The 107,636-nt window shown below is 67.8% G+C and carries 124 protein-coding genes, 3 tRNA genes, 2 other RNA genes and 2 pseudogenes; 49 read left to right on the plus strand and 82 right to left on the minus strand.

Annotated elements, in window-relative coordinates:
* Positions 1-147: 147 nt before the first annotated feature.
* Positions 148-594, minus strand: a complete 447-nt coding sequence (locus tag ACZ6SD_RS18785; protein ID WP_465318215.1) for a DUF2550 domain-containing protein — start codon at positions 592-594, stop codon at positions 148-150.
* Between the two features lie 27 nt (positions 595-621).
* Positions 622-987: a F0F1 ATP synthase subunit epsilon gene (locus tag ACZ6SD_RS18790; protein WP_465318216.1), complete on the minus strand. Its 366-nt coding sequence runs from the start codon at positions 985-987 to the stop codon at positions 622-624.
* Between the two features lie 108 nt (positions 988-1,095).
* Here ACZ6SD_RS18790 and ACZ6SD_RS18795 point away from each other — a divergent pair, with 108 nt between their 5' ends.
* From ACZ6SD_RS18795 to ACZ6SD_RS18805, 3 genes are all read left to right on the plus strand, one after another.
* Positions 1,096-1,605: a SigE family RNA polymerase sigma factor gene (locus tag ACZ6SD_RS18795; RefSeq protein ID WP_465318217.1), complete on the plus strand. Its 510-nt coding sequence runs from the start codon at positions 1,096-1,098 to the stop codon at positions 1,603-1,605.
* Between the two features lie 2 nt (positions 1,606-1,607).
* Entirely contained in the window at positions 1,608-2,951 is a 1,344-nt protein-coding gene (locus ACZ6SD_RS18800; RefSeq protein WP_465318218.1) for a hypothetical protein, read from the plus strand.
* 397 nt (positions 2,952-3,348) lie between these two features.
* Positions 3,349-3,807 carry a hypothetical protein gene (locus ACZ6SD_RS18805; RefSeq protein WP_465318219.1) on the plus strand — a complete coding sequence of 153 codons (459 nt, stop codon included), beginning with the start codon at positions 3,349-3,351 and terminating at the stop codon, positions 3,805-3,807.
* Positions 3,808-3,907: 100 nt separating this feature from the next.
* On the opposite strand, the gene atpD is transcribed toward ACZ6SD_RS18805, so the two are convergent.
* The 12 genes from atpD to ACZ6SD_RS18865 all read right to left on the minus strand — a co-directional run bounded on the left by atpD (position 3,908) and on the right by ACZ6SD_RS18865 (position 15,275).
* A complete protein-coding gene (gene atpD, locus ACZ6SD_RS18810) occupies positions 3,908-5,347 on the minus strand; it encodes a F0F1 ATP synthase subunit beta (RefSeq protein ID WP_465318220.1) in 1,440 nt (479 codons plus the stop codon).
* A 2-nt stretch (positions 5,348-5,349) separates the two neighbouring features.
* Positions 5,350-6,276 (minus strand): F0F1 ATP synthase subunit gamma, encoded by a 927-nt coding sequence (locus ACZ6SD_RS18815; RefSeq protein WP_465318221.1) that lies wholly within the window; start codon positions 6,274-6,276, stop codon positions 5,350-5,352.
* A gap of 2 nt (positions 6,277-6,278) precedes the next feature.
* Positions 6,279-7,922 (minus strand): F0F1 ATP synthase subunit alpha, encoded by a 1,644-nt coding sequence (gene atpA, locus ACZ6SD_RS18820; protein WP_465318222.1) that lies wholly within the window; start codon positions 7,920-7,922, stop codon positions 6,279-6,281.
* A 43-nt stretch (positions 7,923-7,965) separates the two neighbouring features.
* Complete coding sequence (locus ACZ6SD_RS18825) at positions 7,966-8,784, minus strand: F0F1 ATP synthase subunit delta (protein ID WP_465318223.1); 819 nt, start codon at positions 8,782-8,784, stop codon at positions 7,966-7,968.
* A 12-nt stretch (positions 8,785-8,796) separates the two neighbouring features.
* Positions 8,797-9,339: a F0F1 ATP synthase subunit B gene (locus ACZ6SD_RS18830; protein ID WP_465318224.1), complete on the minus strand. Its 543-nt coding sequence runs from the start codon at positions 9,337-9,339 to the stop codon at positions 8,797-8,799.
* 31 nt (positions 9,340-9,370) lie between these two features.
* Positions 9,371-9,625, minus strand: a complete 255-nt coding sequence (locus ACZ6SD_RS18835; protein WP_465318225.1) for an ATP synthase subunit c family protein — start codon at positions 9,623-9,625, stop codon at positions 9,371-9,373.
* Between the two features lie 63 nt (positions 9,626-9,688).
* Positions 9,689-10,471 carry a F0F1 ATP synthase subunit A gene (gene atpB / locus ACZ6SD_RS18840; RefSeq protein WP_465318226.1) on the minus strand — a complete coding sequence of 261 codons (783 nt, stop codon included), beginning with the start codon at positions 10,469-10,471 and terminating at the stop codon, positions 9,689-9,691.
* A gap of 227 nt (positions 10,472-10,698) precedes the next feature.
* Positions 10,699-11,178 (minus strand): hypothetical protein, encoded by a 480-nt coding sequence (locus ACZ6SD_RS18845; RefSeq protein ID WP_465318227.1) that lies wholly within the window; start codon positions 11,176-11,178, stop codon positions 10,699-10,701.
* 46 nt (positions 11,179-11,224) lie between these two features.
* Positions 11,225-12,385, minus strand: coding sequence for a glycosyltransferase family 4 protein (locus ACZ6SD_RS18850; RefSeq protein WP_465318228.1), 1,161 nt, complete (start codon positions 12,383-12,385; stop codon positions 11,225-11,227).
* Complete coding sequence (locus tag ACZ6SD_RS18855; protein WP_465318229.1) at positions 12,382-13,686, minus strand: serine hydroxymethyltransferase; 1,305 nt, start codon at positions 13,684-13,686, stop codon at positions 12,382-12,384. Before ACZ6SD_RS18855 ends, ACZ6SD_RS18850 begins: the two co-directional genes overlap by 4 nt.
* 88 nt (positions 13,687-13,774) lie before the next feature.
* On the minus strand, positions 13,775-14,425 hold the full coding sequence (locus ACZ6SD_RS18860) for an L-threonylcarbamoyladenylate synthase (protein ID WP_465318230.1): 651 nt from the start codon (positions 14,423-14,425) through the stop codon (positions 13,775-13,777).
* A 34-nt stretch (positions 14,426-14,459) separates the two neighbouring features.
* A complete protein-coding gene (locus ACZ6SD_RS18865; RefSeq protein ID WP_465318231.1) occupies positions 14,460-15,275 on the minus strand; it encodes a tetratricopeptide repeat protein in 816 nt (271 codons plus the stop codon).
* Between the two features lie 169 nt (positions 15,276-15,444).
* Here ACZ6SD_RS18865 and ACZ6SD_RS18870 point away from each other — a divergent pair, with 169 nt between their 5' ends.
* Entirely contained in the window at positions 15,445-16,053 is a 609-nt protein-coding gene (locus ACZ6SD_RS18870; protein ID WP_465318232.1) for a hypothetical protein, read from the plus strand.
* Here the strand turns inward: ACZ6SD_RS18870 and prmC are convergent.
* Positions 16,043-16,918, minus strand: a complete 876-nt coding sequence (gene prmC, locus ACZ6SD_RS18875) for a peptide chain release factor N(5)-glutamine methyltransferase (protein WP_465318233.1) — start codon at positions 16,916-16,918, stop codon at positions 16,043-16,045. The genes ACZ6SD_RS18870 and prmC overlap by 11 nt on opposite strands.
* A 120-nt stretch (positions 16,919-17,038) precedes the next feature.
* Here prmC and ACZ6SD_RS18880 point away from each other — a divergent pair, with 120 nt between their 5' ends.
* Positions 17,039-17,245 (plus strand): DUF1918 domain-containing protein, encoded by a 207-nt coding sequence (locus ACZ6SD_RS18880; protein WP_465318234.1) that lies wholly within the window; start codon positions 17,039-17,041, stop codon positions 17,243-17,245.
* 42 nt (positions 17,246-17,287) lie between these two features.
* Here ACZ6SD_RS18880 and prfA read toward each other — a convergent pair whose 3' ends face one another.
* Positions 17,288-18,364 (minus strand): peptide chain release factor 1, encoded by a 1,077-nt coding sequence (gene prfA / locus ACZ6SD_RS18885; protein WP_465318235.1) that lies wholly within the window; start codon positions 18,362-18,364, stop codon positions 17,288-17,290.
* Positions 18,365-18,449: 85 nt separating this feature from the next.
* Positions 18,450-18,671, minus strand: a complete 222-nt coding sequence (gene rpmE / locus ACZ6SD_RS18890; protein WP_465318236.1) for a 50S ribosomal protein L31 — start codon at positions 18,669-18,671, stop codon at positions 18,450-18,452.
* Between the two features lie 267 nt (positions 18,672-18,938).
* Here rpmE and ACZ6SD_RS18895 point away from each other — a divergent pair, with 267 nt between their 5' ends.
* Positions 18,939-19,256, plus strand: a complete 318-nt coding sequence (locus ACZ6SD_RS18895; protein WP_465318237.1) for a hypothetical protein — start codon at positions 18,939-18,941, stop codon at positions 19,254-19,256.
* A gap of 637 nt (positions 19,257-19,893) precedes the next feature.
* Here ACZ6SD_RS18895 and rho read toward each other — a convergent pair.
* The 6 genes from rho to argS all read right to left on the minus strand — a co-directional run bounded on the left by rho (position 19,894) and on the right by argS (position 28,697).
* On the minus strand, positions 19,894-21,888 hold the full coding sequence (rho, locus tag ACZ6SD_RS18900; RefSeq protein WP_465318238.1) for a transcription termination factor Rho: 1,995 nt from the start codon (positions 21,886-21,888) through the stop codon (positions 19,894-19,896).
* A gap of 443 nt (positions 21,889-22,331) precedes the next feature.
* Positions 22,332-23,213: a homoserine kinase gene (gene thrB, locus ACZ6SD_RS18905; RefSeq protein ID WP_465318239.1), complete on the minus strand. Its 882-nt coding sequence runs from the start codon at positions 23,211-23,213 to the stop codon at positions 22,332-22,334.
* Entirely contained in the window at positions 23,210-24,286 is a 1,077-nt protein-coding gene (thrC, locus tag ACZ6SD_RS18910; protein WP_465318240.1) for a threonine synthase, read from the minus strand. Before thrC ends, thrB begins: the two co-directional genes overlap by 4 nt.
* Entirely contained in the window at positions 24,283-25,590 is a 1,308-nt protein-coding gene (locus ACZ6SD_RS18915) for a homoserine dehydrogenase (protein ID WP_465318241.1), read from the minus strand. The genes thrC and ACZ6SD_RS18915 overlap by 4 nt, the downstream gene beginning before the upstream one ends.
* Positions 25,587-27,023 carry a diaminopimelate decarboxylase gene (gene lysA / locus ACZ6SD_RS18920; RefSeq protein WP_465318242.1) on the minus strand — a complete coding sequence of 479 codons (1,437 nt, stop codon included), beginning with the start codon at positions 27,021-27,023 and terminating at the stop codon, positions 25,587-25,589. Before lysA ends, ACZ6SD_RS18915 begins: the two co-directional genes overlap by 4 nt.
* Positions 27,024-27,035: 12 nt before the next feature.
* Positions 27,036-28,697 carry an arginine--tRNA ligase gene (argS, locus tag ACZ6SD_RS18925; RefSeq protein WP_465318243.1) on the minus strand — a complete coding sequence of 554 codons (1,662 nt, stop codon included), beginning with the start codon at positions 28,695-28,697 and terminating at the stop codon, positions 27,036-27,038.
* A gap of 64 nt (positions 28,698-28,761) precedes the next feature.
* Between argS and ACZ6SD_RS18930 the strand changes: the two genes are divergently transcribed.
* From ACZ6SD_RS18930 to ACZ6SD_RS18940, 3 genes are all read left to right on the plus strand, one after another.
* Positions 28,762-29,487 (plus strand): DUF3105 domain-containing protein, encoded by a 726-nt coding sequence (locus tag ACZ6SD_RS18930; protein WP_465318244.1) that lies wholly within the window; start codon positions 28,762-28,764, stop codon positions 29,485-29,487.
* Between the two features lie 117 nt (positions 29,488-29,604).
* Positions 29,605-30,390 (plus strand): DUF3105 domain-containing protein, encoded by a 786-nt coding sequence (locus ACZ6SD_RS18935; RefSeq protein ID WP_465318245.1) that lies wholly within the window; start codon positions 29,605-29,607, stop codon positions 30,388-30,390.
* Positions 30,387-31,073: a DUF305 domain-containing protein gene (locus ACZ6SD_RS18940; protein WP_465318246.1), complete on the plus strand. Its 687-nt coding sequence runs from the start codon at positions 30,387-30,389 to the stop codon at positions 31,071-31,073. The genes ACZ6SD_RS18935 and ACZ6SD_RS18940 overlap by 4 nt, the downstream gene beginning before the upstream one ends.
* 1 nt (position 31,074) lies before the next feature.
* Here the strand turns inward: ACZ6SD_RS18940 and ACZ6SD_RS18945 are convergent, their stop codons facing one another.
* The gene (locus ACZ6SD_RS18945; protein ID WP_465318247.1) at positions 31,075-31,992 is read right to left on the minus strand and encodes a cation diffusion facilitator family transporter; all 918 of its coding nucleotides are present in this window, start codon (positions 31,990-31,992) and stop codon (positions 31,075-31,077) included.
* A gap of 387 nt (positions 31,993-32,379) precedes the next feature.
* Here ACZ6SD_RS18945 and ACZ6SD_RS18950 point away from each other — a divergent pair, with 387 nt between their 5' ends.
* Positions 32,380-33,795, plus strand: coding sequence for a lysozyme family protein (locus ACZ6SD_RS18950; protein WP_465318248.1), 1,416 nt, complete (start codon positions 32,380-32,382; stop codon positions 33,793-33,795).
* A gap of 703 nt (positions 33,796-34,498) precedes the next feature.
* Here ACZ6SD_RS18950 and ACZ6SD_RS18955 read toward each other — a convergent pair.
* Positions 34,499-34,633 (minus strand): annotated as a pseudogene (locus tag ACZ6SD_RS18955) (GP88 family protein); the annotation flags it as partial.
* Between the two features lie 74 nt (positions 34,634-34,707).
* Here ACZ6SD_RS18955 and ACZ6SD_RS18960 point away from each other — a divergent pair.
* Positions 34,708-35,643: an alpha/beta fold hydrolase gene (locus ACZ6SD_RS18960; protein ID WP_465318249.1), complete on the plus strand. Its 936-nt coding sequence runs from the start codon at positions 34,708-34,710 to the stop codon at positions 35,641-35,643.
* Positions 35,644-35,700: 57 nt separating this feature from the next.
* Here the strand turns inward: ACZ6SD_RS18960 and ACZ6SD_RS18965 are convergent.
* The 3 genes and pseudogenes from ACZ6SD_RS18965 to ACZ6SD_RS18975 form a co-directional block, all read right to left on the minus strand.
* A pseudogene (locus tag ACZ6SD_RS18965) lies at positions 35,701-35,948 on the minus strand (conjugal transfer protein TraC); the annotation flags it as partial.
* Positions 35,949-36,309: 361 nt separating this feature from the next.
* A tRNA-Arg gene (locus tag ACZ6SD_RS18970) sits at positions 36,310-36,368 on the minus strand.
* Between the two features lie 109 nt (positions 36,369-36,477).
* A complete protein-coding gene (locus ACZ6SD_RS18975; protein ID WP_465318250.1) occupies positions 36,478-37,608 on the minus strand; it encodes a pentapeptide repeat-containing protein in 1,131 nt (376 codons plus the stop codon).
* 613 nt (positions 37,609-38,221) lie between these two features.
* Here ACZ6SD_RS18975 and ACZ6SD_RS18980 point away from each other — a divergent pair.
* Complete coding sequence (locus ACZ6SD_RS18980) at positions 38,222-38,983, plus strand: DddA-like double-stranded DNA deaminase toxin (protein WP_465318251.1); 762 nt, start codon at positions 38,222-38,224, stop codon at positions 38,981-38,983.
* Positions 38,980-39,399 (plus strand): Imm1 family immunity protein, encoded by a 420-nt coding sequence (locus ACZ6SD_RS18985; RefSeq protein WP_465318252.1) that lies wholly within the window; start codon positions 38,980-38,982, stop codon positions 39,397-39,399. The genes ACZ6SD_RS18980 and ACZ6SD_RS18985 overlap by 4 nt, the downstream gene beginning before the upstream one ends.
* An 81-nt stretch (positions 39,400-39,480) precedes the next feature.
* Here ACZ6SD_RS18985 and ACZ6SD_RS18990 read toward each other — a convergent pair whose 3' ends face one another.
* The 5 genes from ACZ6SD_RS18990 to ACZ6SD_RS19010 all read right to left on the minus strand — a co-directional run bounded on the left by ACZ6SD_RS18990 (position 39,481) and on the right by ACZ6SD_RS19010 (position 42,462).
* On the minus strand, positions 39,481-39,846 hold the full coding sequence (locus ACZ6SD_RS18990) for a helix-turn-helix domain-containing protein (RefSeq protein ID WP_465318254.1): 366 nt from the start codon (positions 39,844-39,846) through the stop codon (positions 39,481-39,483).
* A gap of 128 nt (positions 39,847-39,974) precedes the next feature.
* Entirely contained in the window at positions 39,975-40,472 is a 498-nt protein-coding gene (locus ACZ6SD_RS18995) for a hypothetical protein (RefSeq protein WP_465318255.1), read from the minus strand.
* A gap of 43 nt (positions 40,473-40,515) precedes the next feature.
* The gene (locus ACZ6SD_RS19000; RefSeq protein WP_465318256.1) at positions 40,516-41,211 is read right to left on the minus strand and encodes a helix-turn-helix domain-containing protein; all 696 of its coding nucleotides are present in this window, start codon (positions 41,209-41,211) and stop codon (positions 40,516-40,518) included.
* A 182-nt stretch (positions 41,212-41,393) separates the two neighbouring features.
* Complete coding sequence (locus ACZ6SD_RS19005; protein WP_465318257.1) at positions 41,394-41,876, minus strand: helix-turn-helix domain-containing protein; 483 nt, start codon at positions 41,874-41,876, stop codon at positions 41,394-41,396.
* A gap of 97 nt (positions 41,877-41,973) precedes the next feature.
* Positions 41,974-42,462, minus strand: a complete 489-nt coding sequence (locus ACZ6SD_RS19010; protein ID WP_465318258.1) for a response regulator transcription factor — start codon at positions 42,460-42,462, stop codon at positions 41,974-41,976.
* Between the two features lie 1,305 nt (positions 42,463-43,767).
* On the opposite strand from ACZ6SD_RS19010, the gene ACZ6SD_RS19015 reads away from it, so the two are divergent.
* Positions 43,768-44,976, plus strand: coding sequence for a helix-turn-helix domain-containing protein (locus ACZ6SD_RS19015; RefSeq protein ID WP_465318259.1), 1,209 nt, complete (start codon positions 43,768-43,770; stop codon positions 44,974-44,976).
* A 70-nt stretch (positions 44,977-45,046) separates the two neighbouring features.
* On the opposite strand, the gene ACZ6SD_RS19020 is transcribed toward ACZ6SD_RS19015, so the two are convergent.
* From ACZ6SD_RS19020 to ACZ6SD_RS19115, 20 genes are all read right to left on the minus strand, one after another.
* Positions 45,047-45,670, minus strand: a complete 624-nt coding sequence (locus tag ACZ6SD_RS19020) for a phosphatase PAP2 family protein (RefSeq protein ID WP_465318260.1) — start codon at positions 45,668-45,670, stop codon at positions 45,047-45,049.
* Positions 45,651-46,820: an MAB_1171c family putative transporter gene (locus ACZ6SD_RS19025; RefSeq protein ID WP_465318261.1), complete on the minus strand. Its 1,170-nt coding sequence runs from the start codon at positions 46,818-46,820 to the stop codon at positions 45,651-45,653. The genes ACZ6SD_RS19020 and ACZ6SD_RS19025 overlap by 20 nt, the downstream gene beginning before the upstream one ends.
* Before the next feature lie 5 nt (positions 46,821-46,825).
* Positions 46,826-47,383: an ImmA/IrrE family metallo-endopeptidase gene (locus ACZ6SD_RS19030; RefSeq protein WP_465318262.1), complete on the minus strand. Its 558-nt coding sequence runs from the start codon at positions 47,381-47,383 to the stop codon at positions 46,826-46,828.
* A gap of 7 nt (positions 47,384-47,390) precedes the next feature.
* Positions 47,391-47,852 carry a helix-turn-helix domain-containing protein gene (locus ACZ6SD_RS19035; RefSeq protein WP_465318263.1) on the minus strand — a complete coding sequence of 154 codons (462 nt, stop codon included), beginning with the start codon at positions 47,850-47,852 and terminating at the stop codon, positions 47,391-47,393.
* 367 nt (positions 47,853-48,219) lie between these two features.
* The gene (locus ACZ6SD_RS19040) at positions 48,220-48,564 is read right to left on the minus strand and encodes a sigma factor-like helix-turn-helix DNA-binding protein (RefSeq protein WP_465318264.1); all 345 of its coding nucleotides are present in this window, start codon (positions 48,562-48,564) and stop codon (positions 48,220-48,222) included.
* A complete protein-coding gene (locus ACZ6SD_RS19045) occupies positions 48,561-48,863 on the minus strand; it encodes a hypothetical protein (protein ID WP_465318265.1) in 303 nt (100 codons plus the stop codon). Before ACZ6SD_RS19045 ends, ACZ6SD_RS19040 begins: the two co-directional genes overlap by 4 nt.
* A complete protein-coding gene (locus tag ACZ6SD_RS19050) occupies positions 48,860-50,038 on the minus strand; it encodes a hypothetical protein (RefSeq protein WP_465318266.1) in 1,179 nt (392 codons plus the stop codon). Before ACZ6SD_RS19050 ends, ACZ6SD_RS19045 begins: the two co-directional genes overlap by 4 nt.
* On the minus strand, positions 50,031-50,249 hold the full coding sequence (locus tag ACZ6SD_RS19055) for a hypothetical protein (protein WP_465318267.1): 219 nt from the start codon (positions 50,247-50,249) through the stop codon (positions 50,031-50,033). Before ACZ6SD_RS19055 ends, ACZ6SD_RS19050 begins: the two co-directional genes overlap by 8 nt.
* Positions 50,249-50,617, minus strand: a complete 369-nt coding sequence (locus ACZ6SD_RS19060; RefSeq protein ID WP_465318268.1) for a hypothetical protein — start codon at positions 50,615-50,617, stop codon at positions 50,249-50,251. Before ACZ6SD_RS19060 ends, ACZ6SD_RS19055 begins: the two co-directional genes overlap by 1 nt.
* The gene (locus ACZ6SD_RS19065; RefSeq protein ID WP_465318269.1) at positions 50,614-51,150 is read right to left on the minus strand and encodes a toprim domain-containing protein; all 537 of its coding nucleotides are present in this window, start codon (positions 51,148-51,150) and stop codon (positions 50,614-50,616) included. Before ACZ6SD_RS19065 ends, ACZ6SD_RS19060 begins: the two co-directional genes overlap by 4 nt.
* On the minus strand, positions 51,116-51,499 hold the full coding sequence (locus ACZ6SD_RS19070; protein WP_465318270.1) for a CHC2 zinc finger domain-containing protein: 384 nt from the start codon (positions 51,497-51,499) through the stop codon (positions 51,116-51,118). Before ACZ6SD_RS19070 ends, ACZ6SD_RS19065 begins: the two co-directional genes overlap by 35 nt.
* Positions 51,496-51,693 (minus strand): hypothetical protein, encoded by a 198-nt coding sequence (locus ACZ6SD_RS19075; protein ID WP_465318271.1) that lies wholly within the window; start codon positions 51,691-51,693, stop codon positions 51,496-51,498. The genes ACZ6SD_RS19070 and ACZ6SD_RS19075 overlap by 4 nt, the downstream gene beginning before the upstream one ends.
* Positions 51,690-52,067, minus strand: coding sequence for a hypothetical protein (locus ACZ6SD_RS19080; RefSeq protein ID WP_465318272.1), 378 nt, complete (start codon positions 52,065-52,067; stop codon positions 51,690-51,692). Before ACZ6SD_RS19080 ends, ACZ6SD_RS19075 begins: the two co-directional genes overlap by 4 nt.
* Positions 52,064-52,813, minus strand: a complete 750-nt coding sequence (locus ACZ6SD_RS19085; RefSeq protein WP_465318338.1) for an AAA family ATPase — start codon at positions 52,811-52,813, stop codon at positions 52,064-52,066. The genes ACZ6SD_RS19080 and ACZ6SD_RS19085 overlap by 4 nt, the downstream gene beginning before the upstream one ends.
* Before the next feature lie 102 nt (positions 52,814-52,915).
* On the minus strand, positions 52,916-53,167 hold the full coding sequence (locus tag ACZ6SD_RS19090; RefSeq protein WP_465318273.1) for a hypothetical protein: 252 nt from the start codon (positions 53,165-53,167) through the stop codon (positions 52,916-52,918).
* Positions 53,167-53,595: a hypothetical protein gene (locus tag ACZ6SD_RS19095; RefSeq protein ID WP_465318274.1), complete on the minus strand. Its 429-nt coding sequence runs from the start codon at positions 53,593-53,595 to the stop codon at positions 53,167-53,169. Before ACZ6SD_RS19095 ends, ACZ6SD_RS19090 begins: the two co-directional genes overlap by 1 nt.
* Positions 53,596-53,699: 104 nt before the next feature.
* Entirely contained in the window at positions 53,700-54,206 is a 507-nt protein-coding gene (locus ACZ6SD_RS19100) for a hypothetical protein (protein ID WP_465318275.1), read from the minus strand.
* A 33-nt stretch (positions 54,207-54,239) separates the two neighbouring features.
* Positions 54,240-55,142 carry a RecB family exonuclease gene (locus ACZ6SD_RS19105; RefSeq protein ID WP_465318276.1) on the minus strand — a complete coding sequence of 301 codons (903 nt, stop codon included), beginning with the start codon at positions 55,140-55,142 and terminating at the stop codon, positions 54,240-54,242.
* Complete coding sequence (locus tag ACZ6SD_RS19110) at positions 55,139-55,399, minus strand: hypothetical protein (protein ID WP_465318277.1); 261 nt, start codon at positions 55,397-55,399, stop codon at positions 55,139-55,141. Before ACZ6SD_RS19110 ends, ACZ6SD_RS19105 begins: the two co-directional genes overlap by 4 nt.
* A 314-nt stretch (positions 55,400-55,713) precedes the next feature.
* Positions 55,714-56,148, minus strand: coding sequence for a hypothetical protein (locus ACZ6SD_RS19115; protein ID WP_465318278.1), 435 nt, complete (start codon positions 56,146-56,148; stop codon positions 55,714-55,716).
* 136 nt (positions 56,149-56,284) lie between these two features.
* Between ACZ6SD_RS19115 and ACZ6SD_RS19120 the strand changes: the two genes are divergently transcribed.
* On the plus strand, positions 56,285-56,605 hold the full coding sequence (locus ACZ6SD_RS19120) for a hypothetical protein (protein WP_465318279.1): 321 nt from the start codon (positions 56,285-56,287) through the stop codon (positions 56,603-56,605).
* Positions 56,606-56,668: 63 nt separating this feature from the next.
* Here the strand turns inward: ACZ6SD_RS19120 and ACZ6SD_RS19125 are convergent, their stop codons facing one another.
* The 15 genes from ACZ6SD_RS19125 to ACZ6SD_RS19195 all read right to left on the minus strand — a co-directional run bounded on the left by ACZ6SD_RS19125 (position 56,669) and on the right by ACZ6SD_RS19195 (position 68,724).
* Entirely contained in the window at positions 56,669-56,914 is a 246-nt protein-coding gene (locus tag ACZ6SD_RS19125; protein ID WP_465318280.1) for a hypothetical protein, read from the minus strand.
* 76 nt (positions 56,915-56,990) lie between these two features.
* Complete coding sequence (locus tag ACZ6SD_RS19130; RefSeq protein WP_465318281.1) at positions 56,991-57,338, minus strand: hypothetical protein; 348 nt, start codon at positions 57,336-57,338, stop codon at positions 56,991-56,993.
* Positions 57,335-58,624, minus strand: coding sequence for a tail fiber domain-containing protein (locus ACZ6SD_RS19135; RefSeq protein WP_465318282.1), 1,290 nt, complete (start codon positions 58,622-58,624; stop codon positions 57,335-57,337). Before ACZ6SD_RS19135 ends, ACZ6SD_RS19130 begins: the two co-directional genes overlap by 4 nt.
* Before the next feature lie 66 nt (positions 58,625-58,690).
* Complete coding sequence (locus tag ACZ6SD_RS19140; protein ID WP_465318283.1) at positions 58,691-59,260, minus strand: hypothetical protein; 570 nt, start codon at positions 59,258-59,260, stop codon at positions 58,691-58,693.
* 4 nt (positions 59,261-59,264) lie between these two features.
* Positions 59,265-59,480, minus strand: a complete 216-nt coding sequence (locus ACZ6SD_RS19145) for a hypothetical protein (RefSeq protein ID WP_465318284.1) — start codon at positions 59,478-59,480, stop codon at positions 59,265-59,267.
* Positions 59,481-59,576: 96 nt separating this feature from the next.
* On the minus strand, positions 59,577-60,794 hold the full coding sequence (locus ACZ6SD_RS19150; protein WP_465318285.1) for a siphovirus ReqiPepy6 Gp37-like family protein: 1,218 nt from the start codon (positions 60,792-60,794) through the stop codon (positions 59,577-59,579).
* Positions 60,795-60,813: 19 nt separating this feature from the next.
* The gene (locus ACZ6SD_RS19155; protein WP_465318286.1) at positions 60,814-61,620 is read right to left on the minus strand and encodes a phage tail family protein; all 807 of its coding nucleotides are present in this window, start codon (positions 61,618-61,620) and stop codon (positions 60,814-60,816) included.
* Between the two features lie 54 nt (positions 61,621-61,674).
* Positions 61,675-65,580 (minus strand): hypothetical protein, encoded by a 3,906-nt coding sequence (locus ACZ6SD_RS19160; RefSeq protein ID WP_465318287.1) that lies wholly within the window; start codon positions 65,578-65,580, stop codon positions 61,675-61,677.
* A 7-nt stretch (positions 65,581-65,587) separates the two neighbouring features.
* Positions 65,588-65,962, minus strand: coding sequence for a hypothetical protein (locus tag ACZ6SD_RS19165; RefSeq protein ID WP_465318288.1), 375 nt, complete (start codon positions 65,960-65,962; stop codon positions 65,588-65,590).
* Positions 65,959-66,297 carry a phage tail assembly protein gene (locus ACZ6SD_RS19170; RefSeq protein ID WP_465318289.1) on the minus strand — a complete coding sequence of 113 codons (339 nt, stop codon included), beginning with the start codon at positions 66,295-66,297 and terminating at the stop codon, positions 65,959-65,961. Before ACZ6SD_RS19170 ends, ACZ6SD_RS19165 begins: the two co-directional genes overlap by 4 nt.
* Before the next feature lie 72 nt (positions 66,298-66,369).
* Positions 66,370-67,128: a phage tail tube protein gene (locus ACZ6SD_RS19175; protein WP_465318290.1), complete on the minus strand. Its 759-nt coding sequence runs from the start codon at positions 67,126-67,128 to the stop codon at positions 66,370-66,372.
* A gap of 126 nt (positions 67,129-67,254) precedes the next feature.
* The gene (locus ACZ6SD_RS19180) at positions 67,255-67,737 is read right to left on the minus strand and encodes a hypothetical protein (protein ID WP_465318291.1); all 483 of its coding nucleotides are present in this window, start codon (positions 67,735-67,737) and stop codon (positions 67,255-67,257) included.
* Entirely contained in the window at positions 67,734-68,087 is a 354-nt protein-coding gene (locus ACZ6SD_RS19185) for a DUF5403 family protein (RefSeq protein WP_465318292.1), read from the minus strand. The genes ACZ6SD_RS19180 and ACZ6SD_RS19185 overlap by 4 nt, the downstream gene beginning before the upstream one ends.
* Positions 68,087-68,422, minus strand: coding sequence for a hypothetical protein (locus ACZ6SD_RS19190; protein WP_465318293.1), 336 nt, complete (start codon positions 68,420-68,422; stop codon positions 68,087-68,089). The genes ACZ6SD_RS19185 and ACZ6SD_RS19190 overlap by 1 nt, the downstream gene beginning before the upstream one ends.
* Positions 68,419-68,724, minus strand: coding sequence for a hypothetical protein (locus tag ACZ6SD_RS19195; protein WP_465318294.1), 306 nt, complete (start codon positions 68,722-68,724; stop codon positions 68,419-68,421). The genes ACZ6SD_RS19190 and ACZ6SD_RS19195 overlap by 4 nt, the downstream gene beginning before the upstream one ends.
* 423 nt (positions 68,725-69,147) lie before the next feature.
* On the opposite strand from ACZ6SD_RS19195, the gene ACZ6SD_RS19200 reads away from it, so the two are divergent.
* On the plus strand, positions 69,148-70,044 hold the full coding sequence (locus tag ACZ6SD_RS19200; protein ID WP_465318295.1) for a pentapeptide repeat-containing protein: 897 nt from the start codon (positions 69,148-69,150) through the stop codon (positions 70,042-70,044).
* 47 nt (positions 70,045-70,091) lie between these two features.
* On the opposite strand, the gene ACZ6SD_RS19205 is transcribed toward ACZ6SD_RS19200, so the two are convergent.
* The 8 genes from ACZ6SD_RS19205 to ACZ6SD_RS19240 all read right to left on the minus strand — a co-directional run bounded on the left by ACZ6SD_RS19205 (position 70,092) and on the right by ACZ6SD_RS19240 (position 77,397).
* Positions 70,092-71,093 (minus strand): phage major capsid protein, encoded by a 1,002-nt coding sequence (locus ACZ6SD_RS19205; protein ID WP_465318296.1) that lies wholly within the window; start codon positions 71,091-71,093, stop codon positions 70,092-70,094.
* 121 nt (positions 71,094-71,214) lie between these two features.
* Positions 71,215-71,742, minus strand: coding sequence for a hypothetical protein (locus ACZ6SD_RS19210; RefSeq protein WP_465318297.1), 528 nt, complete (start codon positions 71,740-71,742; stop codon positions 71,215-71,217).
* Positions 71,743-71,770: 28 nt separating this feature from the next.
* Entirely contained in the window at positions 71,771-72,637 is an 867-nt protein-coding gene (locus tag ACZ6SD_RS19215) for a VG15 protein (protein ID WP_465318298.1), read from the minus strand.
* A 224-nt stretch (positions 72,638-72,861) separates the two neighbouring features.
* The gene (locus tag ACZ6SD_RS19220; protein ID WP_465318299.1) at positions 72,862-74,268 is read right to left on the minus strand and encodes a phage portal protein; all 1,407 of its coding nucleotides are present in this window, start codon (positions 74,266-74,268) and stop codon (positions 72,862-72,864) included.
* A gap of 43 nt (positions 74,269-74,311) precedes the next feature.
* The gene (locus ACZ6SD_RS19225; protein ID WP_465318300.1) at positions 74,312-75,952 is read right to left on the minus strand and encodes a hypothetical protein; all 1,641 of its coding nucleotides are present in this window, start codon (positions 75,950-75,952) and stop codon (positions 74,312-74,314) included.
* Positions 75,953-75,996: 44 nt separating this feature from the next.
* Positions 75,997-76,419 (minus strand): phage terminase small subunit, encoded by a 423-nt coding sequence (locus ACZ6SD_RS19230; protein ID WP_465318301.1) that lies wholly within the window; start codon positions 76,417-76,419, stop codon positions 75,997-75,999.
* 71 nt (positions 76,420-76,490) lie between these two features.
* Complete coding sequence (locus tag ACZ6SD_RS19235; protein ID WP_465318302.1) at positions 76,491-77,273, minus strand: peptidoglycan-binding domain-containing protein; 783 nt, start codon at positions 77,271-77,273, stop codon at positions 76,491-76,493.
* Between the two features lie 52 nt (positions 77,274-77,325).
* A tRNA-Trp gene (locus ACZ6SD_RS19240) sits at positions 77,326-77,397 on the minus strand.
* Between the two features lie 93 nt (positions 77,398-77,490).
* Here ACZ6SD_RS19240 and ACZ6SD_RS19245 point away from each other — a divergent pair.
* From ACZ6SD_RS19245 to ACZ6SD_RS19340, 20 genes are all read left to right on the plus strand, one after another.
* Positions 77,491-77,709, plus strand: a complete 219-nt coding sequence (locus ACZ6SD_RS19245; protein WP_465318303.1) for a hypothetical protein — start codon at positions 77,491-77,493, stop codon at positions 77,707-77,709.
* 816 nt (positions 77,710-78,525) lie between these two features.
* Positions 78,526-78,735 (plus strand): hypothetical protein, encoded by a 210-nt coding sequence (locus ACZ6SD_RS19250; RefSeq protein ID WP_465318304.1) that lies wholly within the window; start codon positions 78,526-78,528, stop codon positions 78,733-78,735.
* Positions 78,736-79,796: 1,061 nt separating this feature from the next.
* Positions 79,797-80,174: a hypothetical protein gene (locus ACZ6SD_RS19255; protein WP_465318305.1), complete on the plus strand. Its 378-nt coding sequence runs from the start codon at positions 79,797-79,799 to the stop codon at positions 80,172-80,174.
* 364 nt (positions 80,175-80,538) lie between these two features.
* An RNA gene (locus tag ACZ6SD_RS19260) (hammerhead ribozyme type II) lies at positions 80,539-80,603 on the plus strand.
* Positions 80,604-80,615: 12 nt separating this feature from the next.
* Positions 80,616-81,230, plus strand: coding sequence for a hypothetical protein (locus ACZ6SD_RS19265; RefSeq protein ID WP_465318306.1), 615 nt, complete (start codon positions 80,616-80,618; stop codon positions 81,228-81,230).
* A 75-nt stretch (positions 81,231-81,305) separates the two neighbouring features.
* Positions 81,306-81,602, plus strand: a complete 297-nt coding sequence (locus ACZ6SD_RS19270) for a hypothetical protein (RefSeq protein ID WP_465318307.1) — start codon at positions 81,306-81,308, stop codon at positions 81,600-81,602.
* A gap of 95 nt (positions 81,603-81,697) precedes the next feature.
* Entirely contained in the window at positions 81,698-82,354 is a 657-nt protein-coding gene (locus ACZ6SD_RS19275) for a hypothetical protein (protein ID WP_465318308.1), read from the plus strand.
* A 391-nt stretch (positions 82,355-82,745) separates the two neighbouring features.
* Entirely contained in the window at positions 82,746-83,003 is a 258-nt protein-coding gene (locus tag ACZ6SD_RS19280; protein WP_465318309.1) for a hypothetical protein, read from the plus strand.
* Positions 83,004-83,044: 41 nt separating this feature from the next.
* Entirely contained in the window at positions 83,045-83,197 is a 153-nt protein-coding gene (locus ACZ6SD_RS19285; RefSeq protein WP_465318310.1) for a hypothetical protein, read from the plus strand.
* Between the two features lie 52 nt (positions 83,198-83,249).
* On the plus strand, positions 83,250-83,576 hold the full coding sequence (locus tag ACZ6SD_RS19290; RefSeq protein WP_465318311.1) for a hypothetical protein: 327 nt from the start codon (positions 83,250-83,252) through the stop codon (positions 83,574-83,576).
* 94 nt (positions 83,577-83,670) lie between these two features.
* On the plus strand, positions 83,671-84,051 hold the full coding sequence (locus ACZ6SD_RS19295) for a hypothetical protein (RefSeq protein ID WP_465318312.1): 381 nt from the start codon (positions 83,671-83,673) through the stop codon (positions 84,049-84,051).
* Between the two features lie 96 nt (positions 84,052-84,147).
* Complete coding sequence (locus ACZ6SD_RS19300) at positions 84,148-84,849, plus strand: hypothetical protein (protein ID WP_465318313.1); 702 nt, start codon at positions 84,148-84,150, stop codon at positions 84,847-84,849.
* Between the two features lie 139 nt (positions 84,850-84,988).
* Positions 84,989-85,426 carry a hypothetical protein gene (locus tag ACZ6SD_RS19305; protein ID WP_465318314.1) on the plus strand — a complete coding sequence of 146 codons (438 nt, stop codon included), beginning with the start codon at positions 84,989-84,991 and terminating at the stop codon, positions 85,424-85,426.
* Positions 85,427-85,489, plus strand: an RNA gene (locus ACZ6SD_RS19310) — hammerhead ribozyme type II.
* Positions 85,490-85,622: 133 nt separating this feature from the next.
* Complete coding sequence (locus ACZ6SD_RS19315; protein ID WP_465318315.1) at positions 85,623-85,775, plus strand: hypothetical protein; 153 nt, start codon at positions 85,623-85,625, stop codon at positions 85,773-85,775.
* Positions 85,772-86,074, plus strand: a complete 303-nt coding sequence (locus ACZ6SD_RS19320; protein ID WP_465318316.1) for a hypothetical protein — start codon at positions 85,772-85,774, stop codon at positions 86,072-86,074. Before ACZ6SD_RS19315 ends, ACZ6SD_RS19320 begins: the two co-directional genes overlap by 4 nt.
* 159 nt (positions 86,075-86,233) lie before the next feature.
* Positions 86,234-86,560 carry a hypothetical protein gene (locus ACZ6SD_RS19325; RefSeq protein ID WP_465318317.1) on the plus strand — a complete coding sequence of 109 codons (327 nt, stop codon included), beginning with the start codon at positions 86,234-86,236 and terminating at the stop codon, positions 86,558-86,560.
* 32 nt (positions 86,561-86,592) lie between these two features.
* Positions 86,593-87,015 (plus strand): hypothetical protein, encoded by a 423-nt coding sequence (locus ACZ6SD_RS19330; RefSeq protein ID WP_465318318.1) that lies wholly within the window; start codon positions 86,593-86,595, stop codon positions 87,013-87,015.
* Positions 87,016-87,437: 422 nt separating this feature from the next.
* Entirely contained in the window at positions 87,438-87,617 is a 180-nt protein-coding gene (locus tag ACZ6SD_RS19335; RefSeq protein WP_465318319.1) for a helix-turn-helix transcriptional regulator, read from the plus strand.
* A gap of 21 nt (positions 87,618-87,638) precedes the next feature.
* Positions 87,639-89,015 carry a tyrosine-type recombinase/integrase gene (locus ACZ6SD_RS19340; RefSeq protein ID WP_465318320.1) on the plus strand — a complete coding sequence of 459 codons (1,377 nt, stop codon included), beginning with the start codon at positions 87,639-87,641 and terminating at the stop codon, positions 89,013-89,015.
* Between the two features lie 205 nt (positions 89,016-89,220).
* On the opposite strand, the gene ACZ6SD_RS19345 is transcribed toward ACZ6SD_RS19340, so the two are convergent.
* A tRNA-Arg gene (locus ACZ6SD_RS19345) sits at positions 89,221-89,292 on the minus strand.
* An 83-nt stretch (positions 89,293-89,375) separates the two neighbouring features.
* Positions 89,376-89,561: a hypothetical protein gene (locus tag ACZ6SD_RS19350; protein ID WP_465318321.1), complete on the minus strand. Its 186-nt coding sequence runs from the start codon at positions 89,559-89,561 to the stop codon at positions 89,376-89,378.
* Between the two features lie 509 nt (positions 89,562-90,070).
* On the opposite strand from ACZ6SD_RS19350, the gene ACZ6SD_RS19355 reads away from it, so the two are divergent.
* From ACZ6SD_RS19355 to ACZ6SD_RS19405, 11 genes are all read left to right on the plus strand, one after another.
* Complete coding sequence (locus tag ACZ6SD_RS19355; RefSeq protein WP_465318322.1) at positions 90,071-90,913, plus strand: hypothetical protein; 843 nt, start codon at positions 90,071-90,073, stop codon at positions 90,911-90,913.
* A complete protein-coding gene (locus tag ACZ6SD_RS19360; protein WP_465318323.1) occupies positions 90,910-91,221 on the plus strand; it encodes a type VII secretion target in 312 nt (103 codons plus the stop codon). Before ACZ6SD_RS19355 ends, ACZ6SD_RS19360 begins: the two co-directional genes overlap by 4 nt.
* 15 nt (positions 91,222-91,236) lie before the next feature.
* Positions 91,237-91,860, plus strand: coding sequence for a hypothetical protein (locus ACZ6SD_RS19365; RefSeq protein WP_465318324.1), 624 nt, complete (start codon positions 91,237-91,239; stop codon positions 91,858-91,860).
* A 686-nt stretch (positions 91,861-92,546) separates the two neighbouring features.
* Positions 92,547-93,359 (plus strand): hypothetical protein, encoded by an 813-nt coding sequence (locus ACZ6SD_RS19370; RefSeq protein WP_465318325.1) that lies wholly within the window; start codon positions 92,547-92,549, stop codon positions 93,357-93,359.
* A gap of 371 nt (positions 93,360-93,730) precedes the next feature.
* Positions 93,731-95,245, plus strand: coding sequence for a S8 family serine peptidase (locus ACZ6SD_RS19375; protein ID WP_465318326.1), 1,515 nt, complete (start codon positions 93,731-93,733; stop codon positions 95,243-95,245).
* Positions 95,226-95,834, plus strand: coding sequence for an RNA polymerase sigma factor (locus ACZ6SD_RS19380; RefSeq protein ID WP_465318327.1), 609 nt, complete (start codon positions 95,226-95,228; stop codon positions 95,832-95,834). Before ACZ6SD_RS19375 ends, ACZ6SD_RS19380 begins: the two co-directional genes overlap by 20 nt.
* Entirely contained in the window at positions 95,831-96,298 is a 468-nt protein-coding gene (locus ACZ6SD_RS19385; RefSeq protein ID WP_465318328.1) for a hypothetical protein, read from the plus strand. Before ACZ6SD_RS19380 ends, ACZ6SD_RS19385 begins: the two co-directional genes overlap by 4 nt.
* Before the next feature lie 17 nt (positions 96,299-96,315).
* Positions 96,316-98,808 carry a CHAT domain-containing protein gene (locus ACZ6SD_RS19390; protein ID WP_465318329.1) on the plus strand — a complete coding sequence of 831 codons (2,493 nt, stop codon included), beginning with the start codon at positions 96,316-96,318 and terminating at the stop codon, positions 98,806-98,808.
* A gap of 216 nt (positions 98,809-99,024) precedes the next feature.
* Positions 99,025-99,924, plus strand: a complete 900-nt coding sequence (locus ACZ6SD_RS19395; RefSeq protein ID WP_465318339.1) for a trypsin-like serine peptidase — start codon at positions 99,025-99,027, stop codon at positions 99,922-99,924.
* 107 nt (positions 99,925-100,031) lie between these two features.
* The gene (locus ACZ6SD_RS19400) at positions 100,032-102,356 is read left to right on the plus strand and encodes an ATP-binding protein (RefSeq protein ID WP_465318330.1); all 2,325 of its coding nucleotides are present in this window, start codon (positions 100,032-100,034) and stop codon (positions 102,354-102,356) included.
* 120 nt (positions 102,357-102,476) lie between these two features.
* Positions 102,477-103,271 carry an SGNH/GDSL hydrolase family protein gene (locus tag ACZ6SD_RS19405; protein WP_465318331.1) on the plus strand — a complete coding sequence of 265 codons (795 nt, stop codon included), beginning with the start codon at positions 102,477-102,479 and terminating at the stop codon, positions 103,269-103,271.
* Between the two features lie 31 nt (positions 103,272-103,302).
* On the opposite strand, the gene ACZ6SD_RS19410 is transcribed toward ACZ6SD_RS19405, so the two are convergent.
* From ACZ6SD_RS19410 to ACZ6SD_RS19420, 3 genes are all read right to left on the minus strand, one after another.
* On the minus strand, positions 103,303-103,902 hold the full coding sequence (locus ACZ6SD_RS19410) for a flavodoxin family protein (protein WP_465318332.1): 600 nt from the start codon (positions 103,900-103,902) through the stop codon (positions 103,303-103,305).
* An 18-nt stretch (positions 103,903-103,920) separates the two neighbouring features.
* Positions 103,921-104,595: a DUF6766 family protein gene (locus tag ACZ6SD_RS19415; RefSeq protein WP_465318333.1), complete on the minus strand. Its 675-nt coding sequence runs from the start codon at positions 104,593-104,595 to the stop codon at positions 103,921-103,923.
* Positions 104,596-104,677: 82 nt separating this feature from the next.
* Positions 104,678-105,076, minus strand: a complete 399-nt coding sequence (locus ACZ6SD_RS19420; RefSeq protein ID WP_465318334.1) for a hypothetical protein — start codon at positions 105,074-105,076, stop codon at positions 104,678-104,680.
* A 117-nt stretch (positions 105,077-105,193) separates the two neighbouring features.
* Here ACZ6SD_RS19420 and ACZ6SD_RS19425 point away from each other — a divergent pair, with 117 nt between their 5' ends.
* Positions 105,194-105,556, plus strand: a complete 363-nt coding sequence (locus tag ACZ6SD_RS19425) for an STAS domain-containing protein (protein WP_465318335.1) — start codon at positions 105,194-105,196, stop codon at positions 105,554-105,556.
* Position 105,557: 1 nt separating this feature from the next.
* Here the strand turns inward: ACZ6SD_RS19425 and ACZ6SD_RS19430 are convergent, their stop codons facing one another.
* Positions 105,558-106,091, minus strand: a complete 534-nt coding sequence (locus ACZ6SD_RS19430) for an EF-hand domain-containing protein (RefSeq protein ID WP_465318336.1) — start codon at positions 106,089-106,091, stop codon at positions 105,558-105,560.
* Positions 106,092-106,218: 127 nt separating this feature from the next.
* Between ACZ6SD_RS19430 and modA the strand changes: the two genes are divergently transcribed.
* Positions 106,219-106,944 (plus strand): molybdate ABC transporter substrate-binding protein, encoded by a 726-nt coding sequence (gene modA, locus ACZ6SD_RS19435; protein ID WP_465318337.1) that lies wholly within the window; start codon positions 106,219-106,221, stop codon positions 106,942-106,944.
* Positions 106,945-107,636 lie beyond the last annotated feature (692 nt).

Raw genomic sequence — 107,636 nt, forward strand, 5'->3', positions numbered from 1 at the left:
ACCGGTGCGTGTCAGTCGTGATCGGGGTGGTTCCTGGCGGTGCGGCCGCGGCGCCGCTCGTACCGGTGTTGTACTTGGGCGTCGTGGCCGTGCCGTCAGGGGCCGCATCCGGCGCGGCTGGTGCGTGCCGGTACTTCGACACAGGCCCTAGGAAGCCCAGGGCAGGCGCTGGCCGGGCGGGGCGCTTTCCAGCCAGGAAAGGAAACCGGTCAGCGCGTCCGGGGTCATCGCGATCTCGACCTCGGGATGCGGCGGGCCGCCCAGCAGGTTCTCGATGCGCAGCACCCGGGAGCCCAGCGGCATGTTCGGGGTCTCGAAGCGGCCCGGGTCGCGGCGCGCGGCGATCTCCAGACCGGCCCGGTGGATGACGCGGTCGGGGCCTGCGCGCAGGCTCAGCGCGCGGAACCAGGCGAACTCGTCGCCCTGGTAGCGGCCAACGCCCAGGTGCCAGCCCTTGCCGGTGTCATCGATGCGGGTGCGCAGGGCGACGTGGATGCCCCCCGCGCGCAGCAGCCGCACGCGCCGGACGACCAGGAGCAGGAGAACGATCAGGACAGCGGCCAAGAGCGTCACGACCACCACGCTGATGTCCACCGGCCGCTCCCGCCCGCTAGGCCGTCATCAGGCCGATTGCTCGGCGGCGCGCAGGCGGGCGGCTGCCCGGTTGCGCTCGTCGGTGTCCGCGTGTTGCAGGTCCGAGCGGGCCTGGGTCACGTCGATCTCACCCGCCAGCTCCGCGGACTCGGCCAGGATGCTCACCGAGTCGGCCGTGACGGAGAGGAAACCACCGTGCACCGCGGCGACCACCGTGTCGCCGTCGGTCGTGCGGATCTTGACCACGCCACCGTCGACCAACTGGCCGAGCACGGGCTCGTGACCGGCCATGATGCCGATCTCACCCTCGGTGGTCTGCGCGACCACGAACGTGCCGGTACCCGACCACAGGCGTCGTTCCACGGCGACCAGCTGGACGGACATCTCAGCCACGGGTGTCTCCTTCGGCTCGCGGTTCGCTGCCAGTCTAGTCGGACCGCCGTCAACCTCCCCAGCCAGCCCGGTGTCGGTTAGGACATACGACATTTCGACCACAAGGGGGTGACGACGATCGACGCGGATGATGAGTTCGCCGAGTTCGTCGCGCACAGGTCCACCGCGCTGCTGCGCACCGCGTTCCTGCTCTGCGGCGGAGACCAGGGCGCGGCCGAGGACCTGCTGCAAGACGTGCTGGAACGGGTCTACACCAAGCGGAGACGCGTGCGCGGGGACCTGGAGCCCTATGTCCGGGCCGCGCTGGCCAACGCCTCGGCGAACCGCTGGCGGCGCCGCTCCCGGCGGGTGCCCGAGTCGCCGCTGGACGAGGCGGCGGAGCCGGGGGTGCGCGGACCGGAAAGCGCGGTGCTTGACCGCGACCAGGTCGCGCGGGCGCTGGGGACGCTGCCCGCCCGGATGCGCGCGGTGCTGGTGCTGCGCTTCTTCGACGACCTGTCCGAGGCCGACACGGCGGCCACGCTCGGCTGCGCCGTCGGCACCGTCAAAAGCCAGACCTCCCGCGGCCTGGACCGGCTGCGCGAGGTCCTGGGCGCCCACAGCCTCACGAGGGGATGAGCATGGACACCACCGAACTCTCGCGCGTCCTGCGGGAGGCCACCGAGGGCGTCGAGCCGCGCCCCGATTTCACCGGAGCCGTGCTGCGCGGCGGCAAACGCCGCCGGTTTCGCCACCGCATGGCCGTGGCGGGCGTCCTCGCTATGGTCGTCGCGGCCGGGGCGGCGACCGTGACCATCTGGCAGGCCGACCCGCCCCCGCTGGCCGCCGCACAGCCCGATCCGATGCTCACCGCGCCCACCCGAGGCGACCTGGCGGGCGACCAGGCTTACCTGCGGGAGGCGGCGGCCGCTTTCGAGCGCGGCATCGCCGCCGCCCCCTGGGCAGCCGACCCCGCCGAAGCGCGCCTGGGCAAGCCACACGTCTACTGGGCGGGAAACACCCCCGCGGGCAGGGTCGCCGTCGTCGTGCAGGAACGCAGGCCGGAGGCGGGCGTCCTGATCCAGGCGGATGACACCCGGGTCGACCTGAGCACCGTCCAGCGCACCGTCGTCGGCCTGGTCACCGGCGACCAGCCCACCCTGGTCAACAGCTTCCGCACCAGCGGCGGACCGATCGCCTTCCTGTTCGGCCCCGACGACCGGCACGCGGTGGCGATCGACGGCGGCCCACTGCACATCTCTCCGGAGTGGACAGTCAACCCAGATGGCCACGGCACGCGGAGATGGACGCCCATGACCGCCCTGGACGGAATCTGGTTCGCCGCATTCCCCGGACCGGTGCGCGGCGGCGATGTGCGGGTGGTGCGCGGCCAAGACCCCGACAAGGCCGGGCACTCCAGCAGCCTGACCGTGCTGCCCGCGTCGCTGTACGCCGAGGGCACGGACCGGCAGAGCAAACCGATTCCCCAGCGGACAATGGACTGGCCGCAGAACCCTCCACTGAGGACGACCGGAAGCACGTCACCCCCGCTGACCGCCACCCTCGACGTCGGCGCCGAACTCCAGACGGCGGGCTATGGCGATCCCCTGGCCCGGGTCGGCGTGGTCGGCTTCGAGGTGGTCGCGGACCTCCCCGGCGGCGGCAGCGCCGTGGCGGTGGAGTACGCGCCCAACTTCACCGGCAGCAGGCTCTACCTCGCCCTCAGAAACCCGGAAGGCAAGGTGACAACCTGGACCTACGGCGGCCCACTTGACCCTGCCGCCCCACTTCCGGTCGCACTATCCCTTCCGGACGGTCAAGGCTGGCTCGTCGCCGCCCGAGGGGCCGACCTGAGCTACCGCACCGCCCAGCCGGGAGCGCAGCCGGTTCCGGTGGGCAAGGACGCCGCCCTGATCCCCGCCGACGCCAACCAGGTGACCGTCACCAGCCCAGACGCAGACCCGGTGACCGTTCCCCTGCGGTAACGGAACGAGAGGCCGGTGTCCATTGCGGACACTGGCCTCTCGTCACACGTACATGGTCAACGCGCGGGCAAGCAGCGTGCCGCGGTTGCCAGCGCACGCGGGGCGATTACCTCCCTGACCACCGAGTCGAACCAGCAGCACAAGGCACCGCCTCCCACCCTCGACCGCCAGACGCCGCCGAGTGCCCATCCGACCAACCGAGGGCGGCGGGGTGTCGCCAGCGGCCCGATGGGAGACGCCAGAATCCAGTCGGCCGTCGAAGCCTGCCGGAAGCGGAAGCAGTGTCTCGAAATCGGTAACCACACCGCGCCGACTTGACGTAGCCAACTCGCCCAGCCAACAACTGCTAGGTGCCTCGGAAGCGCATCCAGCAACGAACAGGCTGGCTACGACCAAGGTGCTGGCTGCAATCTTCATTGCTCCCTCAGGCAACTTGCTGAAACAGGTTGGCCAGGCAGGCGGCGTGGCGAACAGGGAAGACCAGACGATGGTCACATTCAGCGTGGACAAGATAGTCCTCGACCCGCCATGCACGAGCCCGTATGCCGAGAAGGCGGAGCGAGGCCACTACCTCGCGCTTCACATGACCGTAAAGACGCATCCAGATTTCAAGGCCGAAGAGTCAATCTCCATGATCACCCAGCACGATTTCGATATCGTGGGACCGGATGGCATCACCGAGAGCGAAGTAGCCAGCTTCCGCCTGTGCATGAAGAATGACGAATACTTGACCACCGACCAATTTTCACCATCCTCTCAATACCGAGGCGTGATCGTTCTCGACACAAGAAACACCACCGGAGTGATAGCAATGCGCCCGCTGGGGATGGAAAGCGGCTGGGAATGGAGCTTTTAGTCCGCTGCTAAACATCGCAGCCACGTAACAAACAAACCCACACACCAGAAGGGCCGGTGTCCGCAGTGGACACCGGCCCTCTCGGTTCAGCTTGGGGGCGTTACTTCTTGCCGGTCAGCTGCTGGTACTTGCGCTCCAGGTCGTCCAGGCCGCCGATGGAGAGGAAGGCCTGCTCGGGAACGTGGTCGTATTCGCCCTTGGCGACCTTGTCGAAGGCCTCGATGGTGTCGGAGACCTTGACGAACGAGCCCTCTTCGCCGGTGAACTTCTGGGCTACGAAGAAGTTCTGGGAGAGGAAGCGCTCGATGCGGCGGGCGCGGTTGACCGTCACCTTGTCCTCTTCGGACAGTTCGTCCATGCCGAGGATGGCGATGATGTCCTGCAGTTCCTTGTACTTCTGCAGGATCCGCTTGACCTCCTGGGCGACCCGGTAGTGCTCGTCGCCGACGACGGCCGGGTCGAGGATGCGCGACGACGAGGTCAGCGGGTCGACCGCCGGGTAGATGCCCTTCTGGGAGATCGGACGGGAAAGCTCCGTCGTCGCGTCCAGGTGGGCGAAGGTGGTCGCCGGGGCCGGGTCGGTGTAGTCGTCCGCGGGGACGTAGATCGCCTGCATCGAGGTGATCGAGCGGCCGCGGGTCGAGGTGATGCGCTCCTGCAGCTCGCCCATCTCGTCGGCCAGGGTGGGCTGGTAGCCCACCGCGGACGGCATGCGGCCGAGCAGGGTGGAGACCTCGGAACCGGCCTGGGTGAACCGGAAGATGTTGTCGATGAACAGCAGCACGTCCTGGTTCTGGACGTCGCGGAAGTACTCCGCCATGGTCAGCGCGGACAGCGCGACCCGCATGCGGGTGCCCGGCGGCTCGTCCATCTGGCCGAAGACGAGCGCGGTGTCGGGGAGCACGCCCATCTCTTCCATTTCCAGGAAGAGGTCGGTGCCCTCACGGGTGCGCTCGCCGACCCCGGCGAACACCGAGGTGCCACCGAAGTTGCGGGCGATACGGGTGATCATCTCCTGGATGAGCACCGTCTTGCCGACGCCAGCGCCGCCGAACAGGCCGATCTTGCCGCCCTCGACGTACGGGGTGAGCAAATCGATGACCTTGACGCCGGTCTCCAGCATCTTGGTCTTGCCTTCGAGCTGGTCGAAGGCGGGCGGGCGGCGGTGGATGCGCCAGCGCTCGGCGTCCGCGGCGTGGCCCGGCTTGTCCAGGCACTCGCCGAGGGCGTTGAACACGTGGCCCTTGACCGCGTCGCCGACGGGCACGGAGATAGCCTCGCCGGTGTCGAGCACCGGGGCGCCGCGGACCAGGCCGTCCTGGGGCGCCATGGAGATGCAGCGCACCAGGTTGTCACCGAGGTGCTGGGCCACCTCAAGGGTGATGGTCTTCTTCATCGACTCAAGCTCGACGTCGACCTTGAGCGCGTTGTACAGCTCGGGCACCGAGTCGCGCGGGAACTCCACGTCGACGACGGGACCGATCACCCGGACGACCCGGCCGGTGGCGGTGCTGGTGCGTGGTTCCTGAATGGCAGTCATCGCTAATCATCACTTCCTGCGGCAGCGAGCGCCTCTACGCCACCGACGATCTCGCTGATCTCCTGGGTGATCTGCGCCTGGCGAACCTGGTTGGCCACTCGCGTGAAGCTCTTGACCAGTTCGTCGGCGTTGTCCGTGGCGGACTTCATTGCCGTGCGTCGAGCGGCGGACTCCGACGCTGCCGATTCCAGCAGTGCCGCGTAGATCCGGGTGTTGACGTACTTCGGGAGCAGGTTGCCGAGAAGGGCCTCGGCGCTCGGCTCGAACGAGTAGGCCGAGGAGATCCCCGGGGACTCGCTGTACTCGATCTCCATCGGGCCGATGCGCTTGGCGACCGGGCGCTGGGACAGCATCGAGCGGAACTCGGTGTAGACGATGTGCAACTCGTCCACGCCCAGCACGCCATCGACGCCCGGCTGGTCGTCCACGTCGTCCTCGCCCGCGAGGAAGGCGCTGATCAGCGCCTCGCCCGCGGCAACGGCGTCGCTGTAGGCGGGCCGCTCCGAGAAACCGGTCCAGCTGCCGGTGACCTCGCGCTGCCGGAACCGGTAGTAGTTCAGGCCCTTGCGCCCGATCACGTACAGCACCGGGGTCTTGCCCTGCTCGCGCAGCAGCGACTGCAACTCCTCCGCGCGCTTGATGGCGTTGGCGTTGTAGCCGCCGCACAGGCCGCGGTCGGAGGTCACCACCAGCACACCGGCGCGCCGGGTGCGCTCGCGCTGGGTGAGCAGCGGCGAGTCGAGGTTGCTCGCGCCCGTGGCCAGCGCGGTGAGCACCGCGGTGATCTCGTCCGCGTACGGCTTGGACTCCGCGACCCGCGCCTGCGCCTTGCTGATCCGCGAGGTGGCGATCAGCTCCTGCGCCTTGAAGATCTTCTTGAAGGACTGGGCCGACTTGATCCGCTGGCGGATCTCCCGAAGTTGCGCCATGCCTACTCCTTCGGCGGCGCGGGCTTGTTGACCTTCACGGTCTCCTGCCCGACCTCGTCGGCGTCCAGAGCGTCGGCGGGGACGTCGCTGACGCCGCCGCTCTCGGCCGCGGTGAAGTTCTCGGAGAACGCCTCGACAGCCGCGATCAGCCGCTCTTCGTTGTCGTCGGAGAGCACCTTGTTCACCCGGATCTCGTCCAGGATGCCCGCGTGGCGGTGGCGCAGGTTCTCCAGCAGCTCGGCCTCGAAGCGGCGGACGTCGCCGACCGGGATCGAGTCCAGGTAGCCCTTGGTGCCGACGTAGATGGACACGACCTGCTCCTCGACCGGCAGCGGCGAGAACTGGCCCTGCTTGAGCAGCTCCATCATCCGGGTGCCTCGGGCGAGCTGGGCCTTAGAGGTGGCGTCGAGGTCGGAGGCGAAGGCGGCGAACGCCTCCAGCTCGCGGTACTGGGCCAGCTCAAGACGCAGCGTGCCGGAGATCTTCTTCATCGCCTTGGTCTGCGCGGCTCCGCCGACCCGGGAGACCGAGGTGCCGACGTTGATCGCCGGACGCTGGCCCGAGTTGAACAGGTCGGCTTCCAGGAAGCACTGGCCGTCGGTGATGGAGATGACGTTGGTGGGGATGTAGGCGGAGATGTCGCTGGCCTTGGTCTCGATGATCGGCAGGCCGGTCATCGAGCCGCCGCCGAGCTCGTCGGACAGCTTCGCGCAGCGCTCCAGCAGGCGGGAGTGCAAGTAGAAGACGTCGCCGGGGTAGGCCTCGCGGCCCGGCGGGCGGCGCAGCAGCAGCGAGATCGCGCGGTACGCCTCGGCCTGCTTGGTCAGGTCGTCGAAGATGATCAGGACGTGCTTGCCCTGGTACATCCAGTGCTGGCCGAGCGCGGAGCCGGTGTAGGGCGCGAGCCACTTGAAGCCAGCGGAGTCCGAGGCCGGGGCGGCGACGATGGTGGTGTACTCCAGCGCGCCCGCCTCCTCCAGCGCGGACTTGACGCCCGCGATGGTGGAGCCCTTCTGGCCGATGGCGACGTAGATGCAGCGGACCTGCTGCTTCGGGTCGCCGGTCTCCCACGCCTTCTTCTGGTTGATGATCGTGTCGACGCAGACCGTGGTCTTGCCGGTCTTGCGGTCGCCGATGATCAGCTGGCGCTGGCCGCGGCCGATCGGGGTCATCGAGTCGATGGCCTTGAGGCCGGTCTGCAGCGGCTCCTCGACCGGCTGGCGCTGCACGACGGTGGCGGCCTGCAGCTCAAGGGCGCGCTGCTCCTCGGCGACGATCTCGCCGAGGCCGTCGATCGGGTTGCCCAGCGGGTCGACCACGCGGCCGAGGAAGGCGTCGCCGACCGGGACGGACAGGACCCGGCCGGTGCGCTTGACCTCCTGGCCCTCCTCGACCTTGTCGTAGTCGCCGAGGATGGCGGCGCCGATCTCGCGGGCGTCCAGGTTCAGCGCCACGCCGACCACGCCGCCGGGGAACTCCAGCAGCTCGTTGGCCATGGCCGAGGGCAGGCCCTCGACGTGGGCGATGCCGTCACCGGTGTCGGAAACCGTTCCGACCTCTTCCCGGTTGACGTCCGGGGAGTAGCTGGAGACGTAGTTTTCGATCGCACTGCGGATCTCGTCCGACGAGATCGTCAGCTCCGCCATGAAAGTTCCTGCTCTCGCTTCGTTCTGGGAAGACTAATGGGGGTCAGCCGGCCAGCCTGCGCCGCAGCGCGTCGAGCCGTCCGGTGGTGCTGCCGTCGATGACCTCGTCGCCGACCTTGATGACCAGACCGCCGCCGAGGTCGGGGTCGACCTCGATGTGCAGCGCGATCGGCCGGGCGTAGATCCGCTGCAGGGAGGCCGACAGCCGGTCCTGCTGCTCGGCGGAGAGCGGGCCAGCGGAGATCACGTGGGCCACCGAGCGCTCGCGCCGCTTGGCCGCCTGCGCGGCCAGCGCCTCCAGGCCAGCGACGACCTGCCTGCCGCGCGGCTGGCCGACCAGGTTCTCGACCAGCGCCGAGGTGGTCTTGTCCACCTTGGCCCCGATCAGCTCGCGGACCAGGGCGAGCTTGCCCTCGGCCGTGGCGGTCCGGTTGGCCAGCACCTGCTCCAACTCGGTCTGGTCGGCGATGATGCGGCCCAGCCGGAACAGCTCGTCCTCGACGGTGTCGAGGCGGCCGTCCCGCTCGGCGCGCACCAGCAGCGCGGTGGTGGCCAGCGACTCCAGGCCGTCCACCAGCTCCCGGGGGCTCGACCACCGGGCGGCGACCGCGGCGGCGACCACGGTCAGGGCCGACTCGGAGATCTTGCCGCCGAGCAGGTCCCGCACGAGCCGTTCGCGGTTCGCCGGATCGGTGGCGGAGTCGGCGAGCGTGCGCCGCAGGCCGATTTCCCGGTCCAGCAGACCGACGACCGCGAACAGCTCTTCGCCGAGCGTTGCGGCGGCCGTGGCCCCCTCGACGACGTCGAGCAGGGTCAGCTCGACGGCGGCGAGGGCTTCCCGGCTCGCGGCTTGGAATGTCATCTCAGGCGTCCCCTAGCTCTTCGCAGGCGCCGAAACCGAGTCGAGCTCGGCCAGGAACCGGTCGACCGTTCCCCGGCGCCGGGCCTCGTCCTCAAGGGACTCGCCCACGACCCGGCTGGCCAGTTCGACGGCGTGGCGGCCGAGGTCGGCGCGCAGCTCGGCGACGATCTGCGCGCGCTGCGCCGCCAGCTGGGCCTGCCCCTGCGCCACGATACGCGCGGACTCCTCCTGGGCCTGGGCGCGCAGCTCCTCCTTGATCTGCTCCGCCTCCGCCCTGGCGTCGTCGCGGATGCGCGCGGACTCGGCGCGGGCCTCGGCGAGCTGCGCCTTGTACTGCAGCAGCGCGGCCTCGGCCTCGGCCTGGGCCCGTTCAGCCTTCTCGATGCCGCCTTCGATCTTGGCCGTGCGCTCGGCGTAGAGCTTCTCGAACCGGGGCGCGACGAACTTCGAGATCACGAACAGCAGCAGCAGGAAAGCCACCAGGCCGAGGATGACCTCGGCGAGGTGCGGCATCACCGGGCTCGGGGTTTCAGCGGCCAGGATGAATGTGTTCACCACGACGTCTCCCTGACGAAGAAGGGCTGAATCAGCCGCCGGACGCGATGAAGAACACGACCAGGCCGATCAGGGCGAGCACCTCGACAAGGACGAAGGTCGTCCACGCGATGCCCATGAGCTTGCTCTGGGCCTCCGGCTGGCGGGCCGTGCCGTTGATGACCGCGGCCCAGATCAGGCCGACGCCGACGCTGGAGCCGATGGCGCCAAGGCCGTAGCCGATGGCCGCGAGGCCAGCGTTGATCGAGGCGGGCGCCTCCTGGGCGAGAACAGCAACACTGCTCACTTTGTGTATCCCTTTCCAACTCGGTCCGCGGGCACCCGCGGATCGGGGGCTTGATGGGTGTCCCTAGTGCTCTTCCGCGAGTGCCATGCCGATGAAGTTGGCCGACAGGAGCGCGAAGATGTACGCCTGCAGAACCTGGATGAACGCCTCAAGGAAAGTCATCGCGATGGCGAAAGCCCAGGAGACGAGCGATACCGGCTTGAGCGCCACTGGGGCGTGCAGGAGCAGGAATTCACCACCCAGGGTGAAAACCAGCAGAATGAGGTGTCCGGCGAACATCGCGGCGAAAACTCGGATCGCCAGCGTGACCGGGTTCAGAATGAACTTCTGCAGGAACTCGATGGGAGCCACCAGCAGGTAAATCGGACCGGGCGCGCCGGGCGGCATCGTGGCGTGCTTCAGGTAGCCGACGAAGCCATGCCGCTTGAAGCCGACGTAGTGGTAAACCGGGTAGACCACCAGCACCGACAGCGCCAGCGGGAAGCCGATCCGCGACATGGTCGGGAACTGCAGCACCGGGATGACCCCGAAAAGGTTGTTCACCAACACGAAGGTGAACAGTGTGAGAATAAGCGGCACGAAGGGCTTGAAATCCTTCGAGCCGATCTGCTCCCTGGCGATGGAGTTGCGGCCGAAGTCGTAGACCGATTCGGCGGCGAACTGCCACTTGCTGGGGATGACCTTCAGGTTCCGCGACGTGATCAGAAAGAACGCGGAGACGATCACGACGGACAAGACCACCAGGACCATCGGTTTCGTGACGTCACCGAAGATCGGCGGGAGAATGAAGTCCTTCACGCCGGGTGGACTGAACGTCTCACCCTCGGCCAGCACCAGCCTGCCCAACTCTGGGCTCCTTCCGGTTCTCCCGGCCGGCGTTCACTCCGCCGGGGGAATCGTCACGATCAGGTCGTAAGGTACCTGACGAACATGGCATGTCTGCAGCCGGCCACCTGATGGCCTGGTCAGCCAACCCGCGAGCTGACCGCAATACGCCAAACCGACCGCTGACGCAAACCCTACCAGGCGGTAACGAAGGAATCATCAGGTGTGTGGCGTGGCCCGCCGACGAACTACTCCTCGTCGGCGGTGATGATTGTCGGCAGCTTGGTGCGGCGAAACGCGACCGCCTCCGCGACGGCCGCGACAATCACCACGGCGATCATCGTGAGGCCCAACGACCGGCCGTGGAGCGCGTCGACGCCGCGCAGCGCGGTCATGACCAGCATCAGCACGAACAGCTTGACGAGCAGGCCGCCCAGCGACGCGGCGAGCGCGGCCTGCGGCCCCAGGGGGGCGGTCTTGCGCATCAGGAACAGCGTCAGCAGCGACGAGCCGCAGGCGAGCGCGCCGCCCACCAGCGCGCCGAGCGCGCCGGGCGCCCCGTTCAGCACGCCGAAGAGGACCACCCCCGCGGCCAGGGTCGCCACCGACGGCCACAGCGCGGTGCGGAACATGGCGTCCGCCAGCGTGAGCAGCGACCGGGTGTGCGGGCCAGGCCTCGGCTCGGCGGTCGCGTCGGTGGTCGCGCTTGTCTCGTTGTTCTCGCTCATCGTGGGTTCAGTCTAAGGCCGGGCGCGCGGGCGGCCCCGGCAGGCGTCACCGGGACGAGCGGATGCGCGGCAGGTAGGAGATCACCGCGGTCAGCACCACGACGATCACGATCCCCCAGATGACGAGCGCGACGTCGTAGAGGGTCACCGCGATGGCGCCGAAGGCGATCAGGCCGGCCCACAGGTAGATGAGCAGCACCGCGCGGCGCTGGGAGTGCCCGATTTCCAGCAGGCGGTGGTGCAGGTGCATCTTGTCCGCCGAGAACGGGCTCTCGCCGCGGCGGGTGCGCCGGACGACGGCCATCATCAGGTCGAGCACCGGGACGAACAGCACGGCGGCGACGATGAGCAGCGGGGAGAACACCGCGAGCGCGTCGGTCGCGCCCCACTGGGTGGGGTTGGCCCGGCCGGAGACGGTGGTGCTCGCCGCGGCCAGCATGAGGCCGATGAGCATCGACCCGGAGTCGCCCATGAAGATCCGGGCGGGCTGGAAGTTGTGCGGCAGGAAGCCAAGGCAGGCCCCGGCCAGGGTGGCGGTGAACAGCGCGGGCGAGTAGTTGCCGATGTCGCCGCCGGACTCGTCAAGCTGGTTCATGGCGAACACGCAGGTCGCCGCGGCCGAGATGAGGCCGATGCCCGCGGCGAGCCCGTCGAGCCCGTCCACGAAGTTCATCGCGTTGATCATCGTGACGGCGAGCAGGATGGCCAGCACGCCGCCCTGGTTCTGGTCCAGGACCAGCACCGAGCCCAGGACGCCCTTGTCGCCGCCGCCCCAGGGCACCCACAGCACGAACCACTGGATGCCGAAGAGCACCAGGACACCCGCGCAGGTGGTCTGGCCAGCCAGTTTGGTGAGCGAGTCCAGCTCGAACCGGTCGTCCAGCATGCCGATGGCGACGATGACGCCGCCGCCGATGAGCACGGCGACCGGGTCGAACGAGTAGTCGAACGCGCGGCGCAGCACGGGGAGCTGATGCGCCAGCAGCATCCCGCCGCAGATGCCCAGGTACATGGCCAGCCCGCCCAGCCGGGGCATCGGCACGACGTGCACGTCGCGCTGGCGCGGGTAGGCGACCGCGCCCATCCGGATGGCCAGCAGCCGGACCAGGCCGGTCAGCAGGAACGTCAGGACCGCGGTGATCAGCGCGACCAGCAGGTACTCCCGCACCGGCAGGCCAGCGGGCGCGAATCCGCTCGTGGGTGTCACGCCCGCTGGCTCCTCGGGTAGGCGGGGCGGGCGGCGGTCATGGCGGCCACCGCCTCGGCCAGCTCGGCTGCGGCGGCTGGGTCGGCTGCGGCGGCTGGGTCGGCTGAGTCGGCCGCTGTGCGCACGGCGCGGCCGACCAGCCGGGCGATCTCGCGCATGTCGGGCTCGGTCATGCCCTGCGTGGTGACGCTGGGCGAGCCGAGCCGGATGCCCGACGCGACCGACGGCGGAGCCGGGTCGAACGGGACGGGGCTCTTGTTGAGCATGATCCCGGCCGCGGCGCAGCGCGCCTCGGCCTCGGCTCCGGTGACGCCGAGCCCGCGCAGGTCGAGCACGGCCAGGTGCGTGTCGGTGCCGCCGGAGACCGGGCGCATGCCTTCTTCGGCCAGCCCCTCGGCGAGCGCGGCGGCGTTGGCCACGACCTGGCGCGCGTAGTCGCGATAGGACGGCTCGGCTGCTTCCCGGAGCGCGACCGCCTTCGCGGCGATCACGTGCGGCATCGGGCCGCCCTGGGTAAACGGGGCGACCGCCCTGTCGATGGCCTCGGCGTGCTCGGCGCGGCAGAGCACCAGGCCGCCGCGCGGACCGCGCAGGGTTTTGTGCGTGGTCGCGGTGACCACGTCGGCGAAGGGCACCGGCGACGGCGCCGCCTGGCCCGCGACCAGCCCGATGAAGTGCGCCGCGTCGACCAGCAGGATCGCGCCGACCTCGTCGGCGATCTCGCGGAAAGCAGCGAAGTCGATCAGCCGGGGGTAGGCCGCGGCGCCCGCGATGATCATCCGCGGCCTGCGCGCGCGGGCCAGGTCGCGGACCTGGTCGTAGTCGATCAGCTCGGTCTCCCGGTCGAGGCCGTAGTGGACCGGCTCGAACCAGCGGCCGGAGAAGTTGGCGGGCGAGCCGTGCGTGAGGTGGCCGCCGTGGCGCAGGTCCATGGCCAGCACGACGTCGCCGGGCGCACAGAACGCGGCGTAGCAGGCCAGGTTCGCGTTCGTCCCGGAGTGCGGTTGCAGGTTGGCGTGGTCGGCGCCGAAGAGGGCCCGCGCCCGGGCCGCGCCGATTTCCTCCGCCGCGTCGACCTGGGCGCAGCCGGGGTAGTAGCGGCGGCCGGGGTAGCCCTCGGCGTACTTGTTCGACAGCGTCGAGCCCAGCGCGGCGAGCACGGCGGGGCTGGTGAGGTTCTCGCTCGCGATGAGCTGCAGCCCGCCGCGCAGCCGGTCCAGCTCGCCGAGCACCACCTCGGCGATCTCCGGGTCCGTGCTGGTGAGGGCCGCGAAGTCGGGGCCCCAGAACGGCGTGGGCACGGGGGGTCGCATCTCCTGCGTGTCGAACGGCTGTCGGTGGGGCGGGCGCCAGGCGGGCGGATCAGATGGGCGAATCAGGTGGGCAACGCTACCGTGCGGTGCGCACCTCAGCGCCCAAAGCCTCGGATACGGCGGCGACGCTGACCGCGCCCTCGCGCAGCACCACGGGCTCGTCGCCGCTGAGGTCGACGATGGTCGAGGGCACCGGGTCGCCGGACGGCCCGCCGTCGAGATAGACCGACACCGAGTCCCCGAGCTGGTCGACGGCCTCCTGCGCGGTCGCGGCAGGCGGGCGGCCGGAGCGGTTGGCGCTGGAGACCGCCATCGGCCCCACCTCGCGCAGCAGCTCGATCGCCACCGGGTGCAGCGGCATCCGCAGCATGACCGTGCCGCCGGTCCGGCCCAGGTCCCAGGCCAGCGACGGCGCGTGCGGCAGCACGATGGACAGGTCTCCCGGCCAGAACGCCTCGACCAGCGTACGGGCCGACTGGGGCACCGAGAGGACCAGCCCGTCGATGGTCGACCACGAGCCGACCAGCACGCCGACGGGCATGTCCGGGCCGCGGCCCTTGGCCGCGAGCAGCGAGCTGACCGCGGTCGGGGAGAACGCGTCGCAGCCGATGCCGTAGACGGTGTCGGTCGGGATCACGACCACGCGGCCCGCGCGGACCGCGCTGGCCGCCGCGGCGAGGCCGTCTTCGCGCTGGCCGCGCTCGCTGCAGTCGTAGACCGTGGTCACGGCGGCGAGGATAGCGGTGCGCGTAGTCGGACGATCACGCGCCTCCGCCGCCGATCCCGCCCGCCCGCGCCTGCGCCCGGGTGCGCCAGCTCTGCCTGCGGAAGCGCACCACGATCAGGTAGAGCAGGGCGCTGCCGACGACGATCCCGGCGACCACCAGCGGCACGCTGCCGGTGACCCCGCCGATGGCCACTAGGGTCAGCCCGCAGGAGACGGCCAGCACCGCCAGGCTCACCGCGATCCCCTCCGGGCGCCAGTGCCAGCGCCGGCCCGAGCGCACCTCGGCCAGCAGCCGCTCCGCGCCCCGGCGCAGCTCCCGGTCGTCCACGTCGAGTTCGAGGATGCGCTGGGCGGCGTGCTCGCACAGGGCGAGCTGGCCCTCGCTGGTGAACACCAGGGTCTCCTCGCCGGTGCGGTCGCGGGCCTGGTCGGCGACCGAGCACCAGGTGCTGGCGAGGTAGTAGCGCAGCACCGGATTGCCCGTGCCGCCGTAGACGCGTTCCAGGTCTTCCGCGGCGGCCACGGCGTCCGAACCGGCCACTTTCGCCTGGGACAGGCCCAGGAACGCGAGCGCGTTGCCCGGGTCCAGCTCCTCGGCGCGGCGGTAGTGCCTGGCCGCGGCGCGCCACCGGCCGCGGGCGAGCAGCACGTCGCCGATGCCGACGTGGTCGTGCGGGTGCGCGCGCAGCGCCGCCGACCGCTCGAACTCGCCGAGCGCCTCGTCCAGCCTGCCCGCGAGCAGCGCGGACCGGCCGCGCGCGAACGATTCGGCGGCCTCTCCCGCCCCCGGTTCGTCCTCGCCAGCGGTCAGTTCCCACTTGGCGATGACGTCCTGCCATGTACGAAGCATTGGATCACCCAAGAGGTCACGCTACCCTCGGTACGGCATACCGCAGGCCCGTGTCCAGGGAGTAGCCACGACCAGCCGCTTCACGCGCAGAGGATCCCAGCTCAGCTCACGCTGGCTGGCGTCCTCGCTTGTCGTCGCCTACGCCGCGGTCAGCGCGGCCGTCGGCGCGGTGCTGCTGGTCGCGCCCAAGGAGCCCGAGCGCGACGCGCAGTCCATCACCACCTACGACTACGCCGACTCGGCTCCCCCCGCGCGGCCGGGCGAACCCGCGCCGTCCCCGCTGGCCGAGCCCCCGGCGGACCCGCGCGTCGCGCCGAGCCCGTCGAAGGTGGCGCTGCCGGTGCCCGAGGGCTACCAGCGGGTCGCCGGGCCCGGCGGCATCGTCACCACCATCCCGGACGGCTGGATCGTCACCCGGTCGAGCGGTCCGGGCGCCATGCAGGCCACCGATCCCGACGACCCGACCCGGTTCATCCGCTACGGCGGCGCGCCCGCGCCCGCGGTGGACCTGGTGCGGTCCCATGTGGACTACGAGCGCGCGTTCGCGGCCACCCGGCAGCGGTTCCAGCGGCTGAGCCTGGGCACCGCGACCTACCACGGCGTGCTGGCGGTCGACTGGGAGTTCGAGCACGACACCGCCGCGGGCCGCCTGCACGTCCATTCGATGTACTGGCGGGTGGACGGGACGGAGTACTTCCTCTACGCCAGCTCGACGGTCGAGCGGTGGGCCGAGACGGCTCCGGTCTACCGCACGATGATTGAGAACGTCACGCCCTAGGGTCCGCGCGGCGGGCGGTGGCGAATCGCGGGCGGCCCGCCAGGTCCGGGTGGTCCTCGACCTCGGTGAACACGCCCTGGCCCGCCAGCAGCGCGGGCACGGCCGCGCCGTGGCTGTCGTCGTGCTCGATGGCGACCGCCCCGCCGGGACGCAGCAGGCGGGCGGCCGCGGCGACCACCGAACGGATGACGGTCAGGCCGTCGGCTCCGGAGAACACCGCGTGCGCCGGGTCGTGCTCGGCGACCTCCGGCGGCACCTCGGTCCCGTCCGGAACGTACGGCGGGTTGCACAGCACCAGGTCGACCTGGCCGTCGAGGTCGGCGAACAGCCCCGGGTCGGTGACGTCGCCGGAGTAGAGCCGCACCGGGGTGTCCCCGGCCGCGGCGCGCGCGTCGGCGTTGCGCCGGGCCCAGGTCAGCGCGGCGGCGTCGATGTCGACGGCGTGCACCCGCGCGTCCGGGCGGGCGTTGGCCACCGACAGCGCGAGCACCCCGGACCCGGTGCACAGGTCGACCACGACCGGTGAGCGCGCCTCGGCCAGGGTCGCCAGCCCCCAGGCGAACATCAGCTCGGTCTCCGGGCGCGGCACGAACACCCCTGGCCCGACCGCGACGGTGATCGCGCCCATCGCCGCGTCCCCGGTCAGGTGCTGCAACGGCTCGCGGCAGGCGCGGCGGGCGACCAGCGCCCCGAGCGCGTCGAGCACGGTCGCGTCGACCAGCGGCACCAGCGGCAGCTTGCCCCGCTCGACGCCGAGGACGTGCGCGGCGAGCAGTTCGGCGTCGTTGCGCGGCGAGGCGACGCCCGCGTCGGCCAGAACGCGCTCGGCCGCGCCGATGGCCAGCCGGAGGGGGTGCCTGCTCATGCCCGCAACCCTTTCACGGCCGCGGTCGGTGTCAGTCAGGTGTCCGCACTGGACGCGCGGGCGGCTCCGTTGGACAGTGGAACCGACGCCACCGCGCAAGGGGAAGTGAGGAGAAACACCGTGAAGGCACAACCTGGTGACTGGCTCATCGTCGAACGCGGCGATGTGGACCACCACGCCCGCCGCGGCCGCATCGAGGAGGTCCGCGGCCCGGACGGGACGCCGCCGTTCGTCGTCCAGTGGAGCGACAGCGACCACACCGTGCTCGTCGCCCCCGGTCCGGACGCGCACGTCCTCAGCGAGGCGGAGGCCACGAAATCCCGGTAAGCACCGGCGACAAAGGAAACCCGGTAGCGGCCGGTTAGCGGTCTAGCCCGCCGAGCTCGCCAGCCGTTCGGCCCGGTCGGCCTCGGACAGGGCGTCGAGGACGCCGTCGAGGTCGCCGTCGAGCACGGCGTCGAGGTTGTGCGCCTTGTAGCCGACCCGGTGGTCGGAGATGCGGTTCTCCGGGTAGTTGTACGTGCGGACCCGCTCCGAGCGGTCGACGGTGCGGATCTGGCTGCGGCGCGCGTCGGACGCCTGCCGGGCCGCCTCCTCCTCCTGGGCGGCGAGCAGCCGGGCGCGCAGGACCTGCATGGCGCGGGCCTTGTTCTGCAGCTGCGAGCGCTCGTTCTGGCAGGAGACGACGATGCCGGTCGGCAGGTGCGTGATGCGCACGGCCGAGTCGGTGGTGTTGACGCTCTGACCGCCCTTGCCCGACGAGCGGTACACGTCGATGCGCAGGTCCTTGTCCGGGATGTCGACAATCTCGGCGGCCTCTTCGACGTCCGGATAAACCAGCACGCCCGCCGCGGAGGTGTGGATGCGCCCCTGGGACTCGGTGACCGGCACCCGCTGCACGCGGTGCACGCCGCCCTCGAACTTCAGCCGCGCCCACACGCCGTCGGGGTCCGAGCCGCGGCTCTTGATGGCGACCGTGACGTCCTTGAACCCGCCCAGATCGGACTCGGTGCCGTCGAGCACCTCGGCCTTCCAGCCGTGCCGCTCGGCGTAGCGCAGGTACATGCGCAGCAGGTCGCCCGCGAACAGCGCGGACTCCTCGCCGCCCTCCCCCGACTTGACCTCAAGCAGCACGTCGGCGGCGTCATGCGGGTCGCGCGGCAGCAACAGCTCGGTCAGCTTCGTCTCCAACGCCGGAATCCGCGCCGCCAGCTCGTCAGCCTCCTTGGCGAACCCGGAGTCCTCCCTGGCCAGCTCCCGGGCGTCGGCCAAGTCGCCGCGCACCGCCTCCAGCTCCCGGATGGTCTTCACCGCCGGGGTCAGCTCCGCGTAGCGGCGGCCCAGCTTGCGGGCACGGTCCTGGTCGGCGTGCACGGCGGGATCGGCGAGCAACTTCTCCAGCTCACCGTGCTCGGCCAGCAACTCGTCCAGCGATGATGAATCCACCGGGAACACCTCACGATCGGGGATTTTCGAGTCCGGACACGACGACGGCGCCCGCCCGGTGACCGGGCAGGCGCCGTGCGTGGAGCTACTTGGCGTTCTTGGTCCGCTTGCCGTAGCGGGCCTCGAAGCGCGCGACCCGGCCACCGGTGTCGAGGATCTTCTGCTTGCCGGTGTAGAAGGGGTGGCAAGCCGAGCACACCTCGACGTGGATGTTGCCGGAAGCCTTGGTGCTGCGAGTGGTGAAGCTGTTCCCGCAGCCGCACGTCACGGTGGTGGTGACGTATTCGGGGTGAATGCCGTTCTTCACGGTGGTCGCCTCTCAATCTGTGGCCGCCGGGTCCCCGAAGCGGGGTGAACCGGAGCCGGACTCGACCTACTAGTGTGCCAGAGCGCTGACAGCACCTCTAACGCGGTCCCACCTGCCGCTATTCCGCCGACCGTTCGTCGCCGTACGCCGACCTTCCGTCGCGCGGTTCACCGAAGCCTTCCAGACCCGGCGCACACTGGTCGCGTGTTGTACGCCGTAGGCAGACCGCTCTCGGTCTCCGCGTGGCTGGCCGCACCGGTGTTGTTCATGGCGGCCGTCCTGGGGTTGACCGCGTTTGGCGGTCTTCTCATCGATGCGCAGTGGCAGGTCGCGATCACCAGTGGGCTGTGGGGTGGTGGCGCGGCGATCACGGTCGCGCTGTCTGGGGCGGTGACGTGGCATTCGGGGCGGCAGCGGGTGCTGTTGGCTTTGCCGTATCCGGGGGTGTTGTTCGGGGCGGGGTTGGTCTTGGACCAGATCGTGGTGGCCAAGCCTTATGCGGTTGCTGTTGGGGTGCCAGCGGTTTTGGTTCTGGTGGGGATGGCTCGGGTGCCTGGGCGTTCCTGGCTCGATCGGGTGTCTTAGGGCTGCTCGTTCTGCTCGGACTCTCGTGGTTCCCGGGTCTCGTGGGTCTGCTCGATGGGGTGGAGTGGTTTCTTTGGGGCCCCTACGAAGGAAGATCCCGTCGTGGGAAAGACGGGTGGGGAGCCTACGGCCCCACGACCACGGCAAGTTTAGGGATCTTCCTTCACCCCCAAAGAAACCACTCCACCCCATCGAGCACTGGGCGAGCGTAGGCGCGGCTTCGTGGGGGGCAGGTGGCAGGAACGCGGGGCTGGCAAGAAGGCCGGGCTGGCCGCAGAGCGGCCGGACACGGCCTGGCAGGAGGCCGGGCTGACAGCAGAGCAGCCTGGCAGGAAGGCACAGCCTGGCAGCAGAGGGGCTTACAGAAAGACCGGGCCAGCAGGTGGGCTAGCGGGCTGGCCCACACAAAGGCCACCCAACCACGCCCGCGACTGCTCTTGATTTGCCGCCCCACAGCCCCACAACAAAACCCCACCCACCCTGGGGGCTAACCCCGCTCCAGTCTATCAAGCCAGGCCGACAATCGAGGTCAGAACGATCATGCCTGTGGATAACTTTCCATGTCTGGGTGGGAAAGCCACAGGCCCGGCACCCCGAAAGGAACGGGGGCCGGGCCTGTGGTTGTGGGGCTGGTAAATCAGTCGTCGTTGCCTGAGGGGGTGGTTTTGGCCACCTGCATCAGGAACTCGATGTTTGTCCGGCTCTTGCGCAGTCGGTCCAGCAGGAGTTCGATCGCCGCCTGGCTGTCCAGGGCGTGGAGGACCCGGCGCAGTTTGACGGTGACCGCCAGTTCGTCCGGGGAGAGGAGTAGTTCCTCCTTGCGGGTGCTGGACTGGTCGACGTCGACCGCGGGGAAGATGCGCTTGTCGGCGATCTTGCGGTCGAGCTTCAGCTCCGCGTTTCCGGTGCCCTTGAACTCCTCGAAGATGACCGTGTCACCGGCCGAGCCCGTTTCCACCAGGGCGGTGGCGAAGATGGTGAGGGAGCCACCGCCTTCGATGTTGCGGGCCGCGCCGAGGAAGCGCTTCGGGGGGAACAGGGCGGTCGAGTCGACGCCGCCGGAGAGGATTCGGCCGGAGGCCGGGGCCGCGAGGTTGTAGGCGCGGCCTAGGCGGGTGATCGAATCCAGCAGCACGACCACGTCGTGGCCCATTTCCACCAGGCGCTTGGCGCGCTCGATGGAGAGTTCGGCCACGGTGGTGTGGTCGCCCGGGGGGCGGTCGAAGGTGGAGGCGATGACCTCGCCCTTGACCGACCGCTGCATGTCGGTGACTTCCTCCGGGCGCTCGTCGACGAGCACGACCATGAGGTAGACCTCGGGGTTGTTGACGGTGATCGCGTTGGCGATCGCCTGCAGCACCGAGGTCTTGCCCGCCTTGGGGGGCGAGACGATGAGCGCGCGCTGGCCCTTGCCGACCGGCATCATCAGGTCGATGACGCGGGTGGTGAGGATGTGCGGCTCGGTCTCCAGACGCAGTCGCTCGTTCGGGTAGAGCGGGGTCAGCTTGGTGAACTCGGGGCGGTTCTTGGCCGCGTCCGGCTCCAAGCCGTTGATCGTCTCCACCCGCACCAGCGGGTTGAACTTCTGCCGCTGCTGCTCCCCTTCCCGCGGCTGGCGGACCAGGCCGGTGATGGCGTCGCCGCGGCGCAGGCCGTGCTTGCGCACCAGCGAGAGCGACACGTAGACGTCGTTCGGTCCGGCGAGGTAGCCCGAGGTGCGGACGAACGCGTAGTTCTCCAGCACGTCGAGGACACCGGCGACCGGCAACAGCACGTCGTCGTCGCGGACCTCGGTGTCGTTCTGGCCGGTGCCGCCCTCGACCCGGCCGCCGCGCCTGCGGCGGTCGCGGAAGCGGCGGCCGCGGCGGCCGCCCTCATCGTCGTCGTCGGGGCCGGTCGCCCGGTTGTCCTGCTGACGATCCTGCTGCCGCGTGTCCTGCTGGCGGTCCTGCCGCTCCTGGCGGTCCTGCTGCCGGTCGCCCTGCTGGCGGTTGCGGTCACCGCGCTGGCGGTCGTTGCGGTCACCGCGCTCGCCCCGCTCACCGCGGTCGTTGCGGTCGCCCCGCTGCTGGCGCTCGCCCTGCTGGCGCTCGCCGCCCTGCTGACGCTCCTCGACGCGAGCGGAGCGCCCGGACTCCGACGCCTGCTCGGCGCCTTCCGGGCTTCCCGCGGCCCGGCTGGCACCGCGACGGCGCCGGTTGTCCCGGCCGCCCTCGGTGTGCCGGGGGGCCTCCTGCGGGGCGTCCGCCTGCGGTTCGGCTGGCGCCTCCGCTGGCGCCGGTGCCGCGGCCTCGGCGGGCCGGGCCTCGGCGGGCTGCTCGGCCTTGGCCCCACGCGGCTCGCGTCGGGGCTTGGGCTCGGCAGGCACGTCGGCGCCGTTGAGCGGCAGTTGCGTGGCGACGGCGCCGGAGCCGCCCCCCTGCCGCTCCTTGATGGCAGCGATCAGATCACCCTTGCGCATTCCCGCGGTGCTGGAGATCCCCAGCTCGCCGGCCAGCTCGCGAAGCTCGGCGAGCACCATGCCGGAAAGACCCGCGCGACGCTTAGGTGTGCCGCCATTGGCACCCGTGCTCTGCGCCTTGTCGGACTGCGACTCGGCGGTGTCGCTGCTCAATAGATCGGTATTGGTCACACATGTCCTTCCTGACCGGTCCCCGCCTCCTACGTGGACCAGCGGACCGCCGTCCGTCGGAATGCGAGACGGCGTATCTCCCCACTGCTTGCTTGCCCTCGTCACGAGCCTGGCCACAGAGCGGGCCAGCCGTAGGACTCGGTCGCCAACAGGGAGCATCTGGTCACCACGGTCGTCGGGAACCTGCGAGCCCCGGCCCTGACCTTTGGAGAAGGACTGAGCCGATACCCCGGCAGATGATGCGACCCGGAAAGAGTTTCCGGGAACGACACCGGGCGCCCGTGCGCGCGGTGACTGAACGCCCCCGAGGGTAGACGGCCGTCACTCAAGGTGCAACAACCGGTCCACTGCGCGTCGCACCGAGATGACGATGTGGCGCGGTGATCTGAATCACGAGGGCCTTCAGGCAACTGGAACGCGGCGGTCACGGCCGGTATTCCCGATCAGTCGAGCGGGTCCACGCGCACGCCCGCGCGGTCCACCGGAAGCGGGATCACGCTGAACCCGGTGAGGTCGACCTCGGCCGGGACGCGGCCGTCCGTGGTGAACGCGAGCACGGTCGGCCCAGCCCCGGACACCGCGGCCGCGACGCCGAGCGCGCGCAGTTCGCGCACCACGCGCAACGTGCCCGGCCAGGCTTTTTCCCGGTAGTCCTGGTGCAGCGTGTCCGCGGTGGCGGCCAGCAGCAGGTCCGGCCGCTCGGCGATGGCGTGCACGGCCAACGCCGCGCGGCCAGCGGCGAACGCGGCGTCGGCGTGCGGGACGACGGCGGGCAGCAGGCCGCGGGTGACGTGCGTCGCGGACTCCTCCGACGGCACGATCGCCACCGGGCGCAGGTCCGGGTGCGGCTCGACGCGCGCGGCCCGGAATCTCGGGCCCGGCTCGCACCAGGCCACGACCAGGCCGCCGAGCAGGCTCGCCGCGACGTTGTCGGCGTGCCCCTCGAACTCGGCGGCCAGGTGCAGCGCGTCGTCGTCCAACGGCTTGCCCGCCAGGCCGTAAGCCGCGGCGATCCCGCCGACGATGGCCGCCGCCGACGACCCGAGACCGCGGGCGTGCGGGATGACGTTCGCACAGGTCATGGCCAGGCCGCCGGGGTCGAACCCGAGCTGGTCGCAGGCCGCGCGCAGCGCGCGCACGACCAGGTTCGACTCGTCGCGCGGCACGTCTTCGGCGCCCTCGCCGGTCACGGTCACCGCGAGCCCGGACGGCGCGCGCCGGACCTCGATGACGTCGTGCAGGCCCAGGGCGAGCCCGAGCGCGTCGAACCCCGCGCCCAGGTTCGCCGACGACGCGGGCACCCGGACGCGGACGCCGGAGGTCACCGCAGGTCCAGCGCCGAGGCGACGGCGGTGGCGTCGACCGGCACCGGCTCGACCTCGACCAGGCCGCGCAGGGCGGTGTCGGGGTCCTTGAGCCCGTGGCCGGTGACCGTGCAGACGACCACGGACCCCTTGGGCAGCCGCCCGTCCGCCGAGGTCTTGAGCAGACCGGCGACGCTGGTCGCCGACGACGGCTCCACGAACACGCCCTCGCGGGTGGACAGCAGCCGGTAGGCGTCGAGGATCTGCTCGTCGGTGGCCGAGTCGAACAGGCCGCCGGACTCGTCGCGGGCGGTCACCGCGCCCGTCCAGGACGCCGGGCTGCCGACGCGGATCGCGGTGGCGATGGTCTCCGGGTTGGCGACCGGCTCGCCGAGCACCAGCGGCGCGGAACCGGCCGCCTGGAAGCCGAACATCCGCGGCGCGCTGTCGGTCAGCCCGTCCTGGGCGTATTCGGAGTAGCCACGCCAGTAGGCGGTGATGTTGCCCGCGTTGCCCACCGGGAGGCAGTGGATGTCGGGGGCGCGGCCGAGGACGTCGCAGATTTCCCACGCGGCGGTCTTCTGGCCGATGAGCCGCACCGGGTTGACCGAGTTGACCAGGCCGACCGGGTATTCGGCCGCGGTCTTGCGCGCCAGCTCCAAGCAGTCATCGAAGTTGCCGTCGATCTGCAGGATGCGCGCGCCGTGCGCGACGGCCTGGGCGAGCTTGCCGAGCGCGATCTTGCCGCGCGGCACCAGCACCGCCGAGGTCATGCCAGCGCGGGCGGCGTAGGCCGACGCCGAGGCCGAGGTGTTGCCGGTGGAGGCGCAGATGACCGCCTCCAGCCCGTTGGCCAGGGCGTGGGTGATGGCCACGGTCATGCCGCGGTCCTTGAAGGAGCCGGTCGGGTTGACACCCTCGATCTTGAGATAGACCGTGCACCCGGTCAGCTCCGACAGGTGCGGCGCGGGCAGCAGCGGGGTGTTCCCCTCCCCCAGGGTGATGACCTTGGCGTTGGGGGGGATCGGGACCCTGGACGGATAAGCCTGGATGATGCCCGGCCAGCCTGGCCGCACACCGGTGGGGATGGTCATGAATCCTCGCCTTCGACCCGCATCACGCTGACCACCTCGTGCACGAAGGGCAGCCCCGCGATTTTGTCCACTGTGGAGCGCAACGCGGCGTCTGGCGCCGAGTGGGTGACGATGACCAGGCTGGCGTCGGCAGCCCGGCCCTCCTGGCGCACCGCCGCGATGCTCACCTCGTGTTGGGCGAACACGGCGGCGACGGCCGCCAGCACGCCCGCGCGATCGGCGACGTCCAGGCTGATGTGGTACCTGGTCGACGCCTGCGCGATCGGGCGCACCGCGAGGTCGGCGTAGGCCGACTCGCGCGGTCCGCGCCCGCCGACGACCAGGTTGCGGGCCACCGCGACCAGATCGCCGAGCACGGCGCTGGCGGTGGGTGCACCGCCCGCTCCCTGCCCGTAGAACATGAGCTGTCCGGCGGCCTCCGCCTCGACGAAGACCGCGTTGAACGCGCCGCCGACGCTGGCCAGGGGGTGGTTGCGCGGGATCATCGCCGGGTGCACGCGCACCGCGACGGACTCGCCGCCGTCGCCGCCGACGCGCTCGCAGATGGCCAGCAGCTTGATGGTGCGACCAAGGGCGCGGGCGGCGGCCACGTCCGACGGGGTGACCGCGGAGATGCCCTCGCGGTAGACGTCACCGGCGGTGACCCGGGTGTGGAAGGCGAGCGAGGCCAGGATCGCGGCCTTGGACGCGGCGTCGTAGCCGTCGACGTCGGCGGTCGGGTCGGCCTCGGCGTAGCCCAGCCGGGCCGCCTCTTCCAGCGTCTCGGCGTAGCCCGCGCCGGTCTCGTCCATCGCGGAGAGGATGAAGTTCGTCGTGCCGTTGACGATGCCCATCACCCGGGTGATGCGGTCCCCGGCCAGCGACTCGCGCAGCGGGCGCAGCAGCGGGATCGCGCCCGCGACGGCGGCCTCGAAGTACAGGTCGACCCCGGCGGCGTCGGCGGCTTCGAACAGCTCGCCAGCGTGCTCGGCCAGCAGCGCCTTGTTGGCGGTGACCACGGACTTGCCCGAGCGCAGCGCGTCGAGCAGCCAGGTCCGGGTCGGCTCGATGCCGCCGATGACCTCGACCACCACGTCCACGTCGGGGGCGGTGACCAGCGCGGCGGCGTCGGTGGTGAGCAGGTCGGCTGGCACGTCGCGGTGCTTGTTGGGCCTGCGCACGGCGATGCCCGCCAGCTCGACCGGGGCGCCGACGCGGGCGGCCAGCTCGTCGGCCTGCTCGGTGAGCAGCCGCACGATCTGCGCGCCCACCGTCCCGCAGCCGAGCAGCGCGACCCTGATCGGTTTGGCGGCCTCGCTCGTCACGTCATCTCCAGTCGTAGCAGGTCGTCCACGGTCTCTCGGCGCAGCAGCAGCCGCGCCAGCCCCCCGCGCACGGCCACCACCGCGGGCCGGGGCAACCGGTTGTAGTTGCTCGCCATCGAGTAGCAGTAGGCGCCGGTCGCGGCCACCGCCAGCAGGTCGCCGGGAGCAAGGTTCTCCGGTAGCCAGCAGTCTCGCACCACAACGTCGCCGGACTCACAGTGTTTGCCCACGACCCGGGACAGCACGGCCGCGGCGCCGCGCTCGCCCTCGTCGCTGGCGCGGGAGACCAGGCGGGCGTCGTAGAGGGCGTCGTAGAGGGCGGTGCGGATGTTGTCGCTCATGCCGCCGTCGACGCTGACGTAGCGCCGTCCGGTGCCGTGGCCGAGCGCGACGTCCTTGGTGGTGCCGACCTCGTAGAGGGTCACGGTGCCGGGGCCGACGATCGCCCGGCCGGGCTCGACGGCCACCTTCGGCACCGGCAGCCCGGCCTGCTCGCACTCCTTGGTGACGATCGCGCGGAGCTGGTCGGCCAGCCACATCGGCGGCGGCGGGTCGTCCTGGGCGGTGTAGGCGATGCCGAGGCCGCCGCCGAGGTCGACCGTGGTCAGCGACTCCAGCGCCTCGGCGCCGTGCTCGGCGTGCAGTTCGGCGAGCAGGCCGATGACCCGGTGCGCGGCGACCTCGAAGCCGTCGGCGTCGAAGATCTGCGACCCGATGTGGCTGTGCAGGCCGACCAGCGACAGGTTCCCGGCCTTGATCACCCGCCGGGCCGCCTCCGCCGCGTCCCGCCCGGCCAGCGAGAAGCCGAACTTCTGGTCCTCGTGCGCCGTGGCGATGAACTCGTGGGTGTGCGCCTCGACGCCCACGGTGATCCGGATCAGCACCGGGGCGACGACGCCGCGGTCGCGGGCGAGCCGGTCGAGGCGGACGATCTCGTGGTAGGAGTCGACCACGATCGCGCCGACCCCGGCGTCAAGCGCCTCGGCGAGTTCCGCGACGGACTTGTTGTTGCCGTGGAAGGTGATCCGCTCGGGCGGGAAGTCCGCGCGCAGCACCACGGCCAGCTCGCCGCCGCTGCACACATCGATGCTCAGGCCCTCGTCGGCGACCCAGCGGGCGATCTCCACCGACAGGAACGACTTCGCCGCGTAGTGCACCAGCGCCGGTTCGCCGAACGCGGCGGCGTGCTCGCGGCAGCGGGCGCGGAAGTCGTCCTCGTCCATCACGAACAGCGGCGTGCCATAGGTTTCGGCCAGCTCGCGCACGTCGACGCCCGCGAGCCGCACCACGCCGTCGGCGCCGCGTTCGGCTCCCCTGGGCCAGACTCGCGGGTTCAGCTCGTCGAGCGCGGCGGTGTCCGCGGGGCGCTCGCCCGCGGTGTTGCCAGGCGGCAGCACGTCCGCGTGCCGCGGTCCTGCCGGGTGTGCCCTCATCAGTCCCTGTTCCTACATTCGTTCCGGTGCGGTGATTCCGAGCAGTCCCAGCCCGTTCGCCAGAACCTGGCGGGCGGCGTCGCACAGCGCGAGCCGCGCGGTGGTCAGCGGTCCGGCCCGCTCGTCGCCCTGGGGCAGGACGCGGCAGGCGTCGTAGAACTTGTGGTACGCCCCGGCCAGTTCCTCAAGGTAGCGCGCGACTCGGTGCGGTTCCCGCAGATCCGCGGCGGCGGCGACCACGCGCGGGAACTCGCCCAGCGTGCGGATGAGGTCGCCCTCGCGCGGGTGGACGAGCAGCGCCAGGTCCGGGGTTTCCTTGTCGGGCAGGGGGATGCCGAGGTCGGCGGCGTTGCGCAGCAGCGAGGAAAGCCGCGCGTGCGCGTACTGGACGTAGAAGACGGGGTTGTCGTTGGAGCGCTTGCTCCACAGCGCCAGGTCGATGTCCACAGTGGAGTCCACAGTGGAGCGGATCATGGCGTAGCGGGCGGCGTCCACGCCGATCGCCTCGACCAGGTCCTCCATGGTGATCACGGTTCCAGCGCGCTTGCTCATCCGCACCGGCTTGCCGTCGCTGACCAGGTTGACCATCTGTCCAATGAGGACTTCCACGGTGTCCGGGTCGTCGCCGAACGCCGCGGCGGCGGCCTTGAGCCGGGCGATGTAGCCGTGGTGGTCCGCGCCGAGCAGGTAAACGCAGAGGTCGAACCCGCGGCGGCGCTTGTCCTGGAAATAGGCGATGTCACCGGCGATGTAGGCGGGCTGCCCGTCGCTCTTGATGACCACCCGGTCCTTGTCGTCGCCGTACTCCGTCGAGCGCAGCCACCACGCGCCGTCGGCGAGGTAGAGGTTGCCCGACGCCTTGAGCTCGGCCAGCGCCTTGTCCACCGCGACGGAGGCGTGCAGGGAGTCCTCGTGGAAGTAGACGTCGAAGTCGGTGCCGAACTCGTGCAGGCTCCGCTTGATCTGCTCGAACATCAGGCCGACGCCGACCCGCCGGAACGTCTCGGCGCGCTCGGCGTCCGGCTGCCCCAGCGCCCCCGGCTCCCGGCGCAGCACCTCGGCGGCGATGTCGGAGACGTAGGCGCCCGCGTACCCGTCCTCAGGCGCGGGCTCGCCCTGGGCCGCGGCGATCAGCGAGCGCGTGAACCGGTCGATCTGGCTGCCCGCGTCGTTGAAGTAGTACTCCCGGGTGACCTCGCCGCCCTGCGCGGACAGCACCCGGCCCAGCGCGTCGCCCACCGCGGCCCAGCGGGTGCCGCCCAGGTGGATCGGGCCGGTCGGGTTGGCCGAGACGAACTCCAGGTTGATCCGGCGCCCGGCGAGCGCGTCGCCCCGGCCGTAGGCCGCCCCGGCCGCGCGGACCTGGGTGACCACCGCGCCCTGGGCGGCGGCGGCGAGCCGCAGGTTGATGAACCCGGGCCCGGCGACCTCGGCGGAGTCGACACCGGTGTCCTCGGCCAGCGCCCCGGCCAGCCAACCAGCCAGGTCACGCGGGGCGACCCCGGCGCGCTTGGCGACCTGCAGGGCGAGGTTGGTGGCGTAGTCGCCGTGCTCGGGATTGCGCGGCCGCTCCACGGTGACCTGGGCCGGGACGACCCCGGTGTCGAGCCCGCGGTCGCCGAGAACCCGCACGGCGGCGGAACGAACCAGGTCAGCGAGCACGGCGGGAGTCACCCGGCAAGTCTAGGTAGGCGGGTCGCACGGTCCGTAGCCGGCCGGGTTCCATAGACTCCTTGCCATGATGCGGTACGCGCGACACGCGGCGCTCGGCGCCGTCGCCTGCCTGGCCCTGACCGGCTGCGGCGGAATCGAGGAGCTGGGCGTTCCCACGTCCAGCGGCCCACGCGGCTCGGCGGCGGACAAGGCGGACAAGCAGACGGGCGCGCCCGGCGGGGGCAAGGAGTTCACCCCCGGCGAGGACAACCAGGACCCGACGCAGAAGATCGACGGCGTCGTGGAAGCCGAGTACGAGCCGGGCAAGCACGTCAAGCCGGACCAGCGGGTCGCCTACGACCGCAAGCCGCCGCTGGGCGGCGCGCACGACGGCATCTGGGCGGCGTGCAACGGCGTCGTCTACCCGACCGCGGTCCGCACCGAGAACCTGGTCCACTCCATGGAGCACGGCGCGGTGTGGCTCACCTACGACCCGGCGAAGGTCACCGGCGACGACGTGGTGGCGCTGGCCGAGCGGGTGCAGGCCAAGCCCTACACCGTCATGTCGCCCTTCCCCGGCCAGCCCAAGCCGGTGTCGGTGCAGTCCTGGGGCAGGCAGCTCCAGGTGGACGAGGTGGACGACCCGCGCATCGACCAGTTCATCACCGCCACCCGCGCCAACCCGTACCTGAGCCCCGAGCCCGGCGCCTCCTGCGACATGGTCGACGCCGACCTGTTCGACCAGGACGCGCCGCCGCCGTTCGACCCGGCCCCGCCCGGCCCCGACGCGGTCTCACCGACGGGTGAATGACCGGGGCGTCTGACGCGGTTGACACCCACCAGACACCCGGTCCTTAGAATGGCGGTCGCACCTGCTCTGGTGCAGCTCCCCGGCGGGAGCCCACTCGACACCTGAGGTTCGAGACGTATGGCCAGCGGGACGAAGAAAAAGGGCAAGCCGAACGCGGTCAAGGCCGCGCGGGCCTCGGTTGTGGCCAAGAAGGGCAAGCCCTGGGGCACCATCGCCGCGGTGGTGGCCGTGCTCCTGCTGGCGGGCGGCGTGTTCGGCTACGCCTACGTCAAGGTGTCCGCCGCGGAGAAGTTCCTCCCGGCCGACGACAACAAGGACCCGTCGGAGAAGATCGCCGGGGTGACCCGGCAGACGTACTCCCCCGGGCAGCACGTCGACGCCACCCAGCGGGTCGCCTACGACCAGAGCCCCCCGTTCGGCGGGCCGCACGACGGCATCTGGGCCGACTGCACCGGCATCGTCTACCCGACCGCCGTCCGCAACGAGAACATGGTCCACACGCTGGAGCACGGCGCGGTGTGGATCGCCTACAACCCGGACCAGGTGACCGGCCCGGCGCTGGACAAGCTCAAGTCCATGGTCGAAAACAAGCCGTACATGGTGATGTCGCCCTACCCCGGCCTGGACCGCCCGATCTCGCTCCAGTCGTGGGGCCACCAGCTCAAGCTGGACAGCGCCGAGGACGAGCGGATCGACCAGTTCATCAAGTCGCTGCGCGCGAACAACTACCAGAACCCCGAGCCCGGCGGCCGCTGCGACAGCAACGGGACCGGCTTCAACCCGGCCGCCCCGCCGCCGTTCGTGGCCGAGAAGCCCGGCCCGGACGCGATCGGCATGGACGGCAAGCCGGTCACCCCGGTTCCGCCCGCCGCCCCGACGAGCAGCGCGCCGCCCACGCAGTGACCGAGCAGGACCAGACCGAGGACCGCGCTGCCGCCACTCCCAAGCGGTCCGCCGTGGTGTACGGCGCGGCGGCGCTGGCGGTGCTGCTGGTGGGCGCGGCGATCGGCATGCTGATCACGCTGTCCGCCGTGGGCCGCGACGACCCGCCGGGGGCGGACTCGGTCGACGTCGGCTTCGCCCAGGACATGCGCACCCACCACCTGCAGGCCATCACCATGGCTGGCTGGGCACGCAACAGCAGCCAGGACGCGGAGATCCGGCAGCTCGCCTTCGACATCGAGTCCACCCAGCTCGACCAGAGCGGGCAGTTCAGCGGCTGGCTCACCGCGTGGGGGCAGCCCGCGCTGGCCCCGATCGACCAGCCGCACATGCGCTGGATGGCAGGTGCCACGCACGGCCACGGCGACGGGCCGTCCGGCATGGCACAGATGCCCGGTATGGCCACCAGCGACGAGCTGACCCGGCTGCGCAACAGCACCGGCGCGGAGTTCGACGTGTACTTCCTGCAGCTGATGCTGCGCCACCACCAGGGCGGCCTGGAGATGGCCGCCTACGGCGCCGACCACGCCCGGCTCGGCTACGTCCGCAACATGGCCGCGAAGATCAAGGAAGGCCAGCAGAGCGAGACGACGCTGCTCACCGACATGCTGACCGCGCGGGGAAGCAAGCCGCTCCCGTCCTGACTCACCAGGAAAGCTGCGCGCACCGCGACGCCGGGCACTCGACCTGCAAGGTGGCGTGCTCGATCTGGTACTCGCGGGTCAGCAGGTCCCTGGCCTGGGTCAGGATGTCGCCCTGGTCGGCCCGGTCGGTGACGGCGAGGTGCGCCGAGACGACCTCCATGCCCGAGGTCAGCGTCCAGACGTGCAGGTCGTGGACCTCGGTGACGCCGGGGACGGCGGCCAGCTGGGACGTCATCTCACCGATGTCGAGCCGCTCTGGGGCGTGCTGGAACAGGATGCGCAGCGCGCGGCGGGCCAGTGACCAGGTCCGAGGCAGCACCCACAGCCCGATCGCGACCCCCACGATCGGGTCGGCCCACCGCCAGCCCGTCGTCAGCGTGATCGTGGCGCTGACCAGCACCCCGACCGAGCCGACGAGGTCGGCCACCACCTCAAGGTAGGCGCCGCGCACGTTCAGGCTCTCCTGCGCGCCGTCCCTGAGCAGCAGGAACGACACGACGTTCGCGGCCAGGCCAGCGCCAGCCGCGAGCAGCACCGGCAGACCGGCGACCTCAGGCGGGTCGGTGAACCGGCTGGCCGCCTCGTACACGACGTACCCGGCGACGCCGAACAGCAGCACGGCGTTGGCGAGAGCGGCCAGAACCTCGGCCCGGTAGAGCCCGAACGTGCGGTTGGGCCGGTTCCGCGCCCGCCGCGCCGCGGCGACCGCCGCCAACGCCAGGCCCACCCCGACCACGTCGGTCAACATGTGCGCCGCGTCGGAGAGCAACGCCAGCGACGAGGTCGCGATCCCCACCGCGAACTCCACCGCCATGATCCCCGCGGCGATGGCGAACGCGGCCCACAGCCTGCCCGCCAACCGCCCCGAAGCACTGGCCGCGTCGGCGACGCCGACCCCGTGACCATGTCCGTGCCCCACTGCCCCAACCCCGCTTCCCGCTCCGTCTACGCGACATATTGTCGCATGCGCATACATGCAATACCACCACCCGTCGAGGCATGATTCGTCACTCGACCGAGCGGAGATCAGCACTCGCACCGGCCCCACAGGCCGCGGTTCTGGTAGATGGAAAGCAGGCTCACCAGCGAAAACCCCAATCGGAACGAGGTCAGCGTGCGCCCCCTCCCCCGCCCGCGGCCACTCCTCAGATCACACCGCCCCGCGCCCGGTCTCCCCCGGCAACCGCTTCTCATGCACCCCCGGCAGCTCCACCGCGTGCTCAGCGGAAGCGTCGAGCAGGTTCACCGCGCCCTTTCCGCGCGCGGCCGCGCGCGGGTCCCTTTTCCGGTGCGCCGGGTGCGTCCGGTGACGGCCCTGGTTCTCGTGGCCCTGTTCTTCGGCGTCGCCCTGGCCCACCCGGAGACGCGGACGGCGCGCATCGGCAAGCCGGTCCTCCAGGTCCCGTCGGCCGCCGACCGCGCGGGGTTTTCCGGCGGTCTCCCCGGAACCGTCGTCCAACTCGCCGTGCCCGAGCCCCCCACCCTGACCGGCCCGTTCACCAACGGCGGCGCCATCCCGCCCGCCCTGCTCGTCGCCTACCGCCAGGCCGAAACCCGCCTGGCCACCACCCACCCCGACTGCGGCCTGCGCTGGCACCACTTGGCCGCCATCGCCCAGGTCAACTCCGGACACGCCCACAACGGCCAAGTCGACCCCACCGGCGACACCCTCACCCCCCTCTACGGCCCGGTCCTGACCGGCAGCCCCGGCATCCCCCCCGTCCCCGACACCGACGCAGGCGCCCTAGACGCCGACGACGTCTGGGACCGCGCCGTCGGCCCCCTCCACCTCACCCCCACCGTGTGGACCACCCACCACCAAGACGCCAACGGCGACGGAAAAGCCAACCCCCACAACATCTACGACGCCGCCCTCACCGCGGGCCACTACCTGTGCTCCGGAAACACCCGGCTGCCCCACCCGCAGGACCTGCAAGCCGCCCTAGCCCGCTACAACCCCACACCCCAGTGGTCGACCACGGTGACCACATGGATGCTCACCTACGCCTCACTCACGCCCCCCACCGAGCCACAACACCAGTCCTCCGCACCCCCACGCTCTGACCCCCCAGACCCCTACCCCCTCCCCGAGCCGATCCCCGCCCCCAAACCCACCACACCCGACGTGGCCCCCCAACCCACCCCGGTCACTGAGCCAACTCCCACCCCCACACCCCCAACCCAACCCGCCCCCACCCCAACCCCGCCCACTCCGACTCCCCCCACCCAGCCGAGCCCCAGCACCCAACCCACCCCCAGCCCCACCCCTCAGCCCGAACCACACCCCGTCGTACAGCCCGAACCCACCCCACCCCCAACCGCGACGCAGCCATTGGCCGCCCAGCCAACAACCGCACCGCCCACCACCGAACAGCAGACAGCCACACAACAGCCCACTGCGCCGTCCACCGCTGAACAGCCGACCGCTCAGCCACCCGCCGACCAATCAGCTACTCGCCCCACCCCCGACCAACCAGCCGTCCAGCACCCCACCCGACCACAGTCACAGCCAACACCCGACCGGCCCACCACTGAGCAGCTGCTCACCCACCCCGCTACCGGCCAGCCGGTCAACCACCAGGCCACACGCCCCACCAAACCCGCCGAGCACCATGGCCCCATGACCCGCCCCGTCGAAGCCCCCGCCCCCGAACCGGCCGCCCACAACGCCCTCGGCTCGATCTCCGCCCACCTCCCACCCGCCCTTTACGACCCGCACTGAACGCCGACCCCACGAACCAAGCAGGGGTCGTGAGGTAGCGAATCCGGCGGCCACCCGGTTCCGAAACCGGAAGAGTCCCAGCGGTTTCCGTCGGCATGCTGGTGATCGAGGGCAGCTTCCAGGTCGCCGTCCCCGGTGGTGACGCCTAAAGGCCACCTACGAGACAGCTCTGCACCTCAGTCACCGACCGAGCCTGCGGCCATCATCCGGGTCATCAACGCGATCATGGGCACGGTCCCTGTACGGTTTCGGCAACGTGCTCACCTCGCCCTTCACCTCGGTGTACCCGCGTGGGTTGCGTCGCTGATCGCCCTCCCTGTCGACCTGTCGATCCTCGGGCTCCTTCTGGCCACGCGGCACTTGGCACTCACCTGCGCCCCCCTGGACGTGCTACGACCGGTTCGCTGACTGCTGACCTTCGCGAGCATGGTCACGTTCGCTGAACGTGGCAGAACCTCTCGTCGCGGGCGAGTACGAAAGCGGCGGCGCGCTTCTCCACCGAAGTCGCCCTGGTCCCCTACCGCCACCCTCGACAGCACCTGCCCCGACTGGTCGCCGCCACCGTGATTGAAGCCCTCAGCCAGCTTCCCGTGACCGCGGTGTTCACCGTCGGCCGCGCACCGAGGCTCGCGACCCTCCCACCGCAGGCGACGTCACGATCGTCCCCGGCAGCGAAATGGCCAGCCACGCCGAGCTGGTCATCTGCCACGGTGGGGAAACAGACCCGGCCGACGGCGGGATTCAGGGCGGCATCCTGTGTCCCGACATACGAGTAGACCCACAAGAAGTTCGGCAGCGGGTCCGGCTCGACAAGCGCCCGGAACCGCGTCACCTCTTGGTAGGGCTGGCCCCAGTGGGATGACGGGGGCGGCCCCGATGGTCTTCATCGTGGTCGGCTGACAGGCTGGCCGCATGCCGATTTCTCATTCTCGCCGTGGTTTCATCAAGATGAGTGCCACGGCTGCCGTTGGTGTGGCGTCTCTCGGTATAGCGGGCACGGCATGGGCTGCCGAGCCGCCGCGGATTGCGCCGCTGCGAATCCCTACTGCCGTTGGCACCTTCGACGCTGTCGCCGCAGGGCCGCGACATGGCCGGAAAGTGTTGTTGTTGCATGGCTTTCCCGAGTTCGGCATTGAGTGGGACCATCAGTTGCGCGCTCTGGCTGCTGCCGGATACCGGGCGGTGGCGCCTGACCAGCGGGGCTACTCGCCGGGCGTACGGCCTACCGGGATCGAGAAATACCACTTGGACTATGCCGTTGGGGACGTTCGGGCGATGGCTGACGCTCTTGGCTGGCGCAGGTTCGACCTGGTCGGGCACGACTGGGGCGCCGCGGTGGCCTGGATCGCCGCTGCGAAGTACGCACGCCGGGTGCGCTCGCTGACCGCTGTTTCCGTGCCACATCTCGGCGCCTTCGCCGAGGCGCTGCGGACCGATCCCGCGCAGCAGGAGGCGTCCAAGTACATGGAGTTCTTCCGACAACCCGCCCCGATCCCCGAGAACACGATTCTCGGATCGGGACCGCCTAAGCTGCCAGGCGTTGCGCCGGAGAAATGTGCGGAGTACTTCCGGCGGCTTTCCCAACCGGGCGCCCTGACCGCCGCGCTGAACTGGTACAGGGCCAACGATTTTGTTGGCTATGAACAGCGAGTTGCGGTACCAACACTCTTCATCGCGAGCACGAAAGACCCTATGGTCGCACCTTCGGGCATACAAGCGACGAAGAACTGGGTTACCGGACCGTACCGGCTGGAGAACCTTGAGGGGATCGAGCACAACATCCCTGAACAAGCCGCCGAGACCACGACCTCTCTACTCCTCGCACACCTCGCTTCTGTGTGTTTCTAGCAGTCCTATACCCACCAACAGCAACTTTCTCGGTGGTCTGGCTCAGCAGACCTTGGCAGGCTCCTTCATCAGCAACCACGCCTCGTCGACTACGACCAGCCGGGGTTTGCCGATGACGGGGTGGAGACCTGCCGCCAGACCGCGTCGAGGGTGAGCAGCGCGTCGATCGGTTTGAGCTCGTCGGCGAGATCCCGCAGCGAGAACACCACCAGGCGCCCTCCGGGGCGAGTCGAGAACAGCCCGGAGAACGCGCCGGTGACGTACGGGCGCAGCCGCGCCGCCAGCTCGACGCCAGCGAAGTGGTCGCTGGGTGCGGTGCGGAGCCCGTCAGGACGGGTGTGGATGGGTCGGAGCGGCCAAAGATCAGGCTGTTGTGGTTGTCGAGCGCGAACCGGTCATGGCGCACGAGCCCCCGGCTGCCGATGTCGAAGCTTGCCTTCACCGCGGCGACCCCTGCGGACAGGTCGTAGACGTCCCCGATGGCCGCTTCGACATGCGGATCGAGCAGGCGCTCTTTCTCGCCGTGTGCCTGCTCGATCACCGAGACCGAAACCACCACCAAGGCCGTCTTCCGTACGTACGACACGGGAGACGATCGGCATCCGACACAGAAAAGTCCCGCCGCGGAGATGGATGATCTCCACGGCGGGACTGTCTGCGCTGTGCCCCTGGCAGGATTCGAACCTGCGCTCCCGCCTCCGGAGGGCGGTGCTGCCACCTGCTCTGACCAGCCGAAACAGGGTCAGTCGATCACTCATTGGCACACCATCGGTACAACGGACGACAGGCCGGAACGAACGACCGAGGGTGGTTCTCGGCTCCGTACGGCCTCGATCATCCTGGGTGTGACTCTGGGTGACTCTCGTCCGGGTCGACTGGAGGTTCCATGTAGGGCAGCAGTTCAGGGGGAACACCGTCGTCGAACTGGACGTCAACCATCGAAACATCCCCGGCGAAGCTCACTTTGTCGAATCCGGTGGGTCCTGAGAAGCTCGCTTGCGCGAACTGCGCGACACCGCCGAAGCTCGCCTTGCTGAACCAGACGTCCCCGCCGAAACTCGCCTCGCTGAACCAGACGTCCCCGCCGAAACTCGCCTCGCTGAACCGGGTTTTCCCGCCGAAACTCGCCTCGCTGAACCGGGCTTCCCCGGCGAACCTCGCCCCGGCGAACCAGGCTCCCTCGCCGAACCTCGCCCCGGCGAACCAGGCTCCCTCGCCGAACCTCGCCCCGGCGAACCAGGCTTGCCTGCCGAACCTCGCCCCGGCGAACCAGGCGGCCCCGTCGAAGCTCGCCTCGCCGAAGTAGGCTTCGTCGAAACTCGCCCCGGCGAACCTGGCGGCCCCGTCGAAGCTCGCCTCGTCGAAGTCGGCTTTGTCGAAGCTCGCCCCGTCGAACCCGGTAAAGCCGAAGAACTTCGCCTTGCCAAAGTTGGCGGACCGGATGCGGCAATCATTGAAGTCAGCGTTGGTGAGGGTGGCTCCGGTGAGGTCGAGGTCGATGTCGGGCCAGAAAGTGTCAGCCGGGCGGTTCGGGTCGGGACCGGGGCGTAGGTGACGAGCGAGGATGCGTTGGGCGGTCAGCCTGACTTCGCGCTCATGACGTCGATCCTCATCACCTTGGCTTAACTCAGGGACGGGAGACACTCGGCGAATCTCGGACGCGGCGGCGCGAACAGGAGACGAACGCATCAGAGGACGGGTCACACCCAACCGGCGGGCACCTGGTTTGTCGGTGGGTGGGGTGTAGGGGCCGCGAAGATAGGCGCAGATCACGTCCACCACCGTCTGCCGCTGGTCCGGATTTTGCTGCGCCACCCGCTCCAGCGCGTACAGCCCGCCGTGGCGTACCGCAGCTTTGTCCGAGCCCAGTTGTTCAACTGCCTTGACGTAGAGCTCGGTCAATCGGCGCTCGTTCGCGTCGTGAACGGTGTCGGCGGCGACCTTCTGCTGATGAGCGAGGGTCAACTCCGCCGAACGCTGCCTGCGCGCGGCCAACCACAACGCCGCCGCCCCACCAGTGCCCACCACCAACGTCGCCGACGTCCGGATCGCGTCCAACCGGTCGGCCGGGGTAGTTCCGGAGAAGTTCGTCAACAAGACCACCGCAGCGGTGATCCCGACGCCGAGCAACACCAACGCGCCGAGAGTGATCGCCCGCGGCGAGAGCGCCCGCATCACCGGAGGTTCGTCGGACGGCGCCTCGACGGGCGCGCGGCGCGACCGTGCTGTCCCCACCGCACCCGCGGCTGCGAGCAGACCCACGGCCACCGGGACAGGCCACCAGCGGCCAAGCCATCCCCACACAGACGCCCACCACGACCGTGCCGCCCACACCCCGGTCACCGCACCAGCAACGCCCAGGCCCCAAGCCAGCACACCCAGACCCCGCCGACCTGTCATCGCCGCCCACCACCTCGCCGCTCGTGCACGCGCTAACGAGGGCCGGGTGGAAGATGCCTCCGCGTTCGTCACGACGACAGCATCGCGCAGTTGCTTCCCCTCACTCGTACGAGGCCACTCCCAGGAGCGGCCATTTTGCGTTGTCGAGGGTGTCGCCCCCTCGCCGTAGCCTCGTCGCGTGGCCTCCATCGAGGACCTGACCGCTCGGCTCAGTGGCGAGTTGTCCAGGCTCAACGCGCTCAAGGCTGGCGTGATCGCAGCAGTGCTGACCCCGCTCGATGAAGTGCGCCAGGGCGTGGATGTCTTGCTCCACGGCACCGCGACCCATCGACAGGTCGCAGGCCCGCTCGCCCATGCCCGCCAGGGGGTGGTCGAGCTGTATCAGGCCCTGACCGCGGCCGAAGAGTCGATCGGGGCCGCCATCGCCCGCCAAGGGGTCATCGCACCCGCCACCAAACCTCCGGTACCCGCACGCGGGGAACCGACCCGCAATGGGCCGTCAGCACCCCCGCCCGCCGTGTCTCCGGAGCGCATCGACCAACTCAGGCGTGAACTACCGCCCGATGTGGTTCCGCGAACTCAGCGACCACGTGGCACGCCCGAGCCCAAAACTCATGGCAGGTGGATCGACCCGGACGGCAACACCCATGCTGAGGTCAGCGGCAAGGACGATAAGTACCGCGATGCGATCGAGTACTTCCAAGAAACTTCCCCGAATAAGATTCCTACCGGGGCTTCCGACGTCGAGATGAAGCTGGCGGCGCACATGCGGAAGAACAAAATCCGGTCGGCGACCCTTGTCATTAATAACGTGCCGTGTGTGGGCAGGTTTTCATGCGATGCCCTGGTTCCCGCCATTCTGCCTGCCGGGTATACAATGACGGTATATGGTTCGCATGGGTACCACAAGGTCTATCGAGGAGCGGGACATCCAGTATGACCACTTTTTCGGCGTACTACGAGACGGAGCATGCCGAGGCAGGCGTTCCTGTGCGAGCGCTTGACGAACTGGACGCGCTTGTCGATAAATGGCGGGAATTGACGAATACCTACGGCTGCCCGATCGCTGTTCAACTGCTCAGGGATGACGACGAGACACCGATATTCGCCGCAGGCTTCACCGAAGACGGCCGTGCGGCCCTGTACTACTCCGGATCGGACTGGCCTGGAGTCTGGTACACCCTCGGCCCCGACCCTGGCAACGAAGCGGCCACCACCTACTCGTATATGAACGGCGATATCGAAATGCCGGACTCGGCCCTACTCCCCATCGACGCCGTGCGCCAAGCCTTGCGTGAGTATTTCACCAACGGCGGTAGGCGACCGGCCTCTGTGGAGTGGAAAGAAGAAGAGTAAGTCAGACCGGAAGGCGTTTACACGCACCGGGAGGCCCCGTACGGATGGTGATCTGCACGGGGCCGGGGCCACGCTCTCGTGTCAAGGCGCGAATTGCGCCAAATGTTGGCTCATCTCGTCCGCGGAGAGCCCGCAGAATGCGGCCAGGTCCACCACGACCGCCGGGTCTACCGAGACGATCACCGTTTCGGCATCGTTCGCGAGTCGATTTCGAGCCCACCGACGCAGCCAACGCAGATCAGGCTGCTTATCCTCGATTATGCGCCGCAGGTCGATTAACATTACAAGGTTGCGCAAACCCACCTTGGCGTCCTGCATCGCCAGGGTGAGCAGTTCCGGTGGCGAGGCATTCAAAGTGCCGCACATGTCCACGAATCGAACCACCGTGCAGTTCCGCACGCCCAGTTCGTATGTGGCCAGCGTCTGGTCCTGAATCGAGTGGTTCATTGCCCTGACCATCGCCGACCGTGTCCAGCCCATCGCGGTACGGGCACGCCGCAACTGTTCCCCGAGAGCGACAGGTAGGAGTTCGTTCACCGAGGACTGTTCCCGGAGAGCGATAGGTAGGGGTTCGTTCACCGAGGCTGGCCTCCCATCGGCCTCAATTGCACCCCTTCGGAGAGCAACGCCCTACGCACGGCCGATGGGGACACCCCGTGCTGCTTGGCCAGGCTGCGTAGGCTCGTCTGCGGATTCGAGACATACGCGTCTCGCAGTGCTGCGGCGTTCACCGGAATCATGCTGACGCGTCTCGGAAAGACGATTCCCGCGGAAACCAGGATGCTCTTGATCCTCAGCATCGACACACCCGTGTTGAATGCCATCTGTTCCATGCTCACGCCGTGGAGGTATCTTTTCACGAACTCGACGGCCAATGCGTCCTCGGGCAGGCCGATACACGCCGGCCACTCCGGGGCGACAAGGCCCCCTTCATGCAGGAGTCGACGCGTATGTGTCCGTATGAGCCCGAATTGTTCCGCCAGGTTTCCGATCTGTGTGACTCCGGGCTTGAAGTCCGCGAGCAGCTTTTCTATCAGCGCGCGCCGATCCCGCTCTTGCGCTTTGGTTTTCATGCGTTTCTTCCATCGAATATCGTCGCCCAATTTTTGCCCACGCTCAGGACGCGTGGAAGCGCGCGGGCGAGAACAGCGTGAGCCAGTCACGCATGTCGTGCTCGGGGACGCCACATAACCGGGCGAGTGGGCCGATGCCCGCGGAGGCGATGCGGACCGCCGGGCGGGGTGGGGTGTGGCGCACGACGCTGCGAGCCCACCCGCGCAGCGGGGCCAGCTCGGGGCGGTCATCCTCAATGATCGCGGCGGGGCACACCCACACCTCGCCGGGCACGCGCGGGTCGAGCGCGCCCAAGCGCCGGGCGATCTCGCCGACGAACACGGCCAGAGGCACATCCAGCACCTCGCACAGGTCTGTGAGCCGGTCCAACGTGCATCTACGCTTTCCGTTCTCATACGTACTCAGAGTGGGCACGGATATTTCGCTACGCACTCGCGCGACCACCTGGCGCCGGTACAGGCCACGTTTTTTCCGGTACTTGAGCAAGGTCGCCCCGATCGCCACGGCCAGCGGGCTACCGGGATAGGTGTCCTGCTCTCCGCTGTGTGAGTCCGAATCCGAAGCTAACATGACGACTCGCCTTTCTTGCCGGTAGATGTCTTCTTTCCTCTGAGCCATTTGATTTGATGGACCACAATAGAGAAACAACTCCCTATAAGGCCCATCAGTCTGTCGCCCCACACCGCGGCTGCGAACACGATCGCGCCCCACACGACCCACGACAGCACAACCGCCCATACCCCGGTGCCTGTGGTCATGACGAGCTTCTGAGCCGCGCCGGCCACGATGGCAACCGAGACAGCGTAGGTCGTGTCTCTGACAAACCTCAGCACCTTTTTTCGGCCCATATCTGCCTCACCTCACGAGCGCGTTCATTCCCAATCGGGCCGCTCGGTCGGATCTCCGACCGCGTCGCCTAGCTAAAGAGACGCCCCGCGCATCATCCGGCGAGCCTCGCCCGCAGGACCGCCATGTCCCCGGGATTTGATCCGGATGCCAGCCTGAACCAGGACCTCACGAGCACGTTTGGGATTCACCCCTGCCGCCTTGCCAGCGTCTGTGAGCGTCGCCCCGGGCCGTAGGTATACCGCCACGATCAGCTCAGCCAGCGCACGATTCTCCGCAAGACGACCTTCTGCTCTCAGTTCACGTTTGGACGGCGTCGTTGTCTTCGTCTTCCTCTTTGCCGCCACACCACCTCGACGGACCCTGTTTCCCATGGGACGCAGGACCACCCCGGCGGCCAGAAGCGTACTACGCGCCCAACCATAACTCCTGCCCATTTCGTTCGCGATGTCGGTGATCGTTTGACCGTTCTCATATCGCGCCCGCATCTGGTTCAGCAAACTCGGCGTGAGCTTGAGACGCGCGGCTTTGGGCAGCCTGGGCAGGCCCTCAGACATTGGTCATCCTCCTATACCACAGCAGAGATGAACTCATAGATTCCCCACAGAGCCGCGGACGTCGTGCTAATTGCGATGACGCCACACCCGGCGACCATCAGGTATTCTCCCCTGTAAAACTTTCCGGACCCCATTTCTTGCCAAGCGCGCGAGGGGACCTCAGTGAGAAACTGCTACCCGGGTGGTACTCGGGCAGCAAACCAGCGCGGCAGGCTAACAGAACCGCGTGCGCCCGATTCTCCGCACCGAGCTGCGCGAAGAGCCGCTGAGCGAGGGCCTTTACTGTCAGCGGCGTGATCCCCAAAACCGCGCCGATCTCCGGGTTGGGTAACCCCTGGGCCATGAGCCGTAGCACGTCAACTTGCCGTTTGGTGGGCGGACTCAACACGAGCAAGACAACGCCGCCGCCACCCACACCCTCCAAATAGGACAGCAAACGCACTGTGTGGTTCACAATCGCAGCCCGGTCCGCCCGCCTCGCATCCGCAGATAGGCCCTTGTCCTCCGCGTCTGCGTCCGGATATGGGTCTGGGGTGGCTTCGCCGTGGGCCACAACCATCCTCTCGATTAATAAGTCGCCATTCATCGGGTAGAACGCCTGTCGGGCCGCCCACAGTGCCTCGGGGGCGCTGGCGGCCCGACAGGCTCACCTCCCGCGCGCGCCGTTGGGCGCGACAACGGGTCGCAGGGAGGCATAGAAAAAGCTGGCCTGGCGCTCTTCGTCGGTCCCCACCCTGACGTTTGGTCCGACGAAGAGCGCCAGTCTCGGCACTGCCGGGTCGCTCGCTTGGGGGATCAGCGATTTGGCAGTGCCATCCTCCTACGGTCTCCAGACTGAGTCATGGACTGAAGACACAAAGAGGATTTGGACCTACCAGGCCGCCCATGGGGAGGTCGGACGACGGCCCCGGCAGGTCCTTATCCCTCGGTCACGAGTCGTCAAGCTGTCCTGACAACCTGTGACTGTGGGAGTCTCCCGGCCGCCGCCTCGGGGCAAAGATCCTTCTCGGCCGAAGATTGTTCACCACATAAGCCGGGTCGACCTTGTGCAGCGACGGCAACGTGCCCCCAGGGGGATCGAGCGTGACAACCCAGCGCAAAGCGTGCGCAGCAGGCTTCGGGCCGTATGCTTCCAACACATGTGTCGGGTGAAACGGGTCCACTCCCTCAACGCGCGGTGTGCGGTAAGCAAAGCCCGTGTCCTCACTCCGGAGAATCACTACGTCATACACAGTCGGGCACTCGAATACAGCGCCGAACGCTTCCGGCGCACAGTTCTGTCCGAATATGTGGACGGTAAAGCCCCTGACTCGCAACTCATTAAGCCAGTAATCTATATCCAGTGTCGTCTCGACCTCGGCAGTCATGAGCGCCCCCGGCCCAACACGGCAAGATCAACGGGCGGTATCACAGCGATATCTACAGGCGGTATCACCACAGTGTCGCGCTGCTCAGCAGCCCGCCTCTCGGCCTCTACCCGCTGGGCGACGGTCCGCGTCTCGGCCGCCGCTCGCTCGCGCTCGGCCTTCACTCGCTCGGCCGCCATACGCGCCAGCTCCCGCCGCTCAGCACGCGCGAGCCATAGCTCCAACAAGACCGCACCACCAAGCAGGGCGCCCAGCAGTGCCCACCAGGCGATCACCGGACCGCCCCCGCCCGAAGCTGGCACCGCGGCCCACGTGTCACACACTCCACCGCTGCTCGCGTACCCATGTTGTCCGTTCCTCCGTGACGAGGGGAGTCCTGTCCCATCGCGATCTCTTGACCTGCTGAAACAGACGGTAGGCAGGAGTGTGAACCTTGAGTGACAGTGAACTGACAGTCCGTTCGGGTGATGGGACTACCGGGTACGCTGTCAAGAGAGGGCACAGGTCGACCGGGAGGAGGACATGTGACGAACTACGACCACCCCGGTACGCGTGTTGCGACGTCACGCAAGCTCAGGGGTTGGACACAAGATCGCCTTGCGCGTGAATCCGGCTATTCCGTTTCGATGATCCGCAAAGTCGAGCGAGGCGTAGAGCCCGCTTCTCCTGGGTTCTTGTCGGCTGTTGGTCGAGCGCTCGGCAAGGCCGTGGATGAACTAACCGGTACGCCGTATCTCGACGTGATCGAAATAGAGGGCGGCCTTGATGGGATAAGCGATCTTCGTGCGGTTCTCGCAGAAGGGCGCCATGTCCGGCCAATCGAGCCGCCGTCGCTTGAAGAGTTGCGAGATTCGCTCGAAGCTATAAATCTACGCTACCGGAACGACCGAGGACGGCAAGCGCTGGCCCACCTTCCGACGCTCATTCGTCAGCTACACGGTGCGCTCCATCTGGCGGCGACCGATGAACAACGTGGCGCGGTTCACACATTGTTGGCTAGCGCATATGTGACCGCGGAGCGGATCGCGCGCCGGTTCGGCTATATGCAGCTCACTACATCAGCGTTGGACCGCTTGGATGAGTTCGCCATGCACGCGGATGACCCGTTGTACGTAGCCCAAGGGCTGGTTAAACGGGCTCGCATATTGATGTACCACGACAGCTTCGAGGTGGGCCTCTCGTTGATCGAGCAGGGGTTGGACCACATTGAGGGAAGCGACGAGAGCGCGCTTGCGGTACGGGGCTACGGCCACCTCACCGGGGCGATTGTGGCGGCGCGGTCTCGGAATGCTGATGTGGCGCGGAAACACCTTGCGGAGGCCCGGAAGGTGGCCGCCCACGTCAACGGGGAGTCGGACGCCTACGGGACGCTATTCGGACAAGCGAACGTCGGCATCCACTCTGTAGCTGTGGAACTGGAAGCAGGGGACCCTGGGGTAGCGGCGCGAGAAGGCTTCGCCTTGCGATTGCCGAAGTCAGTGGCACCTCCCCGAGCCGGACACCATTGGCAGGACACGGCCCGCGCTTGCCTGCTTATCGGAGACGGAAGAAAGGCACTTGATGCCTTGAACCGGGCGCGCAGGTTGGCCCCTCAACAAACCCGCCTACATCCGATGGTGCGGGATACGTTGCGTGGTATCGCCGAGCTGGAGAGGCGGACGTCCGACACTGTGGCGAACTTTGAGGCTTGGCTCGGCCCGAACCCGGCGTTGAGTCCGCGACCAAGACGATAGAGGGACGTTGCTCTCGTCCTCAGCGTCCGCGGTTGGGTGACCTTCCGGCCGCGGTTGTAGCTCGACGGGGTTACGCGAGGGCCCAGTAGAGACCTCCGCCGACGAGAACGCCGAGGATGGCGCCGATAAGGACTTGGGCGGTGGTGTGGTCGCGGAGCTCGACGCGGGACCAGCCGACCAGGAGCACGGCGGGGCCGAGGGCGATGGCGATCATCGGGTGGTAGGCGATTATCAGGATGATCGTTGCCCCGGCGGCGACGGCCGCGTGCATCGACACCTTCCAGTGGGCGGTGAAGGTGACCACCACGGCGACGACGAGGGTGGCGAACATGGCGGTGGTCAGCGCGATCATCTGGCTTGGGGCGTCGCCCAGTGCCAGCGCGACCCAGCCGATGGCCAGGGAGCTGACGCAGGCGGCGAAGGGGACGACGCGTCCTTCTCGGTTGTTCACGTGGTGGCTGTCCCAGGCTCCGCGTCGGGCGCCGCGCACGATGACGACCATCGGGATGACCGAGCCCGTGACGCCGACGATCAGCCCCCAGAGGAGGGTCGGGCCTAGTCGGTGGGTGACGCTCCATGCGACTGCCAGGGGAAGGCCCAGGACCCATACCCAAGGGGCGAGAAGTTCGGTGGTCCATCGCGCGAGGCGTCGCTGCTGGGCGTGCGGGATGGAGTCAGGCGCGGTTGTCGACATAGTCGAGTTCCTTCGCGACGTGGGAGACGATCGGGTTGGGCAGGGCCTTGGCGATGCGGACCAAGGCGTCGACTTCGTCTGCTTCGGCGGCTTCGGCCGGGCGGCCGTTCTGGTCGGGGATGCCGATAACGAGCGGAGGGCCGGTGACCATCGGTGGTCGTCCGCGGTGGAAGGCGCGCATGGCCACGACGATGGCGGCGGCCTGGCCTATGGCGTGGGCCTCGGTCGGGGAGGTGTGCTCGGCTTCGGCCATCGCGCGGGCGTGGTGGTCGACGCGGGGGTCGAGGTAGGGGCGTAGGGGTCCGATGGAGATGTCGCGGATCTCGGTGACCAGCGCCCGCAGGTTTCGGTGGCCGTCGAAGACCAGCTCGGGCGCGACCGCAGTCATCAGGCGCCAGAGGGGCAGCAGGTCGCGACGGGCTCGGTAGGCGTCCCAGCGGGTGCCGATGGGGGGAACCAGGACCCCGGCCATGAGCAGGGCGATGGAGACGATGACGATGACCGCGCTCACTTCGCCACGCCAGGGCCACCCGAGCCCTGCCGCGTGCGCGGTGGCGGAGGCCACGCGCTCGATGGTGTAGAGGACGCCGACGCCCGCGCCCAGGCCGAGCAGGCGAAGACCGGCGCGTAGCCATCGACGTGGAACGAGTCGGGCGTAGCGGGACATCCAGGCGACGTCGAACAGGGCCAAGCCGAGGTAGGCCGTGTAGACGGCGAGGTAGGCCAGCACCCAGGGACGGCCGCCGTGGTCCGAGGCGATGTCGGGTATCCCCGCGGTCAGAGGGCCGAGGATGGCGCAGGCCGTGAGCGTGACCAGGGCGACCACGAGCAGCGGCGCCCTGCGGCCGATCTGTCGTCGGGCGACGTCGGGCGGGTGGCTGAGCCAGATCACGAACTTCGCCAGCCAGGCCGCGGCTATCAGCACGCACACGTGCATCAGGTACTGCGGCGCGGTGGGGATACCGGTGAGTGCCCCGAGGGCGGGATTGATCGTCGAGACGATCAGCGCCAGGTCGAGGAACGCCAACGCGGCGCACATGGCGCGGACGCCTGGCCTATGGGTTCCTCCGTACAGTCCCACCCTCCACCAGTAGAGGAGCGCGACCGTGACCACCACGATGGGGGTGACCGCCCCGAACGCGAAACTCATCAGTGTCAGCCTTCAAGGATTGAGAAACGATCCAAGATGGATGCCGTCTCGGGGTCGGAGTCGGTCGTTCGGGTGGTACGCACTGGCCCAATTCGACTTTCGATCAAATAGGCGAAAAGTTCGGCCGTCTGTTCTCGGGCATCGGAGTAGAAGCTCCTCTGGGCCCCAGTTTCGGCGATGGGGTGGCGGCAACAGATATGGCCGAGTTCATGCAGTACCGAGTGTCGCTGGTGATGCACGGACGTGTCCGTTCTGTGGAAGATGCGGTAGCCGTCCACGTCCGGGAAGCAGATCGCGGCGGGCAGCAGTTCACCGACACGGGCGGCCTTGTCGACATAGGCGTCCGGGTACGGCGTGATCGCGATCTTGCAACCGATCCGCTTCTCGATCACCCGTCGCATCCCGTCCATGCTGAACGGCTCGGGGATGTCCAGGCTCCTGACCAACCGCCGCACTGCCGCACGGGTCAGCACTGGATCTGGAACACGTTTGTGACGCGCTCTTCCGATCATTCGCGCACGCAGGGAATCCCACAGCGAACGCATGCCGTATGTGATCTTCACTGGTCTCTCATGTCCCTGGTTCGTGCTCAGGTTGTGCATCAACGGTGCTGCCGACCTGGTTGACCTCGGCGATCAACTCTTCGAGCAGGGCGAACAGTCGCGGGTTGGCCATGCCCACCCTGCGCAGCAAGGCGCCTGCGGGAACGCCGACGTCAAGGTGTGTGTCGACTTGGTGCTGGCTGGGCGCGGGTTTGCCTGACCATTGACGCTCGATGCCCTCATAGACTTCCGGGTCGAGAAAATAACCGGCAGGCACCCCGAAGAAGGCGGCAAGGCCGCGTAGGTGATGGGTACGAGGGTTGTCGCGTTCACCATTTCGGAGTTGCCACACATACGCCTGACTGATATCCACACCGGTGGCGCAGATCGCATCAGCAATCGCCTGGTTCGTCAGTCGGCGGCCGGAAGCCCGCTCGTGGCGCTCGACTAAACGATTTAACAGCAGGTCAAGGCCGGGCATGTCGTCCATGTCGTCGCATCCTCCCTTTTCACCCCCGTGAAAAACTGAATTGATCTTTTTCACGGCTGTTGACAAGTCGACCGTCGTCCAACGTATGCTCTCGCTCGCCGACTTACAACCGGGGTGAAGGAGATTTCCACCACCGTGAAAAAAACGATCTCTTGGGCAGGAAGCCTGGCTGATCAAAAAGGGCCGTCGGCCTTACGCCGCTTGTCATTAATGGATCTTTATCCGACGCGATCAATACCCGGCCTGCTTCCGTTGCTCTCGGTCTGGCTATCGGTCATATGAAGATCGAGCCAGGCCCGAGCTCCTGAAGACAACAGGGGAGCCCCTCTTCCGACCAGGAAGAGGGGCTCCACGTTTGGATGTCGGGCTACCGGGATCCGTTGAGACGGTCAGTGAGCTGTTCCAGGCCGCGTGCGATCCGCTTGCCGACCGCTCGCTGACTCACGTGTTCGTGTGCGGCGATCTCTTCCTGAGTCCAACCGACCCCGTAAGCCAGCAGGAGGGCTACTCGCAGCTCACGGGTGAGGAGCGTCTGCTGCCACGCGGTTCGGATGTCGGCCAGGTGCGCCCAGTAGGTTCCGCCGTGGGAGACCACGCCCGAGGAGCGCGGCATATCTGGGTCGGGGGCGTAAGGGTTCCGCATTCCCCACGCCCAGGTCCGGTCCCAGACGGTCGGCAGCAGCCGCTCGACCAACTCCGGGGTGTAGGTCATAGCTGGGCGCCCTCCAATCTCTGGATCGAGATGGTTCGGCCAGCTTTGCGAGCTTGCGGGCGGAGCTGGTCCATCAGGCGCGACCAGAGCCAGCGGACCAGGTATCCGGGGTGTTCGTGGTCGGCCAGGTAGGCGCGGACCTGGGCGGGGTGGGACGCGACGAGGATGGCCGCTTCCTGACGTAGGTCGTCGGGTTCGGTCATCCAGCCGAAGTCGCGGGTGAGGCTACGCACGGCCACGTCGATGCTGTTCCGCACGGCAGGGTCGCTGCTGAGGCTCCAGTCCATCGGGTTTGTCAACGAACCACCTCCAGTGGGCTGGTGATCCCGTTCTTGGTGATGGCCACGACCAGGCCGGGGTGTCCGGTCGTGCCCTTGGCGTGCCGCCACCAGGTGGATTCGCTCTCCATCGCGGGCGGCTGGATGAACCACCGCTTGCCGTCGCTGTCGACCTGCTCGTGGTGCAGGTGCCCGGCCAGGAGAAGGTCGGCTTGGTGCATCGCGGAGTCGGTGTTGAATGCCTGTCCTCGCCACCAGTCGAAGTGCTTGCCGGGGCGCCACTGGTGGCCGTGAGCGTGCGCGACGACGGTCCCGGCGACCGGCAGGACGACGGTGAGCTCGTCGGTCTGCGGGACGTAGAACTCCACATGCCCGAACGCCTGCGGGTTGAGCGCGGCGGCGTCGGCCACGGCGATCAGCGACTCGGTGTCGTGGCTGTCGTCGAAGCGGGTGACGCCCTTCCCCGCGAACCGCGTGGTCTCGCCGTGGTTGCCAGGCACCGCGGCCATCGACACACGCTCGGCGTTTCCGGCGAAGACGACCAGGGCGTGGAGCATGACCCGGCGGGTGAGCCGGATCTGCTCATTGAGGGTGAGCGGGGTGCGCCAGGTGTTGGCGCCGCCCTGGGAGACGAAGCCCTCGATGTGGTCGCCGAGCCAGGCGATGTGAACGTGGCCGATGGTGAACCGCTGCCGGTAGGCGGCGAGCAGCTCGGCCGCGCGGTCGAGGTAGGCGATGGTGCGCCGCAGTGTGCCCTCGACTCCGTCACCGTCGATCTTGCCGAACTGGGTGTCGCCGAGCGCCACGATGAACCCGTGATCGCCGTCTTCCCTCTGCGCGACCGGTTCGTGCTGCCTGATCTGCGCGAACAGCTCGTCGAGCGGCGGACGCTCCGCGCCGGGTCCCGACCCGCGCCGGGCGAAGGTGTAGCGGGTGGACACGCCGGTCGCCCCGTTGGCCATCGTCCACTCCGAGCTGCGGAACCCTGTCACCTCCCACAGCGCGGGGTTCTCGCCCTGAGCGCGGAGGTAGGCGGCTGCCGCGTCCTCACCGACCTGGGCGTCGCCACGGACGGTGACCTCTGCGACGTCACCGCTGACCTCGACTTGGCGGGTGAAGTCGCGCTCGGGGACCTTCGTGGGGATGGCGGGGCCGACCGGCTTGGCGAGGAGCTGCTCTGTCAGCCTGTCAGCCAAGGTCACGCCCCTTCTGACGAATCGTTCGTCGGTAGCTGCGGATGGTGGAGGCGGACACGGCCAGCCCGTGCTCCAACAGGAGTGCGCTGAGCCAGTCCGCCGAGGTGTCGCCCACCAGATGAGGACGTAGGGCCTCTTGCTGCGGGGAGTCGAGTCGCTCCCAGATGCCCTTGAGAGTCGGCCCGGGTGTTCCTGGCAAGGTGTCGGTCATCAGGCGATCACCCTGACCGGGGCGACACCGCGGGTATGCAGGCATTCCCTCCAGGCGACGGCGACAGCGGCGACCTGCTCCAGCTCGGCGGCCAGGCGCTCGACATCGCCTTGTTCGAGCGCCCCCCAGACCTTCGTCAAGAGGATGTCCGCCCAGGTGAGCTCGCCGACACGGTTGAGACGCTCGACGACGCTCTTGTGCCGGGTCGCCTGCCACCGAAGGACGGCGCTGCCGTTGCCATCCGGGTGGTCTCGCAGGCTTCCGCGGTTGTTCTGCCGGATGCGTGCGTGGCGCACAAGCGACAGCGTGTTGTTGATGAGCCGGGTCCGCTCGGTCATGCGGACCAGCTCCTCGTAGGTGTGGGTCACGCGACCAGCTCCTTCGGTCGAACGAGGCTGAGCAGGGCCTGGGGCCCGCCAGCGAGGTAGGTGTCGGTGACGTCGCCGAGGGTCAGACGAACACCCTTGGCGGAGCGCAGGGCGCGGGTGACACGCGCGATGAACTCCGCGCCCGCGTCATCCGGGTCGCCCCAGACCCAGATGCGGGAGAAACCGGCGAGCATCCGGCGGTGCCGGGCCAGCCACATGTCCGCGCCGGGAATGGCCACGGCGTGCAGGCCGAGCAGGGACAGGACCAATGCGTCGAGCTCGCCTTCGCAGACGTGGATCTCGTCGCCTGCTTGGTGAACCGCGCGGACGTTGAACATCCGGGGCGGATCGTCGCGCAGGGTCATGTACTTGCCGTGGCCGTGGCCGCGGTGATCGTGTTCCTGAAGACAGCGGAACCGGATGGTCAGCGGCTTCCCCCTGCGGTCGAGATAGGGAATGGCCAGGTAGCCGACGAACCGGCTGTGGCCGGGGTGGGGGTCACCGACGACGCCAAGCCGGAACGTAGCCGCCACTTGACGACCGAGGCCCCTTCCGACCAGCCACCTTGCGGCGTCCGCCGTAAGCGCTGCCTGATAGGAGCTCACTGCCTCCTCCAGCGCTTCCCGTTGCGAGTCCGAGAGAGGCCGCAAGGGTTCGTGCTCCGACGAAATCGGTGTGCTCCTTCTCCATGATCAGCGTGTATGTGTCGCCGCCCTTGCCACAGGAGTGGCAGCGCCACAGGTGCCGCTCCAGGTGGACCGAGCAGGAGGGGGTGCGGTCCTCGTGCAGCGGGCACCTGACCATCTGGACGGTGCGGTCGGTGCGGTCGACGTCGTAGTGGTCGAGCACCGCGGCCAAGTCGGGGCGCTGGTCCTCGCTCACGCCAGCCTCCGGCCGCGCACGGTGCCGGTGGCCCGGTCGACGCTGAGCTCGGCCAGCGTCGGGAGTGGCACGGGCTCGGCGTCGAGGAACTCCTCGATCGCGTGGATCTCGCGGATCGAGAAGTCCGGGTCCAACGTCAGGTCGGCGGCCACGGCCAACGTCTCACGGGCTGACGGGTTGCCGATCCAGCTCACCTTGTCAGTCCGAAGTAGTCGCCCACCGTGGTCAGCACGTAGGCGTCCTTCCAGTTCATTCCCGCGCGCTTGACGACCGCGATGCTCGCCACGCGCGCCCGGTCCAAGCCGCGGTGCATTGCGAAGTGGCCGCCCTCGACGAGGGCCTGGCGGATGAACTCGGCCGGGTGGAGCTGTCCGGCCTTGGCCTCGATGACGACGAACTCCCCAGGGTGCGCGAAGTCGCGCACGACGAGATCCCCCTCGTCCTCCTTGCCGGTGAGAACGAGGCGCTCGACGTCGAGGCCGTGCTCGCGCAAACCGTTACGCAGGTCGCTCTGCCACTGCACGCCCCGTCTCCGGTTGCGCGCGTTGCGCTTCGCGATGTCGATCAAACTGCTACACCTGCCAATGCCGGGTTGTGTGCCGAAAAGGCGTGGAAACGGGTCTTGCCGGGCTCGCACAGCAACGTCGCGTGCGTGCGCGCGGTCGGGTCGCTGGGACCCATGCGCTGCTTGATGACGGCGATCTTGTAGGCCGACGACGTCGGGTCCAGCGCCACCGACAGCGACAGCTCGGGTTTCTCGCTCAGACCGCCCTTGACCTGGTCGCGCGACGGCGGCGACCACGGGTCCGATTTGGCTTCCCACGACTTGTCACTGGCGTGATGGAGCAGGATCACCGTCGCCCCCGTCGCGCGGGCGAGCTCGGTTGCCGAGCTCATCACCGCCATCTGCTCGGTGTAATCGCTCTCGGCGCCCTCGAAGTCCATGAGGTTGTCGAAGACGATCACCTGCGGGTAGGCGTCCCACAGCTCGACGTACGCCTCCAGTTCCTCGTCCACGGCCCGCCAGGTGATCGGTGAGCCGAAGCTGAAGGTCAGGCGCGAGGAAGTGAGCGCGTCGAGGTAGCGCTGGCGGTGACGGCCGCCAGCAGCCATGCCAGCCTCGACCATCTCCGTGGTGTCGCCCGTGAACATCGACGCGAGCCGCGACGATGCGGTGAAGGCGCTCATGTCCGCGGAGAAGTAGAGGGTCGGCAGGTTCATCTGCGCGACCCAAAACAGGGCCAGTCCGCTTTTCTGCGTGCCGCTTCGCCCAGCGATCATGATGACCTCCCCGTGCCGGGGGCGGCATCCCATCTCGTACAGAGCGTGGAATGCCGCCACCCGTGGGAGCTCCCGACCGGACTCGGCGTGCAGGCTCAGCGACCGTGACGGCGTGAGCAACCGCCACGCCTCCTCTCAGGCCCGCAGGGGCCGGTTGTAGTGACCGGGGGTGGGAGTGTCGGCGAACGGAACAACGGAGAGCGGGTGGGCGCCGAGACCGTTGAACACGACCAGGTCCACCAAGCCATCCTCATGAACGGCAGTGACGATGGCGGCGCGGAGGACGCCGTCTGGCTCGGTCGAGTACTGCACGACATCGCTTACCGCGACGGTCAGAGCCGGGCCGGAACGGGCGCTTCGCCCTGCTCCCTGCCGAGATTCGGGCATCAGTCGAAGTCCGGCGCCGTCGCCACCGCGGCCTGCACGAGAGCCTCGCGCTTCGTGGCGTAGTCGACAACCTTCTGCTGCACGGCCCGGTCGACCTGTCGCCACACCCATGCCGGGTGCGCACCAGGCTTCGAGGCTGGGATCTGCGTCACCGTGACGACCGTGGCGCTGTTGACCAGGTTCGCCAGGTCGCGTGCCAAAACCGTTTGCTCGATGCGAATCCCCTTGTTGACGATCGGGGTACCGGAGTCCAAGTCGGCTTGCGTCGAGAAGATCGAGAGATCAACGAGCGCCGAGTCCTTCGGTCCGTTCGGAGTCGGCCGCTGCCGATCGAACGCCTTGACTTCAATGAGAATCGCGACGGCCCCAACGTGGTCCTTGGGCTTGAACCAGCCCAACTGCTGGGGGAGGTCAACGAAATTGATCACTGGTGAAGATGCTCCTCTGTTCGGCGAACCGGGGGAAAGAAAACTGCCCTAGTGTGTAACTTGTATACAAGTTACACACTACGATAAAAAAAGAGATCGCAGAGCTAGGCTGCGCCCTTGAGTGCGCGCCCGCGGGCCTTGTAGGCGTCGAGCAGGGTGCCGTCCGCGAACGCGCTTTGGTTCTCGGCCCAGAGTCGCTGAAGATCCGGGATGGTCGGCGCCGCCGCGATCTGAGCGAGGAGCGGGGACCCGGCAGGCTTCTCGGTGGCGGAAGACGAAGGCGGCCGGTGAGTTGACGAGTTGTCCGCATGGGCCCAAACATCCTGTTCGGCCGCAGGCGGCGCGTCGGTCGGGGCGGACTGCCGCGTGGGAATGGCGACCGCGCCGAGCAGCGAGGCCGCAGTACTGATTCCGCGTGCCAGCTGCGCGGCGTTGGTGACGATCTCGTTGAGCGTCAGGTCCGCCAGCGCGGCCGGGGCCAAGCCGAAGTAGGCGGCGATGTCTTCGCGCAGGTCGTTCACCGAGCCCTTGAAGACAACCCAGGTGTCGTCGGGACTTTTTCCGTACTTGATGGTGACGGTGACCCCTCGGGTCGTGGTTTCGCTACTCACAGGGGAAGTGAGCTCCTCTCGTCATATTACAAGTTACACACTTGTCGACAGGGACGCAAGCCGACTTTCCGTGTTCAGGGTCACCGCCGGAGCGAGGAGGAGGTCGTCGCGTACCGGCAGGTCGTTGCTGCGCAGGCCACCGACCGCGCGACAGTAGGCCCGCACGCCACAGCCGTTGCACAGCGCGGTGACGTTCGGCAGGAAGACGCCCCCGCGGATACCCCGCCAGGCCATCTCGTACTGCGCGTCGATGTAGTCCTCGGAGTAGATCGTCAGATCCTTCAGACCGCTCAGTTCACCGTCGCTGGCGATCCAATAGGCGCCCCACTCGGCGAGCAGTCCGTACATCCGCCACAGCCCAACGGCATAGCTGCCAAGCTGGAGCGCGGAAAGGGGGACCGCTCCGGTCTTCAGGTCGACGATGACGACCTGTCCCTCGCGCGTGATGTAGATCCGGTCAATGAAACCCAGATGCTCATCGCCGCCCATCGGGTTGCTGATCGCCACCTCGACGCCCACCCTGCCGTCCGGCAGGATCGCCAGCCTCCAATCTTGCTCGCCCTTCCAGGCGATCCAGTTCTCGATGAAGCGAGGACCATAGATCAACCACCAGTTGTAGTCCTTCTTGTTCGGACCGCCAGAGATGCCGAGATTCGTGAGCTTCTTGCCGGACGGCCTGATCTCGTTACCGCGCTCGACCTCCTTGGCGATCAGGTGGTCGAACACGGTCTTGAAGGCGGGAATCTCTCCGCTGTAGCGGCCGACTTCGGCCAGGTCGAGTGCCTCGGTGATCTCGTGCACGGCGGAACCTGCCAGGGTGGCGTACCAGGTGGAGCCGCCGAGCTTGTAGCCGCGCTCCAGTCTCCAGCGCTCACCGCACTCGGAGTACGACGACAGAGACGAATAGGACAGTCGCTGCGGTACCTCGATCGTCACGCGCCCACCTGCGGAGCGACGATCAACGGCACCTCGTCGCACGGGACGATCGGCACGAGGTGACGCCGCACCCATCCGTCATCAAGGACTTCAGCTTCGCATTCCTCCAGTGGGATCGGCTCGAAGCCGAACATCCGCACGCAACTCAACATCAAGTTGAGCCAGCGTGAATGGACGCCCGGTGCGACTTCTACATGGAAGGCCCACGCCTCGCTGTCCATGAGTAGGCGGACTTGTCCCCGGGCCTCTGCGGTCACGTACGGAACCGCTCCGCTTTCCCCGCTCGCTGTGGCGCGTGAGGTCGGCTTGAACACCTGCCGGATCACGGCAGGTGGTTGTGCGTCAGGCAATGTGAACGACCTCGCGTGTGTAAGTTGCAACTGGATGCCCTACCTGGCTTGACGACCTCCCGCCAACGGTATTCGGGCAACCCGCAAGTACATGATCACTCCCTGTGACGACCTCTTTGCGAGCATATCCGATCCCTTTGTTTACGCGTTACCTTCGCTACGAGTTGCGTAGCTCACCTACCCTGCCGATGTAGCAGGCGTCTTATCTGGAGTGTGGGTACTCAGTCGATCGACGGGGGGCGGTGAATCACATCGTCGTCCCCAGGTTGCCGCGGTATGTAGTGCCAGCCCTCGGGGGAGTCGGGGTCGTAGTGCACCACCGCGCCCTTCTTGGCCAGTTCGTCAAGCCATTCGTCCAGCCGGCGAGCGGCGGTTGCGTCGAGCTCGAACCCCTGGCGGCGTCGCGACAGGCGGCGCAGGTAGACCATCTGGGCGCGCCATTGATGTTCAGGCTTGACGTCCCAGGGAATCAGTGCGTCGTCGTGGCGAGCGATGCGTGGCTCGATGCGCTTCCGCTTGCGGAAATTGCTCCACATGGACACGCTCGTCTCGATGTTGTACTTGCTCAGGTACTCATCGACGATCCACTGGTAGGTCCGCCCTTCCTCGATCCAGCGGATCACCTCCCCCTCATTTTGGATCTTCCGCGCGGGCATCCGACTCCTCTGCGTAACGTCAACCTGGGCCACGAAAGTGTGTATCTTGTCATTCGGATCAAGGTGTGTCAAGGTTGTAACGGGATGGCCTGTCGCCACCCTGTCATCGCCACCGGATTCGTCTTAGGGACAGCACATGGAGATCACCGTCACCGTCTGCGACGTATGCAAGGACCGTGGCCGCGACACAGAGCGTTACCAAGTCGTGCGCGTCGAAGGGGATGCGAGGGCCGAGGTGGATCTGTGCGACGAGCACGCGACGCCCTTGGAAGCAATTCTCGGCGCTGTGACGGGCTCCGTCGAGTCCGCTACCGAGAGCCGCGCGAAGACCGTGGAGGTCACTCCGAAGCCCACCCCCTCGAAGCCCAGGTCGGGCGCGGGGAGCAGACGTCGCCAGCGGGCAGGCATCAACGTTGTTCCACTGGAAGAAATCGGGAGCACTGAGGTGTCCGACTGAACCAGAACCACGTCAAAGCCCCCACCCGCCCGGGATCGGCGAGTGGGGGCTTTGACGTGTTGGTCAGACTACATCGGCATCGGCTGGAGCCTCTTCGTTGCGTCCGGTGAGCGGGGTGACCGCTCCGCGGGCCCAGACGACGAGCACGGCGGTGCCGAGCAGGTCGATGGCACCCGCTACGGCGTTCTCGGCTGCGGCGTCGATCGGTAGCGCGCCGAGCACGACCAGCACGTGAACGAGGCTGGTGATCGCGGCGACGATCGCGCCTCGGATGAGCAGCGGCTCACGGGTGCGCAGTGTGGTAGCCACGGTGATGTTCTCCTTCGTGTAGGGGTTCGGGTGGTGTTCCTCGGTCGCCGCGTTCGCGGCGCCGGGGGTTGGTGAGTCAGTCGCGGCTGTTGTCGATATGGCGGTCGAGGCGCTCGGAGACCGCGAGGCGCTCGGCGCGCTCGTGGCCGAGGTCGCGGCGTAGGCCGCCGATCTCCTGGCCGTGGTCACGCAGGGCTTCGTCGTGGCGGTCCTGTCCGGCGAGCACCCGGTCCAAGCGGGCGATGACCTTGTCGACGTCGTCACGCAGGTTCGTGGTGTGGGAGTTGTGCACCTGCTTGCGAGCCTCGGCGGTGTGCTCTTTGACCTCGTTGAGCTTTCGGTCGGTTCGTTTGAGCAGTCCGGCGAGGATGCCGAGAAAGGTGAAGCCGCTGGTGATCAGGGCGACGATCACGGGCTCGCTCACACTGCACGCTCGACAAGGTCGGAGACGAACTGCTCCAGACGCTCGATGCGCGTCTGCTGGTCCTGCACGACCGACAGCAGAGCGACCCCGAGCAGGTCGTAGCGCAGCGACATGATCTCGCCGTGCTCATTGCGTTGGACGATCTCGGGCAGGGTTTTGTCGACCTCTTCGGCGATGAGGCCGAGCTCGTCCTTGTGGTCGGTGCCCTTGCGGTCGTAGACCCGCGGGCGCAGCGCGAGAACCTGCCTGGGGGCGATGTGGTGGTCGCGGACGTTCTCCTTGAACCGCAAGGCCGAGGTGTTTTGGCAGAAGTTGCGGTTGCCGTCGACCCAGACGGAGAACCAGGGGCCGGGGCCGGGCCCGTTGGTGTGCGCGCGGTCGGTGCCGTTGGCTCGGTGCACGGCGCCGTCGATCTCGCCGCCGCCGTGGCGATGTCCCCAGGTGGCGTAGTTGCCGTGGCCGTGGTCGGCCCACGCCTTGGTGTCGCGCAGCCAGTTCAGGTCCCCTTGAAGTCCGGAGACGTCGGCTTTGCTGTGGGTGTGTCCGGCCGGTGGGAATGAGCTGGGCTTGCCGGTGACGCTGTCCCAGGTGTGGGAGTGCGGCGCCGGGGTGAATGAGCTGGGGACGCCGTCGAGGTCGTTCCAAGAATGCCGATGCGCGGCCGGGGTGAAGGTGACGGGCTTGCCCTCGATCGTGCTCCACACCACCGCGGGCGCGAGATCGGTCCACGACGCGCCGTTCCACCATTCCCAGCGGACGGTTGCGAGGTTCAGGCCCAGGGTGCCGACACGGGGCTCGCTGGGGCGGGTGCCGGTTCGCCACACGCCCACGCGCCCGCCCGTGAACTGGCGATCATCCTGCGGGCCGTTGGTGCCGATGTTGGTCGAGCCCACGGCGACGGGGACCTTGCTCAAGGGCAACTCGAAGATGCCGCTGTCGGTCCGGGTGAGCGGGGGCGGTCCGGCTCCGGGTTCGCCCTTGACGACTTGCAGGGTGATCGCGTTCTGCGTCGGGTCCAAGCGCAGCACCACGCGGTCGGTGCGCGCGAGGGGGTCAGCGGTCCGGATCGGCAACGTTTCGACGTCGGTGGACAGAACGGCGTGGCCGCGGACGATGGCGAACCCCGGTTGGACCTTTACGTACATGCCGCCCGCGTCTGCGGAGACGGCGAAGCCCGTGCCGGTGGCGGAGTCGACGACACCGCTGTCCTGGAGTTCTCGGAACAAGGCGCTGAACTGGGCTTCGGTGGTGCTTTGGTCATCGAACGGGTAGGAGGTGATGGCCAACGGCGACCTTCCTGTGGTTCATGGACAGACCGCTCGCACCGTAAGCGCGAGGGGCTGGACGGGGGATCAGCGGCCGTGGACCCACACGGCCATTTCGCGGTCGTAGCGCGTCAGCCTGCCTTCCGCCGATCCGTACACGCGGGCGGCGAGGTAGCGCACGGTCGTCGCTCCCGTGAAGAAGGACGCCCCGGTGGGGCCGCGCACGTCGCCGCTGGTCATCGACCGGTAGCTGACGCTCTCGGTGAGCATCTCGAAGCCGAGGAGGGTGTCGGCGCCGTTGTTGTTGGCCCACATGAAGATGTCCCAGCGGGTGCCGGGCGCGACCGATCCCACCTCGCTTCTGGCCATGGCCGAGATCAGGTAAGGAAATCCTGGGTCCGGAATGGCCACAGTGGACAAAGTCGTCGGGGTGCCGCCGAAGTTGCCCTCGAAGGTGAACGAGCCGAAGACCGGTGCGAGCGCCTCCGGGGAACGCAGGCGCCAGCGCATGCCGTCCCACCACATGAGCCGGTGAGTATCGGTCTCGTAGAACTCGAAACCGTTGGCGAGAAAGGACGCTGGGACGGCGAGACGATCGGCTTTGGTGCCTTCGCCTCTGGTTGATCCGATGACGGAATTGAGGATGCGGACGCCCATCTGGTCAGACCTCCATCTCGACGCCCGAAGCGTGCATCGCCACGTTGGCGGTGTTCGCCCACGCGGTGATAGTCGCCTTCTCCTCCAGTACCTGGGTGCAGTCGAAGGCGAAGGTCGCTCCGGGGGTGAGACTCACCGAGTGGACGAGCGGCACGGTGTTGAGCCGGACGAACGCGGAAGCCGGTCCGGTGCCGTGGTTGGTCAGGACCAGATTGGTCAAGATCCATCGCTTGGCGAGCGGCACGGTGCCTACGACGCTGTTCGCAGTGGAGCCCAGATTGCCTCGGTAGAGTGCTTTCGGCTTGTGCGCCACGTGTCACCACACCCCCATCAGACTCATGATCGAAAGGTCGTCGACAGCGTTGGTTCCGATCTCGGCGTTGCGCTCCAGCGCGCTCACGCGCTTGCGCGCGTCCTCCAGGCGCCGGTTCAGTGTCTCGGCGCGGTCGAATTGGCGGGGGTCGCCCAGCACAGTGCCAAGTTGGACACCGCTCGCGTTCGCGGTGAGCACGTAGCCGGTCGCAACCGCGGACAGTTCGCCTTCGCCGACCACGGCCGAGACTCGGTCGCCGAGGTACCAGTCGATGCCGAAGCGCATGGTCATGTCGTCGGTGGGGACCGTGCGCATGGCGATGCCGGTGAACCCCTCCTCAGCGAGTACCTCGGCGGCGGCCTGCTCGTATTCGCTGGGGTCGTCGGTCTGCCGTTGGTCGACGAAACGTTCGATCCGGCGTCCCCACTCGGCTTCTGCGGCAAGGGCTTGCGGGCTGGTGGCGGCGTGGAAATGGCGGTTGGTGAGCTCGCCTTGGCCACCGACGATGACCTGTGTCGCTCCGGGCGGGGCGACAGCGACGGACTGGGAGGCCAGCGTGCCGGTGAGCACGTCGAGCCGGATGTCGAGGCTGCGGTCGACCACGCGGTAGGTCTCGAACACGAGGTTGCCGCCGCGCTGCACGACACGGAATCCGAGGTCGGCCATGACGGCGATCTCGCCGATCAAGGCACCCAACACGGGGAAACGTGCCGACTTCTTTACCACCGGACCCCGGGCGAGGCTGGTGCCCATGACCAGCCGGGCCTTACGGCGGGCGGTAGGCGCGGCCGGTCCGCAGTTGGCGTTGACGAAGCCGTGGATGACCGACTCGGCGGGCCCTTGGCGCACGTCGTGCGGAACGGTCTGCGTGGTGGGGTCGGGGTTGGCCGGTTGGGGCCAGGCGAGCGTGTCGGCGAGCACGACGTTGTCCGAGGTGCCCTCGACAGCCACGATGCCCGCCGGGTCCTCCGCCGAGGAGACCACAACCGGGCTGGTCGTCGGCCCTGACATGAGGACGTCCTGGGGGCCGGTGACGATGACCCCTGAACCGGGCTGACGCAGGGCATCGGCGAGACGATGTTCCGCTGAAAGTTCCAGCCGCCACGCGCCGATGTTGTTGTGCTCACCTTCGACGCGCAGGTTGAGCTCGTCGGGGCGAATCAGTCCCACGCGCGTCAGGTCGCGGTCGCGGACTTCCACAGTGAGATCGGCCAGGCGCACCTCAGATCACCATCCATCCTCAGATCACCATCCACTTCCGGGGTCGCCACGTGCAGATGATCCTGGAGATGTCCGTGACGTCTTCCAGGCTGGCGGTCGCGGTGGTCGTGCCCGGCGGAATGGACCAGAACCGCGGGGCTGGCCCGAGCTCGCCATAACGGGAGCCGAGTTGGTCGACGACCGTGCCTGCCGCACTGTCGATGGTGAGACGGTCACCGGGGTCCAACGTGCCTCGCCAGTGCAGCAGCTCACCGGTAGGGGAGATCGCTTTGAAATCCCGTCCAGGCCCCATGACCTCCCATACGGGGTAGGCCGTGGCGTCGCCGCTGTTCTCCAGTTGAATCTGGCCGATCGCCTGAGAGCTGGCGATCTCCAGACGGGCCAGACCGCCCCCAGCGAGCAGGCCACGAGGAACAACCTGCTCACCGATCACCTTGCGCGTGGGGACCGAGCTGGTGAAGTACGGGTCCCCCGCGCGCAGCGTGACCACCAAGAGGAGGTCGTTCTCGCCAGTGGTGTCGGTGCCGTAAGCGTAGTCACCGCCGCCGACGCGGACCACCGTGGTGGTCCACGACGTGCCGTCGTCCTCGACCAACCTGAGCACGCACGCCCCGGACAGCATGATCGCCAACCGGGACAGTGTCCGCTGGAGCTCGGCGCGGCTGGACGCGTCGATCAGCAGAGGCAGGTCGATCTCACGCGGCAGGACACGGCGCCCCCGGTAGATCGCGCCGTCGCCCGCGCCGCTGAGCCACTGCACGGCGACTGGGGGCAGACCCAGTCCGGTCGCACCGGACAGGGCCTGCACCCCCCGCCCCGATCTCAACACGTCATCGAGATCGAAGACGTCGATAGCGGATTCGAGTTGAAGCCTTGGCAGCTACCAGCCCACCATCCTCGCCCGCCCCGCCGCCGCGAACAGATCCTCTTCGGAGGAAAGGCTGCTGCCGGGGGCCGCGTAGTAGTTGAGAACCTTCTGAATGCCGCGGTCACCGGTCGAGATAGCGCTCTCGGTCAGTCCCGCGATGCGGCGGGACATGGCGACAGATGTCGCACCAACGCCGATATGGGGTGTTGCGAACTCCGTGTCAGCCACGTCGGCGCTGAGCCCAAGCAGGGATTTCCTGACTGCGCTGTAGCGAGACTCAAGACCGTCGATGAAGCCGTCGATGACGAGTTGCCCGGCGTCGAATAGCAAGGTGCTGTCCCGCGCGGCAGGCCCCTTCCAGTCCGGCAGGAATGACGTCAGTTGGGACAGGGTTTGCTTGACTGATTCAAACTTGTTCTTGATTCCGTCGATGAAGCCAGTGATCAGCTTCTTGCCCGCCTCCAGGAGTGTGTCGCCGATGTTGCCCAGTGCTTCACCGCACTTTCCGGGCAATTCCCGAACGTTGTCGACCGCCGATCGAATGCGTTCCTTGATGCCGTCGACGAGCCGATCCCAGGCTTGTCCAGCGACTCGCTTGATGGTTTCCCACCCCTCGGACATCCCACTTCCAATGCGGCCGATTCCACCTGTGACTTCCCCCCACAGGCCGGACCAGAATCGGTTCCACTTCTCGGCGACGTCACGGACGAAGCCCTGAATCTTCTCCTTCGCGGAGTTCCATCCCTCGGCCCATCTCCGGCCGATTTCGGCGAGCGCGTCTTTCAGAGGTCCGAGCATGAAGATGCCCAGGAAGACATCGAAGAGTCCGCGGATTCCGTCCCAGATTCCCTTGGCGACTTGCTTGACGCCTTCCCAGACTCGGCTCCAGTCGCCGCTGAAGAGACCGGCGAAGATATCCCAGGCGCCCTTCATGACCTCAAGGGTTCCGCGGAAGATGTTCGCCACTCCGGTAAGCGCCGTGCCGAGATTCTCGCCGATGATTTTTCCGAGCATTTCCAAGGCGGGAGAAAGAACCGGAAGCACTTCGTTCGCCATTTTTGCGAACAATTCGACTACCGGAGTCGTGGCGTCGATCAGTGCGACAATCGCGTCGACCAGGGGCGGAAGGACCTCTTGCGCGAAGGAGGCAAAGGCGGGAAGAAGCGCCGTCGTGAGCGCCAGGCCCAGTTCCGCCAATGGCGGAAGAAGCAGAATTGCGGCGTCGAGGATTCGCAGAAGCGAATCCGCGACGGACGGTATCAAGGAAACCAGTTTTGGCAGGAGATCGTCCGCGACGAACTCCGCCCACACCTCGACCAGCTTCGCGACGAGTTCGCCGATCTTGGGCAAGATCGGCGTCAATGCCTTCAAAGCGGCCACAAGCGCATCGCCGACCAGCGGCAAAACCCGCTCCAGCGCCGGGACCAAGGCATCGAACGCCTTGGTCAACGCGGGGACGAGTCCCTCGTCGGCCGCTTGCGCGAGCGCCTCGGCTACACGCAGCAGGACCGGAGACAGCGCCTCGGCGACGCGCAGCAGCCCGTCGCCCAGGACGCCAGTGAGGCTGATGAACGACGGGGCCAGTGCGACCACGACGTCGGCGAGGGTGGCCAGAACCTCGGCTAGCAGCGGGCCTAGGACCCGCGCGAGCTCGCCGACGACCAAGCCCAACGCGCCAAGCGCGCGTCCGGCTGGCTCGAAGGCCGGGGCCAGCGCCTTGGCGGCCAGGGCCAAGCCCTGGAACATCGCCACCAGGCCGCTCTGGAAGGCGGGCTGGGACAGCGCCTTGGCTACGCCGTCGAGCAGCGTGCCGATGGCGTTGCCGACGATCGGCAGGATCAGCGCGAGCGTCTGCCCGAGAGTCTCGAACAGACGCGCGACCGCTGGACCGGAGATCGTGACGATCTGGTCCATCGCCGCGTGCGCGGCGCGGAAGACCTGAACAAGCCCCTGTTGGAAGCGCGGGCCGTTGACAATGTCGGCGACACGGGTCAGCGCGTCGGCGAGCGTGCTCAGAGTGGAGCCGCCCGCGGCCTCGGCCGCCTTCATGACCCCGGTGAAGACTCGTCCCAGTTGGACGAGGACCGTGCCGAGGTCGGCGAGCGCCTGAACGCCGCTGTCGATCCAGGTCTGAAGGCGACCGTCCCTCGCCGCCAGGGCGAGGAAGGCGTTCAGACGATGGGATATCTCGACAAACCAGGCGGCCAGCCGGGGCAGATAGCTCGCGCCGACCTGGCCGAGGGTCGCGAGAGACCCCGCCCAGGCGTCGGTGCCAACGCTGGCGATCTGGATGGACTGGACCAGATGGTCGAACAGTCCGTCGAGCACGTTCGCGGGCAGCGCCCGCGACAGGGCGTCGGCCAGGCGGGCGAAGAAGCCGCCGAGCGCGTTCGCGGTCCGCTCAAGGCCAGCGGCCAGGGCGGGGAGCAGCTTGTTGACGAGCCCGCGGATGGGGGCTTCGGCGACGCGCCAGAACCGTTCAGACAGGCGGTCCTGGAGAGCTGCGAGACGGTCTTTGGCCTCGGGGATGACCTCGTTGAAGTCCTTGAGGACCGCGATGGTCGCGCCGAGGCCGATGGCCAGGCCACCGACGATGCCGGGCAGTGCGAGCGCCGCGCCGCCCATCTGGGCCAGAGACGCGGCGAGGGTGAAGAGGTTGGAGGCCGCCGTGGCGGCCCACCCGGCGAGACCGGCTACAGCAAGCGAGATCGACCCGATGAGCGGGACGCTTTTGTCCAGATTGGACAGTGCATGACCGAGACGGCGGGCCATGGCCGCCGCCACCCGCAGGCCGGACAGGGCCGCCAGGCCCGCGCTCAGCCGCGCCGCTGCCGCCTTGTTGAGCTCGACGACGAACTCCACCCGGCGGGCGCGGGCCAGCGCTTTGAGCTTCGCCTGGGAAGCGGCCTGGGAGGCGGCGTTGACGTCGGTGTGCAGCTCGGCGGTCAAACCGCTGATGCGGTCTTCGATGTCCTCGATCTCGCGTTCCAGCTTGCGCCGGGCGACCGGGTCCAGACTTGGCTTGATCTCGGCGCGGAGCTGCTCGGCCTTCTCCGCGAAGGCCTCGATCTGACGCATCGTGCGCGCCGCGACAGCTTGGTCGATGGTCGGAGCGATCGTGATTCCGGCGAGCCGAGCCTGCACGCGGCTGCGTAGTTCGGTCGCGGCCTTGAGGTCGGCGGCTAGATCCACCACTTGGCGGACTCTGAGCTGGCGCTCCAGCTCGGCTTTGGCTTTGGCGAGCGACAGGCGGTCCGGTTTGACCTTGAGCTCGACCTCGGCGAGCTTCTGCAACTCGGCGTCGAGCTTGGCGATGGCCTTGGTCAGCGAGCCCTGGCTCTTGCTGTCGACCTTCAGGTCGACGGTCGCGGCCTTGGCGATCTGCGCTTCCAGATCGCGCTTGGCCTCCTCTAGCGACGCCCGGTCCAGCCGGATGTTCAGGTCGACCTCGGCGAGCTTCTCCAGCTCCGCGTCGATCCTGGCGACCGCCTTGGTGAGAGAAGAAGTGTTGGCGGGGTTGACTTTCAGATCGAGCGTGGCAATCGTCTGGAGCCGCGTTTCCAGTTCCGCGAGCTGGGCGGCCAGCTCATCCGGGTCGAGATCGACCGTGATCGTCTGCTCGCCGAGCTTGTCCAGCTCCGCCCGTAGGCGGGCGATGGCACGCGCGACGGAGTGCTGATTGTCCACGTCGACCCGAAGGGAGACGGTGTCGAGTTGCTTGGCGGCGAGCTCGCGGGCCTTGCGCGCCTGCGCCGCGAGCGACTTGTCGTCGATCTTCGGCTTCATGACGACCGTCATGGCCTTGATCGTCTTTTCGATCGCGGTGAGCTTGCGCTCGGTGTCCTTGCGGAAATCGCTTGTGTCCGGCAGGACTTTGACGGCGACCCGACCGATGATCGCGGTTCCGGCCGAGGGCAATGGGCTACTACCTCCGGGCGAAGCGGGAGTGGAGATCCGCGACCGTCACGCGCGTCCTACCGGCGGCTGCGGTCTTGGGCTTGTCGTTGGGGCGCGGCCACTCCGGAAACTGCGGGGGCTTCTTGGCCCAGTTGCCGGTCGCGCGGGTGTTCTGGTTGATCGCGTCGAACACGTCGGCGCGCAGGTGCCGGTCGACGCCCCAGCCGAAGTGCTGGGCGCCGCCACTGGCCAGCGCGACGGTCAACGAGGTGTCGGGAAGCCTCTGCACCAGAGCGAGAACCAGGGACGGGGCCGGTCCGCGGCACTCGATCACGTCCACCAAGTCGATGCCGTAGTGGAAGTGGAGGTCCGCGTAGAGGCCCCGCCCGTAGTCGTCGATCAAGCGGCAGAGGGCGAGGCTTCCCCCACCTGCTGCCCTTCTGTGTAAGTAGTGAAAATCTCCGCGAGGACCCCGAGGTCATCGCCGACCGCCGTGACCAGCACCTCGGCCTGTGCCTGGGTCTGAGCGACGGTGCGGATGGCGTTCTGGAAGACGGTGACCTGGTCGGCCTCGGCCGCCTCGTCCTCGTCCACATCCAGTGCTTTCTGGATGCTGATCAGTGCTTGGCGCTGCTCCTTGGGCAGGCGCAACGGGTTGAGCAGACGCACGACGATTTCGCCTACCGCGATGTCCGTGCTGCCGTACTTCCGATCGGCTGCGGCGCGAATGTCGTCCAAGGTGTAAGCGGACAGGAGGGGCCTCCGAGAACAGGTGTAACGGTGGATGCGGCAGAAGGGAGAGGCGTCGGATCAGGCCGCGGGGCCGGACTCCCACGAGTCGCCGTCCCAGTGGGCAGCGGTGGAGTCGCCGAGCAGCACGCGCTGGCCGGTGATCCACGCGGCGATCGGGCTAGCGGTGATCGAGCCGGACCGCAGCGCGACCAGGTTCGCCGGGAGCGCCGCTCCGGACGGGGTGAAACTGCCGGGAGTGCCTGCGACCGCGCCCGCGGCGCGGATCGAGGCGGGGGTCGATGCCAGCGGAGTCACCGCGTAGGTCCACGTGTTGGTGCCGTGGGCGAGCGGGGTGACGCCGATTGGCATCCCAGCCAACGACTCGGTGTCCGAAAGGGACAGGTCGTCCGCGCGGTAGATTTCGGCTTTAGGAGCATAGAAGGCGAAGTGATTGTCACCGTCGACAAAGACAGTCAGGAACGCGCACACGGTCGGCTTCGGATCGACGGGGACTCCGAGCGTGCCGTTGGCCAGCAACGGGGCGTTCGCGCCGTAGAAAAGACGCAGGCCCTTGAGGTCGAACTGCTGGAGCGTGAAGGTCATCCGCTCGGTTCGCGCGCTGTACTTGGTGCGCAGCGTCTTGTTCTGGAGCGTGGCCAGCACGGTGGCCTCGCCGCCCTCGGAGGTCACGCCGAGCAGCTCCTCCAGGGAGGTGTGCCCGACCGACTCCCACGGCGACGCTGGCGAGGTGAGTTCGCTTGGCATTTCCGTGCCGGTGGGGGCGACCAGGTAGTTTCCGGTGTCGATGACGAGAGTGGCACCGTCGTTGATTGCCAAGTTACACATCCAAGGGCTTGGCGCCGAGCCGGGATGACGATGCGCGAAGCGAGCGCACGCAAAGTTACAAGTTACCCACTTGGGTATGGCTGTCCGCCCGGCACGGGCGCGGTGGGGAGGGAGAAGTCAGCGGCTGCGCGGCTTGCGGATCGCCATGTCGTAGGTGCTTTCGTAGCGCCACATGCCGGTGGGCAGGTCTGCGTACTGGACCGGGCCGGAAGAGGTGGCCCAGTCGGGCTTGCGGGAGGGTTCACCGCGCATCGCGATTCGGATCACCGAGCCCAAACCGGGATAGGAGACGTGCGCGAGCCAAGCGTTGCGCATGACCACGCGCACGGCCTCGGAGACCAGGGCGCCCTTCTCGTCACCGTCCGGGTCCTGGGTGAACACGTTGATCGAGAAGCGGGCCTGGTCGGTGAACCGCGGATCGCCGCGCCAGTCGCCCAGGGCGGGCAGGCGGCGCACGAGCACGAACAGGCCGGGCGCGTCGTCTGCGATGAGGCTGACGACCGGGACATCGGGCAGTCCGTCACGGAGGATGCGCAGGCAGATGTCCTCGATGGGCTGGAGTTCCGCGAGGGCCAAGACGCTGGCCGGGAGGTCGATCATTTGGCGTCTCCCGGTCGCTTCAGGCCCATCGCGTCGTGCAGGACCCACAAACCAGCCATGCCCGCGGTGCCGCTCGGGTTCTCCTCGGACGGGGGCTTGGGCTTGCGGCCGTACTCGATCGACAGGGCGGCTTGGAGGCCGCGCTCGTCGTCGAGGACCACGTAGCGGTCCACATCGCCCTGCTCGACGGTGATCCGGGCGTCGCCCGCGTGGCGGTGTGCGTTGAGCCGGGCTTCGGCCTCGACCGCGCGATCCAGGGTGATGTCGTCCAAGCGGCGCTGCACGGTTTCATGCTGTGCGATGACCTGTTCGATTTTGCGTCGGCCGACGCGCCGGTAGACCTGGGCCATCAGGGGCGCTCCCGGATGTCGAGCGACCAGTGCCGCGTGCGGCGCGTGCCGTGGTGGTACTGCGGTGGTGAGACGACGTCCCACTGTCGGCCGCGCCACTCCACCCGGGACCAGAGGCTCACCTCGGGCAGGTGTGCGGCGACGATCATCCGAGTCACGTTGATCTGCTGCTGTCCAGGCACCTCGGCCTTCGAGGAGCGCTGCGGGATGAACGCCGCGCGCACCTCGTGCGGGCTGGCCGGGTCGGCGCGCTGAACGTGGTTCCCGCGCCGGTCGGTGGTCGTGACGGTCTTCCAGACGCGGGCAAGTTGCCCGCGCTTGCGCTGATGACTCACCAGGGACTTTCCGGGTCTGAGAACATCGGGAACCGTTTGCCGCCACCGACTACCGGCACGTAACCGGCGCCGACCTCGGAACGTGGCCGCTGCGGACCCCACACCGAGACGGGCGCCGACAACAGCGCGGTCTTGCCGGACAACGCGGTCAACGCAGCCACCTCGTCACGGTTGAAGTGCGCGGCACCCGCGCGGTCCCCCTGGTCGGACCAGGCGAGCGTCTCGTCGCCCGCGCGGGACTGCGTGTAGCCCTCCGGGTTGCGCAGATAGCGCACGGCCGCGCCCAGGACCAGCGTGCGCACGAGTTGCGGGGCAGCCGAAGGATCGGGCCAAGGGCGGCCGTAATGGCGCGCCCACCCGGACAGGTCAGCCAGAGCAGCGACACCGAGACGCTCCTCGTCGTCGTCGAGCGTCCAATCCACGCGGGCCTTGAGCTGTTCCAGCGTGGCGAAGGGCTCCAGGGTGACCTCCTTACGTGCGCTGAGTTAGCACGCCTGTTCTGGATGCGCACCGCCTGCGTAGCGTGCTCTGCCTGGACCCGTAACACGGACTAGATGACGGTGATCGGGTAGCGACTTACGGAGTAGCGAGGTGTGTTTGTGCTGGGTCCGCCGCTGTCAGGGACGTACTGTTGGTGCCAGACGACCGAGGCAACTGCCTCGTCCGCTCATGCTCGGGTTACCTGCCTTGGAAGGTGACAACGAGGGTTGTGATTTCTTAGGCGTATGAACAACATGCCGCACCGTCGTCGCTCCCTTGGCATCGCGGGAGCACGTATGCGCCCACGCCCCCGGAATATCGCCCCACCCATCGGCACCCCGGCTGTGGCGCACTCGACTTCGCAAACCATCGCCAACCTGATCACCGCGCTCACCGCGATCGGTGCCCTCGTGTTCACCGGCCTGTCTCTGAGCGCGACGCGCGACCAAGTTGCCGCCGCCCACCGGCAGAACGAGGTAGCCCAACAAGGCCAGTACACCGATCGCTACACCAAAGCCGTCGAGCAACTAGACCAGGCTGGCCCAGAGCATCTCCAAGCGCGCCTAGGTGGCATCTATGCCCTGCAACGCTTGGCTGCGGACTCTCCCCGCGACCAACCAACCATCGTTAACGTCTTGGTCACGTTCGTCACTACCACCATCAAGCGTATTAATCCAATCACTGATACATACTGCGCGGACAGCACTGCTCCCGACATCCAGGCCGCATTGACCATGCTGACTGCGCGCAATCGTGAGTACGACGTGAATACCACCCCCGACCGCGAGTTCGCTCTGGAAGGGGGCTGCCTATTTGACAGCAATCTCACCGGCGCCTACCTAGCTGAGGCGAACCTGCGCGGGGGATACCTGAACGAGACGGACCTGAGCGGGGCGAATCTGAGCGGGGCTGACCTGAGCTTGGTGTACTTGAGCGATGCAAATCTGACCGGGGCGAACCTGAGCGGGGCGAATCTGGTTGGGGCATACCTGATCAACACCGATCTGACCGGGGCGAATCTGAGCGGGGCTGACCTGCGCGGGGCGGATCTGCGCGGAGCCAACCTCTCCAATACTCGACACGACGACACCAAAATCGATGCAGCAACCACCGACACCGAGACAAAAGGTGTGTGGTGGTAAACACCATACCGGTAGCGAGCCTCTCAGTGTGAACGGAGCACACAGGTTTAGGCATTGGCTGGGTCGGTCGCTGCCTTGGGGCCGGTCGGAGTCCACACGCGGACGTCGCTGATGCCCGTAATCCGGGCCAATTCGGAGGCTGCGGGCGGGTAGTTCGAGGCACCGTCGAGCGTGAGCTTGATGCCGCGCACGAAGTGCTCGCCGCTTGAGACGACCTCGCGCTTGTTGGCCTCGTCCCAGCCGACTAGGACGTCCTTGACGTCGCGCACGCCCGCGTAGCAGTTGACCAACGAACGGTCCTGCATGAACTCGGTGTCGTAGTCGCGCAGCCAGCGCAGGGCGAGTCCCTCGAAGGAGGTGGTCGCACCGAAGGGAGCTGACTGCGGCACGCTCGGCGCGGCGGTCGCGAAAATGAAACCCTGGTCGACGAAGGCATACGCCTCGTCGCCCGCGATGGTCTGGTCGACGATGAACTCGAAGCCGTACCGCCGACCGAGACTGGCCTGGCGCAGCGCGCTCTCCGCCTCGCTGTCGCCGACGAACTGCGCGAGGTTGAGCTTGTCGTCGTTGAGCAGTGCCGACTCGAAGTCGCTGCCCACGACGATGTAGCGGCGGCCATCGGGCACTTGAAACTTGTTGAGCACGCGCCGGGCCTCGATCAGCGCGCCTCGCAGGTTGCCGATCGCGTTGCCGATGGTGACGTTGTACGCCGCGCTGGTGAGCGTGGCGACGCAGCGCCGCGCCAAGCCGCGGCCGAGAGCCTTCACCTGGGGACGTAGGAGCTTGCCCCACTGGTCGATGTCGAAATCGTTCTGCTCGTCGGTCAGGCGCACGCCGTTGTAGAAGTTCCCGCCGAAGGTGAGGGCGATCTTGCGCTCGGCGTAGTCGTCGAACTTGATGCCCGTCGAGCGGTCGTTGCGCCAGGCGTACTCGTGGAACGGCAGGACGCCCTCGACCTTGACGGTGATGGTGTCGTCCTTGGCGCCCTTGAACTGGTCGACGCCTTCCTTCTTGAACAGGTTCGGGATGACGAGCTCTTGCTCCAGCATCCCGATGGCGGTCGCGATCAGCTTTTCCGGCTTGACGACTTGGTGCTGTGCGGTGGGCAGAGTGTGGCTCCTTCAGGCATGAGGAACCCCGGCCGGAAAGGCAGGGGGTTCGGTGGGGCGGCTATCGCCGGGTGCGGCGGGCGAGCTTGCGGGGGTCCAACTCGTCGTCGCCGTCGTCAGGACTCAGACCACCACCCAGCGCCGGGGGCTCCGCGGGCACAGCGAACTTCTGGAGAGACTTGGCGTCGGCCTCCAGCTCGTCGACCGTCGTGCCGCGCAGCCGCGCGGCGAGCTCCTCGGGCAGCTCGTACCTGCGGGCGACCTTCTCGCGCAGAAGCTGCCCCTCCAGCTCGTTGACCTTGCCGGACAGCTCGGCGGTCGCCGCGGTGAACTCCTCGGGAGTCTTGGCCGCCTCCAAGCGCTTCTGCGCCTCACGGAGCTGGGTCCGATAGTTCGCGGCCTCACCACGAACCTTGGTCAGCTCCTTGCGCGCCCACTCGGGCAGCTCGTCCTCGGGCTTCACCTCGGGGGCCGTCGCACCGTCGCCGGACACCTCGCTGACCTCGGGGGCCGTTGCGCTCCCCGCGGCCTGCTGGTCATCGGTCCTCGGCTCCTCGGTGGTCGACGCGGGCTGAGCGGGCTCGGACAAAGAAACGCCTCCTGGGCAGTTCTCGGGTTCACGCAGCGTCGCCAAGACGCGCGGCGGAGACCAGGAGCGCATCGCGCTGCTCCTGGCGGATGAACCGCCGCCACGCCGAGACGGCGGCCTTGCCACTCAAGCCTCGGGTGACGCGCGGCCACTGAACCGCGTATCTGCGGTTGAGCTCGGTGAGCGAGGAGGTGTCGTACTGCTCGTCGCTGTAGACCAGCTCCGCGTAGCAGTGACAACCATCGTGGTACTTGTCGCCATCCGCGTAGGTGGCCGATGCCTTCGACCGGTAGACCGCCCCGCGCGAGATCAGCATCGCGCACCAGCCACACGGAGTTCCCGTGCGCGAGAGCCGGACGTACCCCAGCACCCGCTGATCACGCTCACCGATTGCCCACGTGGCGCTCCTGGCGCCGTTCATGACGATCCGTTCGGCGGCAGCGGCCTGGCGAGCCCCCACTTTGCGGTGGGCCTCCTCACGCTTAGCGTCCACCGTGGCGGCTGACACCTGCTTGTCGATCTTTCCGAGCTTGCGGTCGAGGTTGTCCAACCCCAGCGCCTCCAGCACCACACGGGCCTCGACTTCGGCCGCACGCTCCAGGCGCTCGAACTCGCGGTCAAGGCCGTCGAGGGCTTCGACGGGGACGAGGTCTTCCTCGTGCGGGTCCGCGGGCCGCTCCTGTCGCGGCCGTTCACTTTCCCGAGCCAGATCCTTCGTGCGAAGGTCCGACGTACTGGCTGCTGGCTCGATGCCCTCCGGGGTCGTTTCGGGATGTGCCAGCGCGGCGAACTCGGCGCGCAGCATGGAAAGGGTGACATGGGGTGGGTCGGGACGTCGTGGGTCGGCGATCGTGGTCCCGGTGTGCAGCGCGCGTGCGAGCCGGTAGTACGCCATTGCCAAATCACGTGACTGACGCCTCCGCGACATGACCAGTCGTACCGCCCGCGCCAACCAGGCCGCGCTGAGCGCGGCTGTTCTGGTCGGAGGAACGGCGGTCCACAACGTCAGGGCCTCTTCGATCGTCGCGACGCCAATCCTGGTCAGGGCTAGGTGGTAGGCGACCGAAACGGCGTCGGCCTCGACCTGCGAGGGAGGAGTCGCCGCAGCCAAGCCTGTTGTCACGCTGCCCGCGGCTTCGTGTCAGCACGCTCTGTGGGTGCAGAAGGGATGGCGCGACGAAGCGACTGCGCAAGCTGGAGCTCGGCGTCCTCCTCCTCGCGCAACTCTTCCCACGAGTCGATCTCGGTTTGGGTGACGCCGGGCACGCGCCGCCACAGGCCGCGTTTGGGGATGCCGAGCTGGTCTCCGAGCTTGCCGAGGGCGTCCGCGGACTGCGCCAGGCTCCGCTGTTCCATGTCGCGCCAGAGCACCTCGCCGTGGACGTCGTCCGCGGACGCGGTGTCGCCTGCGAGTTCGGCGGCGAGTCGGAAGACTCGTTCCCACGCCTCGGAGAAGACCCTGCGGAACTCTTCGATCTTGCGGCTAAGAGCGGTTTCGGCAGCGAGCAGGGCTTCCGCCGACAGGTTCGCGATCTGCCCGAGCAGGTGGTGCGGCGGTGTCTGGGAGATCGCGGCCAAGTGGCGGATCGACATGTCGATCGACTCGATGAACCCGCCCAACGGCGTCTCGGCCAGCGACCCGAACTTGACATCGGGGTCCTCGGCGAACAAGAACCTTTTGGCGTTGGCGTTGATCGGCAAGGGTTTCTGGTTGCCGGTCTCATCAAGAACGGGTTCGCCGTCTTCGTCGCGTTCGACCGGTGGCGCCATGCCGGTGGCGAAGCGGACCTTGAACGAGCCGTAGGTCTGGGCGATCAGCAGGTCGAAAACGCTCTGGTTGATGCGGTTCTGGAGCGCGATCATCGGTTCGATCACGCCGACCGTGCGGCCCTCCAGGTCAACCAGCGCGGCGAATCGGGTCACCGGGCACTCGGACGCTCCGTGACGGCGGCCGTTGTGCACCTTCACGCTGTTCAGGTCGGACAGCGACTTGAAGGTGACCCGGTACTCGTTGCGGGAGTCGAACAGCCGGGCCACGCCTCGGGTGTCCGCGCGTGGTGGCTGCACGATGGTCAGTGCCGCGAACGGAACCTCATCGTTGGCCGGGTCCTCGTACAGTGCGGCGGTTCGCAGCGCGGACAGGCCCTTGGTGATCACTCGTCCTTTGGCGCGTTCGGTCAGCGCGAAGCTGTGCCCGTAGGTCAGCGCGCCACGGTAGATCGCGGTCTGCCGGGCGCTCAGGCGCGAGTGCTCCCAGTGGTCCCATTCAGGCAACTCGGCGCCGTCGCCGCCGTGTGGCAGTTCGCCGCGCGTGCCGCGCCGGAAGCCGTCTACGCAAAGCGCCTGGGCTGGTGTACCCACGAGCAAGGGCAGCCAGTTGGACACCGCGCGCTTGGCGATGAGCCGGTACTCGTCATCGGCCATGGCGGGCATGTACGGGTCGTCGTGGCGGCCGTGCAAGTAATCGTCGATGCGCTTGAGCCGGTCGCCGTCGCGATACAGGATGCCCAGGAGGTGCTTCGCCAAGGATGCGGGAGACGCAGAAGTGACGTACAAGTTACACACCACCTCACAAAAAAAAACCGCGCCCGGAGCGCTTCTTGGTCTTCTTGCCGCGCGTACGCAGGTCGTAGAGCGCTTCGTGCGCGAGCATCAGCGCGGCGTAGAGGTCGACCTTGCGCGGGGAGTCGGCGCTCTCCTTGCCGAAGGAGATGCCGTGGTTGTTGCTGCGGCGCCGTGCGTTGAGCACGTGCCGCTTGAGCGCCAGGTCGCCGTTGTGGCCGAGTTTGGCGTCGAAGATCGAGCGCATGAGGCGTTCGTGCGCTCGGGTCACGCGCTTGAGGGAGGACCGCATGTCCCAAGCGATGGCGTTGTGGCCCTCGGCCTTGACCGACAGGCCCTCGCCGTACTCGGCCGCCCAATCGGAGATGTACGACTCCCATAGGGCGACGTCGGCGTAGAACGCCTTCACCTCGTAGAGCCGGAACGCCTCGTGCACCATGCTGTCGACTTGATCGCGGTTGACTTGCCAACCCTCGCCCCGCGGGCCGTCCGGCCGCTCCCATACATCGACGACGAACGCGACGACGTCTGAGATCCGGATCGCCACCAGGGCGGTCGCGTCGTCGGTCTTGCCGCCGTCGAACCCGAGCACGATCTCGTCGCTGGGGCGCAGCACCGCGCCGTCGCGGTAACAGTCCGCCCACTCGGCGGGCCCGTAGACTGCGTCTTCCTCGGCGACGATCTGGTTCAGCCACATCCGCCGTGACCGCGACGCCGACAGCGTCGTGTCCAGGACGGACAGGATGATCGTCTCGACGTTGAGCCAGACGGCGTCACCGCGGATCTTGGGGATGACGATCCGCAACGCCAGGGGCGTCAGCGGCGTCTTCGGGTGGGCCTCGATCGAGTCGTAGAGGAAGCCGATGTCGACGGCACGGCCTTCGGCGATCTTGTCCCAGGCGTCGCGCATCCGCTCGGCGACGGAGTCCTCACCAGGCAGATAGGCGTTGGTGATCGCCAGATAGCGACTGTCCTTTTTAGTCGCATTGCCGTCGATCGTCTCGTACATCTTGTGGCCGTTGTTGCCCAAGACCCAGTGGTGGGTCTCGTTGAGCAACGTGAACGTCGTCCGCTTGCCCTCCAGCGCGCGGTACGACGAGGTGACGGCCTCCAGGCGGCACTTGCCGCCGTTGGCGCGGATCAGCTCCGCGCCGTCCTTGATGCGGTAGACGGTCTTGAACCGCTCGCTCATCAGCGAGGGGATGAGCGACATCGTGTTCTGGGTCTGCGACTGGTTGACCGCGGTGACCTGCACCCACGCCTGCGGGTGCGGCACACCGACCGGTTCCCCAGTCTTGGCGTCCCAGTGGGAGAACCGCGACGGGCCTACGAGCTCGACCAGGCAAAGCACGGCGAGCAAGGGGTCTTTGCCCCAGCCTTTCATGCGCTGGAGCACGCCCTTGCGATAGACGAAGCGCCCAGCCTCGTCGATCGCGTACCACCACAGGACAAAGCGGAGCTGTTCCTTGGTGAAACGCCAAGGCCCGCCGTCCTCAGCGAGGAGGTAGTCCGCGCACCACCCTGCGATCTGCCAACCCAGGGTGCGCTGTGGCAGCTCCCAGGCGCCGAGCGAGGTGCGCCGCCAGGTTGGACCAAGGAAGATCGGTGCCAGGGCCTCGATCTCTTCGGCGGTCAGCACGTCGGCCACCGATCACCTCCTCAGCGCACGCCGAGGGGGTGATCAGGCCCGGTTCACACGCCGAGTTCCCGGCGGTAGTCGGCGATGGCCGTCACGGAAGCCGGAATGGTCTCGTCCTCTGGCTCGTGCAGCTCGATTCGCACGCGGCGGCGGTCCCCCTCGGCGACAAGGAGCCGCTCGAATGCCGAGTAGATGGTCTGAAGCATCTGGCCCGAACGCTTCGACGCCCTCTTGTAGTAGCTGAGGTCTTCGCACAGCGAGTACGCGAACGCCCAGTCGCTGTCCTGGTAGAAGTCGGCTTGGCCCGAGCTCCTCAACGCCTTGTATAGGCGGAGCGCGATCGGGTGCCAGTCCTTGTCGGGGTGCGGGACGGTAACCGCGCGCAGTTCCCCGCGGGTAACGGACTGGGTGTCCTTGCCCTTGCGCTCGCGCGGGCGAGCGAGGTTGGCCTCGCGGTCGGGGACCGGGCCGGGCATTCTCGGTCACCTCCTCGCGTGGCGGGCGCCAGCCCCGCAGGGGAGAACGGGGCTGGCGCGAGTTGGGTAGGTCAGCCGAGCAGCTTCGCCCAGTCATCCGTCCACACCTGGCCGAAGAACTGGGTGCCCGGCATGTGGTCACGCTGCCAGCGCGCCACGGCGTCGACCGTGGGCAACTCGAACAGGCCGTCCGCCCAGCCCGCATGACTTGGCGCGTATCCCTTGCGCTGAAGGGCCTGCTGGATCGCCCGCACGTGCGGCCTCTCCCAGGCGTAGAAGCCGCCGTGAGAACGAGCTGGCCCCTTTGCGTTCCCGAAGTAGTGCCCGCGCAGATGCGCGAGCGGCCAGGCAGGAGCCGAAGGCCGCGGGGCAGGCGACGGGGCAGGTGCAGGTGCACTGCCGCCGGTCAGCATGGGGATGTTCCACGGGCGCGGGTCCAGCAGGCGCCGGTCGGAATGCACGCTGAAGTGCGCGTGCGCCCAGTGTCCAGAGCTCTGACGCCACTGAAAAGGATGGAACTGCGGGCGCGTGTCCATGATCAGTGCTCGGTGGATCGCGTACTTCAGCCGGTTCTCGCCCTGGTCCCGGCACGCGACCAGGAGCTGGTCGGTGAACTTGTTCAGGTCGAGCCCGATCGCCGGATGGTTGGTGATGTCCAGCGCCGTGACATACGCCTGGCCGTCAATCACGACCCACGGGTTGTGGTCGGAAGCGGAGCCCCGCTTGCGGTGCGCCGCGTCGCCAATCCAGCCGTCCGAAGCCGTCGACCGGCCCGGGAACCTCGCGTTGAACTGATCTCGGAGGGTGGCCAGCGCGGGAGCCAGAAGGTAGTTGGGCAAACCGCTCGTCTCCAATTCGTTGAGAGTGCGAAAACCGGACAGCGGAATTGCTGACGGACATGCTCGGCAGGCGCGGCAGGACTCGAACCTGCGTCACACGGTTTTGGAGACCGCTGCTCTGACCACTGAGCTACGCGCCAAAGGGGAGATATTTCGATACCAGTCTGGCGGATGAAAATCTATGCGCCGCCCAGGAGTGGCGACATTCGCACCTGTCTGCTAAGAAGGTGAAATGAAGCTGACCAAAGATCAACTGGTAGGCTATCTTGGATACGAGGTCGAGTTTGACATCAGGGGATCAGTGTTCCGCGGGAAACTCGCTTCGATGTTGACGCCGGGGAGGCCGGGACTCGTACAGGTCGACGTCCCGGATGAGAGAGACGATTGGTTGCCGACCACCCACTACGTGCCCTGGCAAGAGGTGGTTCCGGTCGACCAGAACAATCTGTGACATTTACAGGAGGCCGGGGTGCACTTCCACGCGCCGAAACTTGGCAGTCAGTCGCCTTCGGTTGGCTGCCGCTGCCGCCGCGCCTTCTCGTGAGGACTTCTTCCGGTGATGCCACCCGCAGAGCGAGGTCAAATTGGCGTCTCGATGGTCGTCACCGGAAAGAATATGGTCCACGTCGCTCGCCGGTTCTGCGCACCGCTCGCCGAACTCATCGACATGCGTGCAGCGAAAACCATCGCGTCGCAAAATACGACGTCGAATGCGATCCCAGTCAGCCGGGAGGCGTGAGCGCCGATCGGAACCGGACCACTGGGGCATGGCGATACACCACCTCACGACGTGGAACAGTGATCTCGAAGACCCAGCGTGGGACAGAAGAACCGCCGCCGATCCGAGACAGGTTGAACAACGACAACTCCATAAGGGAGTTGGCCGTGCCAAGCGAAGAGGTTTCGACAAGAGGCCCCGCCAGGGGCCAAGCCTCCCGGCGTCAGCATGAGTGCTTGCCGTTTCGGGCTTTCACTAAGAAGTACGGCTATGGATCAAGCAGTTAGAACTCGCCAGAGATGTAATCTGAAGCACACACCACCTTGCCTGGCGACGGCAGGGGACGTCTCTTCAGAGCACTGGCAGGGCGGGCGGATGCCCGCCCGCAGCGCCAAGCGAGCAGGTATGCGTTTCGCGCTGGAACCTGGACAAGCTGCCACTTAATACAAGTTACACACCAGGGCACACTGATAGGCATACGTCTCGCGCTGGAGCCTTGGCGGGCTGGACCACTCGACGCAAGTTACACACTCGGGTACACTGATAGGCATGAGCGACGAGCGCGAGCCCTTGGACCCGACGACGGAGGCAGCCCTCTTCGGTGCGGTCGTGGTCGGCGGCGAGCTCGCCCGCACGGACGAGGCCCCCGCGGGTAGCCGCCTTGACGAGCTGATCCGCCGCCGCCAGGAACTGAAGGCCGCGGGCGTGCCTGAAGGGAAAATCCGAGCCGAAATCGTCAAGGCAATACGCTCCTCATAGACGCCTTACACTGTCGTTGACCTGCAAAGATGACGCCCACGCCGTTCCGGCGCCAGGTTGCCACCGACCTTGGAACTGTGGCGGGTTTCCAGCCGCTAAGACACGGCGGTCCCCCACTAGAGGCGTCGGGGGTCACACCCCACCTCCTGGCCTGACGCTCGCCGCTGCCCTAGGGTCGCGCACCCGTCGCGGTTCCTTTCCCGAACGCAGAAGCACCGCGCACGAGATAAGCCGCGTGTAGACCGGGAGCACGACGGACGGGCGCGACGTCGTCGCCAAACCGCGCGGAACCGGACTTGTGGACACGGTCGGTAGACCTGAAAGCGGGTCGACCAGGGAAAACAAGAGACGACTTGTGCGTGTGTGTAACTTGCACTAGCGTTCTCGTTGTCAGGCCAACCCGCCCCGGAAGGGAGCGGAGGTGAATGACTCGAAGCTGAACCAACTTCAAATTACAACTTGCACATCGGCAAAGGAATCGCGTAGATTCCAAACCGGTACCGGGGGCGCACCGTGACGGAAGCGGCCCCAGGGAGACGAGTCGGAACGGCACGGCGCACGCTGTGAAGATTCCCGAACACTTGCGCAACGGGCGCAACGTGATAGGGAGTCTGACCCGAACCGACGAATCCACCCGGGGCAATCCATAGCGCGCCAAAGGTGCCACAGAGTGTGTAACTTGTAAGTCCGAAGCGGATTTGCTAGAGTCTGAACCACCGGGAAGACGGACCGGAAACCGGTCGCCAGAAATGGCTGCCAGGTCCGGAAGAATCCGCCCCCCGCCTTGTTCCTTGAGAAATCAATAGTGAGTAACCGGACTGCGTCATCGCATACGGGCAGCCCGATAGCCACCTTTTGGTGGCACGTGGATGGGCCAGCCGACACCTCGGGAAAGCGCGCGGACGACCATCGCGCGCGGCGTCCCGACAGGAATGATGACGCTTTTTGTGGCCAAGTGTGTAACTTGTAACGCACATCAGCCTGCCGCCCCGTCGAAATCGGACGGCGCGCTTCAGAAGCTGCGGCAGGCACGTGGACCAATCGGACCGTAAGGAGTGGACTTGACGAAGCTGTTCAAGGTTTCCGCCGAGACCTACCGTGACGCGCTCGCCGTGGCCCGGGACCGGTCTGCCCGCATCGCGGCGGCTACCTCTTCTCCGGAGGAGATGCCGGACACGGCCACTTACTACCTCAGTGACGACCTGAGCAGTGGGTTCGGCGTGTCTACTGACGCTGACCTGATCGGGCTGTTCAGTACCACCAAGGGGCGGGGCAAGTCTTTGGTGACGGAAGCGATCTCTGTTGGCGCTTGCGCACTCGACTGCTTCGACGGTTTCCTGCCAGACTTCTACAGAGGATTCGGGTTCTCCGAGATCCGCCGAGAATCGAACTGGACACCCGGCGAACCGGACGTCGTATTCATGTCCCTAAGTGGGTAACTTGCATCCAAGTGTGTAACTTGTAACACAGTCTCGGTCTGATGGGGGTGACCTCCGCCCTGATCAGCCTGCCGGAAAGGAAGTAATCAATGACCAAGTTCGACGACTGCGCATGAGTGAGGGCGAAACAGGGGGGAGCCCCCTGTCCGCGGGGCGGCATCCCCGCGCTGAGGAGCCTGCCATTTAAGGGAGTGTCATGTCTGACTTCTTTGGCCCCCGTAGGGGCCTTGTTATACCCCGTGACCTTTTGGAGTCTTGGACTGGACCACTTACAGATCAAGAGCTCGATCGTCTAGACCATTCGCTTCCCTATTCGACCATTCCCGCAGCTCTGAAAGAAATGGCGTTTGCTGTCTCCGGTTGAGGGCGAAACCCGACTTCGGTCGGGTCCGCAGGGCTGGCATCCCTGCGCTGACGAGCCTGCCGTAACGAGAGGACCCCATGAGCACCACTGCCACGCCGTTCTCCGATAAGGAAGCTGCGCACATCTGCATGGCGGACAAGCTGCGCACAATATTGTCCGAGTTCAACAGCACCGACGAGTCGGTCGTTTCCTTCTACGCACTCGATAACACGCATGAGGCGATACATCAAGGATTCGACCAGGCTCAGCCATACGCATTAGTCCAGCGTGCACTCATCCTCTCGCTAACGGAATTGGTAGGAGGGGACGAGGAACGTGCCAACGAACTTTACAACGTGATGATCGACAACGGTGAGGACGTCGCTTACAACCTCCAAGTCATGCGGGAAAAGTGGGCCAAGGACGTAGAGTCGGAACATCTGCGGATGGCCGACTCTCTAATGCATGCGCTGTCCACGCTGGACAAGTCCGACGTCGCTCTAGTTGGCGACTACTACACCCACGCCGAAGACGGCCTGTCGGCGCACAGTCAGGTGCGTGCTGCATTGATGCAGGCACTCTTCGTTCTGACCGGGGGGAACACCCAGCGGTCGGCCGCGCTCGTCGAAGCCGCGTTTATCCACGAGTGCACCATTTCCCATGTGCTGGACGACGCACGGGAGCAGTGGGCACGCGAGGACGCGGGGGTCTGAACCGCAGGCCCACACCAAACCACAGGAGTTGAGGCGAAACAGGGGGGCGCCCCTGTCCGCGGGGGTGGCATCCCTGTGCCGACGAGCCTGCTAGATTGGAAGGTCGCCATGAGTAAAACGGATACTAAAAAATACACGGTCGTTGGTGTGAACACCGACGCGAAATTGAAGAGCGCTGCCCCTGGCTTCAGTCATGTCGGAGGAAGGCCACTTGTCGCCGCTGTATTCGAGGGCGTGTTGTTCAACTGCGATGAAGCACCGGAATCCGACGGGTGGATGCGGTGGCTGGTGACTATCGAGGCAAACGGTCCAGAGGAAGCGGAAACATTGGACTCACAACAAGTTTTCCGATACTGGGCGGAAGGCGAATGAGAAACAACTCTGAGATGGTGATCACTCATGCCTACTCCCCAGAACAGTACGCACGAGCGGTAGAGCTGTGGGGACGACTACTGGACTCATGGCGCGTGTCGCTCACCGAGGACACCTATCGGCGGGGCCTGTCGAAGGTTCCGGCCGAGCAGCTCTACCAGCTCGTGATGAGCGATGGAACGGAAACACGCGACCACTACGCCGTGACCGTGACCCTGGCCGGGTACGGGGATTGCTGGGGAAACGAATACGACGCGGCGAATGTTCGAGCCTTTCAAGAGTTCGTGGGCGTCGAGGTGTCGATCAACGACGACGAGGGGCTGGCGTGGATGCAGCTCGGCGAGCTGCCCGTGGGCAACGAGGACGACCTCGACACCGGCCTTGACCGCTTGGAGGCGGTCGTGAACACCATCGAAAATATGGACGATTCTCTGCTCATCGACGAGAGCTCGTACTCCGAGTACGAGGACGAGATGCGTAAAGAAGCCTGGGACAGGTGGATTCGCGTGGAGGTCATGAGAGAATTGGAACGCTGGGCGCACGACTACTGGGACTGCTTCGATGTTTCAGAGACGCGCGTCCGTGAACTGTACTACGAGTACAGCGGGAATCAATGGGAGTTCGAGAACGCGGTCTCGATGATCAACCGCGGACACGACGGCGCAACCGCCTACGTGCTGCAAACGGTAATCGCGGAGTGGCGTACTCCCTTGGCTTGCCCTGCTCAGATCACACTCACGTTCGCTTCCTGACCATCTGGCGAAACCGTCCTTGGACGGTCCTCTGGGCGGCTTGCCAGTACTAATGAGTCTGCTAGGACCAGGAGAAAATGAGTGATGTGCAAATCTACTTTTTCCGCTCTTGTAGACCTCACCTTTGCGGTGGATCTCGACCACTGGACATTTGACTACGGCACCGACCCAGGTCGGGCATCCATCGAGGATGCCCGTGAGCACCTGAAATACCTGTTGGTCGAAGTGGTTCAGTCGATCGGACGTGGGACTACGGGCCTCGCCTATTCAGTGAGTTCGGTGGCAGCAACGGTAAGTCCTCCGCAATAGGTGACTAGCGAAACTTCCAAAATAGGTTCTTTGGGGAGTGGCGCCCCAGGGGAGCGAGTCCGTCGCCACGGGAGATGAACTGATGAATGTAGAAATTAGTGCCGACCAGGTGATCAGGTTGCGCAGTTTAATATGGCAAATGCCATTTGGCACCGTCATGAACCTTGAACTTTTCGATCTTGCGACGGGACAGTTGAACATCGAAGCCCTGATCATCAACCTAGAGAACCTCCGGGATGCCTTGCGTTCCGCGCGCGATGGGAATGAGGAGAAAGACCGAGAGTTGGCGGACCTGCGGGAACAGAGGGCAGTCATTCGTAGATTCCTGGGGCTGCTGTGAAATGGCCCATAGTTGGAGTCTATCTGATGAGACTCGTTGCTGTGATCGAACTGTTCATCGGGCTTAGTTACCTTCATCAGCGATACATATGGTTGTCTGTGGCATTTTTTGTCGCGTGTTTGATGTTTGGGCACACAGCAAATATGTGGGAACGGGAGGCTGAAGAAGAAGGCGACAATGACGACGACCGGTGAACGATGGCAAAGGCGCGCCCGGCCCTGACCGACCTGCTACACGAGGAGTTTGATGACGATGGCGACGTACACAGTCGCGGGATTGATCAAAAATGAGAATGAGTTACTGATCGCGGGTGTTTTCGAGGGCGAGCACTGGAGTGTGGATAGCGAATCACATTCGGGTGAAGGCGGTGAATATCAAAGATGGTCGACAGGAGTCCAAGCCGACAGCGCCGAAGAGGCCGAGGCCCAGGCGCTTAACGAGTTCAATGAAGAGAACCTGTGCCGGACTCCTGGCTGCGACGGCGATCCGGATGGCCCCGACTCCTGGGACGGGTTTTGTGGCGGCTGCATGGACAGTTCAGAGCAAGAGGAGTACAGGAAAAAACTTTGCTAAGAGTATGACACATTTTGACGAAACCGTCTCTTCAAGGCGGTCCCGAGGGTTGGCATCCCCCGGCTGACGAGTCTGCCAGTAAAGAGGACGGACAGTGGAATTCGACCCAAGAGTGGTTAGCGACGAGAACGTAGACGACATTATTGACGCGGCTGAGTACGGCATCACCTACTGGGCTGCAACACCAACGACGGCGCAACTGGCCCGCGCACCCGAGGGGACGACGTTCACGGTCGTCGAACGTGAAGAGGATGGAAGCGGTGAGGTGTTTTATCTGACGCGCGACGAGATCCGTGGCGCCATCGCCAAGATTCTCGATTCCGAACAAACGCTCGTGAGCAACAGAATCCGTGGCTATCTCGTGGGCGCCTGGGAGGGCCGCGACGAGGATGGAATCGAGATCGGCCATATCGACAGTGATGCGGCTGACTGCATTGTGCAAGTCGCTTGCTTTGGCAGATTGACGTACGGATGACATCTCACCTGACCTCACCAGGCGAAACCCCCGCGCGGGGTCCGCGGGACGGCATCCCCGCGCTGACGAGCCTTACCAACGACAAAGGAACGATTGATGACCAGTGCTTTTCTCCCGTCCCCGACTTACCGGGCGACCATCGAGCTCGACGATGTCGCCGTCAACCCGCGCGTGGACTACGACCACACAGCGCACGTGGTGACAGTCGATCACCGGGAGTACATCGACATTGACGAGGACTACGGGCCACTGGCTGATCAGTGGCGCCACTACGAGAGTCGTCACGACAGGTGCCGGGCGATGGTGCTGTTTGCCCGGTACGCGCGGGCGTTCCACGGCGCACACCTACTGCTCGAACGTCCGAGCCCGGACGGCTCCCGTGCCGTCTGGTACCTCATGCCGGACCAGGTCGACGTGCCCGAAGCCAACGGCACCCCGGAGACCCTCGCGCGGCAGATCATGGAGGCCGAGCGCGCTGAGTACCGCGCATGGGCGCGCGGGGAGGTCTACATGGTCAAGGTCGAGCGGCTCGTGGCATGGTCCAGCGCCGAGCTCGGAGTTCGTCCGGCCTGGGAGACCGTCGACTCGGTGGGCGGCTTCTACAGCCGTGAGGATGCCGAGCAGGCTGCGCAGGTCGCGCTCGACGCCCTGATGGTCGAAGGCATCGGGTCTGTCGAACAGAACGGTGAGCAGCGGACTTCTAGGTCAGCGAGAGTGTGGAGTGCCGTCATGGCTGGTCTTGACCGCCTGAAGGCCCTCGCCCTGAAAGCCCGTCCTACGGCGGGAGCGCGGCGCTGACAGCGCCTCGACAGCTCGTCGTGGTCCGTACTCGGACCCGCAAGCAAGAGACGGAGATGGCGGCGAAACCTGGCCCGTGCCGGGTCCGCGGGACCGGCGTCCCCGCGCTGATGAGCCCTGCCACAACAAAGGAGATCGCATGACCGAACGTGGCCGCTTCGGCGGTCAGTGTTTCACCGAGGACTGCCCGGAGACCGGGGCGACGGGGTCGTCCCTGTACGACAGCGGCAATGACCGCAACCGCTGTATCGGCTGCCATGACGCAATCCACGCGCTGATCCCCGCCATCCCTTCGGCGGTCTGGGAGTTGGGCCTAGTGGACGACGACGCACATAGCTCGTACGTGCGGTCCGTGGTGACCTTGCCCTACCGGGACCTGCGGGACCGAGCAGCACCTCTGCTTGCGCGTAAAGGTGAGGCATACGAGGATTTCGCGCGACTAGCCGTTGCGACGGGGAACGCGATGCTTACACACGACTGCGTGGCTCGCATCGTCGAGGTGCCGCACTTAGTGATCGAAACGACGGTCACCAATTTTTGGATCAGCTTCCTCAAAGCCTCCAAGAACCAGAACTAATGGCGAAACCGCCCTGGGGCGGTCCTCCGGGTTGGCGCTCCGGGGCTGACGAGCCTGCCAACGCGATCCCACACTACTTTCACCTGCACAACTTTCCGTGCTGTTGGATCGCTACCTAATGAGGAGTCTAATCATGACGAACGATGGGGAAGAATACAGCCTAGTCGATTGGAGAAATCTATCAGACGGTAGCTGTGTGGCACTGTACGACAGCATCTCGCGCGAAGAAACGTATGTCGTCATCTCTTACAGTGATGGCGGCCCACCGGACCTCTGGGACTTTCCGAATATGGCGTCGGGCCGTGAGTTCTACGAGGAACAGCGGGTTGAGGAGCAGATGACGGCATGAAGGTGGCCGAGTACGCGGTGCGCCTCGTGCGAGACTCGGAGAAGGCCACGGTTTTCACTCTCGCCGAGAACCGGGATCAAGCCGTGCTGTTCGCGTTCCACGCGGAAGGTTCCTGGTCGGACGACGCGACGCTCGGATGGGTCAAACGCAGACCGATATGCGACTACTGCGATGCCCGTGCCACCAGGCAGGACAGCGAACCCCTGTGTGAACGGCACGCGCGAGAGCACTACGGCCGCGACTACCGAACCAGCACCAAGACGCTGGGCATCCGCAGCTTCATCGAAGATAACTATTAAAGGCGCGCCAACGGCATGGCCACCATTGGTAAAACCTAACCACTGCCTAGAGTGTGTCCGCAACCTTTGTCAACCTTGAATGATCAGAAAATCCGGACATGTATCGGTCATGGGGAAGTCTGCTGAACTGGCCGAGCCTGCCCCGCAAAGGAGATGAAAATGGATTCAAAAGATATTAGTTCCGCCAGCACGTCGTTCACGGCCCATGCCGCAGCTCCCGACACGGCTCGACGGCGGCGCCCCGAGCAGTACGCCGACTGGGAATGTCTGGACGTCCGCAACATCTACGGCGGTCGCATTGTGGACCCCGGCCATTATGAGGACATTCATTATCCGGCCATTGTGCCGAGAAGTGGCGGCAGCCCGCCGGTGTGTTCGTGCGGTTGGACCCGGTTCCGACATAATGAACAGTTTATCGAACTCAGCCAACACATCGCCGAACAAGGCGAGTTCGGGTCGCTGGATGCGCCCGTGAACGCAGAATAACGTGTAAGTTTCTATCAAACGATCGGACGTAAGTGAGGATCACACCCCGCAAAGATGAAATCGCGGCCATCGTGTCCCTGCTCGAAAGCGACAGTTACGACTCGGCCGAGGCCCTGGCGAAGGACGTCATCAAGAAGGTTGCGGAACTGTTCGCCGACCGCGAGTTCTACGCCTGGGTTCACCGAGGCGGCCCAGGGCAACTCCAACTCGCGTGGGGACCGCTGACCAGCGACGCCGAAGTACTCAAGCTCGCCAAGAAGGCTGGCCTGGGCGGCGAGTCCATGTCACTGAAGCTCTACAGCACAGGAGCGCTCCTCGCCCGGATCGCAGACAACACCGCTGCGCCTACTGAGCACTGTTCCTCGTGCCACCACCCGCACGGAATGCATGAACACCCGCGGTTCGGCGCCAAGTGCGCGGCTCGCGGGTGTGGGTGCACGCAAAACCGGAAGTAGCAACGCCTCCCCCGCCACACTGAATCTTAGTTCAGTGCTGGCTCTCTCTGGATGTGACCTTGTGAGCAACATTAAGACAGTTCCCCACGTGTGGTGTGACGACTGCCGCAAGCGCGGGTTCGAGGACGAATATGACGCGGCGAAAGCTCTCGGGAGAGCCCGAAGTAAACGCGAGCGTCACGCAGATCGACTAAACCCCGCTTCTCGGCGGGGAATAAAGCGCGAAAACCGGATCTACGAGTGCCCGGCAGGACTGCTCCACCTGACCGAACAGTCCCGACGCGTACACATCGAACGATCTGGTCGCCAGATGTCACCTTAAGTTGGCCAACGTCGCACTGCTGAGTACCTACACTCGGGAAACGGCCCGGAGGGGTACGCCCCGGAGTCAGTAGCTCGCTAAATGTCCGGAGAATGACCAATTGGCTTCACGCCGCCTCACAGTTGCCGAAGTATGTGCCGACCTGGAGATTTCCCGTTCCACTTTTTACGACTGGCGGATAAAGGGTCGTGGCCCTCGCTGCCTCAAATTACCCAACGGAGAGATCCGTGTTCGAGTTTCCGACTACGAGAGGTGGTTGGACAGCCTGGAGGAGAAGTAGTTGGAACCTTTATCCTTTGATGTGCGCTTCTACAAGACGGAAGAGTACGAACACAAGAGCAAGCGAAAGGGGGTTGGGAAGACTTACTGGGTCCGGTGGAGCGTCAAGCAGGAGCGACACAAGGAAAAGTTCCAGAATAGCGCGCTTGCCGAGGGCTTCCTCTCCACTCTCAAGGCCGCAGCGGCGCGCGGCGAAGCCTTCCGGATCTCTGACGGTTTGCCGGTTTCGATGGCCCAGGCCGTGGCGAGGTTGAGTTGGTACGAGTTCGCGTGCGCCTGGATCGACGAGCGATGGCCGCACATTGCCGCCACGACCCGGCGCACGCAAGCTGAGGCGCTGACTCGGGTCACTCCAGGGATGTACTCCAACCTTCGTGGCAAGCCCGACGACAAGCTCCTGCGCAGGGCGATGACCCGCTACGCCTTCAACACACTGAGGCGGGAAGCGGACGACATCCCCGAGGATGTACGCAAGGCACTCAAGTGGCTCAGCGAAAACACCCGCCCGGTGTCCGACCTGAGCAACCCCGACGTGCTGCGGCCGATGCTGAACCTCCTCCTGACCAAACTTGACGGCAAACCGTCCGCAGCCAGCGTCATCTCCCGGCAGCGCAAGATCCTCGGGACCGCCCTGGAGTGGGCTACCGTCGTCAAGAAGCAGTTCGAGGTCAACCCGCTCGCGGGTTTCAAGTGGACCAACGCACCGAGGAAGACGATCCAAGCCATCGACCCACGCCGAGTGGCCAACCCTCGCCAGACCGCGGAGTTTCTGCGTGCCGTGGGAGAGCGGGGCAAGGTCGGAAAGCGCCTCAAGGTCTACTTCCAAGCGCAGTACGAGGCACTCCTACGCCCGGAGGAGGCTGCGGCGCTGAGTCTTCCACAGCTCGCACTCCCGAAAGACGGTGGCTGGGGCAAGATCTACCTCACCGACGCTCGACCATACGCGGGCACGGACTGGACCGACGACGGCGAGCAACGGGAGAAGCGCGGCCTCAAGCAACGCGACGAAGGCACCGTGCGCGTCGCCTGGTCGCCGCCGTCGCTGACCGCTGGCCTGCAATGGCACATCCGCGAGTTCGGCACGACCTCGGACGGGCGCCTGTTCCGCGGAGTACGCAACACGGAGGAGTTGTCGAAGTGGATGCCGCTCCGCATCTTCCGTGAGGCGCGGGAGGCGTCGCTTCCCGAGGAGCTCCTGCCGACGAATGTGCTGGCGACTCCCTACGACCTGCGGCACGCGGGAGTGTCGCTGCTGTTCTCGCTCGGCATCTCGCCCGCTCGGATCGCCGAGCTCGCTGGCCACTCCCTGGAGGTGCTTCTCCGGATCTACGCCCACGTCCTCGATGACGAGGATGAAGGCGTTCAAGCTTTGATCGAGAAGGCGCTCTCGGCGTGGTGAACAGCCGCCTGGGGTGACGCTCTGTTGCGTGACCAAGGCCACGCTTATCGACGTCGGAATCGGGCCAAGATCGCCACCGAGCCGGTTTCGTCGGCACACCATCGGCACAGATGGCCGCAAACGGCCGGTTTCACCCGGATACAGCCGGACATGCGAGAAGGCCCCCGACCGGCATTTTCGCTGGTCGGGGGCCTTCTGCCTGGAGTGCCCCTGGCAGGATTCGAACCTGCGCTCCCGCCTCCGGAGGGCGGTGCTCTATCCCCTGAGCTACAGGGGCGCTCGGCGACGGGGAAAGTTTAGCGCACGGTGTGGGTGGGTCCGCACCGGCCCGGGGTAGTGGGGGCTGGGGGTGGGTTCCGGTCAATGGAGGCGCAGGGTGGCGGCCAGGATGCCGACGGTGCCGCTGAGGGCGCCGATGGCGATGTTGAGGATGCGGTGGGCGCGGGTGGCTCGGCGGTGGTTGGTGGCGAACAGGGCGACGGGGGCCGCGCAGGCGATGGTGGTGATGAGGATTGCCAGGTACGCCAGGAGCAGCCAGGTCCACATGGATGGGTCTCTCCTTCTTGGGCTGTGGTGGAGCCAACGGGGCCGCGCACGGATTCGGCGGGCGTGAGTGGATGCGCTACCACGCTAATGAGATGTGTTCCGGAATAGGAAGTTCAGTCTGGCAATGACCAGGCAACTTGCCAGGACGCCTTCTCGGGGACGGGCGCGGAGAAACGAAACGGGGGAACCGGCAGTCCGGTGTTGGACAAATAGTGGACACTTGCCGAGAACTTGCCAGTGCCGACGCTCAGGACCAGCGGCAACTTGTGGGGAAGTTGCCGCTTCGCCTGGTGGGTAAGGGATGTGGTGTGGGGGCGGCAAGTTCGTGGCAAGTTCCGCGCCGGGGGGTGCGGTCAGATCCGGTCAGTCGCGGTCAGGATCGGGCAGTGGCAAATCGGTGGCAAGAATGTGCTTCTCGGACTTTTCGGCGCTGCGCGCGACAGTGCCGATCGGGGCCGCTACTATCTTGATCACTTTATTGCTGCTGGCGGCTGAAAGGGAGCGACGCGGTGGCGGTGCCTGTCGAGGAGAAGCTCCACAAGGGGGCGGGGGTGCGGCGTCCCGATCTCGCGGAATTCCTGACCGTGCCGTTGGCGGAGAGAATGCACGTCTTCGACGACGACCCGGCGGAGGTTGTGCTGGCCAAGGTCGTCTGGCAGGTGTCGGGGGTGATCAGGCGGGTCACCCGCGCGCCGAAGTGGATCACCGCTTTGGAGGCCATGTACAACCTGCCGCGGGACCCAGAACTCACCCCGCTGGGACTCACCGACCGCCTCGCGCTGTTGCGGCGCCGTCACGGCGCGGGCTGGGACACCAGCACCACGAACACCCGGCTGTCGGAACTGCGCCGCAACCACCTGTTCGACCAGCTCAAGGGCAAGTTCCCCTGGCCGCCCGACGACGAGATCGACGCGCTAGTCCGCCTGGAGGCCGAGTACGCGAGCCTGCGGGGCGGGACCGGCCACCGGAGCTACCTGCTCCCCGAAAGCGCTTTCGGGGAGCTGATCGCCGGGTGGAACGGGGCCGGGCGCGGCGAAGTCGATGACGCTCTGCTCGCCCAGGCGACCCTGCACTTCGCCGTCTCCGCGCGCGGGAACCTGGTGACCGCGACCACCGCCGACTTCGGTGAGAACCTGGCGGTATTCACCGACGCGGGCCTGCTGCGGCAGTACCTGACCGCGGTCCGCGCCCCCGAGTCGGACGTGGCGACCGACGCCCCAGGCCGCAAGATCCTCGACATCCTGGTCTCCGCCGGGCGGATCGGCCTGGTGGTGAACCCGCTGGGCGGCCACGGCGCGCACGTCGGCAGGCGCTGGTCGCCTATGGACCTGGCACGGCTGGTGCGCCGGTGACCCCAGAACAGCAGGGCTTCGCCGTCGACCTCGCCGAGCTGGCGGGGCTGGCGCGCGCGGCCGACGACCTCGCCGAGATCATCCGGACCGCCTGGCAGCGGGACTGGTTCGAGGACGACAAGTGGCCCGACACCGATCCGCTCCGCACCGCGGTGATCACCTACCGGCGGAGCCTGCAGGCGGCGATGGAGCGGTTGGCCGGGGGAACCGAGCGGCTCGCCGAGCACCTCGCGGCCGCCCGCGCGAGCTACCAGGACACCGACGCCGCGGCCGCGAGCGCGATCGAGCGCGTTCTGCGGGACCGATGAGGAGAGTGACGACCGATGGGGCCGCCGATTCCTGACGACCCGACGCAGCCGCCGGGCGCGCGCAACCTGGTGCGCATTCTCACCGAGACGCTGGAAGCCCACGACGAGGCCCTGTCGGCCGGTGACAACCTCACGGCGCGGCTGACACCGCAGCACTACACCGGCGCGGCGCGCGACGCCCTGGTCGGCACCGGGCTGCCGAAGCTTGAGTCGCAGTGGCGGCAGGTCGCCGACGTGCACGCCAAGGCCGTGGAGCGGGTCGGGGGCCACAACACGTTCCTGCACAACCTGCCCGACCTGTGGGCGGAGCCAGCCGACCGCCCCCGGCTGCACGCGCTGTGGGCCCGGCACACCGGCATGGTCGCCGACGACCTGCTGGCCTGGGCCGCCGAACTCGACCAACTCGGCCACATCGACTTCACCGATCCGCCACCGCCCACGCCGCGCCCCGATCCGGTGGCGCCCCGGCCTGAACCGCTCCCGGCACCGGCGGCCTTGGCGCAGGCTCCGGTCCCGGCAGTCCGACCTGACGTGCGGCAGGTCGCCGCGGAGTTCGCCCAGACCTACCAGGCGGCCGACCGCCTCCGCGACCAGATGCTGGCGAGCGAGCGCGCCGACCACCTCCGGTGGCCCGGATGAACGGGGTGAACCAGGCGCACCCGACCGACGCCGACCGGCGACCACAGCTACCACCTCCGCTGGCGGGGATGAGCGAGGCGAACTGGGCGCGCACTGCCGGGCAAACCACAGTGGCACCATCGACAACCCCGCAACCACAACCAGGCAAGCGAACGCGGCTACCACCTCCGCAGGCCAGGACGGGCGAGGCAAACCCGCGCACACCGCCGACCGCCCCCAACCGCCACAAGCCCCAAGAAGAACAAGGCAAACCACACCGTCCCATCCAGACAAACGAACACAGCAACCACCTCCACAAGCCAAGACAGGCAAAGCGAACGACGCGCACACCCCCGAACGCCTCAACCGCCACAGCCACCGACACCACAACAACCACCCCAGCCCCAAACCACACCGCCCCCAACCGGACAAACGAACACAGCAACCACCACCGCAGCCAAAACAGGCAAGGCAAACCACGCCCGCACCGCCGACCGGCTCCACCTCCACAAGCAGGCGGACCATCACCGGTGCCAAGCAAGAGCGGGGCGAACCGGGTGAACACGGTCAGCGAGCAGATGCGGCCTACAACCACAGCGGCCATCTTCGGATGGCCGGGATAACGGGGCGAACCACATGAACATCGCCGACAACCCCCGCACCCAGCCGACGGCGAGCAGGCGCGGCTACCACCCTCGGTGGCCGGGATGAGCGCCGTCGACAACCCTCGGCCGATTCGGGCCGTGCAGGTGGTCGACACCTCGCCCATCGCGCTGGAGCGGGTGCGGAGCGTGGCGGAGTTCGCCGCTTGCTTGGACCAATTGCGGGTGTTGGCGGGGCCGTTGTCGCACCGGGAAGTCGAGAGTCGCAGTGGTGGGCGGCTGCGGCGCACCAAGATCGGGCAGGTGCTCGCGGGGGAGCTTCCCCGTCGCGACTTCCTGACCGCCTACCTGACGGTGTGCGGGGTTCCGGCTGACGCGCACGGACCGTGGCATCGCCAGTGGACGGCCCTGGTCGCGGCCGAACTTCCCGCCGAGCCGGACATCGCGACCGTCCACCGTGAACGGGACGCGGCGGTGGCCAGGGCGCGGCTGCTTGAGCAGGAGGTAGCTGCCCTGCGCACCACGGTCGCCGGGCCGCCGGAGGCCCACGAGTCGATTCGCAAGGAGATTCGCACGCTGCGGGCCGAGCGCGACGCCGCCCGGGGGCAGGCGCGGCTGGTGACGCGACAGTACGAGTCCACAGTGGAACGGCTCAGGCTCGCCGAGGCCGCGCTGGACGAGGCGCTGAGGCGTCAGCGGCTGCTGGACCACGACCTGCGCGACGCGGGGGCCACGATCGCGCGGCTCACCGAGACGGTGGCCCAGCTTCGCGCCAAGCCGGAGTCGGCGGTGGTCGAAAGCGCAGGCCCGCGGGAGCAGAACGGGCAGAAGTGGCTTGCCCTTTACACCAGGGAAGAAGCGGATGACCTTTACGGCACCAGGTCCGACGCGCCGCCGCCGGTCATCGGGGACGGGTGAGGCGGTCGGACGAATTCGCCATGGGTCGAACTTGTGGAAATCGGAACATCAGCCGGTCTCGCTGGGGCACACTGCTCCACGCGCCTGCACGGGCCCAGCGGCGCGCGCGCCCAGCAGGCCGCCGACCGCGCGGTTTCCGGCCAACAGCGGTGGTCCGCCGAGATCAAACCTTGACGATCTCAACAGTTCAGCCGTTATCATTTCGTGACCACGTAGGTGTATTCAAACGGCCCCGCGAACACACCTGACGATGGATAGTGGATCCGCCAGATGCGAGAAGGGGAGGCCATATGGCGATCCGATTTGTTCGACGCAGGCTGGACATGATTTCCAAGGGGGAGCAAGAGAGGGGGTCCTCGGCCAGATTGCGCGTGCCGCAGGACCTGTTGGACCGGCACGGCGGGCGGGTGCTCGACCCGGAGCGCGCCGAGGTCGCCGCGGGGTGGCCGCGGCCGCGGCCCACCGCGTACCGGCGGCGGGTGTTGTTGATCCCCAACGACATCCTCGGTGACGAGACCCGGGTCGAGGCCATCAACCAGGTCATGGACGCCTCGGGCCTGGCGCCGATCGACGCGGCGGTGGACGGGCGTGTGGCCCGGCCAGTCGTGTTGCGGCCCAGCGGCGACGGCGATCCGGACGAAGTGGACTCGTGGGCGGTGTTGCAGCGGCTGCGGACCGCGGCCGACCGGGACGACTGCGTGCTGGACCGGGACGCCGTGGGGCGGATCTCGTTGGACCACTTGATGTTTAGCGCGGTCACCATCACCGGCACGCCGTGGGACACCAACGGCGAGGTCGTGGACGGCTCCTACCGCCGGTCGACACGGGGGGCGTCGCGGGTGCCGGTGGCGCTGGCGCTGAACCCGCCGGACCGGGGGGAAGCCGGCACGGACCGGCTCGCCCGCAGGCCGGTCATCGCGGTGCTGGACTCCGGGATCGGGCCGCACCCGTGGTTCGGCATCCCGGACCGGACGACGCCACCGCCGCCCGACGGGTTCCTTTCCGTGCTGGACGAGGCGCAGGAGCTGATCCGGCAGAACGCGGTGCCGGGCTCGCCGTCCCTGTTGGACTACTGGGACTCGCCCGCCGAGTCCGAGACGCTCATCCGGGACATCGACAGCAACATCGGGCACGGCACGTTCATCGCCGGGATCGTCCGGCAGGTCGCGCCGAGCGCGGATGTGCTGGCGGTGCGGGTGATGCACAGCGACGGCATCGCGCACGGGTCCGATGTGCTCGCCGCGCTGTGGGAGATCTCCCGGCGGGTCGAGCGCGCGCAGAACCCGGCGCTGGGTCGGCAGGAGGACATGGTCGACGTGGTGTCGCTGTCGCTGGGCTACCTGGACGAGACGCCCGCCGACGCCAAGTACACGACGCACGTCGCCGAGGTCGTCAACCGGCTGACCGAGCAGGGCGTGCTGGTGGTGGCCGCGGCGGGCAACCAGTCGACCAGCAGGCGCTACTACCCGGCGGCGCTGGCCGAGACCCCGGAGCAGCCGGGGGCGGGGCCGCAGGTGATCAGCGTCGGCGCGCTCAACCCGAACGCGACCAAGACCGTGTTCTCCAACGACGGCGACTGGGTCACCTGCTGGGCGACGGGCGCGGGCGTGGTCAGCACGTTCCCGACCGACGTCAGCGGGCCCCGGCAGCCCGACTTCGCCGACGAGCACCGCTGCGGGCTGGACCCGGACGATTTCAGCAGCGGCTTCGCGGTGTGGGACGGCACGTCGTTCGCTGCCCCGATGGCCGCGGCGGCGCTGGCGAACGCGCTCATCGAGGTCGGGGCGTGCGACACCGGCCTCGGGCTCGCCAACGTCGACCCGGACACCGTGGTGAAGCGGGCCTGGGCGGCACTTGAGCGCTGCTATGAGCGGCACGCGGCCTAGCAGGCAGGCCGAGGGCGGCAAGCCTTTCACCGACTACGAAGGGCTTGCCGTCCTGCTCGACCTGGCCCGGCGCGGCGACCGGCGCGCGCTGGGCCAGGTCGCGGTCCGGCTCACCCCGATGCTGTGGCAGGTCGCGCGGGCGCAGGGCCTGGACCGGGAGCGCAGCGCGGACGCGGTGCAGTCGGCGTGGCTGTCGCTGCTCGGCTCGATCGCCGACATCCACACCCCGGTCGCGCTGACCGCGTGGCTGATCACGGTGACCAAGCGGACCGCGTGGCGGATGCGCGACGAGCACAGCGCCGAGGCGCCGATGGCGGTGGGCCTTGAGCATGTCCGCGATCCCGAACTCCAACCGGAGGAGCACGCGGTGTTCACCGACCGCAGGAACCGGCTGTGGGCCGCGGTGGGCCGGTTGCCCCGCCGCTGCCAGGAGTTGCTGCGCTTCGTCGCGTTCGTCCACCGCCCCGATTACGCCGAAGTCAGCGCCGCGCTGGGCATGCCCAGGGGTAGCATCGGACCAGTCCGGGGGCGCTGCCTAGCCCGGTTGCGTACCGTGCTGCTTGCCGACGAGAAGGGGAGCTGGCGGTGACAGCGGACGGCGAGCTCGACGACCTTGACTGGGAGATCCTGCGCGAGATCCGCGGGCTCTGCGAAGCGCTCGACCCGGTGCCGGACGATCTGGTCGAACGGGTCAAGTTCGCCATCGACCTCGCCGACATCGACACCGAGATCGAGATGCTGCGCGCGACCGAGATGCCGATGGCGGCGGGCGCCCGGGGCGAGCACAGCCGGGTGATCACCTTCGACAGCCCTGCCCTGACCATCATGGTGAAGATCGAGTCGAACGCCGACGGGTCGCTGCGGGTCGACGGCTGGCTCTCGCCCGCGGGCGGGCACGCCGTCGAGGCGCGCACCGCGTCCGGCCCGGTCACCACCAGCTCCAGCGCGGACGGCCGGTTCTCCCTGGCCCGGGTCCCCGCGGGCATGGTCCAGTTCGTGGTCCGGCCCAGCGGCCAGACCGGGATCGTGAGCACCCCGACGATGAAGCTGTAGGCGCCGTGGAGGACCGCGTGCGCGCACTGCACCGGCGCGCGATCGAGGTGGTCAACAGCGGCAGGCCGAAAGCGGGCGCGAGCCTGCTGCGCCGCGCGCTGCGCGAGTCGGGCTGGCCGGAGCGCTCGTCACCGCTGACCGCGCGGCTGCTGGGGACGCTGGCCGCGGCGGAGGTCGCGCTCGGCAACACCGGCGAGGCGCTGCTGCTGCTCGACCGCGCCGACGAGGTCGCCGCGCCAGGCGACCGGGCGCTGGTGCTCTCGCAGCGGGCGCTGGTGTCGGTGCTGGTGGGCCGCATGGACGACGCGCTGGCGTTCTTCGACGAGGCGATCGCGGTGCTGCGCCGTGGCGAGGACCGGGCGGCGCTGGCGCGGGTGCTGCTCAACCGGGGGATGCTGCACCAGATCGCCGGGCGGGTGCGGCTCGCGCTGGCCGACCTGGACCAGTGCGCGCGGATCGGCGACTCGCTCGGCGCGGCGGACGGGATGCCGCGCACGGTGGCCAAGGCCGTCCACGGGCGCGGGCAGTGCCGGGTGCTGACCGGGGACATCCCAGCCGCGCTGCGCGACTTCGACATCGCCGCCGCGGTCTACGCCGACCAGGGCGAGGGGATGCTGGTGGTGCTGGCCGCGGACCGGGCGCGGGCGCTGCTGGCCGCCGGGCTGCCCAGCGAGGCGGCGACCGAGCTGACCGGGGCGCTGCGGCGGTTTCCCCGGCTGCGGATGACCCAGGAGCACGCCGAGGCCGAGCTGACCATGGCGCGGGCGAACCTCGCGGCCGGATACCCCGCCGAGGCGCGGCGGTGGGCGGCGCGGGCGCGGCGGCGGTTCCGCAGGCGGGGCAATGACACCTGGGCCGCGGTGGCGGAGCTGACGATGCTGCGCGCGGACTTCGACGGGGGCCGCCGCACCGCGGGCGTCGCGCGCGGGGCGGCGCTGCTGGCCGAGCGGCTGCGCGCGCTGGGGCTGCGCATCGACGCGGACGTGGCCGCCCTGCTGGCCGCGCGGACCACCGTCGCCCTGGGCAGGCTCGCCGAGGCCCGCGCGCTGCTGGCCGGTCGGGACCGGCCGGGCGCGCCGCTGGAGGTCCGGCTGCTGCGCAGGCTCGCGCTGGCCGAGCTGGGCGCGGCGGCCGGGGACCGGGCCACGACCTTCGCCCAGGCCCGCCGGGGGCTGGCGCTGCTGCGCGACCACCGCGGCCGCTTCGGCAGCCTCGACCTGCAGACCGGCACGACCTCGCTGGGCGGCGAGTTGGCGGGCGCCGGGCTGGCCGCGGCGCTGGACAGCGGGTCGCCGGAGGTCGTCTACCGGTGGCTGGAGCGGACCCGGGCGCAGGCGTTCCGGTTCCGCCCGGTGCGCACCCCCGCCGACGAGCAGACCGTCGACGCGGTGGCCGAGCTGCGCCACTACGCCCGCCAGGCCAGGGCCGCCGAGCTCGCGGGCAGCCACGACGCGGCCGCCCAGCGCCGCTGCACCCAGCTCGAACGCGAGATCCGCGCCCGCGGCTGGCGGGTCGACGGCACCGGCGAGCACACCACCGAGGCGAGCTTCGGCGAGCTGACCGCCGAACTCGCCGCCAGCGACAGCGTGCTGGTCAGTTACCTCACCGACGGCTCTCGGCTCATGGCCCAGGTGGTCGGCGACGGCCAGGCGACACTGCTGCGCCTGGGCGACCCGGCGACGGTGCACGAGGCCATCGCCCGGCTGCGCAGCGACCTCGACGCCGTCTGCGGCCGCTGGCTGCCCACCGGCCTGCGCCAGACGATCGAGCTGTCCACGCGGCACCAGCTCGCCACCCTCACCGAGCACCTGCTCGACCCGCTGCTCGACCTGATCGGCGACCGCGACCTCGTCCTCGCCCCCACCCGCGGCCTCTCCGCGGTCCCCTGGAACCTGCTCGCCCCGCTGCGCGGGCGCCCGGTCACCGTCACCCCGTCTCCGTCCACCTGGGTCACCACGCACCGGGCGCCCCGCCCGAGCGGCCCGGTGCTGCTCGTCGGCGGCCCCAACCTCGACCACGCAGGCGACGAGGTCGACAGCCTGGCCAAGATTTACCCCGACGCCACGGTGCTGGACGGCCCGTACGCCACCGTCGAGGCCACCCTCAAGGACATCGACCACCGCGGCCTCGCGCACTTCGCCTGCCACGGCCACCACGAGCAGGAGAACGTCCTGTTCTCCCGGCTCGACCTGGTCGACGGCCCGCTGATGGCCTACGACGTCCACCAGCTCGCCGCCGTCCCCGCGCATGTCGTGCTGTCCTCCTGCGACACCGGCAGGGCCGTCGTCCGCGCGGGCGACGAGATCCTGGGCTTCACCGCCGCCCTGCTCTACAGCGGCAGCCGCACCGTCGTCTCCGCCGTCGCCCGCGTCGACGACACCGCCGTCGTCGAGGTCATGACGGCCTACCACCGCGCCGTCGCCCGAGGCGTCCCGCCCGGCCGCGCCATCGCCGAGGCCACCCAGACCGACACCCCGATGCCGTTCGTCTGCTTCGGCTCCGGCGACTGACCAGGCGACTACGCACGGCAGTCAAATACGTAGATCGGCCGATGTTTACCTGCCGGTAGGCAAGCCAGGGTTGCCGCAGGCGGGTCCGAGAAGCGTGAGTCCGGCCCGCGAGCGCGACGTCTCCGGTCGGGGAGCCGTCCACGTGAGTGATCCGAGGTGGCTGTGAAGCGGAAGATTCTGGCGGCGGGGCTTGCCCTGTCCGCGGCGAGTGTGACGATGCTGGCGGTTGTGTCCCCGGTCGGCGCGGCGCCCGCCGCGGTCGCCGTGAACGAGGCCAAGACCGCCAAGGTCTGGTCGGCCGAGGAGATGCGCTCGGCCGTTCCGGTCGAGAACCTGATCGGCGACAAGCTCGGCAAGATCAGCAAGGCGGCCGAGCGGAAGCTGGGGACGCCCACGACCATCCAGCCCACCGCGGTGGAGCCGTACGCGTTCCCCGACAAGGGCACCGAGTGGACCGGCGGCGGCGCGGTGACCAAGACCGCGGGCCGAGTCTTCTTCACCCTCGGCGACCGCCGGGCGGCCTGCTCGGCCAACGCGGTGACCAGTGCCAACCGCAGCGTGGTGATGACCGCGGGGCACTGCGTGAAGTACCAGGGCAAGTGGCACACCAACTGGGTCTTCGTGCCCGGCTACCGCGACGGCGCCGCGCCGTTCGGGCAGTGGCCCGCGAAGAAGACGCTGACCGTGCCGCAGTGGGAGTCCTCTGAGGACATGAACTTCGACATCGGCGCCGCGGTGGTGGACCAGGTCGACGGCAAGAGCCTCACCGACGTCGTCGGCGGCCAGGGGATCGCGTTCAACCAGCCCCGGAACCAGGACATGTACGCCTTCGGCTACCCGGCGGTGCCCTCGCCGCCGTACAACGGCGAGAAGCTCATCTACTGCAGCGGCAAGACCTCCACCGACTTCCTCATCACCCGCGACCACCGGATCACCTGCGGGATGAAGAACGGCGCCAGCGGCGGCCCGTGGTTCCTGAAGTTCGACGAGGCCACCGGCCTCGGCGTGCAGGCGTCGGTGAACAGCTTCGGGTACGTCTTCATGCCCAGCGCGCTGTTCGGCCCGTACTTCGGCAAGGAAGCCCAGGCGCTCTACAACACCGCGCAGGCCGCATGACCTGACCCCGCGTGACCACCCGGTTGCCCCTCGCCCGTTCGGGCGAGGGGCAACCGGCGCGTGGTTGCCATTAGGGTGGGCGGACTGGTTCAGTCTGCGAGGTGCGAGTGCTGAGTGTCACGGGCGGCAACGCGGCCGCGGACGTCACCAGCTACGTCGGCCGACGCGACCAGGCGTCCGCGGTGCGACGGCTGCTGGGAACCGCGCGCCTGATCACCCTCACCGGGCCCGGGGGTGTCGGCAAGACCCGGCTGGCCAGGCGGGTCGCGCAGGACGCCGCGCGGGCGTTCCGCGACGGCGTGACCTTCGTCGGCCTGGCCGAGTTGCGCGACGCGCCGCTGGTGCCCAACGCCGTCGCCGACGCGCTCGGCCTCCAGCAGCGCGCCACCCGGGTGGTCTCCCGGCAGGTGGTCGACTACCTGCGCGACCGGCAGGTCCTGCTGCTGCTGGACAACTGCGAGCACCTGCTCGACGCGTGCGCCGAACTCGCCCACGCGGTGCTGACCGAGTGCCCGCGCACGGTGATCCTGGCGACCAGCAGGCAGTCGCTCGGGCTCGCGGGCGAGCACCTCATGCCGGTGCCCCCGCTGCCCGCCCCGGGCGAGGACGCCACGCGCCCGGCCGAGCTGCCCGGGTACCCGAGCGTCGAGCTGTTCCTGGACCGGGTGGCGGCGACCTGCCCGTCGTTCCAGCTCACCGAGGACAACGCCGCCGACGTGGCCAAGCTGTGCCGGGACCTCGACGGGGTGCCGCTGGCGATCGAGCTCGCCGCGGCCCGGGTGCGGTCGCTGACCCCTCGGCAGATCAACGAGCGGCTGGGCGACGGGCTGGGCCTGCTGGCCTCCGGGCAGCGCAGGCCGCAGCGCCACCGGACCCTGCGCTCGACCATCGACTGGAGCTACCGGTTGTGCTCGCCGCAGGAGCAGGCCGTGTGGGCGCGGGCGTCGGTGTTCGCCGGGACGTTCGACCTCGACGCGGCCGAGCAGGTCTGCGCGGGCCCGGACCTCGCGCCGGAGGAGGTGCTGGACCTGCTGGAGGGGCTGCTGGACAAGTCCGTGCTCATCCGGGAGGAAGTGGGCGACCACGCCCGGTACCGGATGCTGGAGACGCTGCGCGCCTACGGCGGCGAGCGCCTGGTGGAACTCGGCGAGGACACCGCGACGCGGCGGCGGCACCGCGACTGGTTCGACCAGCTCACCGCGACCGCCGACGCGGAGTGGGTCAGCGCGCGGCAGCTCGCGTGGACCCGCAGGCTGCACCACGAGCACGCCAATCTGCGGGCCGCGCTCGACTGGTCGGTCACCGAGCCGGGCGAGGCGGGGACGGCGCTGCGGATGACCGCGCGCCTGGACGAGTACTGGGGGCTGCGCGGCTCCGGCCCCGAGTTGCAGACCTGGCTGACCCGGGCGCTGGCCGCCGCGCCGCCGGACCACCCCGCGCGCGCCCGCGCGCTGACGACCCTGGCCCTGTTCTCGGTGTGGCAGACCGAGTTCGACACCGCCGAGGCGCTGCTGAACGAGGCCGAAGCCGGGCTCGACCGCGCGGCCGATCCGCTGGCCGCGCCGTTCGTCACCTCGGTGCGCGAGCTCTCCTCGGTCATCCAGGTCCAGCCCGGCAGCCGCGACCTCGCCGCGGCGGCGGCCGAGGAGTTCCGCGCGCTCGGCGAGGTGCGCCGCGAGCTGCACCCGCTGTTCATCCAGGGCGTCGCGGCCGCGTTCATGGGCGATCTGGAGACCGGCCGGGCCGTGCTGCGCCGGATGACCGAGCTCACCCAGGAGCGCGGGGAAACCTACTACCACAACATGTCCCAGTTCGGCGTGGCGATAATCGAGAGCCAGTTCGGCGACGTCGAGGTCGCCGCGGCCGCCGCGGCGGCGGCGCTGCGCGGCGACCTGACGATCGGCAGCGGCCTGCCCGCGGCGTACAACATCGACGCCCTGGCCTGGGTGGCCACCCGCAAAGGGGATTACCGGCGGGCCGCAAGCCTGTTCGGCGCGGCCGCTGCGGTGTGGGACTCGCACGGTGTCGCCCCGGATATCGCGGTTTCCGTGCCGCACAACCACAATTTCGCGATCGCCAAGTCCGCGCTCGGCGAGGCGGCGTTCGAGTCGGCGTTCCAGGTCGGCCGGGCGCTGAGCCCGGTCGAGGCCTGGCACTTCGCCCTCGGACACCCCTCGCCGAGCGAGGCGGCCGAGCCGGAGTCGCCGATGGTGCTGACCCGGCGCGAGCTGGAGGTCGCCGAACTCGTCGCGGAAGGACTGTCCAACCGGGCCATCGCGGCCAAGCTCGTCATCTCCGTGCGCACCGCGACGACGCACGTCCAGCACATCCTCACCAAATTGGGGTTCGGGAACCGCGCCCAGATCGCCACCTGGGTCGCCCAGCGGCGGTCCGAGTTAGCCGCGCCGGGCCGTTCCCGCCCGCATACGTAGCCCGAACAGCCCGACTACGTATTTCGGCGGACGCCCGGATCTCGTGCGCCAGCCCACACTTGTGGACCGATCACCAGGCATGGCCGCACGCCGGTCGCGCCTGCTCCACGGAGGTAATCCATGCGTTTCACCCGAGCAATGGCGCTCGCCGTCGCCGCGGCGGCCGCGACCGGCGGCCTCATCGCCGCGGCGCTTCCCGCGAGCGCGGCGGGCGGCAAGTACGTCGCCCTCGGCGACTCCTACGCCGCTGGCACCGGCGCGGGCAGCTACGGCAACAGCGGATTCTGCTACCGCAGCGCCAAAGCGGCCACGCAGCTGTGGGCGGCGGCGCACCCCGAGGTGACCTCGAAGTCCGTCGCCTGCGCCGGGGCCACGACCGCGAACGTGCTCAACAACCAGGTTTCCGCGCTCACCGCCGACACGACCATGGTGACGATCAGCATCGGCGGCAACGACGTCGACTTCGCTGGCGTGATGACCACCTGCACGACCGGCTCCGACAGCCAGTGCGTGAACAAGGTCAACCAGTCCGCGAACAACGCCCAGACCGCGTTGCCCGCCAAGCTGGATAACACTTACGCCGAGATCAAGAAGCGCTCGCCCAACGCGCGGGTGATCGTGCTGGGCTACCCGCAGATCTTCGCCTCCGGCCCGGCGTCGTGCTCGATCAGCCTGCCCAAGCGCAACGCCCTCAACGACGGAGCCGACAAGCTGAACGCGATCATCGCGGATCGGGCGCGGCAGGCCGGTTTCGTCTTCGAGGACGTGCGCGACGAGTTCGCGGGCCACGGCGTGTGCTCGGCGGCGCCGTGGATCCGGGGCGTCAACTGGTTCAACCTCGTCGAGTCCTACCACCCGAACGCGGCCGGACAGGAAAAGGGCTACCTCCAGGCCCTCAACAAGGTCGCGGGCTGAGCGGACTGAGCGGACAAAGCCCTGGCGCGGGTCACGCGGGCGGGATCGGTTCCCGCGCCAGGGCTTTGGCCACCGAGTGCAGGTTGTGCGCCATGGTCTTCGCGGTCTGGTGCGACCACTCGTGGCCGTGGTCGGTGTCGGCGTAGTCCGGGCCGGGGCCGGGGCCCATGTTCCAGTACGTCCACGCCTGGCCGGGCACGGTGTAGCCGATGTCGCCGAGGGCGCCCGCGATCTCGCTGATCACGTGGTGCGCGCCGTCCTCGTTGCCGGTGACCACGACCCCCGCGACCCGGTTGTAGGCCACCGGGCGGCCTTGGTCGTCGGTCTCGGACAGCATGGCGTCCATCCGCTCGATCGCCCGCTGCGCCAGCGAAGACGGCCTGCCCACCCAGGTCGGCGACGCCACAATCAGGATCTCGGCGGCCAGCAGGTCGGCGTGCACCAGCGGCCACTGGTCGCCGTCGCCGAGGTCGGTCTCGACGCCCGGCGGGATGGACAGGTCGGCGAGGCGGTGCACGGTCACCTTGGCGCCGCGGCCTTCCAGCTCCGCGGTCACCACATCGGCGAGCCGCTGGGTGTTGGACGAGTCCGAAGAGGACTTCAACGAGCAGTTGAGCACGACGACACGCACCGGGTCTCCTCCCGTTTCTCAGCCGTTTTCGTCTGTGGTGGCATGGGCCGCGCCGACCGGCTTGGACTCCGGCGAGCCACGCTGTCGCAAGTAGACACTCAGAATCGCCATCGATCCGATGGCCAGGAACTCCGACTGCCAGTTCTGCAGGGACCGATTCCAGAAGTCGGCCGCGCCGAGATACCGCGCCCAGGTCAGCGGTTCCTCGAAGTCCATGATCTGCTCGCTGTTGTAGGCCGCGACGCCCGCGACCGACTGCGCCAGCCAGGACAGCAGGAACAGCCCCGCCATGACCAGCCCGAGCGACCGCGAGAACAGCGCGGTGCGCCACCCGCCCGCGCGCGCCCACGCGGGCGAGTCCTTTGTGGCGTACGCGCCGACCTTCTGCTCCTCGTCGGTCTCGGTGCCGATGCGGGAAGCGGGCTTCGACTCCGGCGACCCGCGCTGCACCAGCCAGACCGTGGCCATGATGTAGAGGAAGAACTGCAGGTACTCCGACTGCCAGTTCTCCGCGACGTCGACGGCGAAGTCCGCGGACGTCAGGTACTGGCCCATGGTGATGCCGTCCACCCCTTGGGCCACCAGCTTGTTCACGGCCATCGCGTGCCCCGACACCGCCTGGCCCACCAGGGAACCGAGGAGCAGCAGCCCGAAGGCGATCGACAGACCGTTGTCGCGCAAGAAGGCTTTCATTGCTGGGCCAGTCCTATCGTGACGAAGTACGCCAGTCCGCCCAGGACGAACACCAGGTACAGAACGAGCATCAGCCGGGCTGTCATGGTCCACCCACCGCACAGGTGTAGGGCTCGTCCGCGCCCGTCGACTGGCACCCGGCTCCAGTGATCAGCCACCGGTCGCCGGAGCGGATGAGGAACACGGTGTCCGCGCCCGCGCGGACCATCGCCGTCTCGCCCCACGCCTGCACCTCGCCCGGCGGCCCCGGCGGCTCGGAGAGAGCGGCGCCCAGCTCTTGGTCGCAGAACTCGCCCACCGCTCCCCACTGTGCGAGGACCCGCGGCGCCAACGCCGCGCAGGCGGTCCCGGTGTCACCCTCGGTGACCGCCGAGGAGAAATCCCGCACCGCCGCCGCGACTTCCGGCTCCGCGCTGGACCCGCAGCCAGCCACGAGGACCGCCACCGCGGCGGCCCCGACGCCGTATCGGAACACCGTCATAGAGAGCGGACTACCCACCGCCACTCGATCCACACCTGTCGAACCCGCAGCCGCTAGCCTCGTCCCACGACACCCGTGGTCGGACCCGCGCTCCCGCGCCCGAGGCAAGGCAAGGCGATGACCGAGTCCACACTCACCACGACGACCGAACGCCACACCGGCCGCGTGATCGTCCACGCCACGGGCGACGTCGACATCGCCACCGCCCCCGTCTTGTCAGCCGCCCTCACCGCGGCGGCCAATGCCGTCCCCACCCCCAGCGGCGTCATCGCCGACCTGACCGGCGTGCGGTTCCTGGGCTCAGCGGGCTTAGCCGTCCTGATCGAGACCCACGATCACGCCCGGGTGCCGACCGTCATCGTGGTCACCCCCGGCACCGCGGCGCACCGGTCCCTGCAAATCACCGGCCTGCTGGACGAACTCACCACCGCGACCACGGTGTCCGAAGCCCTCACCCGCACCGACCACCCCGCCCGCTGAGTCACACCCGGCCGAACACCAGGTTCCCGGGCGCGTCCGGGTCGTCCCCCGCCCAGAACTCCAGCCAGAGGTCCGTGAACTCGGCCAGCGACAGAAACCCGTCACCATCCTGGTCAACCAGCGCGAAGACGTCGTCGGTGTCGACCGCCGAACCACTCCACGCCTCGACCAACTGCCGGTACTCGGCCCCGGAGATCATCCCGTCGGAGTCCGCGTCCACCGCCTCGAACATCACCGCGGCCGTGTCCCGCACGGCCTCACTCATCCGATCGAGCCGGTCGACCACCACCAGCACCTCGTCCAGCCCGACCTTGCCGCCCGGGTCAAGCCCCGACGCGGTCAGCAGGGTGTGCCACCACCCCATCATGATCGCCGCCAGCCTCCCGTGCGCGGCCGAGCCAGGCGCGGCTCCCCGCAACACCGCCCACCGCCGCGTCAGCGCCGCGAAGTCGCCCTCGTCCAGGAATCCGTCCCCATCGTGATCCATCGCCCGAAACACGCCGCCGACCTTGCGCCGCTGGAACTCGCTGGCCATCGCACCCACCCCTCGCCGTGGAGCCCACAAGCGTAACCACCCATGGAAATGACGCAGACGCGTGACTAAACTCTTCAGAACGCCGAATCTGCGGTTCGACCACAGCCGCCCCACCAGAAGGCCGCGCATGCCCCGTCTCGCACTCGCCATCGCCACCCTGGCCGCCCTGTCGGCCACCGCCTGCGCCACCCCCAGCGCCTCTCGGCAGCTGACCGTGTTCGCCGCAGCCTCCCTAACCGAGTCCTTCACCCAAATCGGCAAGGACTTCGAGGCGGCCACCCCCGGCACAAAGGTGACCTTCAACTTCGGCGGCAGCTCCACCCTGGCCCGCCAGATCACCGAGGGCGCCCCCGCCGACGTCTTCGCCGCAGCCTCCCCCACCACCATGCTCCCCGGCGCCGCCGCCACCACGTTCGCCCGCAACCGCCTGACGATCGCCGTCCCCAAGGGAAACCCCGGCAACATCACCGCCCTACCGGACTTCGCCGACCCCACCCGCAAGATCGCCCTCTGCGCCCCCCAGGTCCCCTGCGGCGAAGCAGCGAAAAAGGCGTTCGCCGCAGCAGGCGTGACCCCCGCCCCCGACACCCTGGAACAGGACGTGAAAGCCGCCCTCTCCAAGGTCCGCCTAGGCGAAGTGGACGCGGCCCTGGTGTACCAAACCGACACCAAAGCGGCGTCGGAAACCGTCGATGCGATCGACTTCCCCCAAGCAAGCACCGCCATCAACGACTACCCCATCACCGTCCTCGCCACCGCCCCCAACAAACCCGACGCCCAAGCCTTCGTGGACTACGTCCTCTCAGCAGCAGGCCGCAAGACACTCACCCAGGCAGGCTTCGAGGCGCCATGAGTTATCCACAGGCAAGATCGTTCTCGCCTGGATTGTCGCCCCGCCCCGGTAGACTGGAGCAGGGCCCGGCCCCCAGGGTGGGTGGGGTTTTGTTGTGGGGGCGATGGGCCAGCAAAACGGCCGTTGAGGACAGTGGTTGGGGCAGTCGAGTGCCCCTTGTCGGGGCCGGTTCGCCAAGCGCACCCCGCCCATCTGTCAGGCCGCGCACCCAACCCTGGCAGGTGCTCGATGGTGCGGACCGAGCAGCAAACCTGCCCCCACGGAGCCCTTACCCGGCCCTGCCGGGTGCTCGATGGGTGAAGCAGCACACCAGCCCTCCCGCCAGGCCGAACCAGCGCCCGCCAGGTGCTCGACCGAGCAGCGAACCTGCCCTCCTCCCAGGCCGCACCCAGGCTCGCCAGGTGCTCGGCGGTGCAGACCGCGCAGCGGACCTGCCCTCCTGCCAAGCCGCTCTGCTGCCAACCGCACCTACGCTCGCCCAGTGCTCGATGGGGTGGAGCAGCACCCCCGAGCATCTGCCGGGCCGCACCGAGGCTCACCAGGTGCTCGATGGGAGCGGAGCAGCAAACCCTCCCCCAACCAAGCCGAACCAGCGCCCGCCCAGTGCTCGATGGGGTGGAGTGGTTTCTTTGGGGGAGAAGGAAGATCCCTAAACTTGCCGTGGTCGTGGGGCCGAAGGCTCCCCACCCGTC

This window comes from Actinokineospora sp. NPDC051303 (genome assembly GCF_055586285.1).

Coding starts and splice junctions, on each gene's coding strand:
- ACZ6SD_RS19290 (WP_465318311.1), top strand. CDS start 83,250: ATGACGATGGCGACGTACACAGTCGCGGGATTGATCAAAAATGAGAAT.
- ACZ6SD_RS19380 (WP_465318327.1), top strand. CDS start 95,226: ATGAGCGGCACGCGGCCTAGCAGGCAGGCCGAGGGCGGCAAGCCTTTC.
- ACZ6SD_RS19430 (WP_465318336.1), bottom strand. CDS start 106,091: ATGGCCAGCGAGTTCCAGCGGCGCAAGGTCGGCGGCGTGTTTCGGGCG.
- atpD (WP_465318220.1), bottom strand. CDS start 5,347: ATGACTGCCATTCAGGAACCACGCACCAGCACCGCCACCGGCCGGGTC.
- ACZ6SD_RS18815 (WP_465318221.1), bottom strand. CDS start 6,276: ATGGCGCAACTTCGGGAGATCCGCCAGCGGATCAAGTCGGCCCAGTCC.
- ACZ6SD_RS18935 (WP_465318245.1), top strand. CDS start 29,605: ATGGCCAGCGGGACGAAGAAAAAGGGCAAGCCGAACGCGGTCAAGGCC.
- ACZ6SD_RS19405 (WP_465318331.1), top strand. CDS start 102,477: ATGCGTTTCACCCGAGCAATGGCGCTCGCCGTCGCCGCGGCGGCCGCG.
- ACZ6SD_RS19115 (WP_465318278.1), bottom strand. CDS start 56,148: ATGCCCGCGCGGAAGATCCAAAATGAGGGGGAGGTGATCCGCTGGATC.
- ACZ6SD_RS19010 (WP_465318258.1), bottom strand. CDS start 42,462: ATGAATGGCGACTTATTAATCGAGAGGATGGTTGTGGCCCACGGCGAA.
- ACZ6SD_RS19180 (WP_465318291.1), bottom strand. CDS start 67,737: ATGATCGACCTCCCGGCCAGCGTCTTGGCCCTCGCGGAACTCCAGCCC.
- ACZ6SD_RS18990 (WP_465318254.1), bottom strand. CDS start 39,846: ATGAACCACTCGATTCAGGACCAGACGCTGGCCACATACGAACTGGGC.
- ACZ6SD_RS19350 (WP_465318321.1), bottom strand. CDS start 89,561: ATGTGGACCTGGCTGCTCCTGGCGTACCTGGCAATCCTCATCACCACC.
- ACZ6SD_RS18825 (WP_465318223.1), bottom strand. CDS start 8,784: ATGACATTCCAAGCCGCGAGCCGGGAAGCCCTCGCCGCCGTCGAGCTG.
- ACZ6SD_RS18865 (WP_465318231.1), bottom strand. CDS start 15,275: ATGCTTCGTACATGGCAGGACGTCATCGCCAAGTGGGAACTGACCGCT.
- ACZ6SD_RS18960 (WP_465318249.1), top strand. CDS start 34,708: ATGCCGATTTCTCATTCTCGCCGTGGTTTCATCAAGATGAGTGCCACG.
- ACZ6SD_RS19300 (WP_465318313.1), top strand. CDS start 84,148: ATGACCAGTGCTTTTCTCCCGTCCCCGACTTACCGGGCGACCATCGAG.
- ACZ6SD_RS18800 (WP_465318218.1), top strand. CDS start 1,608: ATGGACACCACCGAACTCTCGCGCGTCCTGCGGGAGGCCACCGAGGGC.
- ACZ6SD_RS18995 (WP_465318255.1), bottom strand. CDS start 40,472: ATGAAAACCAAAGCGCAAGAGCGGGATCGGCGCGCGCTGATAGAAAAG.
- ACZ6SD_RS19025 (WP_465318261.1), bottom strand. CDS start 46,820: ATGAGTTTCGCGTTCGGGGCGGTCACCCCCATCGTGGTGGTCACGGTC.
- ACZ6SD_RS19420 (WP_465318334.1), bottom strand. CDS start 105,076: ATGACGGTGTTCCGATACGGCGTCGGGGCCGCCGCGGTGGCGGTCCTC.
- ACZ6SD_RS18845 (WP_465318227.1), bottom strand. CDS start 11,178: ATGAGCGAGAACAACGAGACAAGCGCGACCACCGACGCGACCGCCGAG.
- ACZ6SD_RS18985 (WP_465318252.1), top strand. CDS start 38,980: ATGACCACTTTTTCGGCGTACTACGAGACGGAGCATGCCGAGGCAGGC.
- ACZ6SD_RS19265 (WP_465318306.1), top strand. CDS start 80,616: ATGAGCACCACTGCCACGCCGTTCTCCGATAAGGAAGCTGCGCACATC.
- ACZ6SD_RS19415 (WP_465318333.1), bottom strand. CDS start 104,595: ATGAAAGCCTTCTTGCGCGACAACGGTCTGTCGATCGCCTTCGGGCTG.
- ACZ6SD_RS19230 (WP_465318301.1), bottom strand. CDS start 76,419: ATGCCCGGCCCGGTCCCCGACCGCGAGGCCAACCTCGCTCGCCCGCGC.
- ACZ6SD_RS19020 (WP_465318260.1), bottom strand. CDS start 45,670: ATGTCGACAACCGCGCCTGACTCCATCCCGCACGCCCAGCAGCGACGC.
- ACZ6SD_RS18930 (WP_465318244.1), top strand. CDS start 28,762: ATGATGCGGTACGCGCGACACGCGGCGCTCGGCGCCGTCGCCTGCCTG.
- ACZ6SD_RS19085 (WP_465318338.1), bottom strand. CDS start 52,813: ATGGGATGCCGCCCCCGGCACGGGGAGGTCATCATGATCGCTGGGCGA.
- ACZ6SD_RS19140 (WP_465318283.1), bottom strand. CDS start 59,260: ATGGGCGTCCGCATCCTCAATTCCGTCATCGGATCAACCAGAGGCGAA.
- ACZ6SD_RS19305 (WP_465318314.1), top strand. CDS start 84,989: ATGACCGAACGTGGCCGCTTCGGCGGTCAGTGTTTCACCGAGGACTGC.
- thrC (WP_465318240.1), bottom strand. CDS start 24,286: ATGACCATCCCCACCGGTGTGCGGCCAGGCTGGCCGGGCATCATCCAG.
- modA (WP_465318337.1), top strand. CDS start 106,219: ATGCCCCGTCTCGCACTCGCCATCGCCACCCTGGCCGCCCTGTCGGCC.
- ACZ6SD_RS19055 (WP_465318267.1), bottom strand. CDS start 50,249: ATGACCGACACCTTGCCAGGAACACCCGGGCCGACTCTCAAGGGCATC.
- ACZ6SD_RS19320 (WP_465318316.1), top strand. CDS start 85,772: ATGAAGGTGGCCGAGTACGCGGTGCGCCTCGTGCGAGACTCGGAGAAG.
- ACZ6SD_RS19365 (WP_465318324.1), top strand. CDS start 91,237: ATGGGGCCGCCGATTCCTGACGACCCGACGCAGCCGCCGGGCGCGCGC.
- ACZ6SD_RS19215 (WP_465318298.1), bottom strand. CDS start 72,637: ATGGCGTACTACCGGCTCGCACGCGCGCTGCACACCGGGACCACGATC.
- ACZ6SD_RS19245 (WP_465318303.1), top strand. CDS start 77,491: ATGAAGCTGACCAAAGATCAACTGGTAGGCTATCTTGGATACGAGGTC.
- prmC (WP_465318233.1), bottom strand. CDS start 16,918: ATGAGCAGGCACCCCCTCCGGCTGGCCATCGGCGCGGCCGAGCGCGTT.
- ACZ6SD_RS19395 (WP_465318339.1), top strand. CDS start 99,025: ATGCTGGCGGTTGTGTCCCCGGTCGGCGCGGCGCCCGCCGCGGTCGCC.
- ACZ6SD_RS19090 (WP_465318273.1), bottom strand. CDS start 53,167: ATGCCCGAATCTCGGCAGGGAGCAGGGCGAAGCGCCCGTTCCGGCCCG.
- ACZ6SD_RS19035 (WP_465318263.1), bottom strand. CDS start 47,852: ATGGACGACATGCCCGGCCTTGACCTGCTGTTAAATCGTTTAGTCGAG.
- ACZ6SD_RS19425 (WP_465318335.1), top strand. CDS start 105,194: ATGACCGAGTCCACACTCACCACGACGACCGAACGCCACACCGGCCGC.
- ACZ6SD_RS19200 (WP_465318295.1), top strand. CDS start 69,148: ATGAACAACATGCCGCACCGTCGTCGCTCCCTTGGCATCGCGGGAGCA.
- ACZ6SD_RS19325 (WP_465318317.1), top strand. CDS start 86,234: ATGGATTCAAAAGATATTAGTTCCGCCAGCACGTCGTTCACGGCCCAT.
- atpA (WP_465318222.1), bottom strand. CDS start 7,922: ATGGCGGAGCTGACGATCTCGTCGGACGAGATCCGCAGTGCGATCGAA.
- ACZ6SD_RS19205 (WP_465318296.1), bottom strand. CDS start 71,093: ATGCTGGAGCAAGAGCTCGTCATCCCGAACCTGTTCAAGAAGGAAGGC.
- ACZ6SD_RS18895 (WP_465318237.1), top strand. CDS start 18,939: ATGGCGGCCGTCCTGGGGTTGACCGCGTTTGGCGGTCTTCTCATCGAT.
- ACZ6SD_RS19040 (WP_465318264.1), bottom strand. CDS start 48,564: ATGACCTACACCCCGGAGTTGGTCGAGCGGCTGCTGCCGACCGTCTGG.
- ACZ6SD_RS19370 (WP_465318325.1), top strand. CDS start 92,547: ATGAGCGCCGTCGACAACCCTCGGCCGATTCGGGCCGTGCAGGTGGTC.
- ACZ6SD_RS19250 (WP_465318304.1), top strand. CDS start 78,526: ATGAGCGACGAGCGCGAGCCCTTGGACCCGACGACGGAGGCAGCCCTC.
- ACZ6SD_RS19120 (WP_465318279.1), top strand. CDS start 56,285: ATGGAGATCACCGTCACCGTCTGCGACGTATGCAAGGACCGTGGCCGC.
- ACZ6SD_RS19185 (WP_465318292.1), bottom strand. CDS start 68,087: ATGGCCCAGGTCTACCGGCGCGTCGGCCGACGCAAAATCGAACAGGTC.
- lysA (WP_465318242.1), bottom strand. CDS start 27,023: ATGAGGGCACACCCGGCAGGACCGCGGCACGCGGACGTGCTGCCGCCT.
- ACZ6SD_RS19280 (WP_465318309.1), top strand. CDS start 82,746: ATGAATGTAGAAATTAGTGCCGACCAGGTGATCAGGTTGCGCAGTTTA.
- ACZ6SD_RS19000 (WP_465318256.1), bottom strand. CDS start 41,211: ATGGGCGGTTGTGCTGTCGTGGGTCGTGTGGGGCGCGATCGTGTTCGC.
- ACZ6SD_RS19005 (WP_465318257.1), bottom strand. CDS start 41,876: ATGTCTGAGGGCCTGCCCAGGCTGCCCAAAGCCGCGCGTCTCAAGCTC.